Source organism: Chitinophagaceae bacterium, assembly GCA_016699815.1.
In the GTDB taxonomy this organism is placed as follows: Bacteria; Bacteroidota; Bacteroidia; order Chitinophagales; family Chitinophagaceae; genus Ferruginibacter.
In genome coordinates this window covers 2,395,001-2,510,343 of sequence record CP065012.1, presented here as the reverse complement: position 1 = coordinate 2,510,343, position 115,343 = coordinate 2,395,001, and the positions used below count along the sequence as shown (strand labels likewise).

84 protein-coding genes, 2 tRNA genes, 2 rRNA genes and 1 riboswitch (2 of these 89 running past the window's edge) are annotated in these 115,343 nt (G+C 38.4%); of the genes, 34 read left to right on the top strand and 54 right to left on the bottom strand.

The genetic code is table 11. From position 1 onward, the window contains the following. From IPO46_11180 to IPO46_11150, 7 genes are all read right to left on the bottom strand, one after another. Nucleotides 1–737 carry the 5' portion of a M4 family metallopeptidase gene (locus IPO46_11180; GenBank protein QQS62639.1) on the bottom strand. It extends 352 nt beyond the left edge of the window, so 737 of the gene's 1,089 nt are visible here — the first part of the coding sequence; the start codon lies at nucleotides 735–737; the stop codon falls past the left edge of the window. A 20-nt stretch (nucleotides 738–757) separates the two neighbouring features. Continuing rightward, nucleotides 758–1,279, bottom strand: a complete 522-nt coding sequence (locus tag IPO46_11175) for a histidine phosphatase family protein (GenBank protein QQS62638.1) — start codon at nucleotides 1,277–1,279, stop codon at nucleotides 758–760. 4 nt (nucleotides 1,280–1,283) lie between these two features. After that, nucleotides 1,284–1,649 carry a hypothetical protein gene (locus IPO46_11170; protein ID QQS62637.1) on the bottom strand — a complete coding sequence of 122 codons (366 nt, stop codon included), beginning with the start codon at nucleotides 1,647–1,649 and terminating at the stop codon, nucleotides 1,284–1,286. A 145-nt stretch (nucleotides 1,650–1,794) separates the two neighbouring features. After that, complete coding sequence (locus tag IPO46_11165; GenBank protein QQS62636.1) at nucleotides 1,795–2,022, bottom strand: hypothetical protein; 228 nt, start codon at nucleotides 2,020–2,022, stop codon at nucleotides 1,795–1,797. A 447-nt stretch (nucleotides 2,023–2,469) separates the two neighbouring features. After that, nucleotides 2,470–4,164: a DUF4412 domain-containing protein gene (locus IPO46_11160; protein QQS62635.1), complete on the bottom strand. Its 1,695-nt coding sequence runs from the start codon at nucleotides 4,162–4,164 to the stop codon at nucleotides 2,470–2,472. A 221-nt stretch (nucleotides 4,165–4,385) separates the two neighbouring features. Beyond that, complete coding sequence (locus tag IPO46_11155) at nucleotides 4,386–5,450, bottom strand: serine hydrolase (GenBank protein QQS62634.1); 1,065 nt, start codon at nucleotides 5,448–5,450, stop codon at nucleotides 4,386–4,388. 155 nt (nucleotides 5,451–5,605) lie between these two features. After that, complete coding sequence (locus tag IPO46_11150) at nucleotides 5,606–6,571, bottom strand: helix-turn-helix domain-containing protein (GenBank protein QQS62633.1); 966 nt, start codon at nucleotides 6,569–6,571, stop codon at nucleotides 5,606–5,608. A 136-nt stretch (nucleotides 6,572–6,707) separates the two neighbouring features. Between IPO46_11150 and IPO46_11145 the strand changes: the two genes are divergently transcribed. The 5 genes from IPO46_11145 to IPO46_11125 are packed head-to-tail and all read left to right on the top strand — an operon-like array spanning nucleotide 6,708 to nucleotide 8,928. Next, on the top strand, nucleotides 6,708–7,160 hold the full coding sequence (locus tag IPO46_11145; protein QQS62632.1) for an SRPBCC family protein: 453 nt from the start codon (nucleotides 6,708–6,710) through the stop codon (nucleotides 7,158–7,160). Between the two features lie 46 nt (nucleotides 7,161–7,206). After that, a complete protein-coding gene (locus tag IPO46_11140) occupies nucleotides 7,207–7,614 on the top strand; it encodes a glyoxalase/bleomycin resistance/extradiol dioxygenase family protein (protein QQS62631.1) in 408 nt (135 codons plus the stop codon). A 29-nt stretch (nucleotides 7,615–7,643) separates the two neighbouring features. Next, nucleotides 7,644–8,114, top strand: a complete 471-nt coding sequence (locus IPO46_11135; protein ID QQS62630.1) for a VOC family protein — start codon at nucleotides 7,644–7,646, stop codon at nucleotides 8,112–8,114. Nucleotides 8,115–8,134: 20 nt separating this feature from the next. Further along, nucleotides 8,135–8,545, top strand: coding sequence for a VOC family protein (locus IPO46_11130; protein ID QQS62629.1), 411 nt, complete (start codon nucleotides 8,135–8,137; stop codon nucleotides 8,543–8,545). A gap of 8 nt (nucleotides 8,546–8,553) precedes the next feature. Continuing rightward, nucleotides 8,554–8,928: a DoxX family protein gene (locus tag IPO46_11125; GenBank protein QQS62628.1), complete on the top strand. Its 375-nt coding sequence runs from the start codon at nucleotides 8,554–8,556 to the stop codon at nucleotides 8,926–8,928. A gap of 42 nt (nucleotides 8,929–8,970) precedes the next feature. Here the strand turns inward: IPO46_11125 and IPO46_11120 are convergent, their stop codons facing one another. From IPO46_11120 to IPO46_11065, 12 genes are all read right to left on the bottom strand, one after another. Continuing rightward, nucleotides 8,971–9,444, bottom strand: coding sequence for a GNAT family N-acetyltransferase (locus IPO46_11120; GenBank protein ID QQS62627.1), 474 nt, complete (start codon nucleotides 9,442–9,444; stop codon nucleotides 8,971–8,973). 113 nt (nucleotides 9,445–9,557) lie between these two features. Further along, nucleotides 9,558–10,304, bottom strand: a complete 747-nt coding sequence (locus tag IPO46_11115; GenBank protein ID QQS62626.1) for a response regulator transcription factor — start codon at nucleotides 10,302–10,304, stop codon at nucleotides 9,558–9,560. Nucleotides 10,305–10,336: 32 nt separating this feature from the next. After that, on the bottom strand, nucleotides 10,337–14,476 hold the full coding sequence (locus IPO46_11110; GenBank protein QQS62625.1) for a GAF domain-containing protein: 4,140 nt from the start codon (nucleotides 14,474–14,476) through the stop codon (nucleotides 10,337–10,339). A gap of 77 nt (nucleotides 14,477–14,553) precedes the next feature. Next, nucleotides 14,554–16,215, bottom strand: a complete 1,662-nt coding sequence (locus IPO46_11105) for a tail fiber domain-containing protein (GenBank protein ID QQS62624.1) — start codon at nucleotides 16,213–16,215, stop codon at nucleotides 14,554–14,556. A gap of 30 nt (nucleotides 16,216–16,245) precedes the next feature. Continuing rightward, nucleotides 16,246–17,895, bottom strand: a complete 1,650-nt coding sequence (locus tag IPO46_11100) for a tail fiber domain-containing protein (protein QQS62623.1) — start codon at nucleotides 17,893–17,895, stop codon at nucleotides 16,246–16,248. Between the two features lie 10 nt (nucleotides 17,896–17,905). Then, nucleotides 17,906–18,670 (bottom strand): tail fiber domain-containing protein, encoded by a 765-nt coding sequence (locus tag IPO46_11095; GenBank protein QQS64395.1) that lies wholly within the window; start codon nucleotides 18,668–18,670, stop codon nucleotides 17,906–17,908. Nucleotides 18,671–19,502: 832 nt separating this feature from the next. Then, complete coding sequence (locus IPO46_11090) at nucleotides 19,503–21,527, bottom strand: T9SS type A sorting domain-containing protein (GenBank protein QQS62622.1); 2,025 nt, start codon at nucleotides 21,525–21,527, stop codon at nucleotides 19,503–19,505. Between the two features lie 60 nt (nucleotides 21,528–21,587). Continuing rightward, a complete protein-coding gene (locus IPO46_11085; protein QQS62621.1) occupies nucleotides 21,588–22,178 on the bottom strand; it encodes a hypothetical protein in 591 nt (196 codons plus the stop codon). Between the two features lie 589 nt (nucleotides 22,179–22,767). After that, complete coding sequence (locus tag IPO46_11080) at nucleotides 22,768–24,024, bottom strand: homoserine dehydrogenase (protein QQS62620.1); 1,257 nt, start codon at nucleotides 24,022–24,024, stop codon at nucleotides 22,768–22,770. Between the two features lie 32 nt (nucleotides 24,025–24,056). Beyond that, entirely contained in the window at nucleotides 24,057–25,235 is a 1,179-nt protein-coding gene (locus tag IPO46_11075; protein QQS62619.1) for a PLP-dependent transferase, read from the bottom strand. A 150-nt stretch (nucleotides 25,236–25,385) separates the two neighbouring features. Further along, a riboswitch (SAM riboswitch) is annotated at nucleotides 25,386–25,500 on the bottom strand. A gap of 115 nt (nucleotides 25,501–25,615) precedes the next feature. Continuing rightward, the gene (locus tag IPO46_11070) at nucleotides 25,616–26,926 is read right to left on the bottom strand and encodes an ABC transporter permease (GenBank protein ID QQS62618.1); all 1,311 of its coding nucleotides are present in this window, start codon (nucleotides 26,924–26,926) and stop codon (nucleotides 25,616–25,618) included. Nucleotides 26,927–26,942: 16 nt separating this feature from the next. After that, nucleotides 26,943–27,875, bottom strand: a complete 933-nt coding sequence (locus tag IPO46_11065) for an ATP-binding cassette domain-containing protein (GenBank protein QQS62617.1) — start codon at nucleotides 27,873–27,875, stop codon at nucleotides 26,943–26,945. A 307-nt stretch (nucleotides 27,876–28,182) separates the two neighbouring features. Here IPO46_11065 and IPO46_11060 point away from each other — a divergent pair, with 307 nt between their 5' ends. Further along, entirely contained in the window at nucleotides 28,183–29,883 is a 1,701-nt protein-coding gene (locus IPO46_11060; GenBank protein ID QQS62616.1) for a DEAD/DEAH box helicase, read from the top strand. Between the two features lies 1 nt (nucleotide 29,884). On the opposite strand, the gene IPO46_11055 is transcribed toward IPO46_11060, so the two are convergent. The 4 genes from IPO46_11055 to IPO46_11040 all read right to left on the bottom strand — a co-directional run bounded on the left by IPO46_11055 (nucleotide 29,885) and on the right by IPO46_11040 (nucleotide 35,179). Further along, nucleotides 29,885–30,907: a hypothetical protein gene (locus IPO46_11055; GenBank protein ID QQS62615.1), complete on the bottom strand. Its 1,023-nt coding sequence runs from the start codon at nucleotides 30,905–30,907 to the stop codon at nucleotides 29,885–29,887. A gap of 448 nt (nucleotides 30,908–31,355) precedes the next feature. Beyond that, nucleotides 31,356–33,506 (bottom strand): elongation factor G, encoded by a 2,151-nt coding sequence (fusA, locus tag IPO46_11050; GenBank protein QQS62614.1) that lies wholly within the window; start codon nucleotides 33,504–33,506, stop codon nucleotides 31,356–31,358. 473 nt (nucleotides 33,507–33,979) lie between these two features. Continuing rightward, nucleotides 33,980–34,540, bottom strand: coding sequence for a porin family protein (locus tag IPO46_11045; protein ID QQS62613.1), 561 nt, complete (start codon nucleotides 34,538–34,540; stop codon nucleotides 33,980–33,982). Nucleotides 34,541–34,690: 150 nt separating this feature from the next. After that, the gene (locus IPO46_11040) at nucleotides 34,691–35,179 is read right to left on the bottom strand and encodes a hypothetical protein (protein QQS62612.1); all 489 of its coding nucleotides are present in this window, start codon (nucleotides 35,177–35,179) and stop codon (nucleotides 34,691–34,693) included. 181 nt (nucleotides 35,180–35,360) lie between these two features. Between IPO46_11040 and IPO46_11035 the strand changes: the two genes are divergently transcribed. After that, a complete protein-coding gene (locus tag IPO46_11035; protein ID QQS62611.1) occupies nucleotides 35,361–35,903 on the top strand; it encodes a hypothetical protein in 543 nt (180 codons plus the stop codon). Here the strand turns inward: IPO46_11035 and IPO46_11030 are convergent, their stop codons facing one another. The 4 genes from IPO46_11030 to IPO46_11015 all read right to left on the bottom strand — a co-directional run bounded on the left by IPO46_11030 (nucleotide 35,904) and on the right by IPO46_11015 (nucleotide 40,408). Next, nucleotides 35,904–38,123 (bottom strand): glycoside hydrolase family 97 protein, encoded by a 2,220-nt coding sequence (locus IPO46_11030; GenBank protein ID QQS62610.1) that lies wholly within the window; start codon nucleotides 38,121–38,123, stop codon nucleotides 35,904–35,906. It lies immediately after the preceding gene. A 127-nt stretch (nucleotides 38,124–38,250) separates the two neighbouring features. Continuing rightward, nucleotides 38,251–38,718 carry a 30S ribosomal protein S7 gene (rpsG, locus tag IPO46_11025; protein QQS62609.1) on the bottom strand — a complete coding sequence of 156 codons (468 nt, stop codon included), beginning with the start codon at nucleotides 38,716–38,718 and terminating at the stop codon, nucleotides 38,251–38,253. Between the two features lie 46 nt (nucleotides 38,719–38,764). After that, nucleotides 38,765–39,139: a 30S ribosomal protein S12 gene (locus IPO46_11020; GenBank protein ID QQS62608.1), complete on the bottom strand. Its 375-nt coding sequence runs from the start codon at nucleotides 39,137–39,139 to the stop codon at nucleotides 38,765–38,767. A 204-nt stretch (nucleotides 39,140–39,343) separates the two neighbouring features. After that, the gene (locus tag IPO46_11015; GenBank protein QQS62607.1) at nucleotides 39,344–40,408 is read right to left on the bottom strand and encodes a branched-chain amino acid aminotransferase; all 1,065 of its coding nucleotides are present in this window, start codon (nucleotides 40,406–40,408) and stop codon (nucleotides 39,344–39,346) included. Between the two features lie 53 nt (nucleotides 40,409–40,461). Between IPO46_11015 and IPO46_11010 the strand changes: the two genes are divergently transcribed. Genes IPO46_11010 through IPO46_11000 form a run of 3 tightly spaced genes read left to right on the top strand, consistent with a single transcriptional unit; the run spans nucleotide 40,462 to nucleotide 41,966 of the window. Further along, complete coding sequence (locus IPO46_11010; protein ID QQS62606.1) at nucleotides 40,462–40,962, top strand: hypothetical protein; 501 nt, start codon at nucleotides 40,462–40,464, stop codon at nucleotides 40,960–40,962. A gap of 4 nt (nucleotides 40,963–40,966) precedes the next feature. Then, complete coding sequence (gene rdgB / locus IPO46_11005) at nucleotides 40,967–41,557, top strand: RdgB/HAM1 family non-canonical purine NTP pyrophosphatase (protein ID QQS62605.1); 591 nt, start codon at nucleotides 40,967–40,969, stop codon at nucleotides 41,555–41,557. Continuing rightward, nucleotides 41,544–41,966: a thioesterase family protein gene (locus IPO46_11000; GenBank protein ID QQS62604.1), complete on the top strand. Its 423-nt coding sequence runs from the start codon at nucleotides 41,544–41,546 to the stop codon at nucleotides 41,964–41,966. Before rdgB ends, IPO46_11000 begins: the two co-directional genes overlap by 14 nt. A gap of 3 nt (nucleotides 41,967–41,969) precedes the next feature. Here IPO46_11000 and IPO46_10995 read toward each other — a convergent pair whose 3' ends face one another. Further along, nucleotides 41,970–42,839, bottom strand: coding sequence for a sigma-70 family RNA polymerase sigma factor (locus IPO46_10995; GenBank protein ID QQS62603.1), 870 nt, complete (start codon nucleotides 42,837–42,839; stop codon nucleotides 41,970–41,972). Nucleotides 42,840–43,074: 235 nt separating this feature from the next. Between IPO46_10995 and IPO46_10990 the strand changes: the two genes are divergently transcribed. Beyond that, complete coding sequence (locus tag IPO46_10990; GenBank protein ID QQS62602.1) at nucleotides 43,075–43,455, top strand: ATPase; 381 nt, start codon at nucleotides 43,075–43,077, stop codon at nucleotides 43,453–43,455. On the opposite strand, the gene IPO46_10985 is transcribed toward IPO46_10990, so the two are convergent. Continuing rightward, a complete protein-coding gene (locus IPO46_10985) occupies nucleotides 43,452–44,060 on the bottom strand; it encodes a hypothetical protein (protein ID QQS62601.1) in 609 nt (202 codons plus the stop codon). The two genes, IPO46_10990 and IPO46_10985, sit on opposite strands and share 4 nt — an antisense overlap. Nucleotides 44,061–44,102: 42 nt before the next feature. Between IPO46_10985 and IPO46_10980 the strand changes: the two genes are divergently transcribed. The 6 genes from IPO46_10980 to IPO46_10955 all read left to right on the top strand — a co-directional run bounded on the left by IPO46_10980 (nucleotide 44,103) and on the right by IPO46_10955 (nucleotide 51,173). Continuing rightward, entirely contained in the window at nucleotides 44,103–45,527 is a 1,425-nt protein-coding gene (locus tag IPO46_10980; protein QQS62600.1) for an LptF/LptG family permease, read from the top strand. 8 nt (nucleotides 45,528–45,535) lie between these two features. Further along, nucleotides 45,536–46,297 (top strand): superoxide dismutase, encoded by a 762-nt coding sequence (locus IPO46_10975; GenBank protein QQS64394.1) that lies wholly within the window; start codon nucleotides 45,536–45,538, stop codon nucleotides 46,295–46,297. Further along, nucleotides 46,294–46,821, top strand: coding sequence for a hypothetical protein (locus IPO46_10970; protein ID QQS62599.1), 528 nt, complete (start codon nucleotides 46,294–46,296; stop codon nucleotides 46,819–46,821). Before IPO46_10975 ends, IPO46_10970 begins: the two co-directional genes overlap by 4 nt. Before the next feature lie 218 nt (nucleotides 46,822–47,039). Then, nucleotides 47,040–48,407, top strand: coding sequence for a dipeptidase (locus IPO46_10965; protein QQS62598.1), 1,368 nt, complete (start codon nucleotides 47,040–47,042; stop codon nucleotides 48,405–48,407). Nucleotides 48,408–48,595: 188 nt separating this feature from the next. Beyond that, nucleotides 48,596–50,446, top strand: a complete 1,851-nt coding sequence (locus IPO46_10960) for a hypothetical protein (protein ID QQS62597.1) — start codon at nucleotides 48,596–48,598, stop codon at nucleotides 50,444–50,446. A gap of 10 nt (nucleotides 50,447–50,456) precedes the next feature. Continuing rightward, nucleotides 50,457–51,173, top strand: coding sequence for a hypothetical protein (locus IPO46_10955; protein ID QQS62596.1), 717 nt, complete (start codon nucleotides 50,457–50,459; stop codon nucleotides 51,171–51,173). 224 nt (nucleotides 51,174–51,397) lie between these two features. Here IPO46_10955 and IPO46_10950 read toward each other — a convergent pair whose 3' ends face one another. Next, entirely contained in the window at nucleotides 51,398–52,342 is a 945-nt protein-coding gene (locus IPO46_10950; protein ID QQS62595.1) for an NAD-dependent epimerase/dehydratase family protein, read from the bottom strand. A 117-nt stretch (nucleotides 52,343–52,459) separates the two neighbouring features. Here IPO46_10950 and kdsA point away from each other — a divergent pair, with 117 nt between their 5' ends. Then, nucleotides 52,460–53,281 carry a 3-deoxy-8-phosphooctulonate synthase gene (gene kdsA, locus IPO46_10945; GenBank protein QQS62594.1) on the top strand — a complete coding sequence of 274 codons (822 nt, stop codon included), beginning with the start codon at nucleotides 52,460–52,462 and terminating at the stop codon, nucleotides 53,279–53,281. Here the strand turns inward: kdsA and murB are convergent, their stop codons facing one another. Genes murB through IPO46_10930 form a run of 3 tightly spaced genes read right to left on the bottom strand, consistent with a single transcriptional unit; the run spans nucleotide 53,282 to nucleotide 57,522 of the window. Next, complete coding sequence (murB, locus tag IPO46_10940) at nucleotides 53,282–54,295, bottom strand: UDP-N-acetylmuramate dehydrogenase (protein ID QQS62593.1); 1,014 nt, start codon at nucleotides 54,293–54,295, stop codon at nucleotides 53,282–53,284. 6 nt (nucleotides 54,296–54,301) lie between these two features. Then, entirely contained in the window at nucleotides 54,302–56,749 is a 2,448-nt protein-coding gene (gene priA / locus IPO46_10935; GenBank protein ID QQS64393.1) for a primosomal protein N', read from the bottom strand. A gap of 26 nt (nucleotides 56,750–56,775) precedes the next feature. Continuing rightward, nucleotides 56,776–57,522, bottom strand: coding sequence for a 1-acyl-sn-glycerol-3-phosphate acyltransferase (locus IPO46_10930; GenBank protein ID QQS64392.1), 747 nt, complete (start codon nucleotides 57,520–57,522; stop codon nucleotides 56,776–56,778). 218 nt (nucleotides 57,523–57,740) lie between these two features. Between IPO46_10930 and rplU the strand changes: the two genes are divergently transcribed. The 3 genes from rplU (at nucleotide 57,741) to IPO46_10915 (ending at nucleotide 60,403) form a co-directional block, all read left to right on the top strand. Beyond that, on the top strand, nucleotides 57,741–58,046 hold the full coding sequence (gene rplU, locus IPO46_10925; GenBank protein ID QQS62592.1) for a 50S ribosomal protein L21: 306 nt from the start codon (nucleotides 57,741–57,743) through the stop codon (nucleotides 58,044–58,046). Nucleotides 58,047–58,110: 64 nt separating this feature from the next. After that, a complete protein-coding gene (rpmA, locus tag IPO46_10920; protein ID QQS62591.1) occupies nucleotides 58,111–58,377 on the top strand; it encodes a 50S ribosomal protein L27 in 267 nt (88 codons plus the stop codon). Nucleotides 58,378–58,738: 361 nt separating this feature from the next. Then, the gene (locus tag IPO46_10915; protein ID QQS62590.1) at nucleotides 58,739–60,403 is read left to right on the top strand and encodes a DNA polymerase/3'-5' exonuclease PolX; all 1,665 of its coding nucleotides are present in this window, start codon (nucleotides 58,739–58,741) and stop codon (nucleotides 60,401–60,403) included. Between the two features lie 2 nt (nucleotides 60,404–60,405). Here the strand turns inward: IPO46_10915 and IPO46_10910 are convergent, their stop codons facing one another. From IPO46_10910 to IPO46_10900, 3 genes are read right to left on the bottom strand one after another with little or no spacing between them, the layout of a single operon-like run. Then, a complete protein-coding gene (locus tag IPO46_10910; GenBank protein ID QQS62589.1) occupies nucleotides 60,406–64,143 on the bottom strand; it encodes a hypothetical protein in 3,738 nt (1,245 codons plus the stop codon). Nucleotides 64,144–64,179: 36 nt separating this feature from the next. Next, entirely contained in the window at nucleotides 64,180–64,947 is a 768-nt protein-coding gene (mazG, locus tag IPO46_10905) for a nucleoside triphosphate pyrophosphohydrolase (protein QQS62588.1), read from the bottom strand. A 7-nt stretch (nucleotides 64,948–64,954) separates the two neighbouring features. Then, on the bottom strand, nucleotides 64,955–66,004 hold the full coding sequence (locus IPO46_10900; GenBank protein ID QQS62587.1) for a DUF3667 domain-containing protein: 1,050 nt from the start codon (nucleotides 66,002–66,004) through the stop codon (nucleotides 64,955–64,957). Nucleotides 66,005–66,112: 108 nt separating this feature from the next. On the opposite strand from IPO46_10900, the gene IPO46_10895 reads away from it, so the two are divergent. Continuing rightward, nucleotides 66,113–66,943, top strand: a complete 831-nt coding sequence (locus IPO46_10895) for a hypothetical protein (protein QQS62586.1) — start codon at nucleotides 66,113–66,115, stop codon at nucleotides 66,941–66,943. A gap of 12 nt (nucleotides 66,944–66,955) precedes the next feature. On the opposite strand, the gene IPO46_10890 is transcribed toward IPO46_10895, so the two are convergent. From IPO46_10890 to IPO46_10860, 7 genes are all read right to left on the bottom strand, one after another. Then, on the bottom strand, nucleotides 66,956–67,750 hold the full coding sequence (locus tag IPO46_10890) for a TPM domain-containing protein (protein ID QQS62585.1): 795 nt from the start codon (nucleotides 67,748–67,750) through the stop codon (nucleotides 66,956–66,958). A gap of 26 nt (nucleotides 67,751–67,776) precedes the next feature. Further along, nucleotides 67,777–68,235, bottom strand: coding sequence for a TPM domain-containing protein (locus IPO46_10885; GenBank protein QQS64391.1), 459 nt, complete (start codon nucleotides 68,233–68,235; stop codon nucleotides 67,777–67,779). An 8-nt stretch (nucleotides 68,236–68,243) separates the two neighbouring features. Further along, nucleotides 68,244–68,825, bottom strand: a complete 582-nt coding sequence (locus tag IPO46_10880) for a LemA family protein (GenBank protein QQS62584.1) — start codon at nucleotides 68,823–68,825, stop codon at nucleotides 68,244–68,246. 18 nt (nucleotides 68,826–68,843) lie between these two features. Continuing rightward, complete coding sequence (locus IPO46_10875; GenBank protein QQS62583.1) at nucleotides 68,844–69,434, bottom strand: LemA family protein; 591 nt, start codon at nucleotides 69,432–69,434, stop codon at nucleotides 68,844–68,846. 165 nt (nucleotides 69,435–69,599) lie between these two features. After that, nucleotides 69,600–70,799, bottom strand: coding sequence for a phosphoglycerate kinase (locus IPO46_10870; GenBank protein QQS62582.1), 1,200 nt, complete (start codon nucleotides 70,797–70,799; stop codon nucleotides 69,600–69,602). 105 nt (nucleotides 70,800–70,904) lie between these two features. Then, complete coding sequence (gene gap, locus IPO46_10865; GenBank protein QQS62581.1) at nucleotides 70,905–71,918, bottom strand: type I glyceraldehyde-3-phosphate dehydrogenase; 1,014 nt, start codon at nucleotides 71,916–71,918, stop codon at nucleotides 70,905–70,907. Nucleotides 71,919–72,106: 188 nt separating this feature from the next. After that, a tRNA-Glu gene (locus IPO46_10860) sits at nucleotides 72,107–72,178 on the bottom strand. 214 nt (nucleotides 72,179–72,392) lie between these two features. On the opposite strand from IPO46_10860, the gene IPO46_10855 reads away from it, so the two are divergent. Continuing rightward, nucleotides 72,393–74,411 (top strand): thioredoxin family protein, encoded by a 2,019-nt coding sequence (locus IPO46_10855; protein ID QQS62580.1) that lies wholly within the window; start codon nucleotides 72,393–72,395, stop codon nucleotides 74,409–74,411. Nucleotides 74,412–74,437: 26 nt separating this feature from the next. Here IPO46_10855 and IPO46_10850 read toward each other — a convergent pair whose 3' ends face one another. Beyond that, nucleotides 74,438–77,188 (bottom strand): 2-oxoglutarate dehydrogenase E1 component, encoded by a 2,751-nt coding sequence (locus IPO46_10850; GenBank protein ID QQS62579.1) that lies wholly within the window; start codon nucleotides 77,186–77,188, stop codon nucleotides 74,438–74,440. Between the two features lie 192 nt (nucleotides 77,189–77,380). On the opposite strand from IPO46_10850, the gene IPO46_10845 reads away from it, so the two are divergent. The 3 genes from IPO46_10845 to IPO46_10835 all read left to right on the top strand — a co-directional run bounded on the left by IPO46_10845 (nucleotide 77,381) and on the right by IPO46_10835 (nucleotide 80,985). Then, nucleotides 77,381–77,644 carry a 30S ribosomal protein S20 gene (locus IPO46_10845; GenBank protein QQS62578.1) on the top strand — a complete coding sequence of 88 codons (264 nt, stop codon included), beginning with the start codon at nucleotides 77,381–77,383 and terminating at the stop codon, nucleotides 77,642–77,644. A 119-nt stretch (nucleotides 77,645–77,763) separates the two neighbouring features. Further along, complete coding sequence (locus IPO46_10840) at nucleotides 77,764–79,200, top strand: endonuclease (protein ID QQS62577.1); 1,437 nt, start codon at nucleotides 77,764–77,766, stop codon at nucleotides 79,198–79,200. Between the two features lie 63 nt (nucleotides 79,201–79,263). Then, nucleotides 79,264–80,985, top strand: coding sequence for a M14 family metallopeptidase (locus IPO46_10835; protein QQS62576.1), 1,722 nt, complete (start codon nucleotides 79,264–79,266; stop codon nucleotides 80,983–80,985). A 32-nt stretch (nucleotides 80,986–81,017) separates the two neighbouring features. On the opposite strand, the gene IPO46_10830 is transcribed toward IPO46_10835, so the two are convergent. The 5 genes from IPO46_10830 to mdh all read right to left on the bottom strand — a co-directional run bounded on the left by IPO46_10830 (nucleotide 81,018) and on the right by mdh (nucleotide 101,437). Then, complete coding sequence (locus IPO46_10830) at nucleotides 81,018–86,444, bottom strand: T9SS type A sorting domain-containing protein (protein ID QQS62575.1); 5,427 nt, start codon at nucleotides 86,442–86,444, stop codon at nucleotides 81,018–81,020. Between the two features lie 256 nt (nucleotides 86,445–86,700). Next, the gene (locus IPO46_10825) at nucleotides 86,701–96,186 is read right to left on the bottom strand and encodes a DUF2341 domain-containing protein (GenBank protein QQS62574.1); all 9,486 of its coding nucleotides are present in this window, start codon (nucleotides 96,184–96,186) and stop codon (nucleotides 86,701–86,703) included. A 396-nt stretch (nucleotides 96,187–96,582) separates the two neighbouring features. Beyond that, nucleotides 96,583–99,462: a choice-of-anchor L domain-containing protein gene (locus tag IPO46_10820; protein ID QQS62573.1), complete on the bottom strand. Its 2,880-nt coding sequence runs from the start codon at nucleotides 99,460–99,462 to the stop codon at nucleotides 96,583–96,585. Nucleotides 99,463–99,571: 109 nt separating this feature from the next. Next, entirely contained in the window at nucleotides 99,572–100,465 is an 894-nt protein-coding gene (locus IPO46_10815; protein ID QQS62572.1) for a hypothetical protein, read from the bottom strand. A 36-nt stretch (nucleotides 100,466–100,501) separates the two neighbouring features. Further along, nucleotides 100,502–101,437 carry a malate dehydrogenase gene (mdh, locus tag IPO46_10810; protein ID QQS62571.1) on the bottom strand — a complete coding sequence of 312 codons (936 nt, stop codon included), beginning with the start codon at nucleotides 101,435–101,437 and terminating at the stop codon, nucleotides 100,502–100,504. Between the two features lie 194 nt (nucleotides 101,438–101,631). Between mdh and efp the strand changes: the two genes are divergently transcribed. From efp to accC, 3 genes are all read left to right on the top strand, one after another. Further along, on the top strand, nucleotides 101,632–102,195 hold the full coding sequence (efp, locus tag IPO46_10805) for an elongation factor P (GenBank protein QQS62570.1): 564 nt from the start codon (nucleotides 101,632–101,634) through the stop codon (nucleotides 102,193–102,195). Nucleotides 102,196–102,415: 220 nt separating this feature from the next. Continuing rightward, a complete protein-coding gene (gene accB / locus IPO46_10800; GenBank protein QQS62569.1) occupies nucleotides 102,416–102,886 on the top strand; it encodes an acetyl-CoA carboxylase biotin carboxyl carrier protein in 471 nt (156 codons plus the stop codon). Nucleotides 102,887–102,979: 93 nt separating this feature from the next. Then, nucleotides 102,980–104,317, top strand: coding sequence for an acetyl-CoA carboxylase biotin carboxylase subunit (gene accC, locus IPO46_10795; GenBank protein ID QQS62568.1), 1,338 nt, complete (start codon nucleotides 102,980–102,982; stop codon nucleotides 104,315–104,317). A gap of 32 nt (nucleotides 104,318–104,349) precedes the next feature. Here the strand turns inward: accC and IPO46_10790 are convergent, their stop codons facing one another. Together IPO46_10790 and IPO46_10785 are read right to left on the bottom strand one after the other, a co-directional pair. Continuing rightward, nucleotides 104,350–106,800: a TonB-dependent receptor gene (locus IPO46_10790; GenBank protein QQS62567.1), complete on the bottom strand. Its 2,451-nt coding sequence runs from the start codon at nucleotides 106,798–106,800 to the stop codon at nucleotides 104,350–104,352. A 126-nt stretch (nucleotides 106,801–106,926) separates the two neighbouring features. Further along, nucleotides 106,927–107,001, bottom strand: a tRNA-Val gene (locus tag IPO46_10785). 493 nt (nucleotides 107,002–107,494) lie between these two features. Here IPO46_10785 and IPO46_10780 point away from each other — a divergent pair. The 4 genes from IPO46_10780 to IPO46_10765 all read left to right on the top strand — a co-directional run bounded on the left by IPO46_10780 (nucleotide 107,495) and on the right by IPO46_10765 (nucleotide 111,303). Beyond that, nucleotides 107,495–108,229, top strand: coding sequence for a class I SAM-dependent methyltransferase (locus IPO46_10780; GenBank protein ID QQS62566.1), 735 nt, complete (start codon nucleotides 107,495–107,497; stop codon nucleotides 108,227–108,229). 128 nt (nucleotides 108,230–108,357) lie between these two features. Then, on the top strand, nucleotides 108,358–108,621 hold the full coding sequence (locus IPO46_10775) for an ATP-dependent Clp protease adaptor ClpS (protein QQS64390.1): 264 nt from the start codon (nucleotides 108,358–108,360) through the stop codon (nucleotides 108,619–108,621). Between the two features lie 41 nt (nucleotides 108,622–108,662). Beyond that, nucleotides 108,663–109,913: a CinA family nicotinamide mononucleotide deamidase-related protein gene (locus tag IPO46_10770; GenBank protein QQS62565.1), complete on the top strand. Its 1,251-nt coding sequence runs from the start codon at nucleotides 108,663–108,665 to the stop codon at nucleotides 109,911–109,913. A 55-nt stretch (nucleotides 109,914–109,968) separates the two neighbouring features. Further along, complete coding sequence (locus tag IPO46_10765) at nucleotides 109,969–111,303, top strand: 2-oxo acid dehydrogenase subunit E2 (protein ID QQS62564.1); 1,335 nt, start codon at nucleotides 109,969–109,971, stop codon at nucleotides 111,301–111,303. A gap of 15 nt (nucleotides 111,304–111,318) precedes the next feature. Here IPO46_10765 and IPO46_10760 read toward each other — a convergent pair whose 3' ends face one another. Further along, the gene (locus tag IPO46_10760) at nucleotides 111,319–112,998 is read right to left on the bottom strand and encodes an LTA synthase family protein (protein ID QQS62563.1); all 1,680 of its coding nucleotides are present in this window, start codon (nucleotides 112,996–112,998) and stop codon (nucleotides 111,319–111,321) included. A gap of 199 nt (nucleotides 112,999–113,197) precedes the next feature. Between IPO46_10760 and IPO46_10755 the strand changes: the two genes are divergently transcribed. Next, on the top strand, nucleotides 113,198–113,341 hold the full coding sequence (locus tag IPO46_10755; protein ID QQS62562.1) for a hypothetical protein: 144 nt from the start codon (nucleotides 113,198–113,200) through the stop codon (nucleotides 113,339–113,341). Between the two features lie 159 nt (nucleotides 113,342–113,500). Here IPO46_10755 and rrf read toward each other — a convergent pair. Beyond that, nucleotides 113,501–113,612, bottom strand: a 5S ribosomal RNA gene (rrf, locus tag IPO46_10750). 154 nt (nucleotides 113,613–113,766) lie between these two features. Further along, a 23S ribosomal RNA gene (locus IPO46_10745) occupies nucleotides 113,767–115,343 on the bottom strand; it runs 1,314 nt beyond the window's last position.

The window sequence follows — 115,343 nt, the reverse complement described above, 5'->3', positions numbered from 1 at the left end:
ATTGAACGCAATGCGTATTTTTTCCCTTTTAATATTTTATCGCTAATTAACCAGTTGGATCGCCTTGCCGAAGTTTTATTTGTCCATTGTTTTACTAATATCCCAAACACATCTGCAAAAGATTCGTTTAATGCTCCACTTTGGTTTTTATAAGTTAGGTTTGCTTCATAGTCAATAATGCCATGGGTAAGTTCGTGAGCAATAATATCCAAATCTCCTGTAAAACTTCCAAAGGTTAAGCCATCACCATCGCCATAGATCATTTGGCTTCCATCCCAAAATGCATTGGCAAATGCTTTTCTCGGGTTTTCCCTGTAGTGAATTGATTGTTGTATTACCATACCCATATTATCTATGGAGTTGCGGTTAAATAATTTTTTATAAACCGACCATGTATTTTCTGCGCCCTTTATGGCTTCTTTTGCAATTTTTTCTTTTGGTTTGGGGGATTGCCCACTTTGCCAAACCATTTCACCAGGCAGGATAGGCAGTTGCCCGGCATCGTATAATTCTATGATCATTTCTTCTGCATCATCGGCATTGTAAACATTGGCCATAAGGGAGCGGCGGGCTTTGCTTAGCCTACTTAGTGCTTTACGTTTATTTCTAAAACGCCTTTCACCACTGCGGTTAGGGTCTATATCTAAATCGGCATCGCCGGCAGGTGAACTGCTAATTTTATCTGAAATATAAGGCGGAATAATGCACTGATATGGTTTGCGGGTGGGTTGGCACATAGTTTTAGTTTTATGGTTTATTAATTAGTAATCGCTCCGTATTTCATTTGTAGTAATTTACAGGATGTGGACACCTCGTTATTGATTTTTTCTTTTTGCAAAATGATTAAAAACAAATTATCAAACTGGGTGGATGGTATTTGGGCAAATGGAGGTGAGCAACCGCAAAGTGAAATTAATTCTGAAACCGTATCAGAATGCCCGGCAACCAAAACAGTTTTTCCTTTACTGTTTTTTAAGATTCGCAGGAGTAGATTTGCATTATTGTCATAAATTATTGTTTGCAAATTTTTTGCTGTAGCCAGGGGCTGCACTGTTTTTTTTGTTCGCTCAAAATTGGTGCTAAAGATGCTGTCAACACCAGCTAAAAGCAATACCCTTTTTAATTCATTGGCTCGGGTAACACCTATAGGTATTAAATCATCCTCCGGCGGATTAGTTCTATCGGCATGGCGCACAATGTAGATGCGGGTTGTTGCTGCAACTTTGCAACCTTCGCCAATTAGTAAAATTGCAGTTAAGAGAATCAAAATGTATTTCATTTTTTTATTTTTTTACATTTATTATTAAGGCAATACCTCCAATTATTTTTTTCGATCGCACATCCCTTTGCACTACATCAAGCCTCAATACATCGCCTTCTCTTGCATTTTCGGGAACGGTTGTCTTTAAGTACATCAGGTGTTGCCCCTGCGGCTGCATCGCCAATGAAAGCGAAGCTGATTTGCCGGCTCCCAAAATCATTTCCTTTAGTTGTAAACCCATGAGGCGTGGTGATTTTTTGAAATTCCGATCTGTCAATATTTTTTCTTCTGTTGGATTATTTAAATCAATTAAATCATCCGTAACCGGTCCATCCATCAATTTTACTTTTTCAATCCCGGTAATAAAAGGTTTTGATTTTTCAATCATTCCGAATATTTTGGGTTGCTCATGTGAAGGCTTCACTTCGTATTATCAATGTCTTTAAACTTTGGTAGTTTATCAAAAATTATTTTTTCAAATTCATTGTCATTTGCCCCGGCAGATTTATCGCCTGCGTAAACCCTGTCGGGTGTTATACGCATATAAGCAGGAAATTTTTATCGGTATCGGCGCCGGATTGCTCCAGTATAATTCCCCTAAAGCCCAGGTTTACCAGCTCGGGAGCAGTAGCATCGGTGTTTTTACGAAATGCTGATTTAACATCTAATTGCTCAAGGATTTTTTTTGCTTCAGTGCCACTTACTTCGAGTGTAGAATTGGGACGGCCGCTAAAAATGTCGAGTGTCATTTTTACTTTCATAAAAAATAGTTTTTAGTACAACAATTGTTATATGTTTAAAATTAAAATAACAAATTTTGCAGGGAAAGGGGTATTAATTACAGTGTAGCTAGTAAAAGCGTAAAACAAAGGGGTTGAATTAAAAATGATGGTCGGATATCCAAAACTATGAATCGCATAATTTGAATGTGAAGGTAAATCGCTTTGCAACATCAACCAATACCTATTTTTGGGTATTTTTACAATTTTGAAAATTTATTGCAGCTTATATCAACTGCGCAATTTTTTTATTGCTTTGTAGTTTTTTTTTAAATAACCTGCTTTAAAATTTAGCAGCATAATTGGCAAAGTGCCGGTTTAATTAATTGAAAAAATGTAAATTTTTTCAAAATTTTGTATACCTGAAGAATTTGCTGAAAGCCAGAATTTATCTGCATTTCAGGCTATTTATTTTTTTGAAAGTACATTTTAAAACTCCCCTATCAGCACCCCCGAAATATTCCATGCGCTAAAGCTTGTACCTTCTGTTTTGCCCAATGGAATAGCAATTTTAAAGGTATGTTTACCAGGGGTAATATTTTTTATTGGGATATAAACCGGGTTGGTAGTAGTACCCGGGCACCAGTTAGATCGGCTTAAATCAGATGAAGAAAGGCCGTCTCCAAAATTTCCGGATGAGGGATTGTACATGCGGTAAGTGGCACAATCTGTTCTCCAGGGTATAAAGCTGTATATTTTTTCTCCATCCAAAAATATTTCATTGTCTTTTTTATTAAACTCATCGCCTCCACCCCAGCCTCCATGGCCTGTGGAGATATAGCGCAATGTTAAACTTTTTAAATGTTCAGGAATATTTACGGTAACGGTTAAAGAATCATTATCAAACATGGTAGCATAGGTTTGGCCTGCCATTTCCAAAATATTAAGGGTATTAAAAATGGAAGCTACCCAACTATTTTTGGGTTTACTTTCCTTATCGGGATAATAATTGAAGTTAAGATTGATGGTATGCCCACCCCGGTCGTAATTACCAATAAATACCCCAATCCAAACTTCACCTTGCATCGCCGGCAACAAATCGGTAATATCCTGTTTGTAATTAACAGAATCTGCCCAATGGTATCCTTCTATCTTTACATTGTTATTAAACGCCCTTACACCAAATGGAGTGAAGAAGCGCATCAATTCCAATGCAGGCAAATAATTATCTGTTGCTACTACGCCCTGGTATTCTTTACCATTTTTATCTTTATATACAGGCAATTCCTTAATTCCTTTTTGTATTCCATCTAAGAAAGAATTTTTTTTATCCATAGGAATTATAAAAACCGTTCCGGTACGGTCGTATGCATCGCCATTAGAATATTGGGTAAGGTTGGCAAACACATTATAGTTTTCTTTTGCTGGCAGTTTAATTTTTTTCATCACAATAGTTCCGCCTGCATACCGGTACGTAACATTTTCTAAATTTTCGGAAGGGTTAACAATAGAATCGGTAAAATTAATTTGTTGCTGATGAAACACAGGAATGGTGAGAAACCGGCTGTCAATTTCTTTACGCCGGTAAGTTGCATCGGCTACAAGTATACCTCTATCCTCGGGTAATTTACACTCGAAATCAGCTATATCTTTTAATTCTACTTTTGTGGCATAGGTTTCAAAATTGCCGTTGCGTACCATTTTTAATATAAGGCCAAGGCCGGGTGCAATTCCCAATGATGGTGTTCCTTTTATACTTAATTCGTTCGTAAACCATATTTCAATTGTATTTGACCGGATAAAAACTTTTGCCTTTTGGCATTTGTATCCCAATATTGTTTCCGTTTCTCCTGTTAAATTCGCTTTTTCGTAATTTGAAAAGGGCGTTATTAATGTGTATCGGTTCCCTTCTTTGTTGTTAAGCATTTGCAGGGTTTCCTGTTGCTGATAATCAATAAACGGACCTACCTGTTCTTTGGGATTGTTCCCGGAAAACAAACAGGCAATATTATTTTTAAAAACTAATTTCAGCAATCTTTCTTTAACCTCTTTACCATTATTTTTAAATGCATAAGTAACCATTCCTTCGTTAAGAGGTTGTGGCTTTTTATTTTTTTGGGCCCATACATTTACTTTAAAAAATGCAGTTGACAGGCAAATAAGAAAACAAATTTTTGAAAACATATTGCAATAAATTTATGCGAATGATATTTATTGCAAAGTAAGATTTTAATACCTGAAATTGATCACTTACTCTTTAAATTATAAAAGTGGATTGAGTAATCCTAACAACTATTTAATTTTAGCTTAATGCGCAAACAAAAAAGGATTGTAAAACTAAGGATAGCCTTACAATCCAATAATATTAAGCGATTCAAAATTGTTGAAAAACAGAAACAGTTTCTTTATTGAATCACGGCATTTATTTTTGCCCACATTTCATTGTCAAACCCGGATACCGCAAAAGTAGGATTTGCAGGATCGGATGCATCGCCCATTCTTATAACCACCATATTTTTACTGGGAATTACATACGCACGCTGGTCACTTGCACCCATAGCTGCAAACATGTCGGCGGGTGCATTGGGCACCAGTGGGCCCGGAAAAACAATTTGGGCACCGGGAATCATAAAATTACTTTTGCCATTGAGCCACCATAAATAGCCGTAAGATGGATTAATACTTTGAGAACTGTTTGTACTTTCTGTAAAATAAGCTTCATTTATTACCTGCTCATTTTTCCATTTTCCTTTATTAAGCGCAAGCAGGCCATAGCGGGCCATACTACGAGTATTGCTATAATATATTTTAAAAATAACTCCATAATTCCATAAGCCATCCATACCAATTTTACTTTTTAAATTTGTGCTAAAAAAGTTGTCATAAGTTTGGTTGCTTGCTGCGGCTACAACATCCATCAAAAGTTGAAATACATTGCTGTACGACCAACGGGTACCTGCATCTGCTACATAAGTAAGATTGGCCGGTATAACCAGGTTGCTGGTATCATTTAGCCCTGAGGTCATGCTCAGCAAGTTTTTTATGGTAATTAAATTTTCCTTATCCTGTGGTTCGCTTGACCATCCGGCACCTAAATAAGTAGAAACTTTATCATTTATATTTAAATATCCTTTTTGCTGTGCAATACCCACGGCAGCAGATACCAAAGATTTACCTGCGCTGTTCCACTCCCAGGGCGCAGTAGAGTTGTGGCCATTAAAATATTCTTCCATTACAATACGGCCATTTACTAAAATCATAAACGATTTTGTATGCTTTGCGTTCAGGTAATCTTTTAGAGGCTGTACGGCGCCTTGGTTCCAACCCAAAGTAGCCATTGAGGCTCTTTCCCAGGAGGTATCGGTATTAGAAGGAAAGTACATGGAATTATCCGGGGTAGGTTGTACATCGTTTTGTTTACTGCATGAAAAACAAACAGCAACAAACATTAAATAAATGAAATATTTCATAAGCTGCATATAATATTTGTTTTTAGACTGTATTGTTTACTAAAAGATTAATGAGCATTAATTTTTTTTAAAATTAAGCATATAGATAAATACAGGTTAGTATTTAACGAAAAATTCTATGTGGTAGTATTTTTGTACAAAAACTGTTCAATCATTTACATTTTGCTGTACTTATTCCTGTATTCAATAGGGGTAAGCCCGGTTATTTTTTTAAACAAATCCCTAAAGGCTTTGGTATCGGTATAGCCTACTTCGTACATAATATCGTTTACGTTTTTACGGTTGTTTTCAAACTGGCGTTTGGCTGCTTCGATTTTTATGCGCTGGATATATTCTAAAACAGAATGATGGGTAGCATCTTTAAAACGGCGTTCAAATGTACGGCGGCCAAGGGTAGTTACTGTTGCCAGCACATTAGTAGTTATTTTTTCGTGAATATTATTTTCGATATACTCCTGGGCTTTTAATATTTCTTTATCGCTATGATGTTTTTGCCCGGTAAACATAGCAAAGGCTGATTGGCTGCTCCGGTCTATATCTATGGCAAAATATTTTGAGGCAAGCACTGCGGTTTCCCTGTCGGTAAATTTTTCTAAAAGATACAAAAGCAGGTTCCATAAAGAATTGGCGCCACCGCTGCTGTACACGCTGCCCTGCTCTGTAATTATAGAACCATCTACTATTTCTACCTTGGGATAGGTTTCTTTAAACTCGCCGCAATAGGCCCAGTGCGTGGAGCATTTTTTACCATCTACCAATCCGGTAGCGCCCAGCAAAAATGCGCCTATACAAAGGCTGGCTACCTCCGCTCCTTTTTTATGCATTTGTTGCAGCCAGGGAATGGCTTTGGCATTGCGGCTTACCGCCGTTTTCATATTACCATACAATGCCGGTATAAATATTAAATCGGTTTTTTTTATTTCATCAATCAGTTTGTCAACCTTTATGCTGTATTCCCCATCATTGGCTTTTATACTTTTGTGCAAACCCACATATTCCACTTCAAACTTTGGTTTTTTGCCAGCCGCAGCTAAAAAATCGTTAGCGGTTTTAAACAACCGGTATGCCGGTGAAATGGCTTCTATTACTGCATGTTGCGGAACGTAAACGGAAATACGCATAAAATTATTTGGCCTGTAAAGGTAATCCTATTTGTCATAAATCCCCCTTAAAACTGTCATATCTGACATCTTATTATTTCCAAAATACATAGCATCTTTGTATAGCAAAACATTTCTTAACGCTAAATTCTAAAAAATGTCAACAAATACAATTCAACTTCACCGGGTATTAACAGCGCCGCCCGAAAAATTATTTAAAGCATTTACCGATGCTGATGCTTATGCATCCTGGCTTCCACCTTATGGTTATGTAGCCAAAATATTTGAAATGGATGTAAAAGTGGGCGGAAAATACCACATGTCTTTTACCAATTTCGGTACGGGTAATGGCCATTCATTTGGCGGCGAGTTTTTAGAAATTAAATCCAATGAATTAATAAAATACAGCGACCGGTTTGACGACCCCAAACTGCCTGGTGAAATGACAACCACCATTCAATTTAAAAAAGTATCCTGCGGTACAGAGTTGACTATTACACAAGAAGGAGTGCCCTCTGTAATACCCCAAGAAATGTGTTACCTGGGATGGCAGGAGTCGCTGGATAAATTAAAAAAATTGGTGGAACCTATAATTCCTGATGGCGTATAAACCAAAAATTCAAAATTATTAGTTTTAAATTCTAAATTCTATAACAATGTCAAAGCAAGTATTTATCAATCTCCCGGTAAAAGATTTACAAAAATCTATGGCTTTTTACGAAGCCATGGGCTTTACCAATAACCCACAATTTACTGATGAAACAGCAGCCTGCATGGTATGGAGCGACAATATTTTTGTTATGCTGCTTACGCATGAAAAGTTCAAACATTTTATTGGCAAAAGCATAATTGATGGGGAAAAAACAGTTGGCGTAATAAATGCACTTTCGGTAGAAAACACTACTGAAGTAAATGCTTTTATGAAAAGAGCAATAGCAGCCGGCGGCAATGAATATGCCGAGGCAAAAGACTTTGGATTTATGCTGCAACGCAGTGTGGAAGATTTGGATGGCAATAACTGGGAAGTGTTTTATATGGATATGAGTAAATTCCCAAAACAATAACTGCACATTCACCATTAATCATTATTAAAATGGCAACACAAAAATTTATGCCCTGTTTATGGGTAGAAAAAGACGCAAAAAAAGTAGCGAATTATTATTTATCTATTTTTAAAACCGGTAAACTAAAATCGTACAAGGCTTACAAAAACGTTAATGGCCCCAATACTTTTTTTGATATGGCTGTAATGAACTTACAGGGCATGGATTTTCAGATACTTGCCGCAGGCCCAATGTTCAAATTCACTGAGGCTGTATCATTTGTTATAACCTGTAAAAACCAGAAAGAAGTGGATTATTACTGGAAAGCCCTCAGCAATAAAGGCGGTAGCGAAGGACCCTGTGGCTGGTGCAAGGATAAATACGGGCTTTCCTGGCAGGTAGTGCCAGCGCAGTATTTTAAACTGGAAAATCACAAAAACAAAGCAAAGCAGGAATATGCATTCAAAGCAGTAATGAAGATGAAAAAAATAATTATTGCAGATTTAGAAGAAAAAAAATAACCGCTTGCATCCTTTCATTTATGAAAACAATCCATTCCTATCTCACATTCAATGGCAATTGCAGGGAAGCCATGACATTTTACCAAAAATGCCTTGGCGGGGAACTAAGTTTTCAAACAATTGGCGAATCAGCGCTATCCGGAAAAATGCCTGCGAAAATGAAAAAATGTATCCTCCATTCCGAGTTGCGAAATGGTAAGATTGTATTGTTTGGTTCCGATATAGTTTCGGGAAAAAAGTTATTGAAGGGAAATGCAGTATCTCTTGCGCTTATTTGTAAGAGCGAAAAAGACATAAGGAGATATTACACTAATCTTTCCCGTGACGGTGAGGAAACATTTTCTTTGCAAGAAAATTTTTTAAGTACAATTTGTGGAGAACTAACGGATAAATTTGGGAACAATTGGATATTATATTTACAACATAAATAAACTCAAAAATGAAAAAGAATAAAATTATTTTTTGGATTGCAACCAGCATCATCTTTTTATGGGAAGGGTTGATGCCGCTGGGCACGCTATTATTTGCGCCTGAATATGCAACTGCAGGCACAAAACCCCTGGGCTACCCGGATTATTTTGCCTATGCCTTAATTATTTGCAAACTACTTGGCGCTACCGCAATTATGCTCCCAAAATTACCGGCAACATTAAAAGAGTGGGCTTATGCAGGCCTGGCCTTTAATTTAATTTTTGCCACTTACAGCCATATCCTGGTGGATAAAAATATCGGATTTATACTGATGCCTATTATTGTAGGGGCAATACTTGCGGTATCGTATTGTTATAAAAATAAAATAAACTCCCTTCGCTAACATTGGTTTAAAAAAGATTGGCGAAAACTAAATAATGTTTGGTTACCAGCCAATTTCTTTTTTCATCAGTGTTTCTTCAAATCCAATGGAAAAATAATAGCAAGTAACCTCTTTTATTTTTAGCCATCCGTGCCTTAAATAGTATGCAAGGGCTTGTGGAGATGCGTATAATTGCAACTCATTAATACCCTGGCTTTGGGCAAATTTTTCAATAAATTCCAATAGCAATTTGCCTATTCCCCTTTTTTGAAATTGCAGGCTGGTATAAAACCCCACTACCTGGTTTTTATCCAAAGCTATGCAACCCACAATTTCATTATCTAAAGTTGCACAAAAAATATTTTGGGTTGCAACTTTAGCCTGCATCTCGGTAGCGGAATAAAATTTTACAAATGCATCCATTTGTTCATCATTGTAGTAAGGCAATAAAAGCACTGCTGCATTTTCACAAATTAACTTACTGAGGGCGCCTGCATCATTTTTAGATGACCGCCTTATTATATATTCTTGCATCATAGTTACTGCATTGTAATAAAATTTACTGGCGTATACCTGGTATTTTTTGGGCCTTGATATCCCTTTTTTGCCAGGCCCTATTTTAAAACTTAAATGGGCTTTGTTTTAAAAAATTATTTCCCTTTTAATTTCCTTGCTACTTCCTGCTTTCGCAGGCGGGATACCGGTAAAAGGGTTTTATCTTTCAGCAACACGGAACCATCATTATTAAAACCATCAATAAAAGAACGGTTTACCAGGTGCGATTTATGGATACGTATAAAAGTAGATTTTATCAAAATATCTTCATACTCCTTTAGAGTTTTAGCGCTAACATATCGCCTGTTCTGAGTTAAAAAAAAATTGCTGTAATTACTATCCCCTTCCAGGCGTATGATTTCTGAATGTGAAAAAAACACAGTGCCGGATATTGTTGGAATGGCCAATTTATAATCTGCTTCGTTCTTCTTTTCCAGGTTTGCCATTAAATTGTTAAGCAAACCCTCCGTTTGCAACTGCTGGTTTCTTTTTTGAAGAAAGCGGCTTACCGCTGCTTTTAACTCTTCGGCATTTATGGGTTTTAAAATATAATCCAATGCACTGAAGCGGATGGCCCTAATGGCGTATTCATTAAAAGCTGTGGTGAAAATAATTTCGAACCCAATATTTTTTACTTCACCTAAAAACTCAAAACCATTTTTTTCGGGCATTACAATATCCAGGAAAACTAATTGGGGTTGAAACTGATTTATGAGAGAATGGGCCTCACTCAATTTTGTGGCAATACGCAGGTCGGTAATTTCGGGCACATGCCTTTCTATCATCAGTTGTAATACGTTGGCAGCTGAAGCTTCATCGTCTATAATAAGCGCTTTAATCACCCCCTGAAATTAATAAAAAACTTCCAATAAATTTAAATATTGGTTGTTGCTACAGGTATAGTGAGTGTTACTGTGGTACCCATTGCCTGTCCGTTGGCATCGAAATTATCTTCAAAATGAAAAAAGTCAAATGCAGGTTTCCCGGTAATGAGTTGCAATCTTTCTTCAACTAATTTTAACCCTTTAGAAATATGGGGCAGCAATTTTTCCTGTCGTAATTTTAATTCATTTGCCTTTTGCCTGCCAATTCCGTTATCGGTAATTATTATATTAAGGGTATCAAACTCCGGCAAATAAATTTCTATTTTGAGAGATTTATCCCCCATTTTAGGGGCCAGCCCATGTTTTAGTGCGTTTTCTACAAATGGTTGTATGAGCATACCGGGAATATTTATGGCATCTACTTCCAAATCAGTTTCCTTTTGAATGAAATAGCTAAACTCTTTGCCAAGCCTTAGTTTCTCAATTTCAAGATAAAGTTCCAGCTGCAGCAATTCTTCTTCGAGGGTTAAAAAACTTTGTTGCGATGAATGAAGCACATTTCTCAAAAGAGTGGAAAATTTTGAAATATAAAGGTTTGCATTTTCTATATCATTGGTTAAGGTAAACTGTTGAATGCTGTTCATTGCATTAAAAAGAAAATGTGGGTTCATTTGTGCCCTCAGGGCAGTTAGCTGGGAGGTAGCCAGGTCTTTACTCAATTTCAGCACTTCTATTTCCTTTTTCCGGGTTTGTTCCTGTGCTTCAATTCTATCAATTTTATCGGCAAGCATAGAGGCAATAGTGATAAGGATTTGTAAATGCCGTTCGGTGTAAAAATTTTTTTCAGAATGTTCTGCATTTATGGCCCCGATAGCTTCGTTGTTTAATATAATTGGCACGCACAATTCACTTAACCGGATTATTTCATCAGCGGTAAAATATCTTTTATCTGTTGAAGTGTCGTTGGCCAGGATATACTGTTTACTTTCAACTGCAGCTCCCACAATCCCTTTGCCACGGGGAACATGGTAAATATTTTTTTCTAATTTTTCCTGCATAGATCCCTTTTTGCCATACCCTGCTTTTTGCTCCAACACGGTTTTATCTTCATTCCACAGATAAATCATACAATCTTCAAAACCCAATTTACCTATCAGGTTTTTTGATACTTCCCACAGCAGGTCTTCGATAGAGTTATGTGATGAAATGGCTGTTGCAAAAAAACCAACTATTCTCTCTACCTCCAACTGGTACTGGTAACTGCTTGTTTTTAAAGTAAGAATTTCTATTTCCTTTTTTTGAGCAAATTGTTCTGCTTCAATTCTTGTAATCCTGTTGGCCAGTAAAGAAGCAATAGTTGTTAGCACCTGCAGGTGTTTTTCTGTATAAAAATTTTTTTTGGAATTTTCGCAGTCAATAATGCCCAGTACATCCTCTGCAATGCTGATGGGTACGGATATTTCAGATAATCGGTTATCATCATCAACTATATATCTTTTATCAAGGGAGGTATCATTTACAATTTCTGCTTTATTACTTAGGGCCACTGAGCCAACTATACCTTTTCCAAATGGGATTTTTATGGGGTTGGTAATTTTATTTTCTTCAGTTGTTTTTGGCCCCCAGGCTGCTTTCTGCACCAATAATTTCTGATCTTTATCTATAAGATATATCACACAATCTTCAAACCCCAGCTTTGAAATACAGTTTTTAGCTACATCCCATAATAAATCATCTACAGTGGTTTTATTGCTGATGGAAGTTGCAAAATAATTTATTACCTGTTCTGTTTCCAGTTTTACCTGGTAGCTGGCTGCCTTTATTTTCTGCAGCTCTGTTTTTTCAGCCTCACTTTTTTTAATAAAACCAATCCTCCTTCTTATAAAAAAAGTAGTGGATGCAGCAATGGTTATAAAAAGAAATAATAGAAACCACCATGTTTTATAAAAAGGTGGATTTATTACAAATGAATAAGGGGCTTTCAGGGCATACCAGTCTTTGCCATTGAGCGAGGCCGCCGCATGAAAGCTATAACTGCCCGGTTGCAATGAGTTGAAACGTACCGATGAAGAATTCCCTAGGCTTACCCAATCTCCTACTAATTTGTACCTGTACTGTATTTTTTCTGGATTATATAACCAGGGGCTTACAAAATCAAATACAATGTTATTTTGACTATGCGGCAGATTTCGTAGAGAATGTCTAAGTAGGAAAGAAGAATCATCCTGGTTGATGGTAACATTTAAAAGCTGTACCTGCAATGAATCGTTTTGAACCGGAATTTTTTCGGGCACAAAATAATTGATACCGCCCAGGCTGCCGAAGTAAACCGTACCATCACTGCCCCGGTAATTGTTGCTTAGGCTTACATAAAAATCCTGGATATTATTACTCTGGTCAAATTTTTCTGAATTGTTTTTTTCAGGTATGTACCGGTACATACCTTCATCATGGCACATCCATATATGCCCCAGCGAGTCTTTAAATAAATTGGAGAAGTGCTGGTTTTTAAGCTCCGGGAAAATGGGCTTTATACCCAATTTTTTTTGTGGCTGCAATTTTATTTCATACAAGCTTTTCGCAGCCACCCAAAATGTACTGTCATCTTTTTGCACAATGGCATTAAACCATTTACCCAGCACTTTATCATTTAACAAATACAAGGGCTTATACTCTTTGTCCACAACTATAATGGCAGCCGAACCCAATATCCATATCCGGCCTTGTTCATCTTCAAAAGCTTTGCGGCCCACTCCGGTAAACTCCGGTATTATTATTGGCCGTATATAAAAGGTTTCCTTATCCAGCAGCCACAGGTTGTTACTGAGTATTAAAAAATTTCCATTGCGTAGCTGTAGCATGTTCCGGTTAAACTCACCATGGAATTTTTTTTGTAAACTATCTTTTTCAAATTTTGGGCGGCTAAAGGTTTGCGCTACGGGGTCAAAAAGCCAAAAGCCTTTTTCGCTTTGGCCAATAATGATTTTATTATTGCTGAAGCCAATAGATTTTACCGATGCGTAATTCAAATAGTTATTGGCAGTATAATTTGGCAACCATGTGGTTACAAACCCGTTTGTTTTATCCCAATTACAAAAACCATTAGCGGTGCTAAACCAAATATTTCCTTTACTATCTTCTGTTAAATTTCGAATATCATTATCCCATTGGCTGTTGCTGGTACCACCGCCGCTACGCAACAGCCCCATATTTGCAGTAGCAGGGTTCACAAAAAAAAGGCCCGCTTCATTGTTGAACCATACAGTACCATTTTTTTCTTTAAAAAAATTATTACGGGTCAGTAATGGCTTGCCGGTAAGCAACCGTCCGTTATTAAAAAAATTAATTTTTTTGAACTTAGTGGTATTGGTATTGTAAGTATAAAAGCCTTTATCGTTCACCATTACAAAAAATTCACCCGGTCGGTTTTCAAAGGCGGCAGTAATAAAAAAATTGTTACCGGTAACCGGTTCATTAAACTGTGCTTTGCTGAATGGCGCTATTTTTTTCGTTTTGAAAGAGGCAAGTACTGTACTGCCAATGCCCTGCCGCACCCAAACATTGTTGGCATCAAGTGGCATTAAAAAGCTGGGCTGCTGTACATGCACTGAATCTTGTGCTTTAGTTGCAGTGTTGTACCTAAGGATAGTTGTGTTACTAAGCCGGAAAAAAATATAGTCGCCGTAGGATTGTAAAAATGGAAAGTTGCCGCCCATTTTAAATGAGAGAGCTCCAATTGTTTCCATTTTATCTGTAGCACTGTTCCATCGCAAAATACCTTCGGTGCTAAGCAGGTATAATTTTTTTTTGGGGCCAGCAAGCAGTCTCAGGTATTTATTTAGTTTACTACTATAGTTGGCCAATTTTTCAAAGCCTGTAAAATCATTTTTATACCTGTAAATATTTTGCCGGGTAAGTAGCCAAATGGTTCCTTTATCATCCTGCTCTATACCAATGCAGGCATCATCAAAAGAAAACGACAAAATACTTTTACCATCAAAACGCTGAACTTTTGTGGGTGAAAGCAACCATAAAAACCCTTTTTCATCCCTCATCATTTCATCTACCTGGCTGGGTTGCATAAGCCCGCTTTTAACCGGTAGCTTTTGCACATGATAATCGGGTAATTGGCCTAATAACTGGCCAGAAAAAGTTAAGCAGCAAATGTATAGTAGTGCAAGGGTTTTCAATATACTAATATAAGATTTTTTTTTCCTCAAATTGTTTTCCAATTCAGGTTGCCCAATATAAATTCATTATTAAAGAGCTAATGTGAAGTATTATCCTGGAGCATTTTTTTAACCGTTGCCATTAACTCGTATAATTGTTTTTGCTGGGTTTCTACTAATGTTTGCTGAAGCTTCATATTTATTTCAAATTCTTTGAGACGGGCAAGAAGGTTTGCATTTTCTTTCTCCAACGCTTCAATCTTCTGCGTTCTTTTTTCCAATGCCTGTATGGCAATAAAACTTACGCCGGCAAAATCGGCGGAGTTAATAGTGGTATCATTGCCAATGGTTCCATATTCATCTTTTCCAAAAGCAGCATAAAAATCCTGCGCCATGGGGCCGTAGTGGCGGAATGTTTTTGGGTCTTGTGTTTTGTAATTCCAACTTGTGAGGTGGAAGCTGCTTATCTTTTTCAAAAAATCTTCTCCGTTTATTGCTGCAAAATTTTCTTTGGTATGTACATCGCTACTGGTACTCCAGGCATTGGCTCCTGCTGCTAATAAACAATTGCTGGTATAATCACTACTGGTGTAAAAGCGGTAACCTCCGGCAAATCTTGCACGAAAATTATTGGGGCTAAGGGAAGTCATAACAACCGGTGTAGAAGCATCTCCAATAACAAAAGAACCTTCTTTAAAATTTGTGGAAACATAGGCTCCGAGAGCAGTAGAATAATCTCCACTTGCTGTTGTATTAATTCCTATAGCTGTGGAAGCATAGCCGCTAGCTGTTGTAGCAACACCAATTGCTGTAGAAGAACCTCCGCTGGCAGTTGAAACTATTCCCATTGCGGTGGAATAATCTCCACTGGATATTGTTCGAAACCCGCTTGCAAATGAGACAGACCCGCTTGCTAAACTGCTATCACCGCTTGCAGTGGCTGCATATCCTGTAGCATCTGTATATTTTCCCATGGCGGTTGAATTTTCTCCACTGGCATTTGTTTGTCTTCCCAATGCTATGGAATAATTTCCGTAACCAACTGTATTATATCCAAATGCTGTTGAATAATCACCCCTTGCAAATGATAACCTTCCCATTGCTGTTGAATAATTCCCGATGGCATTTGTACCAAACCCACTCGCAAATGAAACTGCCCCACTGGCTAAGCTGCTATCGCCCATTGCAGTAGCGGCATATCCTGTAGCATCTGTATATTTTCCCATAGCCGTTGAATTATGGCCACTAGCTATTGTAAAACTTCCCATTGCTGTTGAGGAACTTCCGCTGGCGGTTGTAATATTCCCCATAGCAGTTGATGAACTGCCCTCGGCAGATGTACTTGTTCCTAAAGCCGTTGAAGCAAAACCGCTGGCATTTGTATTATATCCCATAGCTGTTGAATAAGTTCCGCCGGTAGTTGTTTGAAATCCCATGGCTGTAGAGATTGCTCCGCTGGCAGTTGTATTAAACCCGGTAGCAAAAGAATATACTCCAATATTATCCTTATCCCAATTGATTCCACTGATATATCCGGCACGAAAAGCAGCTTTGTCTGCATACCACATCATTCTTCTTCCGCCACCTTGTAAAGGAGGATTGCCGGGTGTTGGCGGAATGCCGCCACTTGCGCTAAATACCACACTGCTGTCTGCTACATGCAGACGGGCAGCAGGGGCAGTAGTGCCAATACCAACATTTTGTGCAGTAAGGGCAGTTGTGAAAATGATGCCTGCTATGGTTGTTATTATTTTTTTCATCGCAAAAAAATTTATCCATTAATAGAACTGCTATTCTTTTTCGTTTTGTTTTTTTAGTTCATTCATTTCTTTTCTCAGCAGCAACAAAATTTCTTTTAGTTCTTTGTTTTCCTTTTTTAAATCACTTATATTTTGTTGTTGTCCAGAACTTCTTTTTTCCAATGCCTGTATGGCAATAAAACTTACGCCGGCAAAATCGGCGGAGTTAATGGTAGTATCGTTGCCGATGGTTCCATATTTATCTTTTCCAAAAGCGGCATAAAAATCCTGTGCCATGGGGCCGTAGTGGCGTTGCTTTAATGGGTTTTGCGAAATGTAATTCCAGCTTCCGAGTTTCATAGTAGCAATCTTTTCTAAAAAATTTTCTCCATCCGATTGCTGAAATTTTTCTTTTAGCCTAACATCACTAGCGGTAACCCAGGCATTACCCCCGGCTGCTAACAGGCAGCTCTCTGCATTGATAGCTGCTGCACTGGTAAACAAACGATAACCCCCTGCAAACCTTGCCCGGAAATTATTAATATTAGCCGAATTCAATACTGTTGTGGTGGAGTTATCACCAATTATAAAACTCCCATCATGATTATTCGTGGAGACATAGCTTCCCATTGCAGTTGAATAATTTCCACTGGCAGTTGTGAGAAATCCGCTTGCAAATGAAACTGCCCCGCTTGCCAAACTATTGTCACCAGTGGCAGTAGCTGCATGTCCTGTGGCATCGGTAGATTTTCCGGTAGCCAATGAATATGTGCCACTGGCATTGGTCAAATGCCCCATAGCCATTGAAAAATCACCACTGGCATCTGTACTTTGTCCAGTAGCTGTTGCTGAGCTGCCGCTGGCTATTGTTTGATATCCCATTGCTGTTGAATTTATCCCAATGGCGGTTGTAACTGACCCCATAGCAGTTGAAAAAGCACCGCTGGCTATTGTATTTTGCCCCATTGTTATTGAATTAAATCCACTGGCGATTGTTCCACTTCCAAGAGCTATGGATGAATTTGAGCTGGCAGTATTATTAAATCCTAATGCAACCGAATGAGTACCCCTGGCTGAATTATTCAGTTCTCCGCTTCGTAATGCCCCGCTTTTTGCGTCAAAGAAAAAAGTATTGCCTGCAACTCCGGAAACATCGGGAAGCGTAAAACTATTATTATACAACCTGCGAAACAATAATGAAAAGCCTGCACCGGTATTGAAATCAGTATTGCTTTTAAAGTTGATATAGAGTGAGGAAGAATTAAATATCCACTTACCAGTTGTATTGTATCCGTTTCCCACTGCAATCAGTATGGTGCCGGTTGATGATTCTTTTATGATTAATGAATCACCCGTATTTAAGTCCATTGTTTCAATTATCACTTCAAAACCTATATTGGATGAGGAGAGAATGTTTGCCTTACTGTCTAAATCAATACCATAGTTTCCGGCAGAGCCTCCAGGGTCGTACAGCCTTCCGGTGGAGTCGGTATTAAGAAATGTGATAGTGCCAAGACCTGGTAAAGTTTTGGTTTGCGCTGCCGTGGGTGCCGTGGTAGTTGCCGTAGTTGGAGAAGTAACCAATATACTCCCTTGCACCTGTAGTTTGTTAAGTGGTTCGGTTGTACCAATGCCTATATTTTGGGCACTTAGGGTTACTGCTGTAGCCAGTAAAAAAAAGAAGAAGCAAATCTTTTTCATAATAAATTTTTTATAAATTTTTATTTTGAATGGCCTTTACTTTTTCTAATCCCTTTTGCAGTTGCTGCAACAATGCCTGCACTGCTTCTAATTTTTCTGTCTGTTTGCTATTTTCCTTTTCAAGTTTCTGGATGTATTGCTGTTGTTCAGCCGTTCTTTTTTCCAAAGCCTGTATGGCAATAAAACTCACCCCGGCAAAATCGGCGGAGTTAATTGTGGTATCATTGCCTATCGTTCCATATTCATCTTTTCCAAAAGCGGCATAAAAATCCTGCGCCATGGGGCCGTAGTGGCGAAAGGTTTTTGGGTCTTGTGTTTTGTAGTTCCAGCTTGTGAGATTGAAGCGGCTTATCTTTTGTAAAAAATCTTCGCCGTTTACTGCTGCAAAATTTTCTTTTGTGTATACGCTGCTGCCGGTTGTCCAGGCATTATCACCTGCAAATAAAGTGCAGCCGGTAGATAAATCAGCGCTGGTAAATAGCTTGTACCCCCCGGCAAATCTTGCCCGAAAATTATTAATATTGGCCGAATTCAATACTGTTGTGGTGGAATTATCACCGATTATAAAACTGCCATTCTGATTATTGGTTGAAACATGATTGCCAATGGCGGTAGAGTAATTACCGCTGGCGGTTGTAACCCAGCCAATAGCAGTTGATGTTTCGCCACCAGAGGTTGAAGAACGGCCCATTGCGATGGAATTCTCTCCTGTGGCAGAAGTATTATCTCCCATTGCGATTGAATTACTTCCACTGGTGCTTACATTAAATCCCATTGCGATGGAATTACTTCCAGTGGCAGATATGTTATTCCCCATTGCGATGGAATTTTGCCCATGGGCGCCTACACTCAAGCCCCTTGCAAATGAATAATTTCCGTTGGCGGTTGCAAAACTTCCGCTTGCAAACGAATGTAGTCCACTGGCACTTACATTATTTCCCATTGCGGTTGAATAATATCCCTGTGTACTGTTATTAAAACGGCCGAATCTGACTGCTCCTGTTTTTGCATTAAATGAAAAAGTATTGCCGGCAAACCCCGAAATATCAGGAAGTGATGAACTATTATCGAACAACCGGCGAAACAGCAATGAAAATCCTGCGCCTGTATTGGCATCTGCATTGCTTTTAAAAATCAGATACAGTTCACCACTATTAAACACCCATTTACCCGTGCTGTTGTACCCGTTACCCACGGCAAGCAAAGTAGTGCCGGTAGATGATTCTTTGATGATTAATGAATCACCTGTTGCCAGATTCATTGTTTCAGCAGTAACCTCTATTCCAAGATTGAACCCTACCGATATATTTGCAAAAGCCTGCAGGTTGGGCAAATAATTACCAACAGGCCCGCCGGGGTCGAATATTCTTCCGGTGGAATCACTTACTGGAAAAGCAACGGTGCTTGCATTTATCATTGTTTTGGATTGTGCTGCTGTTGGCGCTGTGGCAGTGGCTATGCTTGGAGCATTAACCACCAGGTTGCCCTGCACCTGCAGTTTGTTAAAAGGGTCGGTGGTGCCAATGCCTACATTTTGTGCCATCATCATTTTATGTATGGCAATAAAAAGAATGATAAATAAAAATATTTTTTTCATACCTGCTGTTTTATTTTTTTATTATTTTGATAGTTTCAATATTGGCGGCATCGGCAGCAAGAAAATAATTTCCTTTCGCAAGTGTTTGCATGTTCCAGTTTAAATAGTTACTTCCCTTTTGCAGGTTCATTTTTTTTGAATCAATTTTTTTTCCTTCTGTATTGAACAGGTTGAATAAAATCGTTTCTTTTTTTTCTGCATGTATGTGTAATTGTAAAATATCTGCAACCGGGTTGGGGAATATTTTTACAGAAAATAGTTCTGCATTGTTGCTGATAACAATAACAGGCGAGTAAGTAAAGCGGCCATCAATATCTACCATTTTGAGCCGGTAATAATTAGTACCGGTTACAGGTTGGTTATGTGTGTAGCTGTAATGTAGTGTTTGTGAACTGTTGCCTGCGGCGGACTGCATGCTAATTTTTTCAAAACGGCTGCCGTCAATACTCCATTCAATTTCAAAGTCTTTTGTATTTATTTCCTGTGCAGTTTGCCATTGCAACTGCACTTCATTTGTATTAATTGTATTTCCTGTAAAACTTATTAGTGTTAATGGCAATGCGCCAACAATGGTTTGTGTGCCTGCAATATCTGTTTGATTATTGGTAATGGTTGGGGAAGTGCTATAACCAAAACTTACCGGGTTGGTAAGCCCGTTAATCTTAACCGTATTGCCGCTGGTTGCTGCCGCAGCCACATCAGCCAGCACAATAAAATATCCTGAACTGCCCGCTACAAGCGCCTGGTTACCCGTATTAAAAAGGGCATTGTAGGCATGGGGTGCAGCAAAGTTGGCGCTAACCTTTACAGCTTTTACGGTAGCCCCCGAAAGAGTGGGAGCAGTAGGATTAAAATATACATGCAGCAGCAGCAGGTCGTTATCATCATGTGTACCTGTAAGGGTAAATTGCATGCTGTTAACGGTAACCGCCTGGGCAGCTACATCCATTTTAGCGATATACAACACATTGCTATTGCTGCCTTGCGTAATATTAGCAGCAGCAACAGGGGAAGTTGTAAGCGTAACCCCTGCAGCCAGTATGGTTTGTGTGCCTGCAATATCCGTTTGATTATTGGTAATGGTTGGGGAAGTGCTATAACCAAAACTTACCGGGTTGGTAAGCCCGTTAATCTTAACCGTATTGCCGCTGGTTGCTGCCGCAGCCACATCAGCCAGCACAATAAAATAGCCGGAGCTGCCGGCTGCAAGCCCCTGACTACCCAAATTAAAAATGGCATTGTAGGCATGAGGTGCAGCAAAGTTGGCGCTAACATTTACAGCCTTTTGAGTAGCTCCCGAAAGAGTTGGCGCCGTTGGATTAAAATACACATGCAATACAACAAGGTCATTATCATCATGGGTGCCGGTGAGGGTAAATTGCATGCTGTTAATGGTAACCGGCAAAGAAGCTACATCCATTTTAACGATATACAAAACATTGTTGGTACTGCCTTGTGTAATATTAGCCGCAGCAAGGGCTGAAGTAGTAAGCGTAACCACAGCAGCCAGTATGGTTTGTGTGCCTGCAATATCTGTTTGGTTATTGGTAATGATTGGGGAAGTGCTATAACCAAAAATTACGGGGTTGGCAAGGCCATTTACTTTAACGGTATTGCCAGAGGTTGCTGCCGCAGCCACATCAGCCAGCACAATAAAATAGCCGGAGCTGCCGGCTGCAAGCCCCTGACTACCCAAATTAAAAATTGCATTGTAGGCATGAGGTGCAGCAAAGTTGGCGCTAACATTTACAGCCTTTTGAGTAGCTCCCGAAAGAGTTGGCGCCGTTGGATTAAAATACACATGCAATACAACAAGGTCATTATCATCATGGGTGCCGGTGAGGGTAAATTGCATGCTGTTAATGGTAACCGGCAAAGAAGCTACATCCATTTTAACGATGTAAACAATATTATTGGTGGAACCTTGAGCAATATCAGCAGCAGCAACAGGGGAACTAGTAAGCGTAACAACCTGTGCAAAATTTATTACTGGAATGAAGAAAATAATTGCCAGTATTAATAAATATTTTTTCATAACCAGGTTTTAATTTTTAAAAAATCCGCCCTGCCCGAACAGGAAGGGTAATATCATTTCTTATTGAGCCGACCTGCATTGCCAATGCGTAGCCGATTGTGGGCTTGTATGCTGTGTTAATGTTACCTGGGTTGGAGAATAGTTAGAGCCCGGTGGGGAAGTAGAAATATAATAACCGGGTTTATCTACACTTTCTATAGTCACTGTTCTTACACCATTTACTTTGGGCATTTCATGAATAAAAAATTTATAGCCATCGCCACCGGGGTCTTCTGTTTCGCTGCCACCAAGTGTATTACCCAGATGCACTTCCTGCCCGTTGCTGCTATTGCCGGCAAACAGCCAGCGTTTACGCTGCCGCTCAAACTGAATGGTGTAACATTTTTCATTGGTAAATTCAGTTAGTGATTCGGCCACATTAAATTCGCAGTATCTGTCAAGAGTTAGTTGAGCAAGGGAATACGTTTTAAGTATTTCGCTACGCTTCATATTGTTCCCTGCCAGCTCCAGGTGTACATATTTATCAGCCGAAGCATCAGCGGTAAAGATCCACTGGTGTGGGTAAGGCTCTTCTAATGGAGGATTTGTACTGCTTTTTTCGCAGGATAAAAAGAAAAGGATGATTGCATAGAGGAGTGTTGTTGTTTTCATTATAATAAGTTTTGTTGCTGCAAAATATTACTGTCAAATAACAATATTATCCCTGGTTTATTTACCTGCCATTCTGAATGATTAAATGACTTTACAGCCACAGCATTTGCGTGGAATGAACCTCAAATACCCACAAAAGGGGGACAAAATAAATTAAACTTATTTTTAAAAACTGCTCGATGGAAAAATGAGCTGGGTAGCGATTTTTGATATTTTTCTCAACGTAAATTGAAATACTAAAACAAAAAGCCAAAAGCACATTTTCATGTGCTTTTGTTGTTAAAATCTTCACTGGCAGATTGGGATTGTACCGCTGGTGATTGGCTTGTCCTGTGAGGTCCTGGTTTTTCCTTTTTAGCTTTTTTGGGTTTAAACTTGAGGTAAAATGCCAATAACAAAAGGGAAAAAACTATTGCCGCAACTATCCAAGCCTCCTTTCTAAGGTACCATAGTTCTTCATCAGCAAAATTATCTTGCTGTGCAAAAATTTTTGATGCACAATAAAAAATACCAAAACAAATTATGAAAGTTTTTTTAATTAACAAATTTTAATAAAGTTAGTGATCATTAAATATTGTAAAAATTAACTTCAAATATAACATTCTGCAAATTCACTTGCTTTACACTTATCCACACTTTGAACAGCAGTTTCAGCAACCGGTTCATTTAATACAATTAAAGAAACTGCCCTTTTCTTCCACCAGTTATCGTTTAATAATTGCCTGATGTTTATCTTTCCAAAAACCCGGTGAACGCCAGTATCGCTGTTGATTTTCTTTATACTTTCAAATGTATTAATTTTTAGCTTATACAGTTTATCGGCACTTACACATACATTAATATTGTAATTGTTATTTATTATCGGGTTTGCCTTTTGTAATTTTCTGTAAGTATAATGGTATTGCCTATGCAATGAAGCCACATCGCTCAAAACTGCTGATGCAGTTGGATATGCCCCGGCGCCATTACCTTTAAAAATTTGCCTGCCTGCAAAGCCGCTTTCAATTTCCAATGCATTCAATTCATTATTTACATGGTACAACTCGTCATCCTGCATAACCAAATGCGGAAGCACAAAAGCTGCAATAGTACCATCACCGATTTTTTGTGCTCTTGCAACCAATTTTATTTTACAATGCTTAGAACAAGCATACTCAGCATCATGCCGTGAAATATTGGTAATGCCGAAATACAAAAATTCACCGGCCAATGCAGTACATCCAAAAGCATGGGCAAGCAGTATGGAAAGTTTATTGGCAGCATCGTGCCCTTCTATATCCAGTGCAGGGTTGGCTTCTGCAAAGCCTAATTTTTGGGCAGCAGCTAATGCATCATTAAAAAGTAACCCTTTATCTACCATTTGAGATAGTATATAATTGGTGCTGCCATTAATAATTCCTCTTATTGATTTCACCTCATCATATCCAAAATAATCTTCCAGGCACCGAATAATGGGAATGCTGGCACAACAAGCTCCTTCATAAAGCAACGAAACATTATACTGTTTTTGCAAATTCAATAATTCTTCAAAATTATCAGCTATCATTTTTTTATTGGCGCTTACTACTGCTTTGCCATTTTGTAATGCTCTTTTAACGAAAGTAAATGCTGCCTTAGGGTCATCAATTAATTCTACAACGGTATTGATTTCTTCATCCTGTAAAATATCATCTTCGTTTATAGTAAATGGTAATTTACCGGCGCCACGGGCCTTACCCGGTATTTTGATACCTATCTTTTTTATTTTCGCCTGAATATTTTGAGTGTGAATAAGCGCTTCATAAAACCCTTTGCCTACTACACCAAAACCAAACAAGCCAATAGTAATTTTAGATTGATCTGACATAAATTATGTTTCTACTGATTAATAAAATACTTTCAAACAGGCTCTCCGGTCAAAATATGCTGCAAGTGATTTATTTTATGAAAAGCATTCGTTAAATCGGAAATTAAATCAGCAGCTTCTTCCAGCCCCACACTAAGCCTGATCAGGCTGTCTGCAACACCTGCCGCCCTTCTTTTTTCCGCAGGTATACTTTTATGCGTCATTGTTGCAGGATGACAAAGAAGGCTCTTTACACCGCCAAGGCTTTCGGCAAGTTGAAAAAGTTTGGTGTTGGTAACAAAGGCTGTTGCTGCTTCTTCGGTATCCTGTTTTAATGAAAAAGAAACTACACCACCAAAACCTGTAGATTGTTTTAACGCAATATCATGATTGTGATGGGTGGGTAAGCCAGGGTAATAAACATCTGCTACAAAAGGATGTGTTGCTAAAAATTCGGCAACCAACTGTGCATTTTTGCTATGCTGCTGCACCCTCAGGCAGAGTGTTTCAATTCCCCTTATCACCAGCCAACTATCGAATGGAGACAAAACAGCGCCACTTGCATTTTGGATAAATTTTATTTTTTCGCCAAGCTCTTTTTCTTTGGTAATAACAAGGCCTGCAATTAAATCGCTATGCCCTCCAAGATATTTTGTTGCACTATGCACTACAATATCAGCTCCCAGCGCAAGAGGTTGCTGTAAAGCGGGCGAAGCAAAAGTGTTATCCACGCAAAGCCAGCAGCCCTGTGCCTTTGCAATTTTGGCGATGGCTTGTATATCGCTGATTTTTAAAGTGGGGTTTGTAGGCGTTTCAATCCAAATAAGTTTTGTTGCTTTGGTTACGGCATTAAAAATATTTTCTACCTGTGTAGTATCAACATATTTCACTTGAATGCCAAACTTTTCATACACATGCGTAAATAAGCGGAACGCACCCCCGTAAATGTCATCTACGGCAATTATTTCGTCACCTGCTTTTAGCAATTTTAATACGGCGTCTATTGCTGCCAGGCCGCTGCCAAAGGCAATTCCGGTACTGCCTTTCTCTAAAGTTGCAATAATGTTTTCCAGCGTTGCCCTTGTAGGGTTATTGGTACGGGAATAATCAAAACCTTTGTTAATGCCCGGGGCTTGTTGTACAAAAGTGCTGGTTTGATAAATGGGTACGCTAATGGAACCAGTAAGTTCGCATACAGGGATGCTGTGGATGAGTTGTGTTGCTGTGCTCATGATAAGATGTTTAATTTTTATTTAAAAATTTTAAATAATCTTATCCTGAAAATTGAGGAATAAATACCGGGGTTTTTCTAAAATAAAAAAGCTCACCCGATATGCCAGATGAGCTTTTATAAATTGTTTTTACTTTTTAGCTTAATGTCTGACTTATCTGTCCCAATAATACTGTTGGGATGGATTTGGCACCTTTTTCCGAAATAAACGGAACAGGTTGCCAAGGCTTCAACGGGCCATTACCCTCTGCCTTTCTTGATAAGATTATTTAAAGAACTGCTGCAAAGTTAAACGCATAGTTTTTAAATTTCCAAATTTTTTATTTTATTTCTTTCTAAAAAGGAAAAATAGAAAACCAATTATGCTTTTTTTTTTTTGATTTATGATTTCCTGAAAACCCATTTCATCATCTCCTTCCAGCTTGGTTTTTTACCATACATTAAAATGCCAATACGGTAAATTTTTGCAGTTAACCAGGTAAGTAAAATAAAAGTGCCAATTAATAATACTGCCGATAAAAGCAGTTGCCAAAGTGGGATATCGTAAGTAATTCTTCCCATCATTACCACGGGAGATGTTAAGGGAAACAAGCTGCCGAATAAAGCCAGGTTACTATCGGGGTTTTGTACGGCATTGGTCATAATTACAAAGCCTAAAATAATGGGCATTAATATAGGAAACACCAGTTGCTGTGCTTCCTGCTGGTCTTCGCTCACTACGCTACCTACTGCGGCAAATAAAGATGCATAAGTAAGGTATCCACCCAAAAAGTAAAATAAAAACCAACCAATTATTTTTGCCATGGGCAATGTAGATAAACCATTGGTAATTTCTTTCATTACGCCTATTGACGATGAAGAATCATTTGCGGCTGTAGCAGCAGCTCCGGCCTGGTTTAAAATGTCGGGCATAAGCAGTGGGATGATTCCCTGAAGTATTACAAATAATACTATCCAAATGGCAAACTGTGTGAGGCCCACAGCGCCAATGCCAATAATTTTTCCCATCATTAATTCAAATGGTTTTACCGAACTTATCACCACTTCCGAAATACGGTTTGTTTTTTCTTCGGTAACACCCCTCATTACCTGTGTACCGTAAATAATCATCATTAAATAAATAAGTATGCCGCATAAATAAGATACGGCATAAGAAATACCTGCCACGGTTTTCTTTCCGCCTTCTTTGGTATCTATAGTACTTTGAATGGATACATCGGCCGATAATTTTTTAAAATCTTCCGGCTTTATACCCAATGCCGCCAGGCGCTTATCTTCCACGGCATTATTTACCATATCGTTTATTTCAACTGTTTTGGTAAGGCTAATACTGCTTTGGCTGTGTAACACAATACCTTCAGGTTTATCAATATTAATTTTAGGGATATATAAAAAACCTAAATAACCTTTGCTTTTGTACTTACCCACAAAAGAAGTTTCATTTTCATTTTTCACCAGTTCGAAACCTTTTTCCTTTACGTTTGTAAAAGAAGAGTCATGAAACAATCCTGCTTCATCAATAATGGCCAGCTTGCCGGAGGCTGATGAATCGCCACCCTTTATTGCCACAAAAATAATTACTGCATAAAAGGCCATAATTAATATTGGAACCAGTATCGTAGTAATAAGAAATGATTTTTTCTTTACCCTTGTAAAGTATTCCCGGCCTACAATTAAACCTATCTTGCTCATAAAAATTAATAAGAGATTACGAAATATTTTGAAATTGCCTTGCTGTTGCGGTGCCTTCTACCAGCTTAATAAAAATATCGTTTAAGGTAGGCAGCACTTCGTTAAATGAGTTGATGGCCACAGTTTGATTAATGAAGTATTGCAACACATCATTGGGCCTGGTGCCCTGCGAAAGTTTTATGCGTAACCTTCCGTTGCTGAGGTTTACTACTTCAAAGATGCCCGTCATGGTATGTTCCGGCAAAATATTGCCTTTCAATTCATAAATATTATCCTTAAATTCATTCTTTACATTTTGCACCGTTCCATCCAGTATTTTTTTCCCTTTATTCATCAGCACAATATGCCTGCATATTTCTTCTACCTGCTCCATACGGTGTGTACTAAAAATAATGGTGCACCCGTTTTCAGCAAGCTTAAAAATTTCTTCCTTTATTAAATTGGCATTTACCGGATCGAGCCCGCTAAAGGGTTCATCTAAAATAATTAAACTGGGGTTATGCATTACAGTGGTTACAAATTGCAGCTTCTGGCTCATGCCCTTACTCAGGTCTTCCACCTTTTTGTTCCACCAGCTTTGCATCTCAAATTTAGTGAACCAATCTTTTGCTTTTTGTGTGGCTTCAGTGGCTTTCAACCCTTTTAACTGTGCCAGGTAAACGGCTTGTTCCCCAATTTTCATCTTCTTATACAAGCCCCTTTCTTCGGGCATATAGCCAATGTTTTGTGCATCGTTTAGTGGATCAAATTTTTTTCCATCGAATAATATCTGCCCGCTGTCAGGATAAAATATCCCAGTAATCATACGCAGCAAAGTGGTTTTACCTGCACCGTTGGGGCCCAATAATCCAAAGATGCTCCCCTTTTGAATGGAAAAACTCATATCATCAACGGCCTTTTGAGTGGCAAAATATTTTTTCAGGTTTTGCAACTCCAATAAATTAGTCATTGTAAAAAAAATTTATGTACAAATATAATAGCATAAGCAGTTAACATTTTCTAATAAATAGCTAAGCGGCAATAGCAAATAATGAAATAAACAAAAAACTATTATTAATTCACATAAAAACCGTAACTTTGCGCCCGATTGTAAAATTTCCAAGTATTTGCATGACGTGCAAAGATGCTGTACAGAGCCGGTGTTACTAACACTACCGGTATTTTTTCCGCAGCCGGTGCATAACATGTATGTATGAAATTTTTCTGCTAATACATGTTTTCACGGGCATACTTCTGCCTTAAATTATTTTATTGTTATGAATTCATTTGAATCATTAGGGCTTAATGAGCAAATCATCAAGTCCATTACCGAACTCGGTTTTACAAGCCCAACGCCTATACAGGAAAAAGCCATACCCGTTTTATTAAGCGGCACAAAAGATTTTGTAGGGCTTGCCCAAACAGGCACCGGAAAAACAGCAGCATTTGGTTTACCGCTTTTGCAGTTAATTAATATAAGCGATAAATTTCCGCAAGCCTTAATTGTATGCCCTACAAGGGAACTTTGTTTGCAAATAACCAACGACCTTTCTACCTACAGCAAACATATAAGGGGCGTTTATACAGAAGCGGTTTACGGCGGTGCATCTATCACCATGCAAGTAAGAAACCTTAAAAAAGGAGTTCAAATTGTTGTGGCAACCCCAGGCCGGCTCATTGACCTTATTGAACGAAAAGCCATTGACCTGGGAAAAGTAAAATATGTAGTGCTGGATGAAGCCGACGAAATGCTGAACATGGGCTTTAGAGACGATATAGATTTTGTTTTAAAAAATACCGTAATAAGAGAAAGTACCTGGTTGTTTAGCGCAACTATGCCGCCGGAAGTACGTGCTATTTCTAAAAATTACATGACCTCACCCAAAGAAATTACCGTGGGCAAGGCAAACAGCGGCAACGTAAATATAGACCATCAATATTTTATTACCCAGGCGCATCACCGTTATGAAACATTAAAACGGCTTATAGATTTTAACCCGGGAATGTACGGCATCATTTTTACCCGTACCAAGGCAGATGCACAGGAAATTGCCGAAAAACTGGCCAAAAGCGGGTACGATATTGAAGCCCTGCATGGCGATCTTACACAGCAGCAAAGAGATAAAGTAATGGGCAGGTTCCGCAGCAAATCTCTACAATTGCTTATTGCGACAGATGTGGCGGCCAGGGGAATTGATGTAGATGGCATAACCCATGTAATTAATTATGAATTGCCAGACGATTTAGAAGTGTACACACACCGTAGCGGAAGAACGGCAAGGGCCGGCAAAAGCGGCATCTGTGTTTCCATTTGCCATAGCCGTGAGCAGTACAAAATAAAATCGCTGGAAAGGCTTATCAATAAACAATTTCACAGGCTGGATATCCCATCAGGCAAAGAAGTTTGCCGTAAACAATTTTTCCATTTTATGGATACCCTCAGCAATGCAGATATTTCCAACGGCGATTACGAAACTTTTTTGCCCGACTTAATCAAGAAATTTGAAAATGTAAGCAAGGAAGAAGTATTGCAAAGAGTGGCAGCCCTTGAATTCAACCATTTTTTAAAATACTATGAAAACGCCGACGACCTGAATGCAAGGGATTCAGGCAGGGGTTCGCAGCCAGAAGCCCGCATGCAAGGTGGCCGCAGGGAAAGGGGAAGTTTTAACAGAAGGGATAATGGATATACAAGGTTATTTATAAACCTGGGCACCAAAGATGGTTTTTATAAAGCCAGCTTTTTACAATTTATTTTAGATGAAAGCAACCTAAAAAAAGATGTACTGGGTAAAATAGATCTAAGGGAAATGAATACCTGGGTAGAAGTAGATAATGCCAATGCTGGCAAAATGATAAAATCGCTTGACGGCAAACGCCATAACAACCGTACCATACGCATGAATGAAGCAGATGGCGGATTTAAAAAACCCAGCGACGAAGCAAGAGCGGGCAGAAATGAAAAAAGAAGGTTTTAATTTATAGATTCCCTTTTTTCATAAACAACTTTGCAAAAATCCCTTTCACCGAAATAATATTGAGCGGAAACTCAAGGAACACATGCAACAAGCTTAAAAAAAATAATGCCAGCAGCCCGGTGCGGTAGTCATAATAATATAAGCCTACAGAAAGCGCCCAAAGCACTATAATAACAACCCATTTTTTGGCCTGTATATTTTTGCCCCAGCCAATGATAGAAGTTTTGGAAAACCAATTGAGGTAATGATACGTATAGGCAAATGCAAGAAACACCTGTAATTTAATACCCGCAACAGAAACCAAATTAAACTTTCCATTGGTTTCCTGTAACTGTAAAATACCTGCAATACTGTTTTTTACCCGGTTAAAATTATTGTACATAAAAGTAGATTTCACATGATTGCTTATCAAATATTTTTCTGCATCTAAAGGCAACAGTATAATAACAAAAGGGCTCAATACCAGCAAAACAATGCCCAGCCAGGCGTAAGCGCTTTTCTCGTTCATGGCGCCATAAACCATAAACAGCAATGTAAACAAATACACATGCACAACTGTAGGAATAAACATGGCTACAACCATTGCATAAACAGGCAGGAATTTTATAACTAAAAAACTAAAAATAGCCGCCGAAATAAAAAACAGCGATACCTGTTGCCATTTTTTAAAATAAATAAGCCCAATAGAAAAGATGAGGGAAACGAAAACAATGTAAACATTTACCGTTTGCGAATAATGTGCAACCTTGCTGCCAGCGAAAGTTTGCCTTAACGCTGCCAAAAATGGCAAACGCAATACAAAAGGCAATGCAACCAGTGCCGCCAATACCATCAATACAATTACATATTTTTTTTTACGTACAAAATAATTTCTTTCATTAAGCCAGTTTATTTCGGTAAGGTAATGAAGCGGGCCCAATACAGCATAAGAAAACAGAAAAAGTTCAAAAGGTATTTTATACGCAAGCAATAGGGAAAGTATAATTAAACCAGCATTGAGTAAGTTTATGCTTTTAGTGTTCATAAAAAAAATACAACTTTTGCATAAAGATAGCTATATAGAATAGCTATTGTACCACATTATGCTGCGTACTTATTATATTTTCGGCCTTCATAAATGTAACTAATTCACATCTTACTCTCAATATTTTTCCACCATACCCATACTATATATGCTCAATAAAAAAAACCTGCCCGTTTTAAACGTAGCAGGTCTTTCTAAACGGGCCGTATTTAAAAGAAGGTAGAAATTACCAGTTTAAGGGCACAAATAAAAGGTTAGCAACGGCCGTTTAGCAGTTCAAGTGTATATAAGATGAAATATTTGCAGCAATAGTTTTGAACTGTTAGATAAAAAAAAGTTAAACAAAATGCTTCCTTTATTAACATCGTTCTGCGATATTGTTTAAACAAACGCAAAAAAAACCCTGCTTTATTTTAGCAGGGCATATCATTTAACTGAATTTTACTAATTAGCTTTCTATGCTTTGCTTGCCTTTTTGCTTGGCTATTACTTCTTCTGCAATATTATTTGGAGCAGGATGGTAATGGCTGAACTCCATTGTAGAAGTAGCACGGCCAGATGACAATGAACGCAACTGTGTTACATATCCAAACATTTCGCTCAGGGGAACTTTAGCTTTAATAACCTGCAGGTTATTGCGGCTGTCCATACCTTCCAGCATTCCACGGCGGCGGTTAAGGTCGCCAGTTACATCACCCATGTATTGGTCCGGTGTAAGCACTTCTACTTTCATAATAGGTTCCAGTAATACAGGTTTTGCTTTGCGGCCGGCTTCACGAAAACCGGATTTGGCGCACAATTCAAAACTCATAGCGTCAGAATCCACATCATGGTAGCTACCATCATACACCCGTATTTTCATACTTTCCATGGGATAAGCAGCCAACACACCCGTAGTCATTGAGGTTTCAAAACCTTTATTAATTGCCGGTACAAACTCTTTTGGAATTGATCCACCAAAAAGGTCGTTTACAAATTGGAAATGTTTGCCTTCGTTTTCTTTAAGCCATTCTGCATCTGCAGGGCCAATTTCAAAAATAATGTCGGCAAATTTACCCCGGCCACCGGTTTGTTTCTTCAATATTTCCCTGTGTTCAATTGCTTTGGTAAAGGCTTCTTTATATGCCACCTGCGGTGCGCCCTGGTTTACTTCTACTTTAAACTCTCTCTTCATACGGTCAAGTATAATTTCCAGGTGAAGTTCACCCATTCCACGCAAAATGGTTTGGCCTGTATCTTCATCGGTATTTACACGAAGTGTAGGATCTTCTTCCACAAGTTTGGCAATGGCCATACCCATTTTATCCACGTCTGCCTGTGTTTTTGGTTCAATTGCAATCGCAATAACCGGCTCAGGAATAAACATGTTTTCCAAAGTAATTGGATGGTCTTCATCGCATAAAGTATCACCGGTTTTAATTTCTTTAAAACCAACTGCTGCACCAATATCACCTGCTTCAATAAAATCTACAGGGTTTTGCTTATTGGCAAACATTTTCATAATGCGGCTGATGCGTTCCTTCTTACCGCTTCTTACGTTCAACACATAAGAACCAGCATCTAAGTGGCCGCTATAACACCTAAAAAACGCCAAACGGCCCACAAACGGATCGGTCATAATTTTAAAAGCCAAAGCGGCAAAGGGTTCTTTTGCATCGGGCTTACGCAATAATTCTGCACCAGTATCCGGGTCGGTTCCTTTCACCGCTTCAATATCTACAGGGCTGGGCAGGTATCGGCATACGGCATCAAGTGCTGTTTGCACACCTTTGTTTTTAAAAGATGAACCACACATCATGGGTACAATGCTCAAATCAATAGTTGCTTTGCGTATTGCCGCATGTATTTCATCTTCAGAAATCGTATCGGGGTTATCAAAAAACTTCTCCATTAAATGGTCGTCATATTCAGCAACGGCTTCTACTAATTCTGCACGCAATTGTTTTGCTTCTTCCAGCAAATCGGCGGGTATCTCAATTTCATCAAAAGTCATTCCTTCGGTTTCGGCATGCCATATAATCCCTTTCATTTTAATAAGGTCAACCACACCTTTAAAGTTGTCTTCTGCGCCTATAGGAATTTGTAAAGGAACCGCTTTAGAGCCCAGCATTTCTCTTACTTGCTTTACCACATTTAAAAAATCGGCACCGGCACGGTCCATTTTATTTACAAAGCCAATACGGGGTACATGGTAACGGTTGGCCTGGCGCCATACGGTTTCCGATTGTGGTTCTACCCCATCAACTGCCGAAAATAAAGCAATCAATCCATCAAGCACACGCATGGATCGTTCTACCTCTACGGTAAAATCCACGTGGCCCGGTGTATCAATAATATTAAAAGCGTATTCTTTGGTACCTGGGGTTGCCTTACCTTTTTCGGTAGGGAAATTCCATTTGCAACTTACGGCTGCCGAAGTAATCGTAATCCCTCTTTCTTTTTCCTGCTCCATCCAGTCGGTAGTAGCAGCGCCATCGTGTACTTCACCAATTTTGTGGATCATACCAGTGTAACGCAGGATACGCTCTGTAGTAGTGGTTTTACCGGCATCAATATGAGCGGCAATACCAAAGTTTCTCTGAAATTTTAAATCAGCCATTTTTATTTAATTAAGAATTATGAATTATAAATTTTAAATGTTTTGAGCCCGGCTTTTGCAATGCTATTAAGCTTCATTGGCGTCGCACTCTTGTACTGTAAATCTTTATTGAAAACCCCTTTAAATATAAATTCACCCCAAATAAATTGGAGCAAAACGGGGCAATATGGTTTGTTTAAGCTCTCATGAAAAGCTAAATTGTGCGGCTCCATTTACTTTACCGTAGCATTTAGCGGCGCAAAGGTATGATTTTTTTTATTTTTATTAAAGGTTTTTTAATCAAATAGAAGTTAACTGATTTATTGCATTTTTTTATTCTTAATTATTAATAATCAATCATTTAATTAAAAATATCATTTTTAAAACCCACACCACAGCAATAAAATTTACTAAATTTTATTGCTCACTTTAGTTTATAATAAAAAAATGCAGCCCCTGTGGGCCGCAAGTTTAAATAATTGATTTGCTGTAAATTATTTTGCCTTATTTTTCTTGCAATTCAAATGTATTTGAAAGCCAACCAAAAAGCCTATTGTTCCCAGTGCATCCGAATCTCCTTTATATTTAAGTGAATTATAATACAATGCAAGTTCTAATGCTGTATGTTCATTTAAAAAAAATGCCGGGCCAGCCGCCAACATCCAGCTGGTAAATTTTTCTGTAGAGCCATAAGTGCCGGTAGTTTTATAAGACCCAAATCCAAAACTGCCTTCGCCAAAGAGCATTGCTCTTTGAGCAAGTTTTAAAAAATAATACCTCAAAAATGGCCCTATACTTAAATCGGTTGTAGATCCATCGCTACCCTTAACCTTATAGTTTGAAAGATCAAAGGAAATACCGCCAGCAAGGTTATTAATAAAAAAATAGCCGGCGTTTGGCGAAAAATTAATAGAGGTAGCTTTTCCTTCTCCTTGCTTAGATGAACTGAAACCAGCGCTACCTCCTAAAAGCCAGTTTCCCTTATCCGTTTGGGCAATTACAGTAATGGTAAAGTACATAATCAACAATACCAGTACAAAGATTTTCTTTTTCATTTGTTTCGGTTTTGATTAAGAATAAATTTAATAATACAAATATTAATATTGTAATTTATATATAAAAATTTATATTTTGCACACTTGTTAATAAATGCCATAAAAAAAGCGCCCCAAAAGGGGCGCTCAATTAAATTACTCATATTAAAATTAGAAAGAATAAGCTAAACGCAGGCCTACCATGCTGCCATTTACGCTATTTTTACTCCATCCTGTGTATTTTACCAATGCGCTTATATTAGAGCTAATTTGGTAGCCAACGCCTGGAGAATATGTAAATGCAGATCCACCACCGCTAGCAGTGCTAAACATCAAGCCAAGTTGACCAGCTGCAAATACTTTTTCGGTAAAATTATACTTAATACCTGCCATTACAGGTACAAATCCATCAGATCCGCTACCGTTTTTACCAGAAAAGTTAAGGTAACCTGCATTTAAAGTTGCCGCAAGATTATCATCTAAAGAGTATTCACCTTGAAGGCTACCTCCAAATACGGCACTGTAATAATCACCGTAGTCTCCCATAGGAAGTCCGGCCTCTGCACCAATACTCACTCTAAATGGTTTTTTTGAGTCGTTTTGAGCAGTTGCGGCAAAAGTAACGCCAAGGAGTGCAGTAATAACAAAAAGTTTTTTCATTTTAAATTTGTTTGGTTATTAATAAGTTTTAATATAGTGCAAGATATACAATTACTAAAATTTGCTGCATAAACTACTTATACACAGCTGTTAATATTAATGTAATCTTACAATTTACCAGCATAAACGATATTTTTGCTTTTTTATTATTTTAGCGTTTAACCAATTTATTTTTATTGCTATGGAACAAGCCACTTTGGGTATAGGCACCCGTTTACAACACACCTTACATGGCCCGGGTGTAATTATCGTTGTTAAATATGCAACCTATTTAATTGCATTTATCAATACCGGCATTAAAGAAATTGATAAAGCAGATACCCAATTGGATGAAATTATACCTGAAAATGTTACTGCTGAAGTGGAAACTGTTTCGGAAACCGAAAAATCGCTTTTAAAAATTTTAAGGATGTGGGGCGGCTTTACAGAAACTGTTCCCTTAGGTGAAAAGTGGCAGGGAGGAAAATTTATTTTGCAACCTGCAGACAATACACTTAAACCCAAAGAAATTCCCATTGAAGATTTTTTTCACAAAATAGTAATGTTGCGGGACAGGCTAAGGGTGCTGGAACAAAACATCAACAGCAGCAAAAACCTTAGCGATGAAGAAAAAGTAAATTTACAGCAGTACATTACCCGCTGCTACGGCAGCCTTACCACTTTTAATGTATTGTTTAAAAATAAAGAACAGTGGTTTGTAGGCGATAAAGGTGCCAAAGAATAATTACTTCAACTTTTTTATCCCTTTAGTTTCTACTTTTGTTGCCGGGTAAATGCTTATGGCATACCCACCACCTTCTGCACTCCATTGCTTTAATTTTGATTTTGCATTTACCACATACTTTTTTATTTCATAAGCCTGAGGATTGGTTTTATAATTGGCATTGGGTGCATCGCAGTACACTGTGGCAATATAAATTTTATCCTTATCTAAAAAATCAAAATTTATGGTAGAAACTCTACCTCCGGGTACACCCGTAACATTGCCTACAAACCAATTACCGGTATTTTTTGCCTGGCGTGCAGCAGTAATATAATTGCCGGGTTCGGCTTCCAGGTAAACGGATTTGCTCCAATCCACCGCTACATCTTTTATAAATTGAAAAGCATCTTTAAACCGGTTATAATTTTCGGGCAGGTCGGCAGCCATTTGCAGCGGGCTATACATGGTTACATATAAAGCCAGTTGATTGGCCAATGTAGTATTGGCATGTGAGTGGTTGCCGGGGTTTAATTTACTTATGTTCATTTCAAAAATGCCCGGTGTATAATCCATAGGCCCGCCTTTTAACCGGGTAAAGGGAAGAATAGTAACATGGTTGGGCTTACTGCCGCCAAATGCCTGAAACTCCGTACCCCTTGCCGATTCATTGCCAATCATATTGGGCCAGGTACGGTAAATACCTGTGGGCCTTACTGCTTCATGTGCATTTATCATTATGCCAAATTTTGCTGCCGTTTCAATTACATATTGATAATGATTAATGGCCCATTGGCCATAATGATGTTCGCCTCTTGGAAGTAAATCGCCAACATATCCTGTTTTTACCGCATCGTAATTAAAGGCTTTCATAAATTTAAAAGCGGTATCTAAATGCCGTTCGTAATTTCTTATGGAGCCGGATGTTTCATGGTGCATGATCATTTTAATGCCTTTGCTTTTTGCATAATCTCTTATTTCGGCTACATCAAAATCGGGGTAAGGTGTTACAAAATCAAAAACATAGTCTTTCGATTTGCCAAACCAGTCTTCCCAGCCTACATTCCACCCTTCTACCAATACGGCATCAAACCCATTTGCTGCTGCATAATCAATCATTTCTTTTACATGCTTTGTGGTAGCGCCATGCTTGCCATTTGGCGCCAGCTTAGCATAATTGGTAACCCCAAGTTGAATAGAGGGCATTTGCTTTTCTGTTGCATGGTTTAAAAAATCGGTACCATCGGTATAAGCCCATGTGCTTTTACCGGTAATCATCTCCCACCATACACCCATATATTTTACGGGTTTTATCCACGATACATCCTTTATTTTACTGGGTTCATTTAAATTTTCGGTGATTTTAGAAGCCAGTATTACCCGTGCATCATCACTTACGGTAATAGTGCGCCAGGGCGTAACACAAGGTGTTTGCAAATAACATTTATTGCCAATTGCATCGGGTGTGAGCCACGATTTAAACACAAAATTTTTATCATCCAGGTTCAGGTTCATGCAGGAGTAATTTATCAAAGCTGCTTCATGCAGGTTAATATAAATTCCCTCTGCCGTTTTCATTTGCAAAGAGGTTTGTACACCTGTAGGCGAAAACAGTGTTTGAGATGCATTTTCAGAAATTGCAGTAGACATTAATGCCCTTACTTGTGAAAGTTTTGAGGTAGTATAATCATATTCCTGTGTATCATAATCTCCGGGGATCCAATATGCGGTATGGTCGCCGGCCATGGCAAATTTTGTATGCTCGTCTGTTACTATAAAATGGTTCAGATTAGGTTGTTCCGGAAACTCGTACCTAAACCCTACGCCATCATCAAAAACTTTGAAAACAATATTTAAGTATAATGGTTTATTAGAGCTTTTATTTTGAACCAGGCTGATTGTAGTGGCGTTGTAATGCTCTTTTATTTCGTTTTCTTCGCCCCACACAGGCTTCCAGCTTCCGTTATAGCTAAATGGCTCACTCTTTACTAAAGAAAAATTTTGCTGCATGTCAAGGTTATCTTTGGCATGGATGCCCAATTTATAATCAAAGCCCAAAGTGGAAGGCAGTACAATTTTTTTATTTTTATACATCACGCTATAAACCGGCTCGCCACTATTGCTCAACCAAAACTCCGCCTTAATATTATTGTCAGGAGAGTTAATAATAATCGGTTGTTGCGCCTTTGCATTTATAAAAAAAGCAAGGATAAAAATTGAAATGGAAACCTTTTTAAAATTCATTGGTCAAAAAATTTTTTGTACAGTAAACTTACATTAAAAAAAATTGTTTTGAACAAGATAAAAAATAAAGCACCGGGCATAAAAAAACCTGCTTAAAGCAGGCGTAAATATTATGAGAAAAATTAAATTAAATACGAAAATGTGCAAACGCTTTATTGGCTTCTGCCATGCGGTGCGTATCTTCTTTCTTTTTAAATGATGCGCCTTCGCCTTTGCTGGCTGCTACAATTTCATTGGCCAGTTTATCTGCCATGCTGCGGCCGTTTCTTTCCCTGCTATAGCGTACCATCCATTTAATGCTCAAAGAAATTTTTCTATCGGCACGTACTTCAGAAGGTATTTGAAACGTAGCGCCACCAATCCTACGGCTCCTTACTTCTACGGCCGGTGTAATATTACTCAGGGCTTTTTTCCAAACTTCGTAACCATCTTCACCGCTAATTTTAGCTACTTTTTCCATGGCGTTATAAAATATATCATAAGCGCCACTTTTCTTTCCTTCCCACATAAGGTTGTTTACAAAACGGGTAACCAGTTTATCGTTAAACTTTGGGTCTGGAGCTAAGGGTAATTTTTTGGCTTGTGCTTTACGCATCGTTGTTATTTTTTATCTGAGTACTTAGTACTAATGCTTTTTTAAATTATTTTTTTGCTTTTTTGGTTCCGTATTTACTACGGCTTTGTTTACGGTCTTTCACACCTGCTGTATCCAGGCTACCCCTTACAATATGGTAACGTACACCGGGTAAATCTTTTACCCTGCCGCCACGTATCAATACAATGCTATGCTCCTGCAGGTTATGCCCTTCCCCGGGGATATAAGCAATAACTTCTATCTTATTGGTTAAACGAACTTTCGCCACTTTACGCAGGGCAGAGTTTGGTTTTTTAGGAGTAGTTGTGTACACCCTTGTACATACACCACGGCGTTGCGGGCAACTGTCGAGCGCCCTTGATTTGCTCTTTGCCCTGATAATTTCACGGCCTTTTCTTACTAATTGTTGAATAGTTGGCATTAAATAAACTTTTTTCTCCGTTTTTTTTCGGGAGGCAAAGGTAAGGGAAGAAATTAACCCGGCAAAACTTATAGGCAATAATTTGAAGAATTCTGCCGCAAAAAAGCCTCAGAAAGTACAAAATCAGGAAAAAAAAATACAAACGACTATATTAAGGCATTTTTTTATACATTTTTTCCATTGATGCACCTGCTTTATAAACACTTAAACTTTGTACATCCAGCCATGCACATCTTCGGCAAGCCCATAACGAATGTCGTTTAAGCGTTTTGCCAGTTTAGGCGCTGTTTGCCATTGATCTACGTCAAATTTCATTACATAATCTTTATAACGCAGTTCTTTAATAAGGGAAATGGTAGCTGCTGTTCCCGTACCAAAAGCTTCGTATAAAAGGCCTGCTTTGTGGGCATCTATAATATCGTCTATTGAAAGTTCTTTTTCTTCTACCTTAAAGCCCATTTCATTTAATTCCTGCATGGCGCTTTCCCTGGTAATGCCTGCCAAAATGGTTCCCTTACTTAAATCCGGGGTAATTGCCGAATTTCCTATAATAAAAAATACATTCATTGTTCCACATTCCTGCACATACTTATGTTCAAATGCATCGGTCCACAAAACCTGGTCGTAGCCTTTTTTCTTTGCCTGTGCCGTTGCATACATTGCGGCGCCATAGTTGCCGGCAGCTTTTGCATAGCCAACACCACCGGGCACAGCACGTACAAAATGTTCTTCTACATAAATACGCATGGGAGTATTGTAATATGGGCCTGTTGGGCTCAATAGTATCATAAACTTGTAAGTATCGCTTGGGCGCACCCCTATCATTTCATCGGTGCTGAACATAAAGGGCCTTATGTACAAGGAATGGTCTTCCCTGTCGGGTATCCAGCTTTTATCTATACTTACCAGTTGGCGCATACCTTCCATAAAAATGTCTTCTGTAATTTTTGGCATTTGCATCCTTTCTGCGGAAATATTAAAGCGGTTAAAATTATCCTGCGGTCTGAAAATATAGGCATTGCCATTGGGATGGTTATAGGCTTTTATTCCTTCAAAAATGGCCTGGCCATAATGCAGAGCAGATATGGAAGGTTCAAGCATTAATGGCTGGTATGGTTTTATTTCCACATTTTTCCATTCGCCGTCTTCATAGTCGGCTTCCAGCATGTGATCGGTAAAATATTTTCCAAAGGCAATATTCTCCAGGTTAATGTCTTTTAACTTAGAGTTTTGGGCTTTTGTAATTTTAATTCCGGCAGCAGCAATCATAATCGTTAATTTTACGCAAAGAAACGAAAAATACCTGCATAAAACTAATGAAAATGGGGTTAAATGATATTCAATTAAATGCAACTTTAATACAAAATCTTTATACCAAAGTGCTTGTAGATACAGAAATTTCTGAACCCAATAATAATTCTGCAAAAACCGTACAGCGCCACTATTTGGGAAACAACCAATCTCATATTTGCATTATTGTAAATGAGAAAAAATCGCCATTGATAAATGACGAAGACCTTGGGTTTTTAACGAATATTTTATCGGCATGTAATCTTTCACTGGCCGATATTGTTTTACTTAATTCATGCAGTAACCCAAAGCCACTTTATGCCGGTATTTGCAAAGAGTTTTCACCAAAAATAATAATCCTTTTTGGTGTATCTCCAACTGAAACAGGCATCCCTATGGAGTTTCCTCCATTCAAATTACAAAACTACAATGAACAATTTTTTTTAATATCCCCGTTATTATCCACCTTAAAAAACAATAAAGAAGAAAAGGGTAAATTATGGGTTTGCCTGCAAAGCCTTTTTAAACAATAACCTTATGCTCACCCTCATATTTGCTACCAATAACCAAAACAAAATAAAAGAAATTAGCTCCATACTGGGCAATGCATTTACCCTACTTTCTTTAAAAGATGCAGGCATTGAAATTGATATCCCCGAACCCTGGGATACACTGGAGGATAACGCCAAAGAAAAGTCGGGAACTATAGTAAAGCTTACCCAACAAAATTGTTTTAGTGAAGATACAGGCCTTGAAGTTGAAGGGTTGAATGGCGAACCTGGCGTAAAAAGTGCCCGGTACGCAGGCGATAGCGCCAATGCCGAAAAAAATATTGATAAATTACTGCAACATTTAAAAGATAGCCACAACCGTAATGCCCGGTTCAGGACCGTAATTTCTTTAGAAATGCAGGGAAAAAATTTTTTATTTGAAGGAATTTGCAAAGGAAAAATTACCCATGCAAAAACCGGCAATAACGGCTTTGGCTACGACCCTGTTTTTGTACCCGATGGCGCCTCAAAAACATTTGCTGCAATGGATATTGATGAAAAAAACAGGTACAGCCACCGTAAAAAAGCATTGGAAAAACTTATTGTGTTTTTAAAAGAAAATTATGGCAAGGCTTAATCTTACGCTCCCCGAAAAAATTTTGGCAACCATAAAAATACCGGTTCGTATCAACGATATTAATTACGGCAACCACCTTGGTAACCATAGCCTGGTGAGTATACTACATGAGGCCCGGATGCAGTGGTTAAGCGGTGGCGGTTTCTCTGAATTGGATATTAAAGGTTCGGGGTTAATTATGACAGAACTTGCCGTTGAATACAAAGCAGAAAGTTTTTATGGCGACGTATTATCTATTGCCATTTCTGTTGCAGACATTAGCAGGGCAGCATTTGATTTATATTACCAGGTAAGCAACCAGCAGGGAAAATTAATTGCCCAAGCTAAAACAGGTATGCTAAGTTACCATTATGAAAAAAAGGCTATTGCCAGCCTAAGTGAAGATTTTAAAATATTTTTATTGCAATAATTTTTATCCACCCAAAAAACTTCTCAGTAAATCGCATTTGGAATTGCTGCGTAGTTTATTAATAGCAGCATCTTTTATTTGCCTTACCCTTTCCCTTGTTAGCGAATATCGGGCACCTATATCTTCCAGGCTCATTGGATGGTCTATGCCTATGCCAAAAAAAGAAACAATTACTTCTCTTTGCCGTTGGGTAAGGGCATTTAAGCTACGTTCAATTTCTGTTTTTAATGAGGCTTTTACAGCCAGTTCATCGTCGGTGCCCAGGTCGTTGGGGTTGCTGAGCATTTCTCCAAACGTATTGTCTTCGCCCTCTCCCAGGGGTTGGTCCATACTCACATGCTTGGCACCCACGCACATGGTATCGGTTACTTCGCCCACATCCATATCCAGGGCTTCTGCAACTTCCTGGGCAGTAGGTTCCCGTTCAAACTCCTGCTCCAGCCGGGCAAAGGTTTTGCTTATTCTGGAAGTAAGGCCTACTTTATTTAATGGTAAACGTACAATCCTGCTTTGCTCGGCAAGCGCTTGTAAAATACTTTGCCTTATCCACCATACGGCATAAGAAATAAATTTAAAGCCCTTGGTTTCATCAAACCGCTGTGCCGATTTAATCAAGCCCAGGTTCCCTTCATTAATAAGGTCGGGCAGTGTTAAACCCTGGTTTTGGTACTGCTTTGCCACCGATACCACAAAGCGCAAATTGGCTTTGGTAAGCCTGTCCAGCGCATGCTGGTCGCCTTTTTTAATTAAAGCGGCAAGCCTCACTTCTTCCTCGGGTGTTATTAGTTCTACTTTACCAATTTCCTGCAAATACTTTTCAAGGCTTTGGCTCTCCCTGTTGGTAATAGACTTGGAGATTTTTAATTGACGCATACTCATAGCAGATAATTTTTGGCCAAATTGGAATTTCAACTGTTTTTTGGCCTTATTGAGAGTTATAACGTAACATATCCGCTTTTATGATATATAACTGAAAATAATTTCACTGAGGGATTGGTCTTACAGGCCCCAATATTTAAATAATCTTAAAATAAGTTGACAAAAATTTTGCCACTTTCAATTATTTGGTATTATTGCATCTATCAAATCTGATATTTAATTATTTAGGATGAGTAAAAAAGTTCAATATACATTAGAGTATCCTGTACGCTGTTCCCCAACTATTCTTTATGAATTTTTAAGGTCGCCATCTGGCTTGCAAGAATGGTTTGCTGATGAAGTAAATGAAAGAGATGGTATTTTTACTTTTGAGTGGAACGGCACGGAGGATAAAGCAAAACTCCTGGACCAGGAACAAGACAAGTTTGTACGCTTTAAATGGGACCACATGGCCAAGGACGAATTTTTTGAACTCTCCATCAATCGCTCCGAAGTAACCAACCAAACTATTTTGGTAATAAAAGATTTTGCCGATAAAAAAGATATTAAAGACCAAAGCCAGCTTTGGGAATACCAGGTAAAAGAACTCTTTCACCGTATTGGCAACTAACCTGCATTTTTTAATAAACCTGCCATAGCCGTATAACCGGTATGCAACAATTGCGGCATATTATTCCAGTTTTTTAAATCGTATTTAAAAGCGAGTTTAATAAAATTATTTTTTGTAATTTCCGTAAGCTTTAATTGGCCGGTAATTTTTTTAAAATTATTGTCTTCAAAATGATGCTGCCACTCGTTTTCGTTGCTGCAATAAAATAAATCCCCGCAACCATTTATATTTTTTAACAGGGTATCCTGAAAGGCAGTTTTATATATGCCGCTGATATGAAGGTTGATACTAAAAAAATTTCCCCACCAAAAAAAAGTACGCAAAGCAAATATGTTGTTCTTTTCAAATATTGCCGGGTAATCGAGGATAAGATATGGAAGTTGAAGATAGTTTTCGCCTTTTGAAATTTTGGGCATTGTAGCTGTAAGTTCTTTAAACGCATCCCACTGCAATAAAAAATTAAACTGATTATTGATTTCCTGTACCTGGCCACGCAAAATAGCGGCGGCTTTTTCCATAATTAAATGTTTTGTAAAAATCCAGTTGGCATCCTGCACTTTAGCAAGTTCCGGTTCAGAAAGTATTAAATTTGCCGAAGGCTCCATTTTACAATTAATAGTAAAAGTAAAATTAAGCTTTAAGCAGCGATGATAAAAAAATTAGACATTCTTATCCTTAAATCTTTTTTAGGGCCGTTTATTGTTACTTTTTTTATAGCCTTATTTGTATTAATGATGCAGATATTGTGGAAGTACATTGACGACCTTGTAGGTAAAGGGCTGGATTTTATTACCATTATACAATTTATTTGGTATGCAAGCGCATCGCTTTTTGCTTTGGCGCTCCCCATAGCCATTCTTATTTCTTCTATAATGACCTTTGGCAACCTGGGCGAAAGTTTTGAATTGGTGGCCATTAAATCCTCCGGTATTTCTTTATTGCGTTTTATGCGCCCGCTAATGTTTTTGGCGGTAATTTTTTCTGTTATCTCATTCTTTTTTGCCAATAACGTAATACCATACGCCAACCTTAAATTTGTTACCCTCTACAACGATATTTATTACAAAAAGCCGGCATTTGATTTAAAGGAAGGCATGTTTTTTACCTATATACCCAACTATGCTATAAAAGTGGGCAAAAAAGATGCCGATGGAAAAACCATCCATAATATTTTAATTTATGAACAAGATGGAAGGTTGCAGGACAACTGCATTACGGCCGAGCATGGTGAAATGAAAATTTCTGCCGATGAAAATTTTTTGGAATTTAATTTAAAAAACGGCTGCCGTTACCAGGAGCAGGGAAATTATTACGATACCGCAACCGACTTCATAAGGATTAACTTTAAAGAATTTAAAAAACTTTTTGACCTGAGTGTATTAAAAAAACAAAATACCAGCGACAGCCTTTTTCGCAATAGCCATAAAATGCTTAGTGTAAGGCAACTGGGTAAATACATAGATTCCTCCAATAAACGGGAAGAAAATGCCCAGGCTTCCATTAAAAAAAATATTGCCTCATACTTACATTACAACCAACCGACAGACAGCATATGGAAAATTGCTGCAGCTATGCCTTCACATAAAATACCCGATTCTCTGGAGCCCGCCATTAACCTTTCTGCCGGCGTTATATTAGACAGGATAAAATCTACTGCCGAAACCGGTGTTGCAGATGTAAAACTTGCCCAATCCGATAATCGGTTCAGTAAAATAGAGTTGCATCGAAAATTTTCTTTTTCACTGGCCTGCATTATTTTATTTTTTATTGGTGCGCCGCTGGGTTCCATTATCCGCAAAGGTGGAATGGGCATGCCGCTTGTAGTGGCCATTTTCTTCTTCCTTATTTTTCACCTGCTCAATATGTTTGGCGAGAAATTTGTAAAAGAAGGTTTACTTGCCCCGGAAACCGGTATGTGGCTTTCTATAATTGTTTTAACGCCTGTGGGTGTTTTTCTTACCTATAAGGCCATGCACGACTCACAGTTGTTTAATAAAGAATTTTATTACCGCCTGTATAACCAACTAAAAAAATATGTTGCAAAAAATAAAAAAGAACCTATCACTATTTAAATTTTAATATAATGGAAACACAAATTAACAGCAGCAGAAGAAACTTTATTGCCAATACTGTAAAAGGCTCTATTGCGCTATCTGCAGGCATAGCAGGCATTTCTTCTCTTGCAGCATCCTGCAGCAGTTCAAAAAAAACAATTGCAAATGAATTTGCAACCGGTTTTAACCAAACGCCACTACCCTATAAATACGATGCATTGGAAAATATTATAGATGCACAAACCATGGAAATACATTATACCAAACATGCGGCAGGCTATGCAAAAAATTTAAATGAAGCAGTAAAGCAGGAAAATGTTGCCAATGGTACAAGCCTGGAAATCATCCTTTCAAAGGTTTCAAAATACTCAACAAAAATGCGTAATAATGCCGGCGGTCATTACAACCACGAACTCTTTTGGAAATGTATGCGCCCAAAAACTGCTGATAATAAACCTGCCGGAAATTTGCTGCAGGCCATTGAAACCGAGTTTGGAAGTTTTGCCAATTTTAAATCTAAATTTTCTGAAGCTAGTAAAACCCGCTTTGGCAGCGGCTGGGCATGGCTATATACAGATGCTTCAAAAAAACTCCATATTGGCAGCACGCCCAACCAGGACAATACTTTGATGGACGTAAGCGACATACACGGCTTTCCGCTAATGGGCATTGATGTATGGGAACATGCTTATTACCTCAAATACCAAAACAAGCGTTCGGATTATATTGATGGATGGTGGAACCTGGTAAACTGGGATTATGTGCAAAGCCGTTTTGAAAAAGCATGAGGAGTAAAATTTTTTTTGTAACCGTTTTTTCGGGAACCATTTTAATGGCGGTACTATTGCAGCTTACCGGCAAGCCCTTAATTACCCAAAGCACGCCTTTAGGCATATTAAATCTTGAGTTGGCTGCTACAACCCATGCAACACAGCAAATAGTAAATGTGTGGGAGCGCAATAACCTTATCCCTGTTGCAGAAATTCATACAGCAAGGGATTTTGTTTTTTTGCTATTTTATTCTTTATTGCTATTTACGTGTTGCAAGTGGTTGTCAAAAAAAATATACCATTCAATTTTTCTTCATAAAGCAGGAAAATGGCTCAGCGTTGCTGCATTATTTGCCGGGGCAATGGATGTATTAGAAAATTTTGGGATGTTCGTAAGCCTTACCGGCAGGGTTTCGGAGAAAATTACCCTGCTTACTTTTTATGCATCGGTAACTAAGTGGGCAATAGTGACGCTTTGCCTGGTTTATTTACTGTCGGGTTTATTGTACTATTTATTGCAAAAAAAAGTAAGGCTAAAATAGACTCAGCCTTTGCATACTAATATCCTTAAAAATTGTTTGGATAAAACTACACAAAGGCTGATAAATTGACTCTCAATCTTAGGTCAAATGTAACGGCATTAACGCTAAAGGTTGTTAAATTATTATAAAAATATTTTTTGAGGGCAGCATACTTGTTGACATTGCACTATTAAAAATGTGTATATTCGTTGCCCTCATATAACTTAAATTATCATATTATGCAAGCATGGCAGGATTACCAGCAAAAAAATAAAGATCGTTTTTTAAATGAACTTTTTGAATTGCTACGCATACCCAGCGTAAGCGCAAAAAGCGAACATAAAGCAGATATGCTGAAATGCGCCGAAACGGTGAAAAACAGTTTATTAAAATCTGGTTGCGATAAAGCCGAAGTAATGCCCACCGATGGTCACCCGGCAGTGTATGGTGAAAAAATTATTGACCCTTCAAAGCCTACAGTATTGGTTTATGGCCATTACGATGTGCAGCCTGTAGAGCCGCTTAACGAATGGAAAACCGGGCCTTTTGAACCTACAGTAATTGACGGAAAAATTTTTGCAAGGGGTTCTGCCGATGATAAAGGGCAATTTTATATGCATGTAAAAGCATTGGAAATACTTAACCAAACCAATTCACTATCTACCAACATAAAATTTTTAATTGAAGGCGAAGAAGAAGTAGGTTCACCCAACCTTGGAAAGTTTGTAGCCGCACATAAAGATTTATTAAAAGCCGATGTTATTTTAATTAGCGACAGCTCTTTGCTGAGTATGGAAAACCCATCTTTGGATACCGGCGTACGAGGGCTGAGCTACATTGAAGTGGAAGTAACCGCATCTGCCCGGGATTTACACAGCGGCACTTATGGTGGCGCCGTTGCCAACCCCATTGTAGTATTATCTAAAATGATTGCAAGCTGCCACGATGAAAACAACCATATTACCATTCCTGGTTTTTACGATGATGTACTTAACGTTCCGGATGAAGAAAGAAAACTCATAAACAAAGCCCCTTTTAACGAAAAAGAATATAAAGATGAAATAGGCATTAAAGCGCTTTGGGGCGAAAAAGGATTTACCACTTATGAACGAACCGGCATACGCCCAACACTGGAACTAAACGGCATTTGGGGCGGCTACACCGGCGAAGGAGCCAAAACCGTATTACCGGCAAAAGCTACAGCAAAAATTTCTGCAAGGCTGGTACCCAACCAAACCAGTGCAAAAATGACCAAACTTTTACTTGATCATTTCCGCAAAATTGCACCATCCTGCGTTAGTGTAAATGTATTTGAACACCATGGTGGCGAGGCGTACATGACGCCGATAAGCAGCAAAGGATACAAAGCGGCATCCAAAGCATTAGAAACCACTTTTGGTAAAACACCCATACCGGTACGAGGTGGAGGCAGCATACCCATTTGCTATACCCTGGAAAAAGAACTGGGTATTAAAATTATATTTATGGGCTTTGGCTTAGATAATGATGGCTTGCACAGCCCCAATGAAAAATACAATGTAGAAAATTTTTACAAAGGCATTGAAACCATACCTTATTTTCATAAGTTTTTTGCAGAAATGAGTTAATAGTTTTAAATTTTTTATAATAATTAAGGAGATTTTTTGTTCCCTTTATTATTTTAAGCATTTATTAAAATCAGCACAGGAAAAAAGCTATATGAAAACATAAAATACCTCTTTCGTGGTATTGCCTGGCAATGCCTTTTGCCCTTATATTTGTGTACATAAGTTTTTAACCTTAAACCTGCAGTTTTATGAAAAGTAAATTAATTCCCCCCCCCCCCGATTTTTTAGCCGTATTGGCAATTTTGTGCTTTCTTCAACTTAACTGCAAAAAAGAATATTTTTACAAGGCAAAGCCTAATGTAGCAAATAAATTCTTTGCCCTACCTTCAGGCACAAATACTTCTGTTGTAAGAGTGATGAATGAAATTAAAAAACGAAATGAACGCAAAGAATTTGTAACCAAATTTGCCACCCAAAACGGTTACCCCGTTTGGAATAAAGTATTAATGGGCACATCCCAAAAGCAATACGCCCATGCAAGCCTTGCAGGCAATAGCCTCGATGGCGTTACCGATACCACTATTTTAATACCCTTTGTAATGGAAGGCGAACTTTTGGTAAAAGGTTTTATAAGAGCAACGCTCAACGATAGCGTAAGCCTTAGCTATTCCCTTGCCAAAGATTATAAAGCTTACGAAGAAAAATTAGATAATTCAAAAACGGCATCATCGGCATTTGCCATGCTGAGTATGGTTTTAAATAAAATAGTTTTCAATGAAGAGTATTATAAAATAACCAACCCAAAATTATTTAGTGATGATACGGCACATGTATCTACACAAAAAATTAAAATAGAAAATATAAGCTTTACAATAATGGATAGTGCAGGGCTTAAATATATTTCACTTTGCAGCACATCCGCAATATATAAAACCTATTGTCCTGCGAATGGCAAATGCAGTGAAGATGGAACATCTTGTGATGTACCGCCATCGCCATGCCCTTCAGGAGAACTAATATGTTTTTGTACTCAGGGAAAATGCTATAATTACCTTAACAACAGCACAACATGCAGCACAATTGTAATACCAGATATTTCATTTGGCGGAGGATATGGAGACGGTGGCGACAGTAATGGCGGTGGGCCAATACCTTATGTATATCCCTGCGAAAGCACACAAAACAACCCAGCTCCTTTTACAGCAACTAATAATGTAGCCGACCCCGGAGATTGCCCCGAACCAACAGAAGGCGATGGGTGGATACCCTGGCAGGATGAGCCACCTTATGTATGTAATTATCAAATGACGCAAAACGAAAAGGATGTTTTTCTTCAATTAGATGAAGAAGACAATCAAGCAGATTTTATACACCAAAATTTAGACTGCCAGGGTACTAAGAGAACTGGTAATGTGTTTTTTCAAGGCACTAAAGAACATTGGATTATTCAGTTAGATTACGTTTCAAAAAATCCCCTCAATAGTGATGTGGAATATGCCATACCCTTTGCAAGCAGCACTAATCCTAATAATAGAGGTTATGCAGATATTGTAAATTTACAGGATAAAACGATTTTTGAAATAAAGCTTAATAATCAAAACGGTCAGACTTCAGGAGTATCTGAAGTAGCCAATTATGTAGAAAAGGCAAATATGCATTGTGCAAATCAATTCCCAACTAGTATTTCCTGGCATACAGGCACAAATTATTCCTCCGTTTTATTACCAACAAGTAATTCAAATAAATATCTAAAAGCCAATCTTTATGCTCCAGGTGTTATAGTTTATGATTATATTACCACAGATAATCCTGTTCCAGCACCACCCATTGTTGTACCCACTACAATAGTTGACAAATTCAAACACTTAATTGACAGGCTAAGGCAAAATTTTCAACAGGCAGATAAAATTATTGCTGAATTTTTCTATCAGCATCCCGAGTTAAAAAACTATATTAAAAGCACTGCTATAGGCGCTGGAATAGCTTTAATAGTAAGTACAATTTTAGAGGATGTGATTACTGCCGGAGCAGGAATTGCAGATGACTGGGTTTGCTTTGTTTTGGCATACAGGATAATACGATTTGCAGTTGCTCTTTAAATATTAGAAAATGTATAAGTTTATTTATTGCGAACATGAATGGGGGCCTAAAGCATTTCATCTTGAGGGTTTAATATTTAGTAAATATTTTTGTGAATTTTTTTCAGAAAATTTTACAAAAATATTTGTGAATACAACCGGTCTAAAGCCTAGTTCTAAAGTTACATTAGCAGGATATAAACAAAGAAATGAATTACCTATTTACCAACCGGGTTTAGTTTCCAAACTAAACCTGGTTATATGGATTATGCCAGAATTTAACGATAACGTCAGTTTTTGCTGGAAATCAAAAACAGGAAAAATTATAAAGCCTACTGATGAAGATTTTGATGAAGAAGACCTTGAGTGTTGGATAGAAGGCCTAAAACCCGACGAATACTGGAAACAGGTAGCCACCGAAAAAAAATCACATCCTTTTCAAATAGCTAACTTACCTTTTGAATTAAAAGTCTTTGGATTTGGTGTTGACACCGTATTACGCATTTATTTTACCGGCAACAAAGAAGAAATTGAGCAGGTAATATCAGAAACCATTGAGGCCTACAATGAGAAATCTGAAGCCTTAAACAGAAAAAATGGTGTTGTGCATAATTGCAGGATATTCTATGAAGAGCCTATTTTAACTGCAAGTGTTGATACCGGTTCTGCCGGAACAAGAATAATAAAACAAATATTAAAATCTTTTAAAAAACTAAAAGGGATAAAAAAAGTTGAAGTTGATTTATAGATATTGTAATAATATCTTCAATAGCTGCATTACAAAAAGCAGGTAGAACCATTGCATTTTTATTAAAGAACAGCAATGGGAAATGGGTTATTCAGGAAAAAATAAAGTTGGAAATTTGGTAAAAATTTGCATTAAATATATCCTCGGCTTGCTCTAACCTACAGTTCTGGCAAGTGCTATAAATTGCTCCCTTTATTGAGTAACCAACCACCAGAAACCATACACTAACTCCCCAAATTAAGCAGCATATCCGAAACCATTTCTTTTAAGCCGTATTCTGTTTTCCAGCCCCAATCGGCAGAAGCAACAGAATCGTCAATACTTTGTGGCCAGCTATTAGCAATATCCTGCCGGTAATCGGGCATATAACTTATGGAAAAATCAGGGATGTGTTTTTTAATTTCTGCGGCTATTTCTTTTGGTGAAAAACTCATACCAGAAATATTATAGGAAGTACGCACCGAAATTTTATCTGCCGGTGATTCCATCAGTTCAATGGTTGACCTTATGGCATCGGGCATATACATCATGGGCAAATAAGTATCTTCTTTTAAAAAACATTCGTACTTTTTTTCTTCCAGCGCTTCATGAAAAATTTCTACGGCATAATCTGTGGTGCCGCCGCCCGGCGCCGATTTATAACTGATGAGCCCGGGATAGCGAAGGCTGCGTACATCTACCCCAAAACGGCTATGAAAATAATTGCACCAAAACTCACCGGCATATTTGCTGATGCCATACACCGTTACCGGCTCAATAATAGTTTGCTGCGGGCAATTTGCCTTTGGCGATGTGGGCCCAAAAACCGCTATAGACGAAGGCCAATATACTTTATGCAGTTTTTCTTCACGGGCAATATCCAGCACATTCAGCAAGCCTTGCATATTGAGGTTCCAGGCAAGGCCGGGATTTTTTTCGCCAGTGGCCGATAAAATAGCTGCCAGTAAATAAATTTGGGTAATTCCCTGCCGCAGTACCTGCACATGCAACATTTCTTTATTCATTACATCCATACTCACATAAGGGCCGGTACCCTGCAGCAAGGGATTTTGTTCCCTAAGGTCTGATGCAATAACATTGGCATTACCATAAATTTTGCGCAAGGCCAGCGTTAACTCCACTCCTATTTGCCCACTTGCGCCAATAACCAGTATTTTTTCTTTAACCATATATTTATTTGTGGTACGAAAGTAGGAAAATGATGCTTCTGTTTATTCTAATAAGGCCAGGTTTAAGTAAAATATTTGCAAGGCAGTAAAAAATATAAATCCACTTAACTTTGCGGCATGGAAAATTACCCAGCCTCAGTATTTAAAAATCAACAATTCGATAAAAATAATTTTTTTCTCATAGCTGGCCCATGTGTAGTAGAAAGCGAAGACCTGGTAATGGAAGTTGCCGAAAAAACTTTGGGCATTTGCAAAAAACTGGGCATTCCTTATCTCTTTAAAGCCTCTTACAGAAAAGCCAACCGCACCAGCGCTGGCTCCTTTACAGGCATAGGCGATGAAAAAGCTTTGCAATTGATTAAAAAAGTTGCTGAAAAATTTAACCTCCCGGCAACTACTGATATTCATGCACACGAAGAAGCTTTTATTGCTGCAAACTATGTGGATGTATTGCAAATACCTGCATTTTTATGCAGGCAAACAGATTTATTAATAGCTGCCGCAAAAACGGGCAAAATTGTAAACGTAAAAAAAGGGCAGTTCCTGAGCGGCCCATCCATGAAATTTGCTGTAGAAAAAATTAAAAGCGCCGGCAATAATAATGTGTGGCTTACAGAAAGGGGCAATACTTTTGGCTACCAGGACCTGGTAGTGGATTACCGCAATATTAGCTGGATGAAGGAACTTAATGTACCGGTAATAATGGATTGTACACACTCTTTGCAACAACCCAACCAAACCAGCGGAATTACCGGCGGCAACCCTCAACTCATTGAAACTATTGCCAAAGCTGCCATTGCAACAGGTGCAGACGGGTTGTTTATTGAAACACATCCCAACCCATCAAAAGCAAAAAGCGATGGCGCCAATATGTTGCAACTTAATTTACTTGAACCTTTGCTGGAAAAACTGGTGAGGTTGAGGCAGGCAGTTGTATAGCTAAATTATGTTTACCTCTCTTTCGAGGATAACGCCAAATTTTTGCTGCACAGAGGCAATAATTTCATTACTAAGTTGCAAAATTTCTTCGCCTTTGGCAGTTCCGTAATTTACCAAAACAAGCGCCTGGTTTTTATGGCACCCTGCATCAGCACGGCGAAAGCCCTTCCAGCCGCATTGTTCAATAAGCCAGCCTGCAGCAAGCTTGGTTTTATTGCCGGGCAATGCAAAGCCAACAATTTCGGGAAAATTGTTTTTTAGTGTATTAAATTCTTCAATTTCAATTTCGGGGTTTTTAAAAAAACTTCCGGCATTGCCTATCTGGGCCGGGTCGGGGAGTTTGCTGCTGCGGATATTGATTACGGCATGTGCAATTGCAGTAATATTTAAATCCTGCACGCCCATGTTTGCTAATTCTTTTTCAATAGCGCCATAAGATATATTAAATACCGGTTTTTTAAAAAGCCGGTAAGTTACCGATGTAATAAGCAATTGGTTTTTGTATTTATTTTTAAAAATACTATCCCGGTAACCAAATGCACAATCTTTATTACTAAAATTTACTTTGGCTTTATCGCATTTATGAAATGTCTCAACCGTATGAACCACCTGCCTGATTTCTGCACCATAGGCGCCAATATTTTGAATAGGTGATGCACCAACACAACCGGGGATTAAGGCCAGGTTTTCTACCCCGGCATAATTATTTTTTATGCAATACAATACAAACTGATGCCAAACAACGCCTGCACCGGCTTTTATGTAAATACAGCCCTCATCCTCTTCTATTTTTTCAATGCCTGAAATTTCATTTTTAATAATAAGGCCATCATAATTTTTAGTAAAAAGAATATTGCTTCCGCCACCCAATACCAGCGTATCCTCTCCTTTTTCCTCTAAAATATGTTCGCATTCATTTACCCCGGAAATTTTTATGAAAGTTTTTGCCCTTACATCAATACCAAAACTATTATAGGGTTTTAGAGAAATATTATGTTGTATTTGGTTTTCCATAAATCATTACACTGGATCCACATCGGCAATTACCTGTACGCTTTTAAATTTTTTTTCGCTCAGCATTAAATTAATATGGTTGCTTATTGCTTTCTTAAATGCCAGGCTTTTCCCTGTTTCTTTTGGCAATTTAATAAGTATATCTTTTATAAATAAATTTCTTAAACGGGCAACAATTGGGGATGCTGGGCCAATAATATAAGGTTGAAAATCCTGCCGCAGCAAAAAAGCCAGTTTTTCGGCCGCCTCATTTACCAAATCGCTTTGTTTATGTTTTAGTATAAGTTTTACGATGCGGCTAAAAGGCGGATAGTTAAATTCTTTACGGGTTTCAATTTCCGACTCATAAAATTTTTCATAATTGTGCTGCTTCACCCATTCCAGCACGGGATGTTTTACATTTACTGCCTGCAACAGCACTTTGCCCTGTTCTTTTTTTCTGCCGGCACGGCCACTCACCTGTTCCATTAATTGAAAAGCCCTTTCATTTACCCTAAAATCGGCAAAGCTCAGCAAGCCATCGGCATCTAAAATACCTACCAGGCTCACATGGTCAAAATCCAGGCCTTTAACCACCATTTGTGTGCCTACTAAAATATCAATTTTCTTTTGTTCAAATAAATGAATGATGGTATCGTGTGCTGTTTTTCCCCTGATGCTGTCCACATCCATACGGCCAATGCGAAGGGCAGGGAATTTTTCCTGCAAAATTTCTTCAATTTTTTCTGTACCAAAATTTTTATCGAGCCAGTTATTGCTGCCACATGCAGGGCAGGCAATTAACTTAGGATAAGTACTGCTGCAATAATGGCAATGCAACTTATTGCTGAATTTATGAAAAGTAAGCGATACATCGCAATGGATGCAACGGGGAATATAGCCGCAATTGCCGCAAATAATGTACGGATCGAACCCACGCCTGTTTTGAAACAAAATAACCTGTTCGTTTTTTTCAATAGCGTTTTCAATTGCTTCTTCCAGTTGCGGGCTGATGATTACTTTGCCTTTTTGTACTACCTGCCTTGTATTGATAATAATTACCTGGGGCAGTTGAATGCCGCCATAACGTTCATTGAGTTTTACCAAACCGTATTTATCGTGTAGGGCATTGTAATAGCTTTCCACAGATGGCGTAGCGCTACCCAGCAACACCTTGGCTTTAAATAATGAGGCATAAAAAATGGCCGTATCCCTTGCATTATACCGTGGCGCAGGGTCTTGCTGTTTATAGGATGCATCCTGTTCTTCATCCACTATTATTAAACCCAATTGTTTAAAAGGCAAAAACAAAGCGCTTCTTGCGCCTAAAATAATTTTAACTTCGCCCGTTCTTACTTTATTCCAAAGTTCAATACGCTCCTGGTTATTAAACCTGGAGTGATAAATGGCAATATTGCCACCGAAATGCTTTTGCAGCCTTCGGATAATTTGAGCGGTAAGCGCTATTTCGGGCAGCAGGTACAATACCTGTAAATCTTTGGCAAAGGCGGCTTCTATAAGTGTAATATAAACCTGCGTTTTACCACTGCCGGTAACGCCATGCAATAGGCAAACATCTTTTTGAGTAAATATATTTTTAATACTATCCAGCGCTCCCTGCTGTGTTGCGCTTAAAGTAAAATCAATATTTACCTGCCTTGGCAATTGCTTAATGCGGTCCACACTTCTTTTTTCCACAATTAAGATTTGTTTATCCGCAAGGGCTTTAAGCTGGGCAGAAGTAGCGCCTGATTTTTTTAAAAGGGCAGGTTGAGTTACTTCGCCTTCTGATTTTTGAAGATGAATAAATGCCAGCAGCATTTCCATTTGCCTGGGTGCGCCCTTCCAGTCATTTAGCAGGCAGCTCAATTGCTCATCGTTATTATAAGCAGGATTAAGCAACACGTAGTTTTCTGTTTTTACTTTATAGCGTTCATTAAGCGTTTCCCAAATAAAACAGATATTTTTATCTATGAGTTTTTTAATTGAGGGATAAACATGGCTTACATCCAGTAATTGCTGCACTTCGGAAATATTCAATTGCTTTCTTATTAGCAAAGCTTCTGCCACCAGGAACTCATCATCGTCTAATGCCGAAAAGTCATCTCCGGCTACATCGTTATAAATTAAAATAGTTTCACTGCTTAGTTTAAAATTTGTGGGCAGGGCAGCTGACATTACTTCGCCTTCGCTGCACATATAATATTGGGCCATCCATTGCCAAAGGTTGAGTTGATGGCAATAAAGTAGAGGATCATCATCCAAAATACTTAAAATAGGTTTTGTGGCATAAGGAGGCTCTTCATCAACAATTTTTTTTATGATACCGGCATATTTTTTGTTTTTACCAAATACCACTTCAGCACGGCAACCGGGCAAAGCCTTAGCAACAAATTGTTTTGAAATGGCAAAAGTGTACACTTTGGGTAATGCAAGCGGCAATATAATTTCTGCCCAGCAAGCAGGCTTTTCAATGAAGGATAATATTTCCTGTTCTGCACTCAAGTTTTTATCCAACCGGCTTTATATTTAATTAATGCAGTTTCCATTTTTTCAAAGGCAAGGGTTTTAAGTTTTTGAACATCCTGTAAAGTGTACCCATTAACAGGTATGGGTTCAAGAAAAACGGTACGGCATTTTCCCGGGTTTAAAGTAAAAATACTTTGGTAATGCATACGGTCATAAGCATCTAAAAATAGAACTGGTTGAACTGGGGTTTGGGTTTCTATAGCCACTTCAAAAGCACCATTATAAAATTCTTTTAAAGGTTTATTGGTTACATTAAAAGTACCTTCAGGGGCAATAATTATTGAAATGCCCTTGCGTACAATTTGCTTTAACAGTTGTAAACTTTGATATCTGGCTTCAGGGCTGCTCCTGTTTACCATTACTACTGCATTTTTATAAATAAAACCAAAAATGGGCACCTGGGCCATTTCTGCCTTACCCAAAACTCTTACCGGTCTTTTTCTAAAAGCTTTTACTAAAATAGCTGCATCTAAATACGAGATATGGTTAAAAATAAATACTGCAGTATCAAGCTTTGGGGCTTCATAAATGTACTTATGCCCTATTCCCCAAAAGAAAAACGCAAGGTCGGCCCATAAGCCACAGATTTTATAAACCATGTTGCCGCCTTTAACCTTACCAAAAAAAGAGGCAAAAATTACAAAAGGAAAGAGTAGCAGCATAAACACTAAAAACACAATAATGCAGTAAATGCTAAAAAATTTTCTAAAAACACCCATAAAGCGAATATATATTATAATGGCATAAGGAAAGTTATAAGGTAAATTCAATTTCATATTATACTTATTATTACTTTAATATTTGCCAATACTTAAAATATAAGTGCATTCCTTCAAATCATAAGGCCCAATTGCTAAAAACTTCGTAAAAAAGCGCTTTTTGAGGGTAAAACCCTTACCTTTGCCTCCCGAAAAAATCGGAATAAAATTTTAAGTATATGTTAGCAATAGTAAAAATTGCGGGCCAGCAATTTAAAGTAAAAGCAGGTGATAGTTTATATGTACCTCATATTGAAGGCAAAACAGGTGACAATGTAGAATTTGCTGAAGTGTTATTAACCAGCGAAGGCGACAAATTAAAAAGCGGCAATAATATTAAAGCCGTAGTAAAGGCAGAAATTTTGAACGACCTGGTAAAGGGCGACAAAGTAATTGCATTCAAAATGAAAAGAAGAAAAGGCTTTCGTAAAAAACATGGCCACCGTACGCAGTATACGCATATAAAAGTAACGTCAATTGCTTAGTATTTGCTACTTCAAAAAAACAAATTTCTATTCTAACCAACTTATTGTTTAAAAAATATAACAAATGGCACACAAAAAAGGTGAAGGCTCGGTAAAAAACGGAAGAGATTCACAAAGCAAAAGATTAGGTGTAAAAATTTACGGTGGCCAGGCCGCAGTTGCAGGTAATATTATTTTACGCCAGCGTGGTACACAATATCACCCCGGAAAAAATGTAGGTATAGGAAGAGACTTTACCATATTTGCATTAATGGATGGAGTGGTAGAATTTAATAAATCAAGGCTCGATAGAACAGTGGTTTCTGTGAATGCCGTAGAAGCGGTATCATAAATTTTTTTAATTTTTTTTTGGTAGTTTGAAAATAGTTTATATTTTTAAGTATTATTTACTAACCAATTAAATTTTAAAAAAATGGCAACAAAGAAAAAAGCTGCAAAAAAAGCTGCTAAAAAAGCTGCTCCTAAGAAAGCTGCTAAAAAAGCCGCTCCTAAAAAAGCTGCTAAAAAAGCTGCTAAGAAAGCTGCTAAAAAGAAATAAGTTTAGCTTAGTTTCTTTTGCAAAAGATAATAGTTCCGGTTTATACCGGAACTTTTTTTTTCTCTTACTCATTCCTTACAACCCTTTACAGTAAAGGGTTTGCAACATTTAATATTTTCAGTATAAGCCACTTCTTTTTTTGTAAATTTGGTTTATGGATAACAATGGCATAGCCGGATATTTAACACTGCTTTCAAAACTCACCGACATTCATGGAGAGAATTCTTTTAAAGCAAAAACCTATTCTGCAGCAGCATTTGCCATTGAAAAACTTTCCTTTCAACTTAGCGAAATGCCTTTGGAAAAAATTTCCGGCATAAAAGGCATAGGTGCATCCACCGCCCAAAAGGTGATAGAATTGCTCCAAACAGGTAAAATAACGGCCCTGGAAGAAAAAATTTTTTCCACTCCTCCTGGGGTAATGGAAATGCTAAAAATCAAAGGTATCGGGCCAAAAAAAATCCACAACATTTGGAAAGAGATGGGTGTAGAATCCATTGGTGAATTATTGTATGCCTGCAAAGAAAACCGTTTAAAAAATTATAAAGGCTTTGGGGAAAAAACACAACAAAATGTAATTGACTTTATAGAGTTTTACCTCAAAAACAAAGACAGCCACCTTTATGCAACCGTGGAACCACTCATTGAACCCTTACAAGATTTTTTATTAAAAATTTTCCCTGCAAACAAATTATTATTAACCGGTAAATTTAAAAGGCAATTACCTGTTATTGAGGAAATAGAATTTGTAATTGATGCACCCATAGCTACCATTGAACAATCATTGGCGCCCAACGAAAAATTTAACTTGTTAAATATTGGGGATGGTTTCCTATTATACAATACTGCAGCAGGCGTAAATCTCAAAATATATACAGCCGAAACCGGCACTTTAATGGATACTTATTTAAAAACTTCATCGTCTGAAGCTTTTTACAATACCATAAAAGGAAAAACTACAGAAGCAGGTACCGAAGAAAAAATTTTTGAGCATACCGGCTTGCCTTTTGTACCTTCTTTTTTGAGGGAAAACCCCGGAATTTTAACTGAAAAAGGCATTGATATAACCCAAGTAATTCAACCAGGCGATATAAAAGGCATCATTCACTGCCACAGCAATTGGAGCGATGGCAGCCATACTATTGAACAAATGGCCATTGCCGCTAGGGATTTGGGATTGGAATACCTGGTAATAAGCGACCACAGCAAATCAGCATTTTATGCTCAAGGGCTTTTTGAAGAAAAAGTATTTGAACAACACAAATATGTAGAGGAACTCAACGGCCAACTAAAGCCTTTTAAAATTTTTAAAAGTATTGAAAGCGATATTTTGAACAACGGCAACCTGGATTATGATGAAAAAGTACTGGCAAGTTTTGATTTGGTAATAGCATCCATACACAGTAATTTAAAAATGCCGGAAGAAAAAGCAATGATGCGTTTATTAAAGGCCATAAAAAACCCATTTACTACAATACTGGGCCATTTAACCGGAAGGTTGCTCCTGAGCAGGGAAGGCTACCCGGTAAACCATAGCGCTATCATAGATGCCTGTGTAGAAAATAATGTAGCCATTGAACTTAATGCCAACCCTTACAGGCTGGATATAGACTGGCAAAAAATTGAAGAGGCCTTAAAAAAAGGGGCAATAATATCCATAAACCCCGATTCGCATGAAACCGGAACCCTGACCGATACAAAATACGGCGTGTTAGTTGCACAAAAAGCTGGGCTCACCCGTGCAAAAAATTTAAGCAGTTTTTCCCTTTTGGAATTTGAAGCCTATATTCAAAATCGAAAAAAACAAAAAGCTATCTGAGCCTAACTAACATTTTCATCTTTTAGTACAGGCAGTTTTACAAAAAATGTTGTGGACTCATTGGGTATCGTTTCAAAATAAATTTCACCGTTCATTTGCTCTACAATTTGTTTACACATAGCAAGGCCAAGCCCTGTACCAGAAGATTTAGTGGTAAACCTGGGTACAAATATCATGGGTTGTAGTTCGGCACTAATGCCTACGCCATTGTCTTTTAATTTTATCAACACGTATTGGTCAAATACTTCTTCTGTAATGCTTATTTCGGGAACACTTCCTTCGGGTACAGCTTGCAACCCGTTTTGGATAAGGTTACTAAAAAGCCGGTTTATCTGGGTTTTATCGGCCAATATTAATACAGGTACGGGTAAAATTTGCCAGGCAAAAATGGTTTGCGTATCGTTGGTATATAAATTTTTAACCGAACGCAGCGCTTCATTCAAATCCATTACCTCTTTATTGGAGTTTTCAATATTTGCAAACTGGCTGAATTCGTTGGCAATTGCAGAAAGGTGGTCGATTTGTTCAATAAGGGTATTTGCTACATTATCGCTAAGCGCTTTTACATTTGGCGCATTGGTATCAATAGATTTTTTTAAAAATTGTATGCTCAGCTTCATAGGTGTAAGCGGGTTTTTGATTTCATGTGCCACCTGCCTGGCCATTTCTTTCCATGCCCCTTCCCTTTCAGTTTTTGCAAGCGCTTTGGCGCTTTTATCCAGTTTATCTACCATTTTATTATATTCATCCACAAGGCTTCCAATTTCATCGTTTCTGTCCCATTGTATTCTTTCGTTTTGAGTACTCAGGTTTATGCGTTTCATTTTTTCCCCAATAAGTGAAAAAGAATGGGTAATGCGGTTGGTAATAAATAGCGCTACAATACCGGCAATTAAAAATATAAAAGCATTCAGGTTGATGATGGTTACCAAAAAATTAGATATTTCCTGTTTAAGGTTGCTTTGCGAAGTAAAGTAAGGAATATTTAAATAAGCACTTTCGTTACCGGCAGAATCAATTAATGGCACATAACTACTGAGGTATTTAAGGTTACCAATTTTTTCTTTTTGAAAATATTGCACTTCTTTTTCCTGGTGTAAATGAAAATAAGCCCTGGGGTCCATTTTGGTGCTTACTACTCCCTTTAAGTAAGGCAATGCAAGCGATGAAGCTTTAAGGTCGCCATTGAGATTGTAGAGGTTTACATCCACACCGTGTATATCTGCAATCTGGCGAATGGTGTTCTCAAAATTATTCAGGCTGTTCATGCGTAAGGTATCATGCAATAACCAATTTTGTGCCAATGATTTTTTAAGGTCTCTTTCCATAATTTTTATGGTACTGCTCAGCTTTTCCCGGTTATTGCTTTCGTAGCGGTTAATAAAAAAAAGAATGGTAGCTACGCCTATAATCACAAAAGAAAGGATACTAAAAAATATGATGGTGCCGTGTATCTGGCTGCGGATATTCATCCTTAAATTTTCTGTAACCTTCCTTATATAAAACCCTGAGTTGAATAGTATATTTAAAAAACGAAAAACAACAAATACCAGCAAAAAACCGCAAAAAAGATATGAAAACAAAGTTATAGATTCCAGGAAAAGCCGGTTTTCCTTTACAATAACCACATATTTATCTGCGCCGGCATTGTACCAAAGTTCGCTATGGTTTTTTTTATTTACCAGTAAAAAAAGGTGGTTGGCAAAATAGCGATCGGGAAGTTGCGATGCAAAAGGATAATCGTTGTGGCTGTTTACCAGCTTACCGGCACTGTAAATGGCAAAAGAATAAGCAGTGGTATTTTCTATGGAATTATAAATGCCTTTACCGAAAAGTTCGGGGGATATTTTTTCGTTACTCACCATTTTGGGCGTTACCAAAATAAATACGTAACCATCCAGTTTTCCTAAAGTATCAACAATGGCTTTTTTAGCAATATAGTTAAACCGGTCAAAAGCTACGTCGTAATAATAAAGCCCTTCAACTGCGGTAGGGTTTGCCTGAGTATTGAGGATGGTGTTGAGCTGGTTGTAACTGATTGCCGCTTCGTTATACACTGGGTTTTCTGCATCATCAAATACTAAAATTTTGGTGCCAAATTTATTGGTGTAGCCCGAAAAGTTGCTCCCAATAAGGCTATCCCTGAAAAAACTGCTCAGGGCGCTGTCCCTGAATTTATAAAAATTTGCCGCCAGGTAGGTTTCTTTAAAATCGGTAAGCATGCTATTCAATAAAATTTCGCTTGCCGGGTCGCTTTTTGCAGAAAGTATTTCGGCATAATGCTTCCGGTTTTGCAATTCTTTGCTTTTATTTTCCCGAATGATGATGGCCGAAATAGAAACGGAGAAAAAGAAAATCCAAAAAATCATCCGGGAAACAACCAGTTTATCAGTAATAAATGCAATGTTTACAGAGTTGACCAAATATAAAAATAACAAAACCCAAAGCAGCAGGTACAACTCGTATCCACCCGACAACGACCCTACTAATGCAGATAGATAAGATAATGCCATTAAGCAAACCACAAAAATAAAAAGGATAAACGAATTGGGAAAAAGGCTCTTGTACAGGTACATTAACGATTGGCTCAAAAAGAAAAACCCAATACCGATGCAACAGAGCACCATAAAACCTATAACGCTATACAGGTTCAGTGAAAAAAAATTGATAACATCAAATGATATTTGCGAATCGGATACCAGCGAACGGATAATATGGCTTGATATAAATGTTGCAGCCAGTAGGATAAAAGCTGCAAGAATTGTTAATAGCCATTTTACAAATAAACCCGGGCTTACCAGGGCACGGATATTTAGCTGCAAAAGAAACTTTCTAAAAAAAGAAATAAACCACAAGGCAAAAAGCACATTAATCAGGAGGTCGCCTAGTGAACGGAGTATGCCCGATGACCCGTAAACAGCAGGATCAAATAACTCAAACTGTCGTAAATTTAATGGTATGGGTAATAAATAACCTGCAATTCTAAATACCAGGAGGGCAACCAGCAACAATGCAGCCGCAAAAAAAATCCCCCTTTTATGCAAAAAGTATAAGCAAATAAGGTGAACCACAAAAAACACCAATACGCTTGCCATTAACCTTAGCCAAATGGAAGCATTATTATTCCTGAAATTTGGTTCTTTGTTTTTTTCAATTATAGAAAACAGTTTTTGGCCCGAAAGTGAATGTACCACTGCATTTTCTGTAATTACCGGTGAAACAATATAGGCGTTGTGGGCAATATTTTTTAAAACAAAATTATTTTGCAAATATTCATTAATTACAATATAGTTCCATTTTACAGGCACAAGGGCTACGAGTTGCAAATTAGAGGTTGTATGTTTTTGCCATGCATAATACCCGTTTTGCAGTTTGGCAAAGCCCAGGGTATCGGTAGCATTAAGGATAGAGGTATCCGGCAGTATGGTTTGTGTATTCCAAAAAAGCAATTTGCCTGCACGGTTATAAAAAAAAAGAAAATATTTTTTTTGCACCAGTTGGTCCAGTTTTTCTTCGGGCAGTATATTAAAGTAAACTTCTTTTTGTAACTGGGTATCGGAAGCCAATAGGCCAAAATCCTTTTGCACCGTTTGTATATGCTGAGACAGGTTTTTCGCAACTGCCTTTGAGCTGGAACTTGCTGCCCAATAATTATCAATAATAAATGAAATAGTGAGCAACCATGCTGCCGCCAGCAGGAGCCAGGTAATTTCTTTTCCCGGAAAACGGTTTGAAAACATTGTTGTTTGCAATTTCAAAAAATATTTCCACGTTATTTACTCGTGGTTTTTAATGTTGTTCCATAAATCATCCATTTCCTCCAGAGTCATATTATGTAACATGCGGCTTTGCTTTTTAGCTTCCTGTTCCATAAGGGTAAACCTGCGTATAAATTTTTTATTGGTACGTTCCAGTGCATTTTCAGGATCTACCTGCAAAAACCTTGCAAAATTAATAAGGGAAAACAGCAGGTCGCCCATTTCATCTTCAATTTTATCCTGTATGCCTGATTTTTCCGCTTCTTTCAACTCTTCCATTTCCTCTTTTACCTTATCCCAAACCTGTGCTTTATTGCTCCACTCAAAGCCTACTTGTTTTGATTTTTCCTGAAGGCGCAATGCCTTTATCATAGCCGGCAATGCATTGGGAACCCCATCCAATACAGAGTTTCGCCCTTCTCTTAATTTTATTTTTTCCCAGTTTTGTTTTACTTCATCGGCATCTTTAACTTTTACATCGGCGTATATATGAGGGTGCCTTACAATTAATTTTTGGCAAATACCATCAATTACTTCCTGTAAAGTAAATGCGTTTTGCTCCTGCCCTATTTTGGAATAAAAAACAATATGCAGCAACAAATCACCTAATTCCTCCTTTATCGCTTTGAGGTTATTATCGGTAATGGCATCGGCCAGCTCATAAGTTTCTTCAATGGTCATTTGCCGCAGGGTGTGAATGGTTTGCTTTTTATCCCATGGGCATTGCTCCCTTAACTCGTTCATTATTTTAATGAGTTTCAAAAAACTATCGGCTACAGATTCCATAGGCTATTTAAAGTTTAAAGAAAATAAAAATAGAGAAAACAACAAACAATATAATGGTAATAAACAGCAACCAGGTATTGAGTAAAAACATTTTTAACAAAGTTTTTCCCCGGCTCTGGCCATAAAATTTACGCATAGCTTTGTACTCATAAACAAATATTCCTATCCACAAACAAAATAGGATAAAATCAATCCAGCCCCAATTTGTTTTGTCTTTTAAATATCCTGAAAGCATGAGCAACAATATCATCATAAAGCAAAAAACATAAAAATAAATTGTAAAAATGCCATGATTTACATACGTAAATTTTTTATGCTTTTTATATATTAGTTGCAAAAAAAATGCAAATAATGGCAGTGAAACAAACAGCATTTGAGGAAAGCTGTGTACAAACTTATTTCCTATATCCTTTATTGGATTTATATTGTTTTCTTTATACTTTTTGTTCAGTGCAATTAATTTATACTTAACTTTTCTTTCTATCCAGCTATCTTTCACTTTGCCTGATTTTCTTAATGAATCATAATAGGTACGACTCCTGTATTGCTTATCCCTAAAAAGGGCCCCTAATTCTGTTGTATCAGCATATTCTTTAAATTGCTGCCTAGTCATAGGTTTGCCGTTATTCAAAAAAGCAGTAAAATTTTTAAATTGTACAGAATCCATTTTACTAATTTCATCAACAGATTTATCGTTAAAAGTTTTATCTTTTACTCTAATTATATCATTGCCATCATTTTTAAATTCTGTAGCAAATATTACCAGAAAAAAGAAAAAAGAACTGAATACATAAAGCCTCACTGGGTTTAAATAACTGTTCCTTCGCCCTATACGGTATTCTTCTGCTAAAAACCCCGGCTGCGTAAACAATATTTTAAGTGTAGTGAAAAACTTGCTGTCAAAATGGGTGATATCGTTAAAAAAATGGGTAATTAAATGCCATGCGGTTTCATGCGGTTCTATGTTTTCCTGGCCGCAAACGCTGCAATACCTTCCCGTAACTTCTGCATTACAGTTAAGGCAATTGGTTTCTTTTCTTTGCTTTAGATGGCTCAATTTTGTGCCTATTTTTGTTAAAAATAATAAAGTTTAGGGGCATATTTTCAATAATAGCAAAATAGAGCCGTTAACTTTGCACTGGCGTTTATAACTAAACAAATAAAAATGAAGAAGTACTTTTTGACGGGTATGGTAATTTTATTGGCTACGGTTACGGCATCCTCTCAGTATTACTATAAAGACATCCTCAATACTGCACAGCTATCGGCAACTTTACAAACTTATAAAAACAATAAAATAAGGAATATAGATATTAAAAGTTTTGAAAACGACGGAACCGAGAGCGAAGGCTTTATTTGCCGCAAAAAAATTTCAAAAGATTATAAAACCGTAAGTTTATTTACCAAGTATTCCCTATCGGAGCCTTCTCTATTTATATCAGAATTTAATACCAGCGGGATGTTGCTTTACACCAATGACAGTTCTAACATATCGGTTACATCAATCCACTATCAATACGATGATAATAAAAGGATAAAATCAATAATTTCCGTAATCCGTTCGCAGGACGATGATTTTGTAAACCAAATTGTGGAAGAACATTTATACAATTATACCGAAGGAAACAACCCTGTGCAAATGCTCAAAATAAAAAACCATAAGGATACTACAGTAATTTTATTTGCCAATGATGAGCACGGTAATTTAGCCATTGAAAAAGACACCAGGAGCGGAACCAAATATTATTATTATTACGATAGCAATAACAGGCTCACCGATGTGGTTCAGGAAAATGACTTTAAGCTAAAGCCAATGCCCGACTATTTTTTTGAATACGGCCATGATGGGAATATTTCAAAAATGACAGCTACTGAAGAAGGCAGCAACAATTATTACACCTGGAAGTATGTTTATGAAAACGGGTTACGTACAGTTGAAAGATGTTATTTAAAAGGAAGATCGCTTGTAGGAAGCGTAGAATATATTTATAAATAAGGATGGCTTAATTTACCAGCTACCACTTGCGCCACCGCCGCCAAAGCCGCCGCCTCCAAAGCCGCCAAAGCCGCCACTACTGCCGCCTCCACCACTCCAGCCACCACCACCACCGCTGCTTATCCAGCCGCCACCGGCTCCGGATGTAGGCCAGATAAACGGCCTTGCACCCCTGCGGCTCATAAAGGAACCGCCACCGCCGCTGTTTTTAGAAATAATAATAAATACAATTATTATAAAAATAAAAATTAATAACGCCGTACCAAGAGATACGCCTGAGTCACCACGTTCACGGGCAATATGGTATTTGCCTTGTGCAGCAAGCATCAATGCATTGGTGCCTTCATCTATGCCACGGTAATAATCATTTCCTTTAAAATTGGGTACAATCACCTGCTGAATTATCTGGCTTGCCATAGCATCGGGTATGGCGCCTTCCAATCCATAGCCAGTGGCAATATTCAACTTTCTGTCCTGTGTGGAAATGAGCAATACAATGCCATTATTAAACGCCTTGCCACCAACGCCCCATGCACGGCCTAGCTCCACATTAAAATCTGCAACATCTTTACCTTGTAATGATGGAACAATTACTACGGCAATTTGGTTGGAGGTGCTATCGTCGAAACGGTAGAGTTTTTTTTCCAGGGTTTGGCTTTGGTCCTGTGTAAGGATGCCGGCATAATCATGTACCAACTGCTTTGCGCCGGCGCCGGGTTTCAATAAATCATCTATATTGAAATTTTGCTGGCTAAAGCCAGGCAAGGCGATCATCAGTAAAAAATATAACAGCAGGGTTTTCTTCATCTATTGTTCTTCAAAAAAAATAATGGTTAATTACCAAATACAATATTGTCGGGCAGTTCGTTTTTGTCAACATCTTTCTCGAAAGGAAATTTTTCTTTAAGTGCCTGCCCTACATGTTCAATACACTCCACAATTCCCCCGGTTAAATCAATATGAGAAAAATCTTTTACCAAATGGTTAATCTCGGCTTCCCAGAATTCTTTTCCCAGTGCCTTGTAAATGCCTTCATCTCCAAAAAGCGCTATTTCTCTATGCCTGGTGGCCAAATACAAAATCACTGCATTGCGGTGTTCGGTTTGTTGCATTTTAAGGTTAAAGAAAATTTCTTTTGCTCTTTCAATAGGGTCAACGTAGGGATTTTTACTTTCTACATAAATGCGTATTTCGCCACTTGTTGCTTTTTCGGCATTGCGAATGGCATTTATAATATTTGCCTGCTCCTCATCGCTGAAGAATTTTTTTGTACCCCCAAAAAGAGAAAATATGCCCACGGTTAAAATTTTATTTCTACTGCTTTTTCTGCACCATCATCAGCAACAAATCCTTCTTTTGCCAAAAAACCCAAAATACCTGCCACCAATTTTGTAGGAAAGGTTTTAACCCTGCTATTATAATCCTGTATGGCTTCATTAAAGTCTTTTCTTGCAAATTTTATCCTTCTTTCTGTTCCTTCCAGTTGTGCCTGCAAATCTAAAAAGGCTTTTGCGCCTTTTAAATCGGGATATTTTTCAATAACCGCAACAAGGCGCATGGCTTCCTGCGCCAATTCGTTTTGTGCTGCAGTTACGTTTGAAACGTTTTCGGCAGTAACATTTGTAACCGTTAACGATTGTGCCTTTGCCCTGGCGGCTGCAATTTTTTGCAAAGTGGATTGTTCAAAATCTGCACCGCCTTTTACTACATTCACCAGGTTGGGTATAAGGTCGAGCCTGCGCTGGTAGGCATTTTGCACTTCGTTCCATTGCAAAGAAACTTTTTCCTGCTTTTTTACCAATGCATTATAAGTAGTAATAAGCCAAATAGCTGCTATTACAACAATTGCGCCGATAATAATACCGGAAAGCCGTTTATTCATCCTGCGTTCTTTAAATGGTTATTTAGAAAAATCTACTTCAGGTTTTTTTTCTGCACCGGCATCGGCAGCAAAACCTTCTTTTGCTTTAAAGCCAAACATACCACCCAAAATATTCATGGGGAAAGAACGCACTTTAGTATTGTAAACATTTATCTCCTCGTTAAAAATTTTACGGGAATTTTTAATATTGTTTTCAATGCCTTCCAGTTGATTTTGAAGTTGCGTAAAATTTGCTGTGGCTTTTAAATCGGGATAAGCTTCTACAGAAACCAATAATCGGCTCAGTGCAGATGATACGCCATTTTGCGCCTGCTGAAATTCTGCTAATTTTTCGGGTGTAAGGTTATCTGCATTTATATTTACGCTTGTTGCTTTTGCTCTTGCCTGTATTACATCGGTAAGCGTTTTTTGCTCAAAATTTGCAGCGCCTTTTACCGTATTTACCAGGTTGCCTACAAGGTCGTTCCTGTTTTGATATTCGGCCTGCACATTGTTCCAGGCTTTTTTTACACTTTCATCCTGCTTTACCAGGCCATTGTAGCCATTGCAGCCTACAAATACCAATACGGCCAAAATGCCTAAAATAACCAGGGTGCTTACACTTTTCATTTTTATAGTTTTAAGATTGATTAAAAAATTTAAATTAATTAAAGGTTTAAATATTGATCTTATGATACCGGATTATGGTTTAAGTAACCCAATATGCCTGTTAAGGTAATAAAAAAGTAGAATAAAGATTTAGAAAACCCTATTTGCCTCTTAAAAAATGCTTTCTTACTCTTTTATTGCCGCAATACCTGGCAAGGTTTTGCCTTCAAAATACTCCAGCATAGCGCCACCGCCAGTGCTTAAATAGCTCACTTTATCGGCCAGGTTAAACTTATTTACAGCGGCTACACTATCCCCACCGCCTACAAGGCTAAAGGCACCCGTTTGTGTAGCGCCTGCCACAGCAAGTGCTATAGCTTTTGTACCTGCCTGAAATTTTTCCATTTCAAAAACGCCCATTGGGCCATTCCATAAAATGGTTTTAGATTTATTGATGATTTCGCTAAAAATGCCGGTTGCTTTTGGGCCAATATCCAATCCCATCCAGCCATCGGGTATGGCATCGCTTGGCCTTATATCGGTATTTGATGCCGCATCAAATTTATCGGCAATTACCGAGTCTTCGGGCAGGTGAATAGCCACATTTTTAGCTTTAGCTTTTTCCAAAATTTCCAATGCTACCGGCATCCTCTCTGCTTCACATAATGAATTACCTATTTTCCCTCCCCTTGCTTTCATAAAAGTATAGGCCATACCACCGCCAATAATAATATCGGTTGCTTTTTCCAGCAGGTTTTCTATTATCAAAATTTTATCGGAAACTTTTGCACCGCCAATAATTGCCGTAAATGGCCGCTCCGTTTCATGCAAAACTTTCTCTGCACTTTTTACTTCGCCTTCCATAAGCAGGCCAAACATTTTTTTATTTGCAGGAAAAAATTGTGCAATTACTGCGGTAGATGCATGTGCACGGTGAGCCGTACCAAAAGCATCGTTTACATATACATCTCCCAGTTTACTGAGTTTTTCTGCAAATGCTTTATCGCCTTTTTCTTCTTCTTTATAAAAGCGGAGGTTCTCCAGCAATAAAACTTCTCCTGCTTTTAACATTGATGCTGTTAGCTCTGCCTGGGAGCCAATGCAATCATCTGCAAAAAAAACTTTGGTAGTACCACCCAATAGTTCATGCAAATGTGGCAAAAGATGTTTTAAAGAATATTTAATATTGGGCCCTTCTTTGGGGCGGCCAAGATGGCTCATTAAAATAACGCAACCGCCATCGCTCAATATTTTTTTAATGGTAGGTAAAGTAGCCCGCATACGGGTATCATCTGTAATATTGAATTTGTCATCCAACGGTACATTAAAATCCACACGTACCAATGCCTTATGACCGGCAAATGAAAACTGGGAAAATTTAGACATGCTTATCATTTAAAAAACGCAAGGCATAAGACTAAAAGTTTACAGCATTATCAATGCGAAACCTGCACTCGTTCTCCCTGCGTTTTGCTTAAAAAAAACCTACAATTACTTTGAAATTAAACCGGCAAAATATTTTACGGTTCTCACCAGTTGGCTTACATAACTCATTTCATTATCGTACCAGCTTACGGTTTTTACAATTTGCTTATCGCCTACGGTAATAACTTTGGTTTGTGTAGCATCAAACAAAGAGCCATAATGAATACCAATGATATCGCTGCTCACAATTTCATCTTCGTTATAGCCAAAACTTTCGTTGCTGGCAGCTTTCATTGCGCCATTTACTTCCTCAAGCGTAACTTTTTTTGCTAATACGGTAATAAGTTCGGTTGAAGAACCCGTAATAACCGGCACCCTTTGTGCGCCACCATCTAACTTGCCTTTTAATTCGGGCAATACCAGCCCAATTGCTTTTGCAGCGCCGGTACTGTTAGGCACAATATTACCTGCAGCTGCTCTGGCCCGGCGAAGGTCGCCTTTGGGATGTGGTGCATCGAGTGTATTCTGGTCGTTGGTATAAGCGTGTATGGTTGTCATGCTACCTACTTCAATTCCAAATTTATCATTCAGCACTTTAGCCATAGGTGCAAGGCAGTTGGTAGTGCAACTGGCACAGCTAATTACTGTTTCGCTGCCATCTAAAATATTGTGGTTTACATTAAATACTACGGTTTTAATATCGCCGGTACCCGGTGCAGAAATCACCACCCTTTTAGCGCCTGCTGTAATATGCGCTTCGGCTTTTGCTTTATCAGTAAAAAAGCCGGTACATTCAATCACCACATCTACATTATGGCTTCCCCAGGGTATTTGTGCCGGGTCTTTTTGTGCATATATTTTTATTTCATCGCCATTTACCACAATTGCATTTTCGGTATGTTTTATATCTTCATTAAACCTGCCTTGTGCACTGTCGTATTTCAACAAGTGGGCCAAAACCGCAGGGCTTGTAAGGTCGTTTATAGCAACAACATCTATGCCTTGCATATTATAAATCTGGCGGTACACCAGCCTGCCAATGCGGCCAAATCCATTAATAGCTACTTTTACTGTACTCATGATCGTATAATTTTATTATTAATTTTTGCGAGGCAAAGTTAGCAAGAATGAACGGGAATTTGAGGTAATTTTTTTTGAAACAGGCTGTATTGCATGGCCCAGCTTCACAGGCGTCGCACTCTTGTACATTCTGCAAAACCCGGCAATAAAAAAGCCCTCTTTTACAAAGTGGGCCTTCCTGAAACTTGTACCACGTACGGGATTCGAACCCGTGATTCCTCCGTGAAAGGGAGGCGTCTTAACCCCTTGACCAACGCGGCATTATTTTTAAAGGACGGCAAAGATACTATGATGAATTTAGCCCGCCAAATTTTTTAAAAACTTAGCATTATTCAAATTTCTTCCGTTTACTTTTCTTATTCCTTGCCAAATAATCTATAGCTATTCATTCTCAGAAAACGGCATCTTGAAGCGATTAGGTATATTTGCCCCTATATTAGCCCATGAAAACTTAAAAAAAAGCACACTTTAACTATGTTAAAATATACGAAAAATATTTTTCTTTTATTATTCAGTTTTTTTTTGGCACCGGTTGTATTTGCCAATGACAGCCTTGGTGTAAAATTAACTTCACATGCAGAAAGATTGAGCGGTAAAGAAGCCGTACTATACATTAAAGCATTTATTGAACCCGGGATAAAATTATTTAGTATTACACCTAAAAAAAGCGATGACGCAGCTTCATCCATACAAATGGACAGTAGCTTAAAACAATATTTAAATGGCAGCATTATTGAAAAGGGCAATATCCAAACAGAAAATGATAATATACTCGGCTACGAAGTAAACTACTATACTGACTCAATTGTATGGGAGCAAAAATTAAATATTGATACCCCGGACAGCATCCTTTTAAAAGCTTCTGTTTCTTTATTTGTAAAAAAAGGCGAAGAATATTTACCGGCTGATGAAACCATAAGGGCTTGGTTGCCTTCTGCTACTTTAAAAGAAAACACAAATAATACAGTAGCAGCAACTAATCATGTTGTCGGAAAATCGCTGTGGTGGATTTTTCTCACTGCATTTGGCGGCGGTTTGCTGGCTTTGCTTACCCCTTGTGTTTATTCCATGATACCTATTACGGTGAGTTTTTTCACCAAAAGAAGTAAAAGCGTTGCCGAAGGCAAAAAAAATGCTTTATTGTATGCTGCATCAATAGTATTTATATTTACATTACTTGGTTTTTTAATTACTGTAGTTTTCGGGCCTGCAGCTTTAAACCAGTTAGCCACAAACTGGATAGCCAATTTGCTATTTTTTGCCATCTTCCTTTTGTTTGGCATTTCTTTTTTAGGCGCTTTTGAAATAAACCTGCCATCATCCTGGTCCAACAAGGTAGACAGTAAAGCAGGCATGGGAAGTTTTGCCGGAATATTTTTTATGGCGTTAACGCTTGTATTGGTTTCATTTTCCTGCACGGGGCCAATCATTGGCAATTTGCTCGTATTGGCAGCACAGGGAAATTATTATGGGCCACTGATAGGCATGTTTGGCTTTTCGCTAGCATTGGCATTGCCCTTTGCGCTGTTTGCCTTTTTCCCATCTAAGCTAAGTGTTTTGGGCAAAGCCGGTGGATGGCTCAACAGCATTAAAGTAACCCTGGGCTTTTTGGAACTTGCCCTTGCCTTAAAGTTTTTATCCAATGCAGACCTTGCCATGGGCTGGCGTTTGCTGGACAGGGAAATTTACCTCTCCTTATGGATTGTTATTTTTCTATTGCTGGGTATTTATCTATTAGGAAAATTGAAATTTAAACATGATGATGATTTGCCGCAAAACGATTTTGGTCACCCGTATTTAAAAGTTATGCGATTGTTTTTTGCTATGGCTTCGCTAAGTTTTTCGGTATATATGGTGCCGGGTTTGTGGGGAGCGCCGCTTAATGGCATTGCAGCTTTTCTTCCACCCATGGGAACGCAGGCGTATATTACCGGGGCAGCATTACCTGCTCATTCCGAAAATACAAGTTCTACAACAAATGTATTTCCTGCACCAGTAAAATATTATGAGCGCATGCATATTTACGAACCGGAAGTGGTAAAAAAATACGGGTTGGTAACGTATTTTGATTTAAAAGAAGCACAGGATGTGGCCAATAAACTGCACAAACCTTTAATGCTGGATTTTACAGGAATAAATTGCGTAAACTGCCGTAAAATGGAAGCCGAAGTTTGGAGCGACTCTAAGGTGATGAAAATTTTAAAAGAAGATTTTGTTATTGCCTCGCTTTTTGTAGACGTGCATAACGTAAAAATTCCCGATAATGAGCAATACCGATCAGCAACCCAAAATAAGCAAATAGAAACACTGGGCGAATTGAATACCGATATACAGGTTTCTCAATTTGGCGCCAATGCACAACCTTTTTATTTCTTTTTAGACAATAAAGGCAATAGATTGATAAAGGAAGGATATGGATACGATCCCAACGTTGAAAAATTTATTGCACTTTTAGAAAAGGTAAAAGCAGACTATGGCCAGCGAATCCCTTGATGACAATTTTATTTTTCAATTTTTTTTTAAATACTAAATGCTGTTGCAATTATTTGCTCCTGCTCTTTTGCATGTATTTTATTAAAACCCGTTGCTGTAGCGGCGCTTGCCGGGCGGGCAATAATATGAAAGTTGATACTTTGAACATTTACCCTCAAATAAGCTGCGGCGCCCATATTTAACGGCTCTTCCTGCACCCAATACCAAATGGCTTTGTGGTATTTTTTATACAGCGCTTCCATTTGTTTGATGGGGAATGGAAAAAGTTGCTCTAACCGAATGATGGCTACATCGCTTTTGTTTTCTTTTTTCTTTCGCTCTGCCAGCTCAAAATAAATTTTACCACTGCAAAACAATACTTTAGTAATAGTTGCTGCATCGGGGTTGTTTACATCATCATATACTTCGTTAAATCCGCCAGATGTAAAATCTGTAATCGTGCTGTAGCTTCCGTGGTGGCGCAGGTTTGCCTTGGGCGAAAAATTAATTAATGGCTTGCGGAAAGGCCATGCCAACTGGCGGCGCAATGCATGAAAGAAATTTGCAGCAGTAGTAATATTGGTAACTACAATATTCATCTCTGCACCCTGTTGTAAAAAACGTTCCATTCTTGCACTGCTGTGTTCCGGGCCCTGGCCTTCATAGCCATGTGGCAACAATAAAACCAGGCCATTCATACGCTGCCATTTTGTTTCGGCAGAAAAAATAAACTGGTCAATAATGGTTTGTGAGCCGTTTGAAAAATCTCCAAACTGTGCTTCCCATATTACCAGTGCATTGGGGTTGGCCATGCTGTACCCATACTCAAAGCCCAATACGGCAAATTCACTCAACAGGGAGTTATAAATCCTGAAAGGGGATTGTTGTTCGGTAAAATGATTTAAGCGGTTATAAATTTCATTGGTTTCTTCATCCCTAAGGCAGGCATGCCTGTGGCTAAATGTGCCCCTGCGTACATCCTGGCCACTCATCCGCACATCTTTGCCTTCAACCAGCAGGCTGGAGTAAGCGAGTAATTCTCCGGTAGCCCAATCAATTTTTTTCTCATCGTTAAAAAGTTTCACCTTATCCTGCAAAAGTTTTTCTACTTTCCTTAATGGTTTAAAACTTCCTGGCCATTTCATTAACCCTTCAAAAAGTTTATTTAACTCATCTGTTTTTAATGCCGTTACCGGTGAGCTGTCAAAGTCGGCAAGAACAGCTTTGCGCAGGCTTTTCCACCACAGTTCAGGCTTTTGGTAAGTGTAAGGCAAAGGCTTTTGCTTAATTTCATCGAGCCTTTCCTGCAAATCACCCAAAAACTTTTTCTCCATTTCTTTGGCCAGGTCCTTTGCATCGGGCTCACCGTTTTGAATTAAATATTGGGTATAAACTTCCCGTGGGTTTAAATGCTTTTCTATAAGCGCATAAAGTTTGGGTTGGGTAAATTTGGGTTCATCGCCTTCGTTATGGCCATGGCGGCGGTAACAAAGCATATCAATAAAAATATCGCTGTTGAACTCCTTGCGGTATTGTGCAGCAATTTCTGCAACTTTCACCACGGCTTCTGCATCATCGCCGTTTACATGCAGTACAGGCGCCTGTATGGCAGATGCCAAAGAAGTACAATAATCACTTGTTCGTGCATCGTCAAAATCTGTTGTAAAGCCTATTTGATTATTAATTACAAAATGGATGGTTCCACCAGTATAATATCCCCTAAGGCCGCTCATTTGGGCAATTTCATAAACCACACCCTGCCCGGCCAGTGAGGCATCACCATGTATGAGTATGGGTAAAATTTTATTATAATTTTTATCGTAAAGAACGTCGGCCTTGCTTCTTGTAAAGCCCAGTACAACCGGGTTTACCGCCTCCAGGTGAGATGGGTTGGGCGCTAATTTCAAATGGAGTTTTTTCCCGGATGCACTTTCCAGTTCACTGCTAAAACCTAAGTGGTATTTTACATCTCCGCTGCCCATAGTTGTATCTGATGGTATGGTACCTTCAAATTCATTAAAGATGTTTTCATAGGTTTTTCCCATTATATTGGCCAATACATTTAACCGTCCACGGTGGGCCATGCCCAGTACAATTTCTTCCACCCCGTTTTCACATGCTGTATTAATTATTGCATCTAATGCCGGTATGGTAGTTTCGCCACCTTCTAAGCTAAATCGTTTTTGGCCGATGAATTTGGTATGCAGGAATTTTTCAAACATTACTGCTTCATTCAATTTTTCCAGGATGCGTTTACGTTGATCTAATGATGGCACTTCTTCAAAGCGTACTTCCATTGCCTGGGTAAGCCAGTTAATTTTCTTTTCGTTATTTAAAGAAGAAATTTCAATGCCTACATGCTGGGCATAAATTTTATTGAGCTTTTCTAATATTTTACCCAGCGATGCCTTGCCTAAGCTTATAAACTTACCTGCTTCAAATTCTGTATGTAAATCTGTATCAGATAATCCAAAAAATTCCAGGCTAAGGTTGGCATGCCGGTCTTTGCGCTCCCTGATGGGGTTTGTATCGGCAATAAGATGGCCTTTTTTACGGTAAGCTGAAATTAAACGGTAAACAGAAAATTCTTTATCGAGGTTGGATGTAGAAACAGCAGCAGGCGTAATTAAGCTGCCGTTTTTTGCAGGTGCAGCAATATTACTACTCACTGCAAAATCGAATCCTTCAAAAAATTTTCGCATATCGGTATCCACACTGTTGGGATCCTTTACAAAATCATTATACAAATTTTCAATATACGATGGATGGGAACTGGTAATATATTGGAAATCCTTCATGCCTTGAGTTTTAACCTATTTAATGCTGTTTGGGCTGCAAATATCGTTCATATAAAGCAGTATTCCATTACAAAAACCGTAATTCCTGCTTAACCAATCGTCAAAATGGCACTTTAATTTAAAAAAACATTAATTAATAGCCCTCTTTTTACTGAATTTCCCTATCTTTGCAGCCCTAAAATAAAGAACAGAATGGCAAATCATTCAGCAACCAAAAAAGACGTACGCCAGAGTACAAAACGCAACCTGCGCAACAGGTATTTCGGTAAAACAACCCGTAATGCTATTAAAGACATACGTTCCGTTACGGATAATAAAGTGGCATCTGAAAAACTTCCGATTGTATCGTCAATGATTGATAAGCTGGCAAAGCGTGGTACTATCCATAAAAATAAAGCGGCAAACCTTAAAAGCAAGCTGGCTAAAAAGGTAAACAGCTTAGCAAAAGCTAAATAATCCTTCTCATTTTTACTAAATCAAAGCCCGTCAATATGAAAATGTTGAAGGGCTTTGTTGTTGATAAGAGAAGGTAAACCATGTAGTAATATTTAGTAACTTCGCACACTTAATTTATTATGAAAAAGACTTTTTTAGCTAACTTATTAATGGCTTTTGCTATTGTGGCACAAGGCCAAATCCCCAACGGTTTTTATAATGCAGCCAGTGGCCTTAGTTGCCAAAATCTAAAAACGGTTTTAAAAAATATTACTAATACCGATGTTACACAACTTTCCTATACTCCCGGTGTTTGGAATGCATATCAATATACTGATATAAAACCAGGAACAGGAAATGTAATTTGGGATATTTATACCGATGATAACAATCCAAGCGTACCCGAAACTTATTCTTTTATTTATGGCAGTCAGTCAAATGGCGGCAACCAATGTGGAAATTATTCACAGGAAGGCGATTGTTATAACAGGGAGCATACTACACCTCAGTCATGGTTTGGCAGCGCTTCTCCAATGTACTCCGATGTTCAACTCTTATTACCTACTGATGGTTATGTAAACGGAAGAAAAAGTAATTACCCTTTTGGTAATGTAACGAGCTACACCTATAAATCCATAGATAATGAAAGCAAGCTGGGTACCGGCGCTTCGCTAAATTTTGGTTATAGCGGTACGGTTTTTATGCCTTTTGCTGCATTTAAAGGAGATGTGGCACGTATTGCTTTATATGTTGCAACAAGGTACGAAGACCAAATTATTGCAAACAACTGGTATCAAAACAGCAGTGCAAATGAGGCGTTGCTTAGCCCAACAGACGAAAGTAATGCAGCTATGAGGCGTTTGCAGATTTATGATGATTGGTTTTTACGCACCATGTTTCAATGGATGCAGGATGACCCGGTGAGCCAAAAAGAAATAGACCGCAACAATGCCGTTTATTATCAAAGCGGGCAGCATAACCGTAACCCTTTTGTAGACCACCCTGAATATGCTGCATTAATATGGCAATGTACCGGTTTACTTCCAGTAACCCTTATCGATTTTTCTGCGGCAAAGAATAATAATGATGTACTGCTGCAATGGACGGCCACGCAGGAAACCAATTTTAAAGTTTTTGAAATTGAGCGTAGTATTGATGGTATTCATTATTATAAAATAGGAGAAATAACGGGACAAAACCTTTCCAGGTATAATTTTACCGACAGGCAATTACCTGCTGCTTCGGTTGTATATTACCGGCTTAAAATGATAGATATTGACGGCAAATTTCATTACAGCGGTAATGCTATTGTGAGAATAAACAACAATATTAGCGATATTGTAATATACCCCAACCCCACATCACAAGGCATAAACATTAAACTTACCGAAAAGTTATTGGCCGGTAGCCAACTGATGGTTTTTGATGCATCTGGAAGAAAAGTAAAAGAACAGGCAGTAAGGGCAAATGAGGTAAATATCAATGTTGATGTAAAACAATTAACCCAGGGAAAATATTTTATACGCATAAATAATCCTTCACAGGTAATAAACGGTTCTTTTACCATCTACCGTTAAAAAATAAAATTATTGGCATTTTATAAAGTCCTCTACTTTTGTAGCGGACTTTTTTTATGCGTTATGAAAAAATCAACATTAATTTTACTTGTTTTAGTTTTAGGCATATATGCAAATGCCCAGCAAACAAGGTTTGAAAAATCAAATGGTAAAGAAACCGCAACCTATTTTGAAGCCGTTGAATGGTACAAAACCCTCGACGGCAAATTTTCGGAAATATCTGTAAAAGAAATGGGCCTTTCCGATGCCGGTTATCCATTGCACCTGGTAACCTTAAGTAAGGACAAATCTTTTGATCCTTTACAATGGAAAGAAAAAAATAAAGTGGTATTATTTATCTTAAACGGCATTCATCCCGGGGAGCCCGATGGTATTGATGCCAGCATGATGATGGCGAGGGATTTGCTGCAAAAAAAAGTTAACTGGCCAGGTAATATAGTAATTGCCATTGTACCGGTTTACAATATTGGCGGTGCCTTAAACCGCAGTGGAACCAGCAGGGTTAACCAAAATGGCCCGTCAGAATATGGCTTTAGGGGAAATGCACAAAACCTGGACTTAAACAGGGATTTTACAAAATGCGACAGCCGCAATGCCCGGTCTTTTGCTGCTATATTTCAATACCTGCAACCCGATGTTTTTTTAGATACGCATGTAAGCGATGGCGCCGACTATCAACATACCATTACTTTAATTACCACGCAATACAACAAACTCGGTGGCCAGCTTGGAGAGTGGCTGAAAAATGATTTTGAACCACAGGTGTACAGCGGTATGAAAGAAAAAAAATGGGACTTAATACCTTATGTAGATTTTGCAAATATCAATGCCAAAAAAGGGATTGTAATGTTTAACGAAACACCCAGGTATTCATCCGGCTATGCCGCTATGTTTAATACGCTGGCTTTTATTTCGGAAACACACATGCTTAAACCTTATGCCCAAAGGGTGCAATCTACTTACGACTTAATAAATGTGCTGATACAAAAAACCGCCTTAAATGCAGATACCCTTTTGGCAAAAAAGAAACTGGCCAATGCATTAACAATACAACAAAAAAACTTTGCTTTAAAATGGGTGATAGATACTGCAAAATATGATAACCTTATTTTTAAAGGCTATGAAAGCGACAGCGCTATAAGCGAAGCAACCGGATTAAAAAAAATGTTGTATAACCGCCAAAAACCTTTTACCAAAAACATCAACTATTTCAATACCTATAAGCCGGTTAATTTTATTACAAAACCTACCGCCTATATTATTGCGCAAGGCTGGTATGAAGTAATTGATTTGCTAAAAATAAACGGGGTGCACATGCAGCAATTACCCAATGACACTTCCCTACAGGTTACTGCTTACCATATAGATGATTACTCATCGTATAACTGGCCTTACGAAAAGCACCATAAAAATACCGGAGTAATAACTTCTAAAATGCTGCAAAAAATTAAATTTTTAAAAGGCGATTATCTCATTTATCTTAACCAGAAGGCAAACAGGTTTTTGGTAGAAATGCTGGAACCAACAGGAGAAGACAGTTATTTTAGCTGGAATTTTTTTGATGCCATTCTTCAGCAAAAAGAAGGCTATAGTGATTACCGCTGGGAAGAAATTGCAACTGAAATCCTCAGAAATGACACATTACTTCAAAAAAAACTATCTGAAAAGAAAAGCGCCGACCCAAAATTTGCCGCCAACGCCAGCGCCATCCTGGATTATATTTACAAACATTCGCCATATTACGAACCGGCGCACCTGCGTTACCCTGTTTACCGGCTTGAGTAAGAAGATCTAAAGATTTTCGGACGTTTAATTCGCTATTTCACTATCAGCTTAACATCTGCTTTAACTTCTTCGTTTATGCTCAGCCGTAAAAAATAAGCGCCTTGTGCCAAATGTTTTTTAATGCTTAGTTTTTTAATACAATTTTCTTCGGTAATAATAATTACATCACTCAAAATTAATTTGCCATCGGCTGCTTTAAGTTCTGCTTTATATTTTCCAACTGGCTGGTTTTGAAATTTAATAAAAATATTTCTTTCCACCACAGGATTGGGATAAACCGTAATGCTGCTGATCATTGCCTTTGGAAGCACTTTTACAATTTTACTGTAAATGGCCGACCCATCTGCATTATACGCCTTAATTCGGTAATAGTTGATGCCGGCAAGTGGCAATTCATCTTTTTGCAAATAAGTAGCTCTTGCTCCAGTATTTAATGGTTGTTGGTTGTAAATTGCATTAAACTGAAGGCCATCGCTGCTTCGCTCCACTTCGTATTTTGAAAGTATCATTTCATTTTCAGTAACCCAGTTTATTTCTATGCCATTGACATTATTCCAGTTTGCTGCTACATCAATAAATGTAAGCGGAACTACCGTTGCCTGTTTAAATACAATCATAAACCTGTCAGTTGCATAGGAGCCGGCAATATTTTCAATATTAAAATTAAACTGGCTGCCGGTTTCTAAATTAATGGGTAGTTGGGTTTGTAAAAACTTATCTACCATCCATGCACTTAAACCTGCTGAGTTCATATTTTCTACCTTTATGTTGAAGCGGTAATTCCTCACTTTCATATTAGCCATGTTAAGGTAAATTGTATCAGCCTCTATAATGCCCGCATGTCTTTCAAGCATTAGCTCATCTATTGCTTTTTTAATAGATAAATTTTCCCCGGTATTTTTAAATTTAATGGCATCTTCTCCATCCACATTATTACTGTAGTTTTCTCCAAAATCAACCATTACAGCATCGAGTATATATGGTTCTGCATTATCGTCAAATGTTTCCAGGAAGTTCATAAGTTTTGCCCCTTCACCCATTGTTCCCATCCTAAATACAGAACGGCTGCCATTGGTTTTAGAAGCTTCATTAAAGGATATGGACGAAGTGCCGGCAGCATTTGTTTTAAGATAGAAGGCTGCGCCGCTTTCAATATTATTATCTATGTTATTTGCAGGGCCATAACTTCCGGTTCCCGGAAAAACAGTATAGTTACCATTGCTTGGCCCGCTTGTTTGCAAAGTAAATAATTGAAATGCGCCCACTCCATTATTGCCTCCATTTACCGGGTTTGTAAGCTTAGGGTCCCACACATAATACATGGCAGATAAATTGGTTCGGCTAATATTCCGCATATCAATTGCTGAGGCATAGGGGTTGCCAGCTGCAACAAATTTATTAATGGCAAGTGCAGGAAAATTGATGGTTTGTAACCCGGTTTTCAACTGCCCACGGGTACGTAACCTTGTAGATGTTGGCGGTATTGCTGTACCCATTCCCACACTCCTGTCGCCTCTTATAAATTTCATATAACCGGTTGCAGTAGCAATTGCATCGCTGGTTTGTGCCACAGGGATATAGGTTTGGCTGGCATCGTTGCTCCAGTATTTCATATCGTGCCCGTTAAGTGTGGCAAAATCAAAACCAAGCGTTGTGGGATTAGCAAAATAAGAGCCAACCATTGTTCCAAAACCTGCAGGGCCGCCATTTATGCCGGGGTTTTGATTTTCCTGCCAGGCTTGCTTTATAGTTTGGGTTTGAATGGTAGGGATGCTTAAAAAGCGCCATTTGCGTGCCGAATAAATATAACGTTCTACATTAAACCTGCCAGCGCCGTAAGCAATAGATGCATTAGCGCCAATTGCTGAAACGCTTGCAGTGCCCGTTGCAACAGATTGTAAGGTAACATCAAAACTACTCAGGTTAAAAACCCCTCTTGTAAGTTTTAATTCTCCGGCAATGGTTATTGCTTTGGTTAATTGTGCAGTAGTGGCAGCAGTATTGGTATTTATTTCCAGTATGTTCATAGGTGGCACATTGCCAGGCCCGGGAAAACCTTGTGTTGCTGAACCTGTCATTGCCAGTGTACCATTATTTGTTAAAGTACCGGCATTATTTATATTACCATAAACCCTCAAACGGCCACCTGAATTAATGGTTACATTGGCAGCGTTTTGTATAATGATACTTCTTACAACAGGTGTAGCAGTAGTTATGATTGGGTAGTTAGCAACACCATTGGGAATGGTAACATCAGTAGTGTTGGTTGGTACACCCGGGCACCAGTTTGCAGTATTAAGCCAATTGTTATCTACACCCAGCCAGGTATTACTTGGGCTAATGGTTGCGGTAACCATTGTTCTTGTTCCTTCGCAAAAATTATTTGCAGTGATAATAAATTTTGGCCTTGTACTTGAATTAATAGAGTTGGTTGTAAGAGCACAAATAGTTGCAGACGTATAATTATCGTAATATTCGGTTCTGTATGCAGAATAACCGCTAACATTATCATAACGTACCGTTGTACTTGAAGTACCGCCGGTATTATTGTTTCCCCAGCAAAATTGAATTAGCAAATTAGATGTTCCATCCCATGAAAATCCTGTAGCAGCAAAATTATTAATACCTGCCACAGGCGTATAATTTATTGGCCCGTAAACCTGTGTTGTTCCAGCTTCCATAGCACCCGTAAGTGTGGTGGTAGCTGTATTTTTTAAACTTATGGCAAGGCCATTATAAGTATTGGCAGCAGTAACAACATCCAGCGCTAAAGTGGTAATTTGCCCTGCTGTTAACCCTGCAGCAATAAGCTCGCTTGCGGGTATTAAATATTGTATTTTTCTGGCGCCAAAATAATACCTGAATGGATTTACATTATTGGAATGGTCGGCGGTTAAAGCGCCTGCGCCAATTGTTTTGGTATTTACAGACCCATCTGCAGCAGCAACCCAGTAATTAGTAGTGCTGCTAATAATTGGCGTTGTATAACTTGCCCCGGAAAATAATAAAGTTCCACCAGAGGAAACATTATACCAGTTTAAAGCATTACCCGAACCAGTAGCGCTAAGCACAACTGTGCCTGAACCACAACGGCTACCTGGCGTTGTGGAAGTAAGGTTTGGGTTGTTGTAAGATACATTTACATTAGCGGAATTAATACAGCCCGAAGTGGTATTGGTTACGGTTATTGTATAATTAGTAGTGGCATTTACTGCTGTTGCAAGTGGATTACTTATGCTGGTATTATTTAAAAAAGTTGCGGGTGACCAACTGTAAGTATAATTAGATGTTGTGAAACTCCATCCTTCGGGAGTGGTAGCATTCCAGCCGGTATTATTATGGCCTGGAGGAGTTACTGCCAAAGTTCCTGTATTATTTTCTATACCCAGTGTTTTAGAATAATTATTGCCTAAATCATCGGTCATTACATGCACTTCAATATGGTTGTCGTTTTCATACAACCTTATTTGCCCGGTAACTGTACTTGCTGATAGACCTAAAAATCTTAAAGTAGTAAATGCAACTACCATTACCCTGTTTGGTGAAGCGCCGTTTACAAACCAACTCATATTTGCACCGGGATGGTCGTCAGGGTCAAGCACCAAATCATCCCATGCAAGCGCAATAATATTATTTGGGTCAGTAGCATCCGGCAAAGTTTGCGGGGTAAGGGAACTACCTGTAGAATTTTGTAGTTGAATAAAACCATTAGTGCACGCAAACAATTGTGTGATGCTTTGGCCATAATAATTAAATGTAAAAGGCAGAGGTATTGCCGGAGACACACCATCATCTGTATAACTATTGTAAATAACCGTTGGTGAGCCCGAAGGAGTTAACAAATTATGTGTAATTGGCGATACAGAATAACTACTGCCACCATCTGCAAGGGCATTTAATTGTGCATTTCCTGAGCCACAAATTGTAGCAGGAGTAGCTGATGAAGTAATTTGAACATTGGGCTTAATGTTCACATTGGCGGTAGCATTTACCGGGCAACCATTACTGGAATAATTATAGGAAACGGTATAATTACCAGAAGTGCTGGAAGATGGCGTAACTAAACCGGTAGTAGCATTGAGCGTAAGCCCCGAAGGTGTAGCGGTATAATTACCACCTGCTGGCCCGCTAAAAGTAACATTTGCCGGGGAATGATTAGGACAAAAATTTGGGCCTGAAGTATAATTAATAGATGCGGGCGAAACAACGGTTAATGTTATGGGCTTAGTTGAACCTGATCCAGTACCACATGCATTTACAGGAGTAACGGTTATAGTGCCATTGGTTGCATTTGATGCATACGTAAAAATATTGCTTGGTGAAGATGTAGTAGCAGAGAAAGTTGCGCCTGTACCCGAATAGGTCCAGGTGTAATAAGCTGCACCAGAAACAGCCGGAATTGTATAGGTTTGATTGGAATTTGGGCATACTGGGCTGCTGCCGCTTATTGCTCCTGCATTTCCCGGGCCAGTAACACATTGATACCAGGTAAAAGTTAAACCGGAAGAAGGCGCAAGTGTATTATTTAAAACAATGTGCTGGTTGTTTGCTGTTGCTGCAATATTGCCTGGCCAGCCTGTGGAGGATTGTCTTGCATTAAAATCGGCGCTGGTTGCGCCCCTGAGACCTACCTGTAAATTTAAATTGGTTGCAGAAGAAGAAGCACAATCACCAAACCTCACCTGGAGGCTGTTGCTAGTTTCATTCAAAATCATTTGAAAGCTAAAATTATCAGTATTTTCATATCCAATTCCAAACCTCCTTATTTGCGTCCATTGTATTACCAATTGCCTGTTGGGTGAGGTTCCAATGGTTTTAAAGTAAATACTTGACTTCGGAGATAAAGTTGCATTATTGGCATTTGCCGTTGCATTTGCACTCATCGTTATGGTTCCTGTTGAGGTATTAAAAGCTCTTACTACCGCTCCATTGGGAATATTTGCATGTTCTATACGGGTACCAATTCTTATATCATCAAACTCTGCCCCGGCAATATTTGTGATAATAGGGCTGCCGCTGGAAAGGTTACCCACAATATCTGTAAATATACGGTGGTGCAAATCACCATTAAAGCCTGAAAAACCATTATTATTGGCAGTACCATATAAATACACGCCGGTTTGGTCTCCTATGCTAACCCATGAGCCTCCAGCAAAATTACCGGTCATGGTTCCGGGATTAAAAGCTATCCAGGCATCGGTATCAATGCCTACAGGTGTGCCCGTTGGATGTAAAGTACCATTGTAAATAAACGGAAACGGCAAAGTTATTGCAGTTGCATTCTGCAAATCATCCCATGTAGAAACAAAAATATCTGCAGGTGTAGTGCCTGCATTTGCTACAATAGGTACATAGCTGTCGTTGGATTGTGCAAAAAGATAACTGGAAACCTGTGCATTGGCTGAATAAATGTTTAAAGCCAATAAAGTAATCACAATAAGGCGTAAATTTTTCCCCATACATGAAAGCGTTTAAAATATTGAACAACAAATTAATAATGCTTGTTTGCAGGGGAACGGAATAAACAATAATACAATTAAAATGGAAAATAGCAATCTAATTTTATCAAATTATTTTTTTACAAAAACACTACTAAAATGACGACAAAATTTGCAGAAAAGTTATCTTACCTGTGGTTTTCTTAAAAATTTAATTGCGCCAAATAAAAAAAGGGCAATCCTGCCCTTTATTATTCATGTAAAGTTAGGGACAGTTTTATTCAACAAAAATATTTTGTTGAGCTATTTGAGTTCCCGCTTCATCTAAAACAGTAACCGTATAATTTCCTGAAGCTATTTTATGGAGTGGCATCATTTTAATGGTATTACCGGTTACATTTAATACCTCGGCAACCAGCAATTGCCCGGTTGCATTTAATACCTGTACCCTGTATTTACCCTGTAGTACATTTTCAAAATGTAATTGCATTTCTTTATGCTTTACCGGGTTTGGATACACGGCTATAACGGGAAATTGGCCTTCGGCAACCACTTTTACAATGGGGCTATATTTCACCGAGCCATCTAAGTCAAATGCTTTAATACGATAGTAATTTACCGCAGCAAAAGGGCTTAAATCGGTTTTTGCATATTGCGATGCATTGTTTGCATCCGATGTGAGGATTCCTGTAAATATAATCCCATCCGGGCTTCTTTCTACTTCGTATTTTGTAATGTTTATTTCATTGGCTACTTTCCAGTTTACGGCAATTGTACGGTCTGCATTTCTTTTGGCATTAACTTGTATAAATGTTACCGGCAGGGTTACTGCCTGTTTAAAAATAATCATAAACCTGTTAGGTGAAGAAGCACCCTGGGCAGTTGTTACAGCAAAATTGTAAAGGGTTTCGCCATCCATTTCAATTGGCAATTGTACCTGGGTAAAATTATCTATTAACCATGGCTGTAAGCCGTTTTGCATATTTTGCATATCCAATACAAAACGATAATTGCGTGCCCTTGGCCTCACAAAATTGAGCTTTATAGTATCTTCCGCAATTACCGGTGCGTGTCTTTCAACACTAATGTTCCTTGAAGGCTTTTGAATAGCCAGGTTTTCTCCTGTATTGGAGATATTAGCGCCATCATCTGCATTTACATCGTTGCTGTATATGTCGCCAAATTCTACCATTACGCCATCCAGTTTGCTTACCACATTTCCTTCATCGGTTTCCAATATTACCTTTAATATTTTCCTGTCGTCGGTAAGGTTTCCATTACGGTTTACTTCACGGCTGCCTGTAGTTTTGGCATATTCCGTAAAGTTTACAGAACCATTTCCTGTACCGGCAGACTGTACATAAAATGCAGCGCCAGATTCCACCCTTGGATCGGTTAAACCAATATAGCTCCCACCTCCGGGTATTATGGTAAAGGAAGATCCGGTAACGGTTATTTTTTGAAAAGCACCCAGGCCATAAGAGCCTCCAAGCTTGGGATCCCACACATAATATACATCCGACACATTTACTTTACCAATTTGCCTTAAGTCTATAGCCGATGCATAAGGGTTGCCTACCGATACAAAATTGTTCATAGGCACACTTGAAAAACTAACCGACTGGTTTTTGGATTTAAGCGGGCCTTTTGTTCTTAAAACCGTAGTGGTACTTGTGGGAGCAGAAACTGTGGATGTACGGTCTCCCCTTATAAATATCATATATCCTTTACTATTGTTGATATTCGTAACATTGGTGGTCGGCTGAGGAATATATTGTTGTGTTGCTTCGTTCCAATACTTCATGCTGTGCCCGCCTGGAGAAAACGCATCAAAACCTAAAGTTGTAGGGTTGCTGAAATAACTGCTTATTTGTGTGCCAAATCCCGGTACCGGGTTTGAAGCTTCTGTGGCTGCAGCTTCCTGCCATGCATCTTTAACTGATTGTGTGGTATTGGTTGGTACCGCTAAAAATCTCCATTTTCTTCCTGATGGAATATACCTTTCCACGGTAACATCGCCCAATACCTGGTTGTTATCAAATATGCGCCCCATACTTGCTGTAACGGCTGCACTTGATTTTAAAGTAAGGTTACCATTTGTTTGCAGGGTTTTATTATTTACCAGGCCAATATCTACAAGGCTGGTAACATTAAGCATATTACCTGCACCAGCCGTGATGTTTACATTATTTTCAAATTTTAATGTTTTAATAGTATTGTTTAAAAACATACTGCCGCTAACAAGTTGAGTTGAAATACCATTGAGGTTAATACCGCCATGGGTTACATCAAAACTACCTGCATTGGTAATTGCACCAGCTATGGGCAGCATAGCATCATTTGAAATTACAACGGAAGCGCCAGTTTTAATATCTAAATTTACAATAAGGTTGGGTGTGCCGGAATTTAATACCGGGTAAAAATAACCTGTTGGTATTACCGGAATCACTACAGAAGGACATAATGAATTATTTGCTCCAGCGCCATCGCTCCAGTTTAAAGGATCGTTCCAATCGCTGCTGTATTTTCCTTCCCACATATTATGGATGCCCACTTTACCGCCAGTAGAAGATAATTCTGTACATACACCGCTTTGCACAACCGCCCTGAAAATGGTGGTTTGAGAAATACCGGAGAAACCTTGCGTATTGGTTGTATTGCTTATGGTATCCCAGGTTACACCATCATCGGTTGATGACTCCCATCTTTTTACCGAGCCTGTAATACCGGTAATGGTATAGCTTCCGCTACCTCCATTACAAATTACTTTATTGGCCAGGTTGCCTGCAACGGTTACAGGGTAAATTGTTATTTGCCCGTTTTCGGATTTTTGAACACAGGTACCTGTAGTGGTTACAGTAAAGTTAAAGCTCCCGGTTTGTAAAGCAATACCCGAAATGGTTAATGTTCCATTACTATAATTACCAGTAATACCTGTAGGCAGGCCGGATACATTGGCTGATATTGCACCACCACCTACTGCATAAGTTACAGGACTTAAAAAAGTATTATAACAAATTTCCTGGTTATTGCTACCGGAATTGAGTGAAAGCGTGGCATCGGGTTTCACATCTATTACTCCTACTGCAGAATCGGGGTTACAACTTCCCTGCGTTTTAATTTTATAATTATAAATTCCGGGTACTGTAGGGCTACCATTAATAGTAAGCGTAATACCGTTAAATGAAGTGGTTACACCGGGGGGTAAGCCCGTAATTAATGGTCCGGTTCCACCGGTACCTACCTGGTAAGAAATTTCATCAATTGGCGTGTTTACACATTTATTTTGAACATCGCTATTAACCACTTGCGGCCCTTTAATAAATGTGGATAATGTACCAAAAGAAATATCATCTAAACCAAAATCATTTCCTCCCAGTGCTGGATTTAAATTAATTATCCTGATAACTGCCGTTGTTGCCGAACCGGAGTTCCAGGTTGGGTTACTGTAAAACCTTATCCAGTTATTAATGTTTACCTGTCCGGCATTTGTAGGCTTAGGTGCAAGATTTAAATCAGCCACTACCCCAGTTTGAACCCCATTTACTTCAAAGCGAAGTTTTGCAGGCAAGGCAGGATTGAGGTTCATTCCCCAGGCGCTAAAATAATAATCGGTATTGGGTTTTACGGTAACGGTTTGTTCCCAAATTACAGCTGTTGAAGATCCCGGATATCCATTAATAATCATAAAATTGCCGGTTTGAGCATTGGTAGAATGTTCTTTACCCCAAAATAAATTATGGTAATCATGTGCATTTACATCAATTGCATAATACCCTTCGGGATATAAACTCGTAGGTGTTCCGGGAGGAGGTACATAAGTATAGTCGGTATAAAAACCGGTATTGCCTGCGGTAAAATCGCCATTCACTACTAATTCCTGTGCTACACTAAGTGAAGAAGTTGATTGGCAACCTTGAGGCGTGGTAACCGTTACAAAATAATCATCTGCTTCATCTACATCAATAAAACTAGTTGTTGCTCCGGTACTCCACAAAAAAGTACCCGAAGGTGATGCAGTAGCGCTAACTCTTACCTTGCCGGGTACAAGGCAATAATCTGCATTCATGCTAATTACAGGCTTGGGATTTACAGTAAGGTTAAAATTTGATGCACGTGTACAGCCATATCCATCTGTAGTTGTAGCCGTATAAATTTTATTGCCTGCTGTAGAAGGTTTCACATAAACTGTTGCAATTGCTGATCCGGTATAAGCAACCGTTGCTGCAGCATCTGTATATAAATCTGTTTGCGGACTCCAGGTTACTGGTGCAGGTGCAATAGTGTGATAATAAATGATAAGGTTCCAGTTGTTTAACGTACCACCCTGAAATAGCCTTGCGTCTCTTACGCTAAATGTCCAGTTGCCATTGGCTGTAGCATATAAACCATTAAATACTGCAACATTAGAATTGTTGCCTGTTGCTCCTACCCCTAAAGCAGCATCGGCAGAGTAAGTACTGGTAAATGGCGATGCACCGGCATTTACAGGATTTAAAGATTCGCTGCTTATAATTGTACTGGTAAAATTATCGCCATTTCCTCCTCTGCGGTTTACTAAATTTAAAACATTGTTGTTGGGTGCTTTAATATTAATAATGATATCACCATCTCTTGAATGAGTTATATTAAAACCAACGTGTACACTATCAATTATAGCTCCGGCAGGAATGCCTGATATTGCTATATTTGAAGTTCTTCCCCCTGCATTAAAATCAGGTATACCCTGGTTAATATTGCCCGATGATGCGGTTGCAGAGCCTGATGTGGTTACCGTGGTAGAACTTACAGGGAGTATTGAACCCTGGCACATCGTTTGGCTGGCCGGGTTAATTACCGGCACTGTAGGTAAAGGATGAATATACATTGTTTTAACAACAAATGCATTACCACATGGGCTGTTTCCAATTGCGGTTAAAGTAATAGAAACACTACCGGCAGATTGTTCTGCAGCTGTTGGTGAATAGGTTGCTGTAGTAAGTGATGTAGCATTGGACCATGTACCGGCGCCTCCACTCCACATTACAGAAGAATAATTACTTGCAGATGAACCGGCTGTTATATTTACATTTGATAAACCGGCACAAGCGTGTATATCAATTCCTGCTACCGCTGTTGCAGCTCCTGTTATAGAAACAGTTATTGTACTTTGTACCGATGCACATGGGCTATTGCCATTAATGATTAATGTAAGGATAATACCGCCTGAAGCTATGTCTGCAACACTTGGCGTATAAGTAGCTCCGTTTAATGAACTTGCATTGGTAATTGTACCTGCACTTCCATTACTTGTCCATAATACACTACTATAATTTAAAGCAGATGCGCTTGCACCAATTGTTACATTGCTGGCATCTGAGCAAATTTGCATATTACTTCCTGCGCTTGCAGATGGCGCCTGTATAATTGAAACGCTTGTGGTTGTTATAAAGCCTGCACAATTTCCTGCAGGTAATATCTCATAAGTTACCGTATAATTTCCGGGCGTGCTTGCAGATGGATCAATTTGACCTGTTGATGCATTGATAATTAAACCTGTAGTTGAAGAAAAGGTTCCGCCAGAAGTACCGGAAATAGTTACATTTTGTAAAGAGGCATTTGAACAGAAACTTCCGGATGAAGGATAAGAAATAGTAGTAGCAGGATTTACTGCCTGTGTTATGGTTACCTGCGTAGTTGTTGTATATAATGAACATCCTCCGGCAGGAGCAACACTATAAGTTACGGTATAAGTTCCAGCGGTACTGCTACCCGGAGTAATTAATCCACTTGAAGCGTTAATACCCAAACCAGCCGGGCTGCTGCTGTAAGAGCCGCCGCCAGTACCCGTTTGGTTTACAGAAACAGGAGTTGATGTTGTACAAAAAGGGCTTCCGGCATAAGCAATAGATGCATTAGGTTGGGCGGTTACTGTAACAGTTGCTGTTCCGGGTTGTACGTTTGAACATCCTGTATTATCAGATACCGATTCAAGGTTATAATTATAAATACCCGGTGTACCAGTTGGCACAAAATAGCTAACCGAACTTGACCATATTGATGTACTGATGGTTTGGCTGGCGCCTCCATCAATATTAAAAGTAAAAGTATAGGGCACAGTGCCACCGCTTCCGGTAAAGGTTACTACAATTCCACTTGCATTTTGACAAACTGCTGCCGTTCCTGAAATTGTTGCAGCCGGTAATGGATGCACAATAACATTTTTTATTGTAGGGTTTGCACTGCGGCAACCGGTGCCTGCATCTGCATAATTAATACTTACGCTTTGTGTGCCAATAGTGTTCCAGGTTATAGTAATGGTATTATCGGTAGCAGTACCGCCGCCGGTAACAATACCACCGGTAACCGTCCAATCATAATCAATTTTTCCTGCATCGGTTGTATATATATTATTAGTGCTGTTTAAACAAACAGGCGAAGGCCCGCTTAATGAAGGTGCTGGCGTACTTGGTGCATTGGTTATTGTTGCAGATGTAGTTGCAGTACAACCATTAGCATTGGTATAATTTACAAAGATGGTTCGTGTTCCGGTTAAATTCCAGGTTACGGTAACGTTATCATCGGTAGATGTTCCGCCTGCGGTAATTACACCGCCAACTATAGTCCATACATAATTTGCCTGCCCGCTTTCTGTGGTATAAACATTGTTTGTAGACCCCGGGCAAATTGGATTGGGTCCGTTAAGGGTAATAAGAGGCAATGCATTTACAGTAACTATTGTATTTACACTGCTTGAACAATTATTGGCATTGGTATATGTATAGTTAATGTTAACCATTCCAGCCGAAACTCCGGTTACTTCCCCATTTGCAGGATTTACAGTAGCAATTGTGGTATTTGAACTGCTCCATACACCACCTGCCTGTGCATTATCCAAATCTGTTATTGCATTTACGCAAACGTTCATTGTGCCAGTTATAGAAGAAAGGGTTGGCAAAGGGTTTACGTTAAAATTAACCGGGCCTAAGGAAGCGATACAGCCAGCCGAAGTAGTAACTACTACAGATACCTGGCCTCCGGTTGTAAGTGCAGGAGGCCATACATTTGACGGGCCATTGGATACTTCAATGGAGCCATAAAAAAACTGGTAATTACTATATCCTGAAGGTGCAGTAAAATTTATTCCATCACCGGAGCATATAATTCCATCATTTGCTGTAATGCCCGAATTTTCTGTGATGGTAATTACACCTGTGGGTAATGCATTTACGGTAAAATTATAAGTAACAATTGTTTCGCAACCATTTGTTGTAAAACTATAGCTAATAACCGTTGTACCTCCAGAAATACCCGAAACCAAACCCGAAGGATTAATTGTTGCCACTGTAGGATTACTGCTGCTCCAGTTTCCACCAGATGTTGCATTGGCCAATGTTACAGAGCTGCCTTCACAAACCTGTACCGGCCCTGTTATTGAGGCTACTACCGGATAATTATAAACTACAATAAGTACTGCATCAAAAATTGTTGTACAACCATTTACGCTGGTTACTTCCACTACTACCGAATGTGGGCCTGTTGTTAAAGCAGTAGTACTATAAATATTTGATGCGCCCGCTTGTTCTATATTGCCATCTACTTTAAATACAAAATTGTTATTTCCGCTTTGTGGTGCCGTAAAAGTAATATTTGATCCTATGCATATTGAGCCATCATTTGCAGTGCCCGAATTTTCTGAAAAAGCCAATGTTCCTGCAGGATAAGGATATACCGTAATGGTTTCAACTGCTGAAACTGCTGTACAACCATTTTTAGTTACTTCAACGGTAGCCTGGTCGCCATTGTTTAAAGTTGTGCTGCTATAAATATTTGATGTGCCAGATTGCATTGGCATTCCATTTACTTTAAATACAAATGTAGCGCCTGCATTTGCCGTTGCCTGAAAGGTTACATTGGCGCCAACGCAAATAGCATTGTCATTTATTATGCCTGAGCCTTCGGTAACATTCATCAAAGCAGATGGAATGGGATTTACGGTAACCGTAATACTGTTTGCAGTAATTACACAAGAGTTGCTGTTGGTTACTTCTACCGATACCACTACGCCATTGTTTAATGCCGTGGTATTAAAAGTATTTGATAAACCAGATTGTACGGTAATGCCATTTAGCTTAAATGCATAGTTCGTATAACCTGCAGTTGCAGTAAAGCTTACATTATCTCCCTGGCAAATAATATTATCGTCATATGCAATGCCAGATGTTTCCGTTGCTGTAAGCGAAGCAACAGGTAGTGCTACAATATTAACAGCCTTATTATTAACCAATGTACATCTGCCATTTATAACTTCATAATTTACTGTAACGGTTCCCGGGCTAATTCCATTTAATATACCCGAAGTATTTATTGAAGCCTGGCCTGTACCATTGGTTACCGACCATGTTCCCGTTGCATTGGAATTAGTAAATGCAGGGCTATTGCTCCCTACACAAACATTTGTGGCTCCACCCAAAATAGGCCCTATTAAAGGCAAAGCATCAATAGTATAAGATGCAGCGCTGCTCACTGCACCCAATGGCGTTTGCACTACCACTGTACCCGATAATGCAGTAGCGCTATTGGCAACAATTTGGGTGCTGGAATTGCTTACAATATTTACTGCCGTTCCACCAACGGTTACCAAAAATGCATTATCCAGGTTTGTACCGTTAATGGTGAAATCTGTATTTACACATACACTTGTTACCGGTGAGAAAGCTGTAATTGCAGGGCTGGATGAATGGTTCACAACTATACCCACAGTTGTTAACGGGTCTGTTGCCTGGGATTTTCGCACCCTCACCCAATCTACTGTTATGGAAGTATTGTTTGCTTCTGTAACCCTGAAATGTATATATCGTATGGTAGCTGCAACAGTAGTATTCCTATTCACAGCATCTAATGCGGTATAACCTGGCCAATTGTATGTAAAATAATTATAAGTGGAACCATCGGTAATTAACCAACGGGTTAAATAATCATTATTTTGGGTAAGCAAATTTGTTCCCGAAAAACCATTCCAAAAAACTTCTGAAACAGTATTTGCAGCTGCAGGATTTTTGAAATATCCATAATCAAATCCTGTAGGAGAAAAACCCATGTTTGCTGCAGCGGCATATATCCTGTTACGATGATAGGCAGATTCTCTGTGTTTGGTTTCTAAAAAAAACGATGTGGAAGCTGTAGTAAAAGGGCTTGTGTTGCTTATCCCGTTTGCACCGGCATTGCTGGTATTGCTCATGGTTACAGTACCTGTTCCTGCTGTGTTTTGCGTTACAGAACCATTAGTGGACGCCACTGTCCACCTGCCTGAAATATCTGTTTTAAAATCTTCAAAATAATCGAATGTATTATCCGCATTACTAACAGCCGTTGCTATAGCATTTCCATAATACATATAAATTGTTGTGGAAGGATTAGCAACTTTTACCCAAATAATGGATGTACCGGCATTACTAAAAGTTTCTATCCAGTATGCACAAGGAGTATAAGAAGCATCATAAAAACGAATATCATTGCCAGCACTATTCATATCAGTATATGGGTTTCCCATAATAGCCGTAGTAATGGTAACTTTTACCTGGTAATTTGCAACGGTTGTTGCCGGAGTTAAAGTGATTGGCCTGGATCTCGTCCAGGTTTGTGCAGAGGCACTATTAAGTAGCATGAATAATGCAGCAATAAAGTAAAAGCAAGCAATAAAAAATATATTTACTGGGCCACGGCCATTTTCTCTTTTGGAGTTGAAGGGTAATTTGCCCACAAATGCGTAAAACTTTTCCATGTTTCAATATTTCTTTTAAGTAAAAACTGCCGGCTTTAACAAAGTAACATGGATAATAAAATGCGTCTAAAAACTAAACGAATAGTTCAGATAAACTTTAAGTGTGCAGAATACTTAGGAAATATCAGATTTTGTGGAGAAGATGCATTGTTAGGGGAGTGCAAATCTCTTATTGTAGATTTTCAAGGATGATGAATTATTTCATACAGCGGATAGAACTGCAAAAATATAAAAAATGTTCACTTTTACAAATAAAAATTCTAAATATCTGATTTTGAGCTAAATACTTACGTTTGGGGAAAACAAGTCAATACTTTACTATATAAAAAACAATCAATTAAAAAGGCAACTGGATTTTATTCTATTGCCTGTTACTTAATTTTTCTTCAAAAACTGTTAAGGAAGAACTAATACAGAACCTCTTCTAAAAACAGTTCTGCCTAAATAATCAATACCCTGAGCAACCCATACATAAGTGCCGGTAGAAACATTTCCATCTTTAAGCCTGCCGTTCCATCCCCTGTGAAAATCAGATGTAGCAAATACCTGATGCCCCCAGCGGTTATAAATTTTAAAGTATTGGTTTATTTTCATACCTACAGGAATGGCTTTTAGTAAATCATTTAAACCATCACCATTGGGTGTAAATGCTGTAGGCACATAAATATCTGGCCCTTTGTACACTTTTACTTTTACTACGGCGCTGCCTTTACAGTTTTCACTGGTATAACCCGTAACATAATATACTACATCGTTGTACAATGTTGCTACCGGGCTTCCAATAGTTGCATCATTTAATCCGGTGGAAGGCTCCCAGCTGTACCTTATTACACCACTATTCCCTACTTCGTATGCAAATAACTGAACGGGCTGGCCCATTGCCGCTACCGTATCGTAACCTGCAAATAATTTTACTGCAGGTGTAACAGAAAGTTTAACTGTATCTTCAAACAAAGAAATACATCCGTTTACATCTATAACTTCGAGGTAATAGGATTTATTATCTATTGGATTTATAACATTGGGTGATGCGGCATGAATATCGTCAAGATAAGTTACCGGCCTCCAGTTAAATTGTGTTCCGCCACTTCCTGTGAGGCTTGTATTTCCTCCAAAGCAAATCGTTTTATCGGCCCCGGCATTGGGAATTGGCGCAGGGTTTACATTTACTATAATACTATCTGTAGAAATACAAACCCCTTTTGTACCTTTTACATAATATTTTGTGGTAACTACCGGGTTGGCAATGGGATTTTTTACATTAGTGCTGCTTAAGCCTCCTGATGGCCACCATAAATAACTGATAGCATTTGAAACCAGTGGTAAAGGGTTACTGCTGGTTCCTTCACAAATTACAGGCACGCCGGTAAAACTCATTGTTAAATCGTTTTTTAATGCTATTGTTCGTAGGTCTGTTACAATACAGCCATTGGCATCTTTTATAGTAATGGTATAATTTCCCTGTAATACATTGAAAATATTTGAAGCCTGGAACGGAGTACTTACCGTTCCGTTATTTATGGAATACGTATAAGGCGTTCTTCCACCACCTGCTTGAATCGTAATGGTAGCATCCGGATTTCCGGAACAGGAAGCAAAAGTGGTATCTATGGCATTTACTAATAAATCCGGGTAAGATTGTACCAGGTTTACAACAATACTATCCATACAACCCGATGCATCCTTTACACGTACTACATAATTGCCCTCAGAAAGGTTATTAAACAGTGGTGAACTTTGCCATGCGCCTGAATTTGCCTGAAACACAACAGGTGCTTGCCATCCGGTACTGGTGCGAACCAATATTTTTCCGGTAGTTCCATTATTACATAGAATATCGGTTTTTGATTGCAGCCATATTTGCTTCCATTTTATATTCAAAGAATCTTTGGCCACACAAGTGCCTACGGTAGCTGTGCAAAAATAATTTGCTATGGAATCGGTAAGTGTAGCTAAAGGATTTTGAATATTGGCATTACTTAAGTTAATATTGGGTGTCCAGTCATAGTTTGTATAACCACTGTTTGCCACTAATGGCAATACAGCATTACGGCAAATAAATGCCGTATCAGGGTTACGTCCGGGGCCAATGGTAAGGGTATCGTAATCCCTTATTTGTATAATAATGGTATTTTGTGGTGAGCCCGTACTTGCACAGGGCGGCAAATTACTTATTTCCAATAGCTCAATTCCTTCTTCTACATTATCTACAATGGGTATTAAATTTAATAACACACTATCCTGGTTTGCCGGAATTGTTACTGAAGGCGGCAAAGTTTGTACATCTACACCATTAATTGCAGTACCGTTATAGTATAAATTTACCACTTGTGGAAACGGGGTTATGCTTTGCCTTTTAATGGTGATTGTTCCAGGGCGGCAACCTTCTACCAGGTAATTAATTCCTGAAGTATCTAAATCGGTAACGGTTGTTAATGCCAAAATATTTGAACTTAAGCTTCCGGCTTCTAAAAATACTCCGCTATCCCAAACGCCATCGCCAACATCGGAAATAACTAATTTTAAATGATAGGTTTGGCAGGGTTGTACCACGGCTAAAGCCCTTAATACTGTAGTGTGGCCATCATGAGAAAAATATGCATTGCTTGGGTTATCAACATAATAAGTTGGGTTATTAGGGCAAAGCGCTGTGCCGGAAAAATCGGGTACATTATTTACATTAAATATTGAAACAGGCAATGAAGTACCTGGTACCAGAGCAATATTTTGTAAGGTAGGAAATCCAGGGCCCGAAATAAAAAATGCAAATGCGTCATTATAACCGCCGCCCGATAAATCGGGGCAGGCAAAAGCCGGTGTATATTCCTCCGAACTAAATACGTAATTAAATTTTATGGAATCACCCAATGGAACAAAGTCAAACTCCAAAATACAGGCATCATGCAAATCACCTACCGGTGAACTTATTGCTGTGGCAAGGTTGGCATCGCCTGCAAGGCTCCAGCCCGTAGAAGCTAATTGCCCTGCATCGTCATTTACCCCGGTATTGCCGCCTGTAGTTTTTGCCCGGCCATTAGTAAGTACAATACCTGTATCTATTCCCAATCCAGCATTGTTTTGCGCCCTGAAATAACCAGCCATTAAAGGGTTGCCGGTAAAAGTTACATTGCTAATAGTAATACCAGTGCCTACCAAACTTTGCGCTAAGGCATTGGCAGTAGTTTGTGGCGTAATGTTAAGCTGTGCAATTGATAAAACAGAAAAAAAACAGAAAAAAAACAGGAGTACAATTTTTTTGGGTAAAAATATTTGCATAGAGCAATTTTAGAGCATTAAAATTAACCTTTTATAATAGCAGCGCCAAAAAGAAATTAAAAAAAATGCCGGACAAACCGGCATTGCAAATTTTTTAGTTCCCTTGTAATTATTGATAAATAATTGAAAAATAACCTTCTGTTAATACAGCTTTTGGCGAATCTGAAAGTAGAGGTGTTGCTTTAAAATCAAAATTTCCCCTTATTCTTTTGGTTACTGTATTATGTTCCAAAATTTGGATATTGCCACTGTCTGCCAAAAGGCTCATTGTTTCGGAAGGATTATATAACGCAATGATAGTACTTGCTACATCTTCAAAAGTATAATTTCCTGTTGTTACAGAAGAAGGTAAGGTTAAACCTACTACCGGTGCAACAGTGCCTTGTAATGCAGTAATGGCAATTTGATCAAGTGGCGCCCCTGTTGCAATTCCTGTAAGAGAATTATAGGTAAATGGAGTGCCGTCAACTTTAACCCTAAATGTATCTGTAGCAGAGGGTAAAGGATTGGATGTGGTATATGGAATATTTGTGAAAATTCCATTAGAAATAATATGTTGTAGGGAATCGAACTGCCGGTATGCCCTAAAACTAAACGTGCCACTCATTACTTTATTTACTGTGTCAATTGAAATAATTTGTAAGGAACCGTAATTCCCGGGTAAATCCCATTGATTGGTAGTAAATACATTTGTATTTCCTGAAGCAGCATCGGTATAAACAGCTACATTGCTTGCACTTAAATTATGAAAGCCGTAGGTATGTACCCCGGAATCGGCAACCCTTAGAACAATTATATTACCATTAGAACTTTTTCCGGTAATGGCAATGGTACCAGCCTGCCGGGTTATTTCTTTTATGGTTGTAGCCTCCCAATTGGTACTGTCAATGGTAGCTGTAAAGTTGCCTAAGAAGCTTGAATTGCCAAAACTTAATTCTTTCTGACAGGCCAGAAAAACAAAACTCAGCAAAATGGCAATAAATGCCAGGTTTGATTTACGCATAAACAGGTTTTTTCAAATTTATTTTTTAAAAAAAATCTACACATTTAAAGTAGAAAGTATATTATTCATATTTCTTACGGCTTCTGCACTCTTGCTAAATAATGCCTGCTCTTCTTCATTAAGCTTGTAATCTACAATTTTTTCCCAACCATTTCGGCCAATAATTACCGGTACTCCAATACAAATATCTTTTTGGCCGTATTCCCCATCAAGGTAAACACAGCATGGCATCATTTTCTTTTCATCTCTTACAATAGCTTCTACAAGCGATGCTCCTGCGGCTCCTGGTGCATACCATGCCGAAGTGCCTAACAAGCCGGTAAGTGTTGCACCACCTACCATTGTATCTGCAGCAACTTTTTTCAAAGCTTCTTCACTTAAATAATGAGCAACTGGTGTGCCACAATAAGTAGCCAGCCTGGTTAAGGGAATCATGGTAGTATCTCCATGGCCACCTATTACTGTTGCCTGTAAATCATTTGGCGAACATCCTATTGCCTTACTTAAAAAATAACGGAACCTTGCACTATCTAAAATTCCTCCCATTCCAATAATCCTGTTTTTGGGAAGCCCACTGCTCATTATGGATAAATAAGCCATGGTATCCATTGGGTTGCTGATAACAATAATAATACAATCGGGAGAATATTTTAAAATGTTTTCAGTAACAGATTTTACAATTCCCGCATTAATACCAATCAGTTCTTCCCTCGTCATACCGGGTTTACGAGGAATGCCCGAAGTAATTACGGCAACCGTACTTCCGGCTGTTTTGCTGTAATCATTGGTGCTTCCAGTTATTTTGGTATCAAAGCCTTCAATTTGAGCAGTTTGCGATAAGTCCATGGCTTTACCTTCTGCAAAACCTTCCTTAATATCTACAATTACCAATTCGTCACAAATTTGTTTACGGGCAATATTATCGGCACAGGTTGCTCCTACTGCGCCTGCACCTACTACGGTTACTTTCATAATTTATCAGTTTTATCTTTTTATAAACTGCTTGCAAAGGTAAAGGATAGCACACGTTAAGTAGTAAGTTTATTAAAGAAATATCCTCAAAAGTCTTTTAATTTTTGAGTTAATGGCACTTATTTTCACCAGAATTCAATTTCGCAATTAAATAAGGGTTTGCTACTTTTGCAGCCTCAAAATAATAAAATTTTATGGCAACAACAGCAGATATCAGGAGTGGCCTGATTTTAAAAATTGACGGCAACCTATATTCCGTAATAGAATTTGGGCAAAATAAAACGGCACGTGCTGCAGCTAAAGTTTGGGCCAAATTAAAAGGAGTAGATAATAGCCGTACCATTGAACAAACTTGGAACAGCGGCGAAACTATTTATCCTGTAAGAGTGGAAAGAAAAGCTTTCCAATTTTTATATAAAGATGATTCGGGTTATAGCTTTATGGATAATGAAACTTTTGAACAAATTACTGTTGCCGAAGAAATGGTAGATGCACCCGCATTTTTAAAAGAAGGCCAGGAAGTTTCTGTACTCATTAACGGGGAAACAGAACTGCCAATGGGTGTGGAACTGCCCGATAAAATAGTATTAATGGTTACTTACAGTGAGCCTGGAATAAAAGGGGATACTGCAACCCGTACCCTCAAGCCTGCAACTTTAGAAACCGGGGCATCTATAAATGTACCTTTATTTGTAAATGAAGGCGAACTCATAAGAATTAACTCAAAAACCGGGGAATACGTAGAAAGGGTAAAGTAATTATTAATCAAGAACTCCTACAACCTTATATTAAAACCAGTATTTGCTGGTTTTCTTTTTTTTACTAAAAACAGCACTTTTTAATGATTTTTGCCCAGTTTTACCCAAAAAAAGGGCATTTTTAGTGAAAAACTCAAAAAATAAACTTCCTGGTTCAATATCATTTTCCTTACCTTAGCTTCCCGTTTCCCATTTCAATTAATAATATTAAATATTAAAAATGGACATTAAACAAATTCAGGAACTGGTAAAACTGGTAAATAAAACCAATATTGGTGAAATAACTATTGAGGAAGATGGTACCAAAATTACCATCAAACAAAAAAAAGACCCTAATCAAACCATTTATACAAATGCTGCAGCTGCTCCTGCAGTAAGCCAGGCAGTTCCTGCACCGGCTATTTCAAAAGACAAACCACCGGCTGCTGCCCAGGAACCCAAGCAAGACAATCTCATTACAATCAAAAGCCCAATGATTGGCACTTTTTACCGCCAGGCTGGCCCTGGTAAGCCTTTGTTTGCAAATGTAGGCGATGAGGTAACTCCCGGCAAAGTTGTTTGCATTATTGAAGCCATGAAGCTTTTTAATGAAATTGAAAGTGAAGTGAGTGGTAAAATTGTAAAAATATTAGTAGAAAATGCCAGCCCTGTAGAGTACGATCAACCCCTATTTCTTGTAGAACCTAATTAAAAACCCAAAATTCATTCCTAAAGTATCCATACTTTATTCAGGTTTTTCTCAGTTACTCATTTTTTTTGATTTTTAACTATTAACTTTTAACCAGTGTTTAAAAAAATATTAATCGCAAACCGGGGCGAAATTGCCCTTCGTATCCTTCGTACCTGCAAGGAAATGGGTATAAAAACCGTAGCGGTTTATTCCACAGCAGATAAAGACAGTTTACACGTAAAGTTTGCCGATGAAGCGGTTTGTATTGGCAAGCCAGCCAGTGCCGATAGTTATTTAAACATACCTAATATTATTGCAGCCGTTGAAATTACTAATGCCGACGCCATTCACCCCGGCTATGGTTTTTTGGCAGAAAATGCAAGGTTTGCAGAAATTTGCACCAAACATGGTATAAAGTTTATTGGCCCTACACCCGAAATGATTACGGCCATGGGCGATAAAGTAACCGCTAAGCAAACAATGATAAATGCCGGTGTTCCCGTTGTTCCTGGCGTAGAAGGCTTATTGGAAAGTGTGTACCAAGCCAAAAAAGAAGGAGTAAGAATTGGGTTTCCGATTATTTTAAAAGCTACTGCAGGCGGTGGCGGTAAAGGCATGAGGGTTGTATGGAAAGAAGAAGATATTGAAAAGGCATATGAGTCGGCAAAAATTGAAGCGGCGGCATCTTTTAAAAACGACGGCATCTACATGGAAAAATATGTAGAAGAACCCAGGCATATTGAAATACAGGTTGCCGGCGATCAATACGGTAATGTTTGTCATTTAAGTGAAAGAGATTGCAGCATACAGCGCAGGCATCAAAAACTTGTGGAAGAATCACCATCACCCTTTATGACAGATGAACTCAGGCATAAAATGGGAGAAGCTGCAATTAAAGCCGCTGCATCTATCAGCTATGAAGGCGTAGGCACCATTGAGTTCCTGGTAGATAAGCACCGTAATTTTTATTTTATGGAGATGAATACCCGTATCCAGGTAGAACACTGCGTTACAGAAGAAGTAATAAACTTTGACCTTATTAAAGAACAAATTAAAATTGCCGCCGGCGAAAAAGTAAGCGGTAACAATTACCTGCCTCAAATGCATGCTATTGAATGCCGCATAAATGCAGAAGATCCATATAATGATTTTAGACCAAGCCCTGGAAAAATTACCGTATTAAATACCCCAGGTGGCCACGGCGTAAGAGTAGATAGCCATGTGTATGCCGGCTATACTATTCCACCATACTACGATAGCATGATTGGAAAATTAATTGCTGTTGCCCGTACAAGAGAAGAAGCGCTGGATACCATGCAAAGGGCGCTTAGTGAATATGTAATTGAAGGAATTAAAACCACCATTCCCTTTCATTTACAATTGATGGAAAACGAAGATTTCCGCAATGGTAACTTCACTACCAAGTTTATGGAATCGTTTAAAATGCAATAAATACTTAACCCCAAAATTTAGTTTACACAATATTAATTGCCGCCCATTTGTCCGCCGCTTTGCTGGGTACGTTTATTTTCATCTTCTATGGCGCTTTTACGCTGGCGTGCAGCTTTTACCTGGCTGTTACCAAATCTGTAGCTAAAATTTAATTTCACCTGGGTTAATTCACCATGGCCGTTAAACGTACTGCTTACACCGGCAAAATCAGATTTCCCTCCCCATTTCATAGTTTTAAAAATATCACTCACTACAAGTTTTATGTTGCCGGTATTTTTTAAGATTGTTTTTTGAAGGCCTACATCCACCATACCCATGGCATCTGACTTTATGGTTCCCTGCCATACCGATGGTGAAATATATAAACCAGAAAGCTCTCCTGTCCATCCTTTACCAAATTTGAAACTATTTTGCATATAGTAGGTAAGGGCGAAAACTTTTAAATCAATGTTCCGGTCACCACCGCCAAAGTCGGCCTGGTAATGGGCATAGTTGGAGTTGAGGGTTGCAAAAAAACTGTATTTCTTATACTGGAAAGGATAACTGATATTCAAGGCAAAAATATCCTGTGTAGCCAAATTCTTTTTGGTTAAAAACCCTTTTGTTTTATCAGTTGTATCGGGTACACGGGCAAAAATATCTTTTACATGGCTATAGTTAAATGAAGTGGTAAGTTTATACTTATACACATTGGTCACCCCAAAACTATTGGTGTATTGCGGCCTCAGGTCGGTATTGCCTTTCATATAAGAATATTCGTTGAGCCTGAACTCAAATGGGTTTAAATCCTGGTAAGCTGGCCTGTCAATCCTCCTACTGTAAGAAAAAGTCCACTGCTTCATGGGGTTTTTATTAAAAGTTACAGCAGCGCTGGGAAAAAGCCCGGTATAGTTTCTTTTAAATGTGGTATCATATTTCTCCCAGCTATTGGTATCCCACCTGTATCCATTCGATGTTCCAGTAAGGTTGGTGTTTTCTGCCCTCAATCCAAGTTGAACCATAAAGCCTTTTTTATACTGCCTGGCATAGTTTACATAAAGTGCATTAATATTTTCTTTATAGTCAAATTTGTTGCTCTTGCCTGTGTCTAAAACATTTCCAGTCGTAAAAACATTATAACTTTTAAAGTTGTTATTGGTTTTCACAAAACTGGTTTTACCACCAATACCCAGTTTACCGCCTTTAAAATCCTGTTCATAATCTGATTTTAGGGTAGCTATGTCAATATTGGTTGGTGCAACCATATTATAAATGGCCCGGTTAGTTTCCACCGTTCCTGTACCATCGTAATAGAAATTGGGTTGGTATTGATCCGATTTAATATTGTAAAAACCGTAATCTGCATCTATGCTAAATTCTTTACCGCCAGCAGAAAACCGGTAATTCAAATTGGCATTCACATCATTCCGGGGCATTTTATTATCATTGGTAGCATTCATAACTTTTACCTGGGTGCCGCTTGATATTTCAGTAAAATACATAGGCCCCGAAGTAGTAAATTCCATATCGGAGAAATTGCCATTCACCACTGCACCAATGGTACTTTTTTTGTTTAAAAAATAATCGGCTCCCACTTTAAACCCATGGGTGTTATTTTTAAAATTCATTACATTGTTCTGCACAAATAAAGTATCCAGTTGCTCTTTTCTGCTGTTAATTTGCATCCTGCTCTTACCGTTATTATAATTGTAAGTGCCAAATACATTAATATTTTTATTGCGGTGGTTGAGACCTAAGCCAGCATTAAACTTTGGATAAAATCCCTGGTTGAACCCGGCATTAAAATTACCATTGGTGCCAAAGGTTTTATTCTTTTTTAATTTTATGTTGATAATTCCTGCATTACCTGCTGCATCATACTTGGCAGAAGGGTTGGTTATAATTTCAATTGATTCCATTTGAGAACTCTGCAAGCTCTTTAAATAATTGGTAAGGTCAGCGCCTGAAAGTGGTGATGGTTTCCCATCAATGTAAACGTTTACCCCATTTTTACCTGCAAGGCTTATGTTATCATCTTTATCAATCATTACTCCCGGTGATTTACGCAACAATTCCAATCCATCATTTCCGGTAGCATTTATTGTACCCTCCACATTCAAAATGGTTTTATCGGCTTTAACTTCTATAATAGGTTTTGCAGAAGATACGGTAACACCAGCAAGATTTGTTTCCTCTTTTTTAAGTACAATGGGCTTGAGCAATAAATCCGTAGATTGAAAATCAACAGGAACATAAAGAGTTTTATAACCAATATGGCTCGCTTTTAAAAGATAAATACCAGCCGCAATATTGATCAACTCAAAATTTCCATCCTTTTTAACAATGGCATATTTTAGAATAGTAGAATCGCTATTTTTTAATAGAGCAATTGTAGCAGAAGAAGCTGCTTCACTGGCATCCTTTTTAATACTTCCACTAATTTTTTGTGCATTGGCAACAAGTAAAGAAGTAACAAAGAATACAAAAAGGGCAGATTTTTTCATTATTATTTTTTGATAGGTCAAAATTACTTTGTGAAAATATTTAAATACTATTAAATATTTAAATGGAATTTATCCATGACAAATGGCTTTAACAAAAAAGGCCCCGGGTAAACCTGGAACCTTTTGTGGGAGTTGACGGGGTCGAACCGCCGACCCTCTGCTTGTAAGGCAGATGCTCTAAACCAACTGAGCTAAACTCCCAATATTCTTCTTTGTTGTTTTACCGCCAATCCTCCCGACTGTAAACGTCGGGATGCTCTAAACCAACTGAGCTAAACTCCCAATATTCTTCTTTGTTGTTTTACCGCCAATCCTCCCGACTATAAACGTCGGGATGCTCTAAACCAACTGAGCTAAACTCCCAATATTCTTCTTTGTTGTTTTACCGCCAATCCTCCCGACTGTAAACGTCGGGATGCTCTAAACCAACTGAGCATCGTAAAGCAACCAATATCTTTCTTTAAAGATATTACCTTTTTTCGGGTGGCAAAGATAAGGGTAAATTGCATTAGGAAAAATAATTTACAGAAAATAATAACCGTTTTATTTTCAGCCTGTTTTAAAAATAAAATTGTAGTTTTTAATACATTTCTGCCCTTTTTAAGCAGGCTTTATTATTTTTGGCAATCTTATATAAAATAAACAATAATAAGTCATTATTTCAGTTAATGAAAACAAAACTTTCTGGCCAAAAATGAAAATCAGAAATCCAAAAAGCAGGTTTCACCTTAACATAAGTAAGAGTTCTAAAGTGCTGGATGTAGGCGGCGGACATAACCCACATCCGAGGGCCAACGTTGTAGTGGATAAATATACCGATACCAATTATCACAGGAGCGGCGATATAAAAGTACTTAACAACCAAAAATTCATAAATGCCGATGGGGAAAAACTCCCTTTCCATGACAATGAATTTGACTATGTAATTTGTTGCCATGTATTGGAGCATGTTGAAAACCCCGTTCAGTTTTTAAGTGAAATATTCAGGGTAGGGAAAAAAGGCTACCTGGAAACTCCATCTTTATTAGGAGAAGTACTGGCGCCCAGAGAATCTCATAAATGGATTTTACATGAACACAATAACACTTTATACCTGGTAGATAAAAAAATGCTGGGTTTCGTATCCAATGGTTATTATCTGGGTGATTTGGTTCAGGAATATTTACCCAAAAATAGCATGGGTTTTAAAATTACCGAAAGAACACATCCCAATCTTATGACTATTCGTATTGAATGGGAAAATAATTTTCTCTACGAAATTGAACCCAGCGACCCATCCATAAGACAATATTTTTCCAACGGCTGGAAACCAGAATGGGCCAATGATTTTTTTCCAAAAAGAAGCATGGGCCAGGAGTTAAAAGAATCTGCCATTGCTTTTAAAGAAATATGCAAAAGCGTTTTTAAATCTAAAATGCAAAAAAAATAACATCAACGGCTTTGAGATTAAGTTGCTTTTTTCTGTGAAAATATTTATTTTTGTTGCTATAATAATCAGCCATTAACACTACACTTTCATATAGCACATTAGCCTATCCTTTAAAAGAAGAAGAAGATATAGGTTATTTAGATTGCTCATTTGAAGCACCAAGGTATACTCTTATCGTTTGGAATGATGATGTAAATACATTTGAATGGGTAATTGAAACTTTGATAGAAGTTTGCGACCATTCTTCAATACAGGCAGAGCAATGTTCCTTAATAATACACTATAAAGGCAAATGCGAAGTAAAAAAAGGTGATTTTGATTTTTTAGAACCGCTGAAAACCGCTATTCTCGACCGCCAAATAAGCGCCACAATTGAAAAAACCTACGCTTAAATATTCTTGCGTAAATTTATCCTATTCAATTTTTCTTTTTAATGCCCGATATTTCCATTATTACCATTGGCGATGAATTATTAATCGGCCAGGTTATAGACACCAATAGCGCCTGGATGGCACAACAACTCAATCTTTCAGGATTTAAAGTGGTAAGGCGTGTGGCAATTGCCGATGAAAAAAAGGCGATTATTACTGCGCTTAATGAAGAACAGGTACATGCTCATATTATTTTAATTACCGGCGGTCTTGGGCCAACATCTGATGATATTACAAAAACTACACTCTGCGAATATTTTAATGCAAAAATGAAGGTAAATGAAGCAGCATTGGAAAATGTAAATTATTTATTTGAAAAAGTATTTAAAAAACCGGTAACGCCTGTAAATAGATGCCAGGCAGAAGTGCCGGATTGTTGCCGGGTTTTACAAAATAAACTAGGCACTGCACCGGGAATGGTATTTGAAAAGAACAATACAATTTTCATCAGCATGCCCGGCGTTCCCCACGAAATGAAGGGTTTAATGCTTGATGAGGTGATCCCATTAATTAAAAAGCAATTTATAGCTGCTCAAATCATCCATAAAACACTGCTTACTGTAGGTATTGGGGAATCTGCCCTTGCAGAAAAAATAAAAAATTTTGAAGCATCGCTGCCGGCATATATTAAATTGGCCTACCTGCCAGCTTATGGCATGGTTCGGTTAAGGCTTTCCGCAGCTGCATCAGCAAATGATAAAATAGAATCCGTAATTAATGATGCATTTGAATGGCTCCAGCAATTAACTAAAGAATTTTTAGTAACAAATAAAGATCAGCCATTGCAGGAAGTTATTGCCGAAATTTTAATAACCCAAAATAAAACTTTGGCAACAGCCGAAAGTTGCACAGGCGGGTATATTGCACACTTACTTACGAGCATTCCCGGTGCGTCGAATTTTTTTAAAGGATCGGTAGTAGGTTACAGTAACCAGGCAAAAGAAAAAGTACTCAAAGTAAATAAAAATACAATAGTTCAGCATGGCGCAGTAAGCAAAAACACGGTGCAGGAAATGCTAACCGGGGTTTTAAATGTTATGGATGCTGATTATGCTATTGCTGTTTCAGGAATAATGGGCCCCGGTGGAGGAAGCGCTGATAAACCTGTGGGCACGGTATGGGTTGCTGCTGGTAATAATCAAAAATGTATTACCCAAAAATTCCATTTCCGGTTGGGCAGGCAACAAAATATTCATTTAACCGCATTAAATGCCTTAAACCTCCTCCGCAAATTCATAGTAGAAAACAACTAATGCCAATTATGCCGAAATTAGTACTTTTGTTCGTACAAAATAAATTTGCAGCTATATGAGTTCAGTAGATTTGGTTATGCCCAAGCTTGGCGAAAGTATTATGGAAGCAACCATTTTAAAATGGCACAAAAAACCGGGAGAGAGTGTGGCCATGGATGAAACAGTATTGGATATTGCTACTGACAAAGTGGATAGCGAAGTACCCAGTACCGCTGCTGGTACCATTGCAGAATTATTGTTTAAAGAAAATGATGTAGTGCCAATTGGTACAGTAATTGCTAGGATAACAGTAGGCAATGCACAGCCCACTACAGTTGCAGCCCCATCCACAGCGCCAGGGCCAGCAGTGCAATATGAAGAAGCAAATATCCTAAGCGATATTCCTTACCAGCCTACTACTCCGGTATCTTCAAATTCAAATAGTCCCAAATTTTATTCGCCGTTAGTTTTAAATATTGCTCAAAGTGAAGGTATCAGCATGGCACAACTGGAAACGATACCCGGCACAGGGCAAGAAGGCAGAGTGAGCAAAAAGGATATTTTAGCGTATGTAGCTTCTAATAAACAAACCAATACCCATAGTTCATTTACCAGAGTTGAACAACCGGTTATGACAACCAATACAGAAATACCCAGGAACCTAAAACCTGCTGAAACCAATCTTCCTGCAGTTTACCAGGGAAATGTAGAAATTATTGAAATGGACCGTATGCGTAAAATGATTGCTAAGCACATGGTGGATAGCAAGCATACCAGCGCACATGTTACCAGCTTTGCTGAATGTGATGTAACCAACCTTGTATTATGGCGTGGTAAAATAAAAAAAGAATTCGAAAAGCGGGAAAACGAAAAAATAACCTTTACTCCACTATTTATTGAAGCAGTAATTAAATGCCTTAAAAAATATCCCTGGCTTAATAGCTCTGTTGATGGCGATAAAATCATCATTAAAAAAGATATAAATATTGGAATGGCTACCGCTCTCCCCAATGGAAATTTAATTGTACCGGTTATTCGCAACGCCGATCAGTTAAACCTTGTTGGCATTACAAAACAGGTAAACTCGCTTGCCAATAATGCCCGAAACGGTAAATTAAAACCCGATGAAACTGCTGGAGGAACCTTTACTTTAACCAACGTAGGAAGTTTTGGGAGCATAATGGGTACTCCTATTATTAATCAACCCCAGGTAGCCATTATGGCTGTAGGCGCTATTAAAAAAAGGCCCGTTGTAATTGAAACCCCACAGGGAGATAGTATTGCTATCAGGCACATGATGTATATTTCCCTTAGCTATGATCACCGGATTATTGATGGCGCATTGGGCAGCACTTTCTTAAATGCAGTAAGTAAAGAATTAGAAAATTTTGACCCCAACCATTCTTTTTAAAAAAATATAAACGGCTTATTTATCAAGATAACTCTGGAAACTTAGTTGTTGCATTGCCTTACCTGCAAAAATTAAGCTACTATCTACATTACCTGTCTGCTCAATGATAAACTTGCCGGTATTATCAAAAACAATATATTTATTACTGTTGTTAATAAACCCAAATCCATTATTAAAACTAAAATAAGCCCATGGATTAATTGTGCTGTCGAGTAAGTTCTTGCTCCAGTCATATTTTTTATAATCCATTCCTAATTCATTAAGTAGGGTCGCCGCCAAATCTGTTTGAGAGCCTGTTTTATCAATTATCGAAGGTTTCAACCCACCCCCAATTAATAACATAGGAATTTTAAAGTCATCAATCTTTTTCCCGGTAGAGGGCATCCTGTGCCCATGGTCTGCAACAATTGCAACTATTGTATTTTTCCACCAAATTTGCTTTTTAAACTCATTGATCAGACTAAAAACAATAGAATCGGTATAATGCAAAGAATTTAAAAATTTGCTTCCGTCATCATCTCCAATTATAGTAACAGGTACCGGTGTTTCAAAAGGCTCATGGCTACTCAGTGTTAGCCACACATAAAAAAAAGGCTCTTTCTCCAATAATATATCCCTTAAGAACTTATCCCCAACAACTCCGTCATGTGCACCCCATTTTGAATTTTTATCTTCATTTCTAAAATTTGAAACAGTTACATACTTATCAAAATTTCCCCCGGTTAAATAGGCTTTCATATTGGCAAATTCAAGTTCGCCGCCATAATAAAAAGCGGTATTATATCCTTCCATTTTAAATTCTTTACTTAAAATTGGAAGTTTTGAAGCTTTTGAAGGAACCTTAACTATTGATGTAGTCGGCTGAGAGGGATATCCGCTTAACACAGCTACAATCCCTTTATCTGTTCTGTCCCCGCTTGCAAAAATGTCTGAAAAATAAATGCCTTCATTTTTCAACTGATTAAATCCTGGAGTAATTACCTTGCCATCCTTTTCAATATGTAATGCTTTTTCAGTAAAGCTCTCCCATACCAAAATAATAACATTTTTCTTAGGCATATTGAACTTTAAAGAAGAAACTGAAGATGAATGATATAAACTATCCACTATTTTATTTGCTCTCGCTGTCTCTAAATAAATATATGGATTAACGGTATTGTCAGTATGGTGGTTTAAGGTGTACATAAAATTCCAGGAAGCATTTATTGCAGAAATATTACTGAAATTATTATTACTGAAATAAACCCCACTTTGGTTTAAAGGAGCCAACTGTAACCCACCCCGAATGGGAATAATAGCAATGCCCATAATAAAAAGCAAACCCAATACATTTTGCCACTTAAATTGATTGAGAGGAATTAAATTGAAATTTCTAACGATAAACCGATTTATACCCCAAATTGAAATAACCCAACAAATAAAAAAAATTATAACCAATCGAAAAACAGGCAAATTACCAATTGAGGCATATGCTTCACTTGGATTATTTAAATATTTCAAAAAACCGGCATCAAGACGGTATCCCCATGCCTTGTAGCTGTATAAATCAATAAGCACCATTAAAATAATGAAAAATAAAATAAGAGCAGAATAAACAATAGGTAGCCTTTTAATTGAAAAGAATGGTATGAAAATACCTAACAGCAAAAAAATACAAATAGGTATACAGATATAGGCAGACATACTCATATCCATCCTCAAACCATATATGAGGCTCCTGGTTGTACTGGCTATTCCGGATGTTACAAACTCTCTGTAATTGAATAACAGAAAAATTATCCTACAAAGCTCAAAAAACAGAATATAAAACAGCCAATATTTTATAACAAAAAATAAACGGGAAAACATAAGTTAATTATGCAAGTTAACTAATCTGTACTTAAAAAATAATAGCATGTATTATGTATTGAACCAGGTATACAAAGTACCTATTCATACGCCATTTGCCAAAAAGAAAGCAGAGCTAAAAGCGGCACAAAACAAATTGGCAAAACATGAATTGGCGAAAAAGAAAGTTCTTGAAGAGAATAAAATGTAAAACTTCGTTCATTTGTGCAGGTAACAAAAAATATAGCTTTCTTACATGGCAGCTTGAGCAATGCGAAATCCTGATAGGCAACACCTCATCTGGATGCCCAACGCTCATTAACACACAAATAATAAAAAAGCCCCGACAAAAATGTCAGGGCTTAAATGAATATGGCAGCTACCTACTCTCCCACATTTTGGTGTAGTACCATCGGCCATGAGGGGCTTAACTTCTCTGTTCGGTATGGGAAGAGGTGAACACCCTCGGAAAAACCACCATAAAAAGATAATAGTACAAAGTATAGAGCAGTTAAACACAAGCTTAAATACATAAATCTAAAAATCTAAGTACTAAATAAGATCATATTGGGAAAAGTCATAAATGAGGGTAAGATATTTGTTGTATTTTTTCTGGTAAAAACCTAAAAAAATTAAAAAATAAAGCTAACGGGTAATTAGTACTACTCGGCTTTGATGTTACCACCTTTATACCTATAGCCTATCAACGTCGTAGTCTTCGACGACCCTTAAAAGTAAACTCATCTTGAGGAAGGTTTCACGCTTAGATGCTTTCAGCGTTTATCCTGCCTGTACATAGCTACTCTGCATTGCACCTGGCGGCACAACAGATACACCAGCGGTACATACGACCCGGTCCTCTCGTACTAAGGTCATGTCCTCTCAATTTACTAACGCCCATCACAGATAGGGACCGAACTGTCTTGCGACGTTCTGAACCCAGTTCACGTGCCACTTTAATCGGCGAACAGCCGAACCCTTGGGACCTTCTCCAGCCCCAGGATGTGACGAACCGACATCGAGGTGCCAAACCTCCCCGTCGATATGAGCTCTTGGGGGAGATCAGCCTGTTATCCCCAGAGTACCTTTTATCCTTTGAGCGATGGCCCTTCCATACAGAACCACCGGATCACTTTAGCCGACTTTCGTCCCTGCTCGACTTGTAAGTCTCACAGTCAAGCTCCCTTATACTAATACGCTCTATGTACGATTACCAACCGTACTGAGGGAACCTTTGCAAGCCTCCGTTACATTTTAGGAGGCGACCACCCCAGTCAAACTACCCACCATGCACTGTGCCCACCATTGGCGGGTTAGATTCTAAATGTTTAAAGGTTGGTATTTCAACGTTGACTCCACGATGCCTAGCGACACCGCTTCAAAGTCTCCCAACTATCCTACACATCAAAAATTCAAAATCAATGCAAAGTTGTAGTGAAGGTTCATGGGGTCTTTCCGTCCCGTGACGGGTAACCGGCATCTTCACCGATACTACAATTTCACCGGGCTCGTGGAGGAGACAGTGTGCAACTCATTAGACCATTCGTGCAGGTCGGAACTTACCCGACAAGGAATTTCGCTACCTTAGGACCGTTATAGTTACGGCCGCCGTTTACTGGGGCTTCAGTCAGGAGCTTTGTCTTGCGACGAACACCCTTCCTTAACCTTCCAGCACCGGGCAGGTATCAGGCTCTATACGTCATCTTTCGATTTTGCAGGGCCCTGTGTTTTTGCTAAACAGTTGGTTGCACCATTTTACTGAGACCTTCTACTTACGTAGAGGGTACGCTTTATCCCGAAGTTACAGCGTCAATTTGCCTAGTTCCTTCTCCACGGCTCACCCGAGCGCCTTAGAATATTCATCCCACCCACCTGTGTCGGTTTGCGGTACGGGCTGCTTTAAACATAACTTAGAAGTTTTTCTCGGAGGTTTGATTAGGATCACTATCAGCTCTGCCGAAGCTTTGCTGTACTATCAGGTTCGTCATTTCTTACGGATTTGCCTGTAAAAAATATAACTACTCCCTTTAACCTGGTATTCCGTCACCAGGCGGATCTTTCACTACCCCGTCACTCCATCGAATCTAAAGCAGGTGTTGGAATATTAACCAACTTGCCATCAGCTACCCCTTTCGGGTTTGCCTAAGGACCCGACTAACCCTGATCTGATTAACATTGATCAGGAAACCTTGGGTTTACGGCGAAAAGGTTTT

What these genes read in the sequence shown, in the direction of transcription:
- IPO46_11030 (QQS62610.1), bottom strand. Translation starts at nt 38,123, where the DNA reads ATGAATTTTAAAAAGGTTTCCATTTCAATTTTTATCCTTGCTTTTTTT.
- IPO46_11000 (QQS62604.1), top strand. Translation starts at nt 41,544, where the DNA reads ATGGCAAGGCTTAATCTTACGCTCCCCGAAAAAATTTTGGCAACCATA.
- IPO46_11170 (QQS62637.1), bottom strand. Translation starts at nt 1,649, where the DNA reads ATGATTGAAAAATCAAAACCTTTTATTACCGGGATTGAAAAAGTAAAA.
- IPO46_10760 (QQS62563.1), bottom strand. Translation starts at nt 112,998, where the DNA reads ATGGATATGAGTATGTCTGCCTATATCTGTATACCTATTTGTATTTTT.
- IPO46_10930 (QQS64392.1), bottom strand. Translation starts at nt 57,522, where the DNA reads ATGGGTGTTTTTAGAAAATTTTTTAGCATTTACTGCATTATTGTGTTT.
- IPO46_11045 (QQS62613.1), bottom strand. Translation starts at nt 34,540, where the DNA reads ATGAAAAAGAAAATCTTTGTACTGGTATTGTTGATTATGTACTTTACC.
- IPO46_11065 (QQS62617.1), bottom strand. Translation starts at nt 27,875, where the DNA reads ATGACTAATTTATTGGAGTTGCAAAACCTGAAAAAATATTTTGCCACT.
- IPO46_10835 (QQS62576.1), top strand. Translation starts at nt 79,264, where the DNA reads ATGAAAAAATCAACATTAATTTTACTTGTTTTAGTTTTAGGCATATAT.
- IPO46_11160 (QQS62635.1), bottom strand. Translation starts at nt 4,164, where the DNA reads ATGTTTTCAAAAATTTGTTTTCTTATTTGCCTGTCAACTGCATTTTTT.
- IPO46_11085 (QQS62621.1), bottom strand. Translation starts at nt 22,178, where the DNA reads ATGAAAACAACAACACTCCTCTATGCAATCATCCTTTTCTTTTTATCC.
- mdh (QQS62571.1), bottom strand. Translation starts at nt 101,437, where the DNA reads ATGAAAGTAACCGTAGTAGGTGCAGGCGCAGTAGGAGCAACCTGTGCC.
- IPO46_11070 (QQS62618.1), bottom strand. Translation starts at nt 26,926, where the DNA reads ATGAGCAAGATAGGTTTAATTGTAGGCCGGGAATACTTTACAAGGGTA.
- IPO46_11075 (QQS62619.1), bottom strand. Translation starts at nt 25,235, where the DNA reads ATGAGCACAGCAACACAACTCATCCACAGCATCCCTGTATGCGAACTT.
- IPO46_11120 (QQS62627.1), bottom strand. Translation starts at nt 9,444, where the DNA reads ATGATGCAAGAATATATAATAAGGCGGTCATCTAAAAATGATGCAGGC.
- IPO46_11095 (QQS64395.1), bottom strand. Translation starts at nt 18,670, where the DNA reads ATGGGATTTAATGTAAGCACCAGTGGAAGTAATTCAATCGCAATGGGA.
- IPO46_10915 (QQS62590.1), top strand. Translation starts at nt 58,739, where the DNA reads ATGGATAACAATGGCATAGCCGGATATTTAACACTGCTTTCAAAACTC.
- IPO46_10875 (QQS62583.1), bottom strand. Translation starts at nt 69,434, where the DNA reads ATGAAAAGTGTAAGCACCCTGGTTATTTTAGGCATTTTGGCCGTATTG.
- IPO46_11015 (QQS62607.1), bottom strand. Translation starts at nt 40,408, where the DNA reads ATGATTGCTGCTGCCGGAATTAAAATTACAAAAGCCCAAAACTCTAAG.
- IPO46_11150 (QQS62633.1), bottom strand. Translation starts at nt 6,571, where the DNA reads ATGCGTATTTCCGTTTACGTTCCGCAACATGCAGTAATAGAAGCCATT.
- kdsA (QQS62594.1), top strand. Translation starts at nt 52,460, where the DNA reads ATGGAAAATTACCCAGCCTCAGTATTTAAAAATCAACAATTCGATAAA.
- IPO46_10825 (QQS62574.1), bottom strand. Translation starts at nt 96,186, where the DNA reads ATGGAAAAGTTTTACGCATTTGTGGGCAAATTACCCTTCAACTCCAAA.
- IPO46_10840 (QQS62577.1), top strand. Translation starts at nt 77,764, where the DNA reads ATGAAAAAGACTTTTTTAGCTAACTTATTAATGGCTTTTGCTATTGTG.
- IPO46_11035 (QQS62611.1), top strand. Translation starts at nt 35,361, where the DNA reads ATGGAACAAGCCACTTTGGGTATAGGCACCCGTTTACAACACACCTTA.
- IPO46_11145 (QQS62632.1), top strand. Translation starts at nt 6,708, where the DNA reads ATGTCAACAAATACAATTCAACTTCACCGGGTATTAACAGCGCCGCCC.
- IPO46_10955 (QQS62596.1), top strand. Translation starts at nt 50,457, where the DNA reads ATGTATAAGTTTATTTATTGCGAACATGAATGGGGGCCTAAAGCATTT.
- IPO46_10985 (QQS62601.1), bottom strand. Translation starts at nt 44,060, where the DNA reads ATGGAGCCTTCGGCAAATTTAATACTTTCTGAACCGGAACTTGCTAAA.
- IPO46_11155 (QQS62634.1), bottom strand. Translation starts at nt 5,450, where the DNA reads ATGAAATATTTCATTTATTTAATGTTTGTTGCTGTTTGTTTTTCATGC.
- IPO46_10765 (QQS62564.1), top strand. Translation starts at nt 109,969, where the DNA reads ATGAGTTCAGTAGATTTGGTTATGCCCAAGCTTGGCGAAAGTATTATG.
- IPO46_11020 (QQS62608.1), bottom strand. Translation starts at nt 39,139, where the DNA reads ATGCCAACTATTCAACAATTAGTAAGAAAAGGCCGTGAAATTATCAGG.
- IPO46_10990 (QQS62602.1), top strand. Translation starts at nt 43,075, where the DNA reads ATGAGTAAAAAAGTTCAATATACATTAGAGTATCCTGTACGCTGTTCC.
- accB (QQS62569.1), top strand. Translation starts at nt 102,416, where the DNA reads ATGGACATTAAACAAATTCAGGAACTGGTAAAACTGGTAAATAAAACC.
- IPO46_11010 (QQS62606.1), top strand. Translation starts at nt 40,462, where the DNA reads ATGGGGTTAAATGATATTCAATTAAATGCAACTTTAATACAAAATCTT.
- IPO46_10965 (QQS62598.1), top strand. Translation starts at nt 47,040, where the DNA reads ATGCAAGCATGGCAGGATTACCAGCAAAAAAATAAAGATCGTTTTTTA.
- IPO46_10880 (QQS62584.1), bottom strand. Translation starts at nt 68,825, where the DNA reads ATGAATAAACGGCTTTCCGGTATTATTATCGGCGCAATTGTTGTAATA.
- IPO46_10870 (QQS62582.1), bottom strand. Translation starts at nt 70,799, where the DNA reads ATGTCTAAATTTTCCCAGTTTTCATTTGCCGGTCATAAGGCATTGGTA.
- IPO46_11130 (QQS62629.1), top strand. Translation starts at nt 8,135, where the DNA reads ATGAAAACAATCCATTCCTATCTCACATTCAATGGCAATTGCAGGGAA.
- IPO46_10970 (QQS62599.1), top strand. Translation starts at nt 46,294, where the DNA reads ATGAGGAGTAAAATTTTTTTTGTAACCGTTTTTTCGGGAACCATTTTA.
- IPO46_10910 (QQS62589.1), bottom strand. Translation starts at nt 64,143, where the DNA reads ATGTTTTCAAACCGTTTTCCGGGAAAAGAAATTACCTGGCTCCTGCTG.
- IPO46_10855 (QQS62580.1), top strand. Translation starts at nt 72,393, where the DNA reads ATGTTAAAATATACGAAAAATATTTTTCTTTTATTATTCAGTTTTTTT.
- rplU (QQS62592.1), top strand. Translation starts at nt 57,741, where the DNA reads ATGTTAGCAATAGTAAAAATTGCGGGCCAGCAATTTAAAGTAAAAGCA.
- rpmA (QQS62591.1), top strand. Translation starts at nt 58,111, where the DNA reads ATGGCACACAAAAAAGGTGAAGGCTCGGTAAAAAACGGAAGAGATTCA.
- IPO46_11055 (QQS62615.1), bottom strand. Translation starts at nt 30,907, where the DNA reads ATGAACACTAAAAGCATAAACTTACTCAATGCTGGTTTAATTATACTT.
- IPO46_11165 (QQS62636.1), bottom strand. Translation starts at nt 2,022, where the DNA reads ATGAAAGTAAAAATGACACTCGACATTTTTAGCGGCCGTCCCAATTCT.
- IPO46_10980 (QQS62600.1), top strand. Translation starts at nt 44,103, where the DNA reads ATGATAAAAAAATTAGACATTCTTATCCTTAAATCTTTTTTAGGGCCG.
- IPO46_10780 (QQS62566.1), top strand. Translation starts at nt 107,495, where the DNA reads ATGAAAATCAGAAATCCAAAAAGCAGGTTTCACCTTAACATAAGTAAG.
- fusA (QQS62614.1), bottom strand. Translation starts at nt 33,506, where the DNA reads ATGGCTGATTTAAAATTTCAGAGAAACTTTGGTATTGCCGCTCATATT.
- IPO46_11175 (QQS62638.1), bottom strand. Translation starts at nt 1,279, where the DNA reads ATGAAATACATTTTGATTCTCTTAACTGCAATTTTACTAATTGGCGAA.
- murB (QQS62593.1), bottom strand. Translation starts at nt 54,295, where the DNA reads ATGGAAAACCAAATACAACATAATATTTCTCTAAAACCCTATAATAGT.
- IPO46_10820 (QQS62573.1), bottom strand. Translation starts at nt 99,462, where the DNA reads ATGCAAATATTTTTACCCAAAAAAATTGTACTCCTGTTTTTTTTCTGT.
- IPO46_10995 (QQS62603.1), bottom strand. Translation starts at nt 42,839, where the DNA reads ATGCGTCAATTAAAAATCTCCAAGTCTATTACCAACAGGGAGAGCCAA.
- IPO46_10895 (QQS62586.1), top strand. Translation starts at nt 66,113, where the DNA reads ATGAAGAAGTACTTTTTGACGGGTATGGTAATTTTATTGGCTACGGTT.
- IPO46_10755 (QQS62562.1), top strand. Translation starts at nt 113,198, where the DNA reads ATGTATTATGTATTGAACCAGGTATACAAAGTACCTATTCATACGCCA.
- IPO46_11105 (QQS62624.1), bottom strand. Translation starts at nt 16,215, where the DNA reads ATGAAAAAAATAATAACAACCATAGCAGGCATCATTTTCACAACTGCC.
- IPO46_11080 (QQS62620.1), bottom strand. Translation starts at nt 24,024, where the DNA reads ATGTCAGATCAATCTAAAATTACTATTGGCTTGTTTGGTTTTGGTGTA.
- efp (QQS62570.1), top strand. Translation starts at nt 101,632, where the DNA reads ATGGCAACAACAGCAGATATCAGGAGTGGCCTGATTTTAAAAATTGAC.
- IPO46_11140 (QQS62631.1), top strand. Translation starts at nt 7,207, where the DNA reads ATGTCAAAGCAAGTATTTATCAATCTCCCGGTAAAAGATTTACAAAAA.
- mazG (QQS62588.1), bottom strand. Translation starts at nt 64,947, where the DNA reads ATGGAATCTGTAGCCGATAGTTTTTTGAAACTCATTAAAATAATGAAC.
- IPO46_10845 (QQS62578.1), top strand. Translation starts at nt 77,381, where the DNA reads ATGGCAAATCATTCAGCAACCAAAAAAGACGTACGCCAGAGTACAAAA.
- IPO46_10830 (QQS62575.1), bottom strand. Translation starts at nt 86,444, where the DNA reads ATGGGGAAAAATTTACGCCTTATTGTGATTACTTTATTGGCTTTAAAC.
- IPO46_10950 (QQS62595.1), bottom strand. Translation starts at nt 52,342, where the DNA reads ATGGTTAAAGAAAAAATACTGGTTATTGGCGCAAGTGGGCAAATAGGA.
- rdgB (QQS62605.1), top strand. Translation starts at nt 40,967, where the DNA reads ATGCTCACCCTCATATTTGCTACCAATAACCAAAACAAAATAAAAGAA.
- IPO46_11100 (QQS62623.1), bottom strand. Translation starts at nt 17,895, where the DNA reads ATGAAAAAGATTTGCTTCTTCTTTTTTTTACTGGCTACAGCAGTAACC.
- IPO46_11125 (QQS62628.1), top strand. Translation starts at nt 8,554, where the DNA reads ATGAAAAAGAATAAAATTATTTTTTGGATTGCAACCAGCATCATCTTT.
- IPO46_10960 (QQS62597.1), top strand. Translation starts at nt 48,596, where the DNA reads ATGAAAAGTAAATTAATTCCCCCCCCCCCCGATTTTTTAGCCGTATTG.
- IPO46_10790 (QQS62567.1), bottom strand. Translation starts at nt 106,800, where the DNA reads ATGAAAAAATCTGCCCTTTTTGTATTCTTTGTTACTTCTTTACTTGTT.
- IPO46_10850 (QQS62579.1), bottom strand. Translation starts at nt 77,188, where the DNA reads ATGAAGGATTTCCAATATATTACCAGTTCCCATCCATCGTATATTGAA.
- IPO46_11090 (QQS62622.1), bottom strand. Translation starts at nt 21,527, where the DNA reads ATGAAAAAATATTTATTAATACTGGCAATTATTTTCTTCATTCCAGTA.
- IPO46_10815 (QQS62572.1), bottom strand. Translation starts at nt 100,465, where the DNA reads ATGCGTAAATCAAACCTGGCATTTATTGCCATTTTGCTGAGTTTTGTT.
- IPO46_10890 (QQS62585.1), bottom strand. Translation starts at nt 67,750, where the DNA reads ATGAAGAAAACCCTGCTGTTATATTTTTTACTGATGATCGCCTTGCCT.
- IPO46_11135 (QQS62630.1), top strand. Translation starts at nt 7,644, where the DNA reads ATGGCAACACAAAAATTTATGCCCTGTTTATGGGTAGAAAAAGACGCA.
- IPO46_11040 (QQS62612.1), bottom strand. Translation starts at nt 35,179, where the DNA reads ATGAAAAAACTTTTTGTTATTACTGCACTCCTTGGCGTTACTTTTGCC.
- IPO46_10770 (QQS62565.1), top strand. Translation starts at nt 108,663, where the DNA reads ATGCCCGATATTTCCATTATTACCATTGGCGATGAATTATTAATCGGC.
- rpsG (QQS62609.1), bottom strand. Translation starts at nt 38,718, where the DNA reads ATGCGTAAAGCACAAGCCAAAAAATTACCCTTAGCTCCAGACCCAAAG.
- gap (QQS62581.1), bottom strand. Translation starts at nt 71,918, where the DNA reads ATGAGTACAGTAAAAGTAGCTATTAATGGATTTGGCCGCATTGGCAGG.
- IPO46_11060 (QQS62616.1), top strand. Translation starts at nt 28,183, where the DNA reads ATGAATTCATTTGAATCATTAGGGCTTAATGAGCAAATCATCAAGTCC.